Source organism: Arthrobacter psychrolactophilus (assembly GCF_003219795.1).
Taxonomy (GTDB): domain Bacteria; phylum Actinomycetota; class Actinomycetes; order Actinomycetales; family Micrococcaceae; genus Specibacter; species Specibacter psychrolactophilus.
Genome location: NZ_QJVC01000003.1, coordinates 172300 through 287642, shown reverse-complemented (window position 1 = coordinate 287642; position 115343 = coordinate 172300). Strand labels below are relative to the sequence as shown.

Sequence of the window (115343 nt, the reverse complement as noted above, 5' to 3'; positions counted from 1 at the left end):
GCGATAGCGTTCCCTTCTCCCCTTGATGCATTTTGTTTGATCTGAAAGGTACACCATGACTGAAACTCGATATGGACTAGTTGGCGCCGGCTACTTTGGTTTGGCTCTTGGACGGGCACTGGCCAATCTTCCGCAGGCTCGCATTAGCGCTGTCTACGACCCTGAGCATGCCACCCGAGCAGCGGATTCCTTTGGTGCCAAGGTTCATGATTCAATCGAGGAGCTGTGCTCCAGTGAAGACGTTGATGCTGTTGTAGTCGCTTCCCCAAATTGGGCGCATTCCGAAGCTGTGCTGATCGCCGCACGGAATGGCAAGGCTGTCTTTTGCGAAAAGCCCATTGCCCTCAACTTTGACGACTGCTCGCGCATGATCGAGGCAACAGGTCAGGCTGGCGTGCTGTTCATGGCAGGGCACGCAATGAACTTCATGAGCGGGGTACGCCGAGTGAAATCTCTGATCGCGGACGGCGCGATTGGTGAAGTGGTGTTCTGCCGCGCCGTGCGCAACAACTGGGAAGAACCTCAGGCCGAAGTGACATGGAAGAAGCGTCGCGAGCTTTCAGGAGGGCACCTCTACCACCACATACATGAACTCGACTTCGTCCAGTTCATCATGGGTCCGGCGGTAGAGGCCACCATGGTCGGAGGAAATGTGGCACATCAGGGACCTGGCTTCGGAGACGAAGACGACCTGCTGCTGATGACCTTGGAATTCGGCAACAATACCTTTGCCGTCTTGGAATACGGCTCGGCGTTCCGCTGGCCTGAGCACTACGTCCTCATCGAGGGAACTAAAGGCGCTATCCGCATTGACCTACAGGACACCGGAGTCACCATGCGAACCTCGACTGGAGGTGAAACCTTCCTGCTGCACCGGTCCGAGGAAGAGGACGCCGATCGGAATCGCTTCTACATTGAGGGGGCGGCCGATAGCGGGGTGCTTTTCGGTAACCCCTCTATGGAGCCGTCGCTCTGGTTGCGCGGCATGATTGAAGACGAAGTGACGTACTTCCATGGGCTCATGCGCGGAGAAGAACCGGTGGCCGAGTTTGCCAAGCTGACCGACGGTAGCGCGGCGGCGGCGTCCATCGCCACCGCCGACGCGCTCTCGCTGTCCCTGCGCGAAGGTAGAAAAGTCCGCATTTCCGAGATCACTGGGTGATCTGACGGGCTGCACGATGCACTAGCGCGGTGTCCACACGACAAGACAAATGCCCGCTGTGTAAACGGCGCATGAATGTGGATGTTCTGGAAATCAACCCGGAACATCCACATCTGCGGAATATCAAGAAGAAGGAATGCGTGGTTAACCTATGGCACAGACGAATTCCTGATCGGGTGGAGCTCCCGCCACGATATTGCTCCATCGTGACTGTTGTGGTGTCAACCTTGGCGGAATTGTAGACTTGCCTACAATTCGATCGGGAGAGATCCCGTAATTGGTTTCATAAGATTCAGAATGGGCGTGTGGGGATGCTTCGCAGGGTCGAAAATATTACGGTGACTCACCGTCCCAGTTTCTGGACGAAAAAGGGGCCCGTGGAACTTACAGTGGGCAGGGAAGCCTATCGTGTAGGCGAATATACAAAACAAGAATTCCTGGACCGCCAAGAAAGTCAAAAGAGTCGTCCCGTGCTGTTGGCTCGCATCGGTGAGAGGCGCTACTGGCAGTTTCGGGGTAAATTCTACTGGGACAACGATCGGCTTACGGGCGCCCAAGTCCATGCCCTCATTGTGACAAGAGAGCAACGGCAAGTCCAACAAATCGAGCGCGCTCAAGCGACTATTGCTATGGGATCAGCACCGCGTAGCTCAACCGCCAGACGATCGATTCCTGATGATGTCAAGCAGTACATCTGGGCGCGCGACGAGGGAACATGCCGAGCTTGTGGTTCCACATCGGAACTGCAATTTGACCACGTTATTCCGGTTTCAATGGGCGGAAGCAATAACAGCGAGAACCTGCAGATCCTATGTGGGCCTTGTAACCGTTCCAAAGCGGCAGGGTTGACCATTCGTCGCTGAGGTCATCTGGGTTAAATGATCCACCTGCAATAGCCGCACGTTTGGACGCGGAAAAATTTGTTCCAGCGAAGTCCTCGCGGAGATTCTACTGTCATACACACCGGTTCCGATGGCAGTCCCCGTAGCTAAGAGTCGGAGCCGGCACAGGGGCCTACACCGAGGGGGCTGACTCCTTGCATGCATCAAAGCGTCCAAGCGTGGATTCACGCTGGACTAATTGCGCGCCGAACACACGTTGCTGCACTTCCCGACTGCCCGGACGTTCAATCTGCTCTAGGAGTTGCTGGCCAGCGGCGCGTCCCATCTCATAGGCGGGCTGACGGATGGTAGTCAACGTGACTGCCGCCTGGCGGGCGTGAGGCACATCGTCATAACCAACAATCGCGATGTCCTCGGGAACTCTAATTCCAGCACGCAAGAACACGTTCAAGGCGCCAATAGCCACCATGTCATTGGCGGCAAAGATTGCATCGGGCCGCTCTGATTCGGACATGGATAGGATCTGCTCGGCCGCTTCGATGCCGTCTTCAATGGTCAGGTTAGTAACCGTTACCGTCATGACCGTGGTGTCGTTTTCCGAGGCTGCAACAGCCTGCATCAGGCCCTCTAAACGGTCAGCGGACTGGACAACATTGTGAGGGTTACCCAGAAACGCGAGTCGGCGTCGGCCAATGTCCACAAGGTGAGATCCGGCTAGTCTGCCGCCGCCAATGTCATCAAAGGTCACAGCGGAAATGTGATCGGACTTCTCCGTGGGTCCCACCACCACGCACTCGATGCCACGGCCCTGAAGCTGTTCCAGCCGATCCTTGACCAGGCCCTGCGGGATGATGACGAGGCCTTGAACGCGGTGTGCCTCGAACATGTCCAGATTAGCCATTTCGCGCTCGATATCCCTGTTGCTGTTACTAAAGAACAACGACCATCCGCGGTCTCGAACCACGTCCTCGACGCCACGGGACAAGTCACTAAAGTATGGCAGCCAGGCGTCCAACAGGATCAGGGCCAGGGTCTTGCTTGAGCCGGCACGCAACTGGCGCGCCGATTCATTTGGCACAAATCCGAGCTCGGCTATGGCCGCGGCGACGCGCTTGCGGCTTCCTTCACCCAAAAGATGAGGCCGGTTGAGGTAGTTCGAAACCGTAGATGCGGATACGTTCGCCAATGCGGCGACATCCTTGACGCTCTTGCTCAACGCGGCTCCTCCATACGGCAGTGAGTTAACTGAAGCCGTCTCGGCTTGGAATTGTGACGTTCCAATTCAGTCTTCGTAGACTACATGGTAACCGTGGATCACCAAATATGCAACGTTACAAATGGTACTTGACACGTTGCAAGTCTTCTCCTAATCTAATTTTCAGTGGCAACTTGCAACGTTGCAGGTCGAGTATTCCACAGCTTTGACCCTCAAAACTATTAGGTAGGATTCCCATGAAAATTGGTTGCCATGGTCTGGTATGGACCGGTCGTTTCGATGCCGAGGGCATCCGTTATTCCGTGCAGAAGACACACGAAGCAGGCTTTGACCTGATCGAGTTTCCTTTGATGGACCCGTTCTCCTTCGACGTTGCCACGGCCAAATCGGCCTTGGCTGAGTACGGGCTTTCCGTTTCTGCGTCCTTGGGTCTCTCGGAGGCAACGGACGTCAGCAGTGAGGATTCCGCTGTCGTCAAGGCAGGGGAGGAATTGCTGAACCGGGCCGTTGACGTAGTTGCGGAAATGGGCGGCACCGAATTTTGTGGTGTCATTTACAGCTCCATGAAGAAGTACATGGAGCCACCCACGGCCAAGGGCCTAGAAAACAGCAAGGCCGTCATCGGACGTATTGCCGATCGTGCCGCCGGGCTGGGCATCAATGTAGCTCTCGAGGTTGTCAACCGCTATGAGACGAACGTTCTCAACACCGGACGTCAGGCCCTTGCCTACCTCCAAGACGTCAATCGCGGAAACCTGGGTGTTCATCTGGACACCTACCACATGAACATCGAAGAGTCCGATATGTTCTCTCCGGTCCTGGATACGGCAGACGTGCTTCGCTATGTTCACATCGGAGAGAGCCACCGCGGTTACCTCGGTACGGGCAACGTTGACTTTGACAACTTCTTCAAGGCTCTGGGCCGCATTGGCTACGACGGACCTGTTGTCTTTGAGTCCTTTTCTTCCGCCGTTGTTGCACCGGACCTGAGCCGCATGCTCGGCATTTGGCGGAATCTGTGGGCAGACAACGAAGAGCTCGGCGCACACGCAAACGCCTTTATTCGCGACAAACTCACCGCCATCAAAACCATCGAACTCCACTAGTTCGCCACGAACTACCCACCACGGGCCACGGCGGAGCCGCCTGCCCACCAGCGAAACATATCAAGGGAGATAAACATGCTGAAAAAGAAACTACTTCAGTCGGCTGCCGTTCTGGCCATCGGTGCATTGGCACTGACGGGTTGCACCAACAAGAACTCCACCGCTGACTCCGGATCCGGGGACTCGGGGAAGACCACGGTTGCATTTGTGCCCAAGCTTCAAGGCATCCCCTACTTTGAGGCCATGAATGCCGGAGGTCAGCAGGCAGCTGAGGACCTGGGTATTGAGTGGCTCTACCAGGGCCCCACGACGGCGGATGCCGCAGCTCAGGCCGACATCGTCCGCTCTCTCATTCAGCAAAAGGTTGACGCTCTCATCGTGGCGCCGAATGATCCCGATTCGATGGCGCCATTGCTGAAGCAGGCACAAGAGGCCGGGATAAAGGTGGCCACGGCGGACACTGACGCACCGAATTCCGTACGCCAGGTGTTCGTCAACCAGACAACTGAAGAAAACCACGGGAAGGCCTTGAGCGAGAGCCTCATGAAAGCCATGGGTGGCACCGGTGAATTCGCCATCGTCTCCTGTTCCGAGACGGCCGCCAACTTGAACGCCTACATTGAGGTCATTAAAAAGGACGTTGCCGCCAACTACCCGCAGGGCAAGCTCGTGGATCTGGTCTACGCAGGCGAAGACCAGGCCAAGGCTGCTGCCATGGCGACGGACTTAATGAACGCCCACCCTAACCTCAAGGGCATCGTTGGATTGTGCTCCGCAGCAGCCCCAGGTGTTGCCCAGGCGGTCAAGGATGCTGGAAAGATCGGCCAGGTCTTCACCGTTGGTGGTGGAACCCCCATGGCCATGGCACCGTACCTGAAAGATGGATCCTCCAGTGCCTCAGTGCTGTGGGACGTGCAGAATCTTGGCTACCTGACCGCATGGACGGGCAAGGAGCTCGCCGACGACAAGACGTTGGAGCCGGCGTTCGATGTTGACGACAAGATCAAGGGTGTCACTTTTGACGCCGAGAGCAAGATTGAGTTGCTCGGCCCGCCCCTGGTCTTCACTAAAGACAATGTCCAGCAATTCAAGTACTGACCGATTGTGGGCGGTGCCCCAATTCCGGCACCGCCCGCCCCTTCTGGCCCAACACATCCCGACCAAGGACAGCGCACAGTGAGTGAACAAATAACAACGCCCCGCATCGCCATGCGCGGCATCTCCAAGAATTACGGAGGCGTACGAGCCATCCGGCAAGCGGAGTTGACGGTCTATCCGGGCACCGTGCACGCTCTGGTCGGCGAAAATGGGGCCGGAAAATCCACCCTCATCAAGATTCTTGCCGGCGCCGAACAGCCCAATACCGGCACGATTGCCTTTGACGGCGAAGCCGTTTCGATTGCCTCAACGACCGACGCCATCGAGCTCGGCGTTCAGACGGTTTACCAGGAACCACAGCTCTTCCCCGAGCTGAGCATCACCGAGAACATTTTCATCGGGCGCGAAATCAAGCGCGGCCTGCGTGTTGACTGGGCCGCCCAGGCAGCCCAGATTCATGAGTTGTTGGACATGATTGGCCTGCCCCACCATTTGGCGACTGCGCCGGTTGGCGACCTGTCCATTGCACAGCAGCAACAAGTCTCCATCGCCAAGGCTGTGGCGGGGGAGGCCAGGATTCTGATTCTTGATGAACCCTCCGCGATCCTCACCGACACCGAGATCAATGTGCTCTTCTCGATCGTTCGGCGCTTGACCGCCCGCGGTGTGGCCGTCATCTACATCACCCACCGCTTGGATGAGCTTTTTGAGATCGCCGACACCGTCACGGTCATGCGTGATGGCCAGACCCTGGATACTTACGACATCAAGGACCTCACCGTCACCAAAATTGCCGAACTCATGGTCGGCGGGATCGTCACGGAGAAGCGTCCGGAACGCAGCTTCGACGGGCTCTCGCCAACGCTGGAACTGCACCAGCTCGACGTCGGACATCTCCTCCACGGTGTAGACCTCCAGATTCGCCCCGGAGAAATTCTGGGACTGTACGGCCTCCTGGGATCGGGTGTTGCCGAGATTGCCGAGGCCGTTTATGGCATGAAGCAGCCCACCGGTGGCCGCATGGTCTATCAAGGAAAAGCCATGGTGAACAAGGGGCCCGCGGAAGCACGACGCCGCGGCATCACCTTAGTTCCGGCGAATCGTTCGGCGCAGGGCGTCTTCTCCTTCCAAAGCATCCGCTTCAATATTTCCATTGGTGATTTGGCAAAGCTCAGCCCCGTGAAGGGCTGGATCAATAGAGGCCGGGAACGCGACATCGCACTGGATCTGATCAAGCGATTGGGCGTTAAGACTCCCAACGAAAATCAGCCGATCAGCGCCATGTCTGGTGGAAACGCCCAGAAGGTGGTCATTGCCCGCCAACTGCTCTCCACTCCGAAACTTCTCATCCTGGCCGAACCCACACAGGGTGTGGACGTTGGCGCCAAAGAAGAAATCCACCGCTTGATTGGTGATCTGGCCGAATCCGGTACCGCAGTTCTTGTGGTGACCACGGATCTCTCCGAGGTGCTGCGTATTTCGGATCGGGTCCTGGTGGTACGCGAAGGGAGAATCGCGGCCGAATTTGGTCACGACGCGACCCAAGTCGACATCCTCGCCGCCGCCTCCGGCGCCGTTCCCATAAGGAAGGAAGCATGAGAACCACTGAGAAATCACGTCCACAAGTCACGGCCGGAATCCCCGTCGCGAAAAAAATACTTCCCAGCCTGGTTACGGGCCAGGAGGTTGTCCTCATCGGCATCATCGCCGTCCTCTGGATTCTCCTGGGGCTGCTGACGCCGGCGTTCTTAACGGCCGGTTCCATCCTGCCGCTTCTGGTGGCCGTTGCCCCGATTGCCTTAATTGGTGTGGGCATGACGCTCATCATTATCACGGCCGGGATTGACGTCTCCGTGGGAGCTGCCATCATGGTCACCTCGGTGGTCACCTCTCAAACCATGGTGGCGACGGGCATCCCGTTGATCCCCGCGGTACTACTATCCGTTGCGGTGGGTGCGCTGCTTGGCTTGGTGAATGGTTACCTGGTGGCCTACGGCAAGATTCACGCCATCATCATCACCTTCGGTACCGCTAATCTGTTCCAATTTATTGGACTGCGATTCTTTGGTTCATCCACTGTCAATGGGCTGCCGGACACCTTCGATGTCTTCGGACGAGGAGAAGCCGGACGGACCTTTGGCATTCCCCACAGCTTCGCCATCACCGTCATTGTGGTTGCCCTGGCCTGGTGGTATCTGCGCCATGCAGCCAGTGGCCGGCACTTGTTCGCCGTCGGCGGCAATGAAACTGCTGCCCGTCTGGCGGGCATCAAGGTCAAGCCCCTTATTTTGCGCACATACGTCATCACGGGTGCGCTGGTTGGCTTGGCCGCCTGCTTCCTGATTGGCCAAGGCACCTCCACTTTGGAGCAATCCGTTGGCGCCGGCCGGGAACTGGCCGTCATTGCCGCCGTCGTCATTGGCGGAACCTCGATCCTTGGAGGCCGGGGGACAGTCCTGGGCACACTCCTTGGTGCCATTCTGGTCCAGACGGTTACCTCTGGTGTCACCCAGATGGGGTGGCCCTCGCAGCTTTCCGACTTCTTTGTCGGAGTTGCCATCATCGCAGCAGTCGGAACGGATATTCTCCGTGAACGCTCCAGGAGGAAATCATGAGCACCACCACCCTAAAGAGAAATGACGTACAACAACGTAGCCACGGCTTCGGATATAAGAGCGTAAAGATGCTGTTGACTCAGCGGATCGCGCTCTTGGGGTTGCTGATTGTGGTGGTCCTTGCGGTCATGATGTCACTGGACGCAGCCGGAGCCATGAGCGGATCCTACGACGCTGACTACTTGGCGGCGGCCTTGATTAGTGCCGTTCCGTTGGCGATGCTTGGCCTGGCGGAGCTCATGGTCATCCTGTCCGGCCGCGGAGGCATCGATCTTTCCGTAGGCGCCATCGTGTCACTGTGCTGCATTGTTTTTGGCTATTCCTATGGCATCTGGGATTTGGGACTCTTCCCGTCCATCGTCATTACCGCCGTCGCCGGAGCCGTGTGCGGTGCCATCAACGGATTCCTGGTGGCCTACATTGGCTTCCCGCCCTTGATTGCAACGCTCGCCACGTTCTACGCGTTCAAGTCCCTGGCGTTGATTATCAGCGGACAAAAGCCCATCAGCACGATTCAGATCCAGGATTTCTTTTCGGCGGCCCAGTCCGTGGAAATCCCGGTCATTGGCTACAACTTGCCCAATATCCCGTTGGGTATCTTCACCTTCCTGATCCCCACTGCCCTGCTTGCCTGGATTCTGCTCAACCGAACCACCTTCGGCCGCAGGCTTTACGCACTGGGAACAAACGACGTCGCCGCCCGATGGGCCGGCGTGGACACCCGCGCCAATCGCATGATGGCGTACGTGCTCTCGGGTTTGATTTCCGGGTTGGTCGCCATTGTGATCGTGGCTCAATTTGCCTCGGCACGTCCCGATGCCGGTGTGTCTGGAAACGGGCTCGCCCTCCCAGCCATTACCATCGCCGTGCTCGGCGGTGTCGCCATCACTGGCGGGATCGGCCGGGTATCCGGGATCTTGCTGGCGACCTTGCTGGTTGTCTGGCTCAATGCCGGCATCCTCTTGGCGTTCGCGGGCAACGAAGGCACCCAGCTGCAGTTGTTGGCCCTGGGCCTGCTGCTCATTGGGGCCTCGCTCCTGAATAACCTGACACGCAAGAAGTTTGGCGTCTTGTACTAAACCCAACCACAGCGGCGGGGCCCTGAACCGGGCTTCGCCGCAGGCGTCCCACCTGACTACCGGCAGGGACTACTTTGATGGTCCGATCACAACTTGAAGGTACTTTTGATGAATTCTTCCGCAGTAGTTACAAACGCTTTCGACGTCATCGTGGTCGGTGAGGCACTCATAGACGTGGTCCATTCCGGAGATACTATTTCCGAACATCCCGGAGGCTCGCCCGCAAATGTAGCCTTTGGCCTTGCGCGGCTAGGCATGTCCACCGGATTCCTCACCGCCATCGGCAAGGATGCTCGCGGTGCTGCAATCGACTCGCACCTTGCTGGCGCTGGAGTGACGCTTCTGCCAGGCTCACAGTCCATGGAGACCACCTCCACAGCCACGGCAACGCTGGCCGACGACGGATCCGCCAGCTACGACTTTGACCTCACCTGGGCTTTGGGTTCAGCCATCGCCAACTACCAGCCCAGGCTTGTCCATACCGGATCGATAGCCAGCTTTCTGTCCCCGGGCGCCGCCGCGGTCAAAAGCATTCTTCAGGCGCATGCTGGCACAAGTACCGTGAGCTACGATCCAAATATCCGGCCGGACCTGCTGGGCAGCCACCACGAGGCTCTTTCCATTTTTGAAGACCTCGTACCCATCACGAACGTTGTCAAACTCAGCGACGAGGATGCGGCCTGGCTTTACCCCGGCAAAACACCTGAGGAAACGGGGCGGCACATACTTGCGCTCGGTGCTGATCTGGCGGCCGTGACCCTTGGCGCCGAAGGATCAATGTTGCTGACGCCAAGCCTCGAGGTCAGCGTCCCGGCGGTACGCTCAGTTGTTGCCGACACCATCGGTGCCGGTGATTCCTATATGGCCGCACTGATCTTTGGGCTACTCAGCCATGGCAACGACAGCTGGACGACAGGGTCTCTGATGTCACTGGGGACCATGGCGAGCAACGCCGCGGCCATCACCGTCCGCCGGCCCGGGGCTAACCCGCCGTCTCTTAGCGAATTACGCAGCGGTCCCGCCCAGATGTAGCCGCCAACAGATGTCCGGAGACCCGCATCAGCTGCATCAGGGGTGCCGTGTGCCGATTCCCTGAAGAAGCGCGCGGTAGCCCTCGATGTAGCTGGGGTAGCTGAACTCAAAGCCGGTGCCCTTCAGCAGGCTATTTGAGCAGCGTTTGTCACCGCCGCGGGTGATGGGCACCGGGCCGGTGGGTGGTTCGTCGGAGTTCAGCTCGCGGGCGAGGAAGCGCAGAACCTTTCCGAGATCTACGGGATGATCGTCCACGCCGAGATACAGTGGGTCGGCGCTGGGGATCGTCAGTAAATGAACGGCTGCCGCGGCGGCGTCATCGCGATGAATCCGATTGGTGAGGCGAGGACTGTCCGGGATGACGGCACCTAGGTTTTTGACGAGATCGATGAGCCTAGTTCTGCCCGGACCATAGATGCCGCTCAGGCGTAAGACAATACTTTTCGTGGCAGTGCCAGCATAGCGAGCGTGCAGATTTTCCTCTGCCTGCAAGGTGATTCTTCCGCTGAAAGAGTTGGGCTCGGCAACCGTGCTTTCATCGACATGGCCCGTTGTGTTTCCGTAAACGGTTGTTGAGGAGATCAGCAGCACCTTTTCTGGCACAAGATGGTCCCGTTCGAGGGCGTCCAGGACTTTTGTCAGCCCCGTGATGTGCGCTAATCGGTAGGCCTCTTCGGTGTGACTGCTGGCGGCGACGGTTATCACAACGGTGGTCACGCTCTGTGGGATCGTCGGGAGTTCGTTGGCCAGATCCACGGAGGCCCGGTCAAAGCAGTGGGGGAGCAGTTCGGAGTTGCGGCGCCAGGCAAGAACATCCTGTCCCGATGCGACAAGTCGAAGCCCGATTTCGGTTCCAAGATCTCCGCATCCAACAATCAAGATAGTCATGGCACCATCGTGTCAGACCATACCGGAAATTCGCCTCCCGTGAGGTGCCTAGCAACGCAACGGACAGCTACTAAGGCCACGATTCGATGGTCCGCGAGCTGAGGCTGGCACCTCGGAGTGACGGCCGTTGCAACCTTGCCAGACGTCCCGTTGCCTCATTGGCGAACTACTTGAGCGCGACCACCACTGCGCCCGCCCAGACGGTCAACGGAAGTTTCACCCTGCCCTTCAGCGGTCGCGCCTACGAGCTAGAACTCGACGCCGGCTGGGTTGATGCGAACAATATACGGGCTTCCGTGGGACGCGTCGCCGACGGCGCCCGGGAATCTCCCAGTACTCCGACGGCGGACCCCTCCGCCACGGTTCTCAGGGCACCTGCGGGTGCCGCGCGGCTGGGCGCAAACCATGGTGAGGTGGCCGCCGTCGTACTTTATTACTGCCGTAAATCCGCTGCAGAGGCTACCGGGAACTCCGCTGGAGGGGAGAGGAACAGCATTGCGATGAGGCCGCAGAAGTTTTTTAAAAATGTTTTATTTCGGGCTTGACGGAGTGCCGTGACTCACATTATTGTTTATCGAGTTCGGTTATACGCATAACTCAAGGGTGAGGCAAGGGAAACAATGGCACGGAAACAATCCGCAACAGGACCCACAATGCATGACGTGGCTCGTGAAGCTGGCGTTTCCCAGGCAACTGTCTCGCTTGTTCTCAATGACGTGAGTGGGTCCCGCTTTTCGGACGCCACCAAGGACCGCGTCCATAAGGCTGTGGAAATCCTGGGGTACCGAACCAACGCGCATGCAAAGGTGTTGCGCGAGGGTGTGGCGGGCATGATCGGTTTCATTGGTGACTCCGTGGCAACTTCGCCTTTTGCCGGAAAAATCATTGAAGGCGCACAGGAACGCGCCTGGGAATCAGGGCTGCTGTTGATTGCCGTGAGCACAGGTGGCGATAAGGAACTGGAACGGGCGTCGTTGGAAACCCTGCTGTCCTACAAGGTGGCCGGCGTTGTCTACGCGTCCATGTATCACCAGATGGTGGATGTTCCGAAAGTGCTCCGTGAGGTGCCAACCGTGGTGCTGAATTCCGAGGATCAGGCTGGCTATTTCCCCAGCATTGCCCCGGATGAGGTCAGTGGTGGATTCGAGGCAACGCAATATCTTCTCAAGGCCGGCCATCGCCGGATCGGGTTGATCAATATCGAATCCCTGGAAAGCGGACTTCCCGGAGCCGTTGGGCGGTACAAAGGCTATGTTCGGGCGTTGGAAGGTGCAGGAGTGTCTGTCGATCCCGCGCTTGTTAGATTCGGTCAAGGTAGCGAGCCATACGGCTTCAAATATGTCGTTGAACTCATGCAGGAGCCGGAACCGCCCACCGCGATTTTCTGCGCGAATGACAGAACCGCCTGGGGTGCTTATCAGGCCCTGCTGGAACTCGGCAAAAGGGTCCCGGAGGACGTTTCCATTATTGGATTCGACAATCAGGAGACCCTGGCCCCACACCTTCGGCCCGGGCTCACCACCCTGGAGCTCCCTTTCGAACAGATGGGTCGGCGCGCGGTGGACCTCATTCTCGAAGGAATTAAACCTCAAGGGCAAGTTGAACTTATGGCTTGTTCTCTCATCGAACGAAACTCAGTGGAAAAGATCAAGGAGTCCCAATGAGTCAGACACTAAAAAAGCGGAGGGGTGAACAACCCACTCAGCGGCACATTCCGCTCTCGATGCGCTTCAAGCGCGTCCTCAGGGCGTGGCAGTTATACGTATTACTAGCGCCGGCGCTGGTCTACGTTGCGCTCTTCAAGTACTGGCCCATGTATGGCGTCCAGATCGCATTTCGCAACTACAACCCGATCGACGGCTTCAGCGGCAGCCCCTGGGTTGGCTTGGATAATTTTGTTCGATTCATCAATTCCTACCAATTCGGTCAGGTCATCGGGAACACGCTGTGGATCGCGGTTCTTGGCCTGGTCATTGCCTTCCCGGTGCCGATCATTCTGGCCCTGGTGGTCAATCAGCTTCAGAGCGAGCGGTTCAAGAAATTCACGCAGACCGTGCTGTACTCCCCGGCGTTCATCTCCACCGTGGTGGTTGTGGGCATCATGTTTGTCCTCCTCTCGCCCCGCTCGGGCATGGTCAACAACATCATCAAGCTAACCGGCGGAGAGCCCATCTTCTTCATGGGCACCCCCGAATGGTTCCGACCGGTGTATGTCATCTCGGATGTCTGGCAGAACGCCGGATTCTCCATGATCGTTTACCTCGCCGCCCTGGCCAGTATCGATCCCTCCCTGCATGAGGCCGCCAAGGTCGACGGCGCCAGCAAGTTCCAGCGCGTCCGCCACATCGACCTTCCCGGCATCACCCCGGTCATCACGATTTTGTTCATCCTGGCCATCGGAAGCCTGCTCAACGTTGGATTTGAAAAGGCCTTGTTGATGCAGACCGACTTGAATCTCTCCGCCTCGGAAATCATCCAGACCTACGTTTACCACGCAGGCCTGCAGCAAGCCCAGTTCAGCTACTCAGCCGCAATTGGCCTCTTCAACTCCATCCTCAATCTGGCGCTCCTGGTGACTTTCAACTGGATCGCACGCCGGACCCAACAAGCAAGTCTGTGGTGATGTCGCTGTGACTATTGAAACTCCAACGCGAGGCGAGAGACGCGCCTCAGTCAGCAAGCCGCCAATAAGCGGTCGACGCCGACCCCGGCTCCGGGACAAGTTCGCCGATCCGGTCTTCAACACCATGGCAGTGATCTTGTTGTTGCTCGCCATTGCGGCAGTGGTCTACCCGCTGTACTTCGTGTTGATCGCCTCCATCAGCGATCCCAACCAGATCTACGAGGGCAACGTTTGGTTCTTCCCCCAAGGAATCACCTTCGAGGGCTACCAGCGGATATTTGGGGACATACGCATCTGGCAGGGCCTGGGTAACACCTTCCTGTACACGATCGTGGGAACGGCCATCAGCGTCACCGCCATTCTGTGCGGCGCCTACGCCCTGTCCCGGAAGGATCTTCCGGGACGAAAGTTCCTCATGTTGATCTTCATTATCACCATGTTCTTCGACGGCGGTTTGATCACCAAGTACCTGGTGGTTCGCGACTTGGGCATGTTGAACACCATGTGGGCCGTGGTTCTTCCCGGTGCCGTGGGCGTGTGGAACTTGATCATTGCCAGGTCCTTCTTTGAGCAGTCCATCCCTGATGAACTGCGAGAGGCCGCTCAAATTGACGGTGCCAACGACTTCACGTTCTTCCTGAAGATGGTGCTTCCGCTCTCCAAATCACTGATCATGCTCATGATCATGATCCATGTGGTGGCCAACTGGAATTCCTTCTTCGATGCCTTGATCTTCCTCAACGATGATTCGAAGTACCCGCTGCAGCTGGTGCTGCGCAACATCTTGATCCAATCCGATATCTCTTCCACAGGGACAACCGGCGGAGATGTAGCCTCCTACGCCGCAGCACAACGGATCGCCGAATTAACCAAGTACGCCATGATCGTGGTCTCTAGCCTGCCGCTCATGATCGCACTTCCCTTTATGCAAAAGCACTTCACCAAGGGCGCCCTCATCGGCGCTGTCAAAAGCTAAAACCACTACAAGTTGGGAATGAACCAATGATGATTTCACGCCGTAACTTCACCTCTCTGAGCGTTCTGGCCGTAGGCACACTCATGCTGAACGCCTGCTCCGGCAAGTCCAATTCACCCGTCGAAGACGCCTCGGCCGACTTCGGCCTGCAGGGCAGCGGATACCCTGTTGTCACCAAGCCGCTGACATTGTCGTTCTCGGGAACCAAGTCAGCCTTGGCCCCCGACTACAAGACCATGGCCCTCGTTCAAGAATGGCAGAAGACCACCAACATCACCGTTGACTGGCAAAACCTTCCGGAGAATGTCTTCCAGGAAAAGAAGAACCTGATCCTGGCCAGCGGAGACCTGCCCGATGCCTTCTTCAACACCGGACTGAGCGATTCCGAGGTCGCCACCTATGGCACCAACGGAACACTGCTGCCGTTGGAAACCCTGATTGATGCGCACGCGCCGAACCTGAAGAAGATCCTCGATGCCCGCCCTGACATCAAGGCTGCCATCACCTCCTCGGATGGGCACATCTACACGCTCCCATCGGTGGAAGAACTGGGTCTGGTGCAGTTCCCGCACATGCTCGCCATCAACAAGATATGGCTGGACAAGGTGGGGCTCGAGATGCCCTCCACGATTGAGGACTACCACGACGCCCTGGTGGCGTTCAAGAAGGAAGATCTCGCCGGGGGAGGCAAGACCATCCCCTTGAGCTACGAGCCCGGTACCTTCTGCGGTGACATCGTTGACCTGATTGCCGCCTTGGGTGGCGTCCCCGACAATGTGGATCACCGCATTGTCCAGGACGGCAAGGTTGTCTTCACGGCCGTCCTGCCCGAGTACAAGAAGGCCATCACGGCCTTGAATGGCTGGTACCAAGAGGGCCTGATCGACCCGGAATCATTCTCCCAAGATGACAAGTCCTACCTGGCCAAGGGGAAGACCACCACCCCCTCCCTCGGATCATTCGTCTGGTGGGAAATTAAGGAAATGGTGGGAGAGGACCGGGCTGCGGACTACGCGCTGGTACCCATTCTGACCGGCGTCGACGGTAAACAACGTGCCAGTGTCGCCAACAATCAGGAGATCAACCGCGGCGCATTCGCCATCACTAGGGCCAATAAGTATCCGGCCGCCACGATGCGCTGGGTCGACTACCTGTACGATCCGGTACAGTCGGCGCAGGCCAACTGGGGCCCGATCGGTGTCACCTTGAAGAAGGATGACAAGGGCATCCTCGTCCAGATTCCGGCTGATGCTTCAACGAGCGAGGGCGAACGCCGACAGAAGGTTGCCCCCGGCGGTCCCAAGATCATCACCAAGGATGACTTCAGCAACGTGGTGGCACCGGAACCGCGTGCCGCCGAGCGCCAGAAGATCGTTCAGGAGATGTACCTGCCGCACGCGGCCAACGATGCCTACCCGCCCGTTCCCCTGTCCAATGAGGAACTGCAGCAAATCTCCAGCATCCAAACGGACGTGACATCGCTGACCCAGCAGAAGTTGGCGAAGTGGATCGTTCAGGGCGGCATTGACGGCGAATGGGACGGCTATGTTTCCCAGCTCAAGAACATCGGCCTGGAAAAGATGATCGAGACGTACCAGCAGGCCTACGACCGCTTCAAGCAGAACTCCTAGCCCCGCGACGAGGTGGGCCGGCGTCCCTGGCGCTGGCCCACCGGAACCCAGTTCCAGAGCACCACCGAGACCCACTTTTCATACCAAAACAGAAACGAGAACAGCCCCCTATGACTGCCTCGACCGCCACTACGGCCGAAACCTTCCGCCCCGCCTTGCATTTCGCGGCGAAGAACACCTGGCTCAATGACCCCAACGGCCTGATCTTTCACGACGGCGTCTACCACCTGTACTTTCAGAACAACCCTGTGGGTGATGTGTGGGGCAATATGTCATGGGGGCACGCCACCTCCCCGGATCTCTTAACCTGGACCGAGCACCCCGTCGCCATCGCCTGCGATGATCAGGAAGACATCTTCTCCGGCAGCATCGTCTTCGACCGGAACAACACCAGCGGATTCGGCACGGAAAGCAAGGCACCCCTGGTGGCCATCTATACCAGCGCCTTCAAAACGGCCTCCCCTCACACGGGCCTGCAAGCCCAGTCGCTGGCGCACAGCCTGGATGGCGGGTACACCTGGACTAAATACGACAATAACCCGGTGCTGAACCGGGACTCCGGCGAGTTCCGCGACCCGAAGGTATTCCGCTACGACGGTGCGGCCGGCAGCTACTGGGTTATGGTCGCCGTCGAGGCAACCGACTTTCAGGTGGTCCTATACAAGTCAGAGAACTTGCGGGACTGGGAGCTGCTAAGCACCTTTGGCCCGGCCAACGCAACCGGCGGAGTATGGGAATGCCCCGACCTGTTCCCACTTCCCGTGGACGGGGATCCGGAGCATCTCAAATGGGTGCTCGTGGTGAATCTGAATCCGGGCGGGCCCAACAGTGGCTCCGGGGGGCAATACTTTGTTGGTGACTTTGACGGCACCACCTTCACCTCAGACACCACGGTGACAGAAGGAACCCATGATCCAGCGCGGCTGGCCGAATACCACTGGCTGGACTGGGGAAGGGATTACTACGCCGCTGTTTCCTTCAGCGATGCCCCGGATCAGCGCCGTCTCATGATCGCCTGGATGAACAACTGGCAGTACGCCAACCAGATCCCCAGCAGCCCTTGGCGAGGGCCCATGTCGCTGCCCCGCGAAGTATTCCTGCGCACCGTAGATGGCCAACCACGCCTGGAACAGCACGTTGCCGAAGACTTCGCGGCCATCTCCGGGTTGAGTCCCGTGTACGAACTGGCGGAAACCACAATCTCCAACGAGACGCGAGTGCTTGAGCCGGCAGCCAGCAGCGTTGCGCGGCTCGAGCTGACCTTCACCCCAGGAACCGCCGAGGAATTCGGCCTTGTGGTGCGCGGGAGCGGACTAGAAGGCACGCGCATTGGCATCCGCCCTCGGGAAGGACGCCTCGTCGTGGACCGCCGCGACTCCGGGCAGAGCGACTTCCACGAAAGCTTCTCCTCCCTGGACTCGGCACCGCTGCTGCCGATCGATGGCAGTTATCAGCTGAGCATCTATGTGGATCACTGCTCAGTGGAGGTATTCGCCCAAGGAGGCCTGGTCACCATGACGGAACTGATCTTCCCCCAAGAAAACAGCACCGACGTGGCCCTGTATGCCACAGGTGGCGGGGCAACAATCACGAACCTGACGGTCACTCGCTGGTCCTGAACCACGGATCTGAAACAAGAAAGCACCCATGAACCTCCCAGCCCAAGTCCCGCCTTCCACCGAGTCCCTGGACGTGGTGGTCGTCGGAGAGGCCCTGACCGACGTCGTTATTTCCGCTCACGGAAGCAGCGAGCATCCGGGCGGATCACCCGCAAATGTGGCCTACGGGCTAGGCCGCCTTGGCGTTGCCACGGGGCTGATGACAGCCCTCGGCCACGACGAGCGCGGCGCCGCCATCGACACGCACCTGCACAGCGCCGGGGTCACCATCCTTCCGGGCGCTTATTCGCTGGACAAGACGTCCTCGGCCACGGCAACGCTGGCCCAGGACGGATCGGCTACGTACGATTTCGACGTCGTCTGGGACCTGGATCCGGTATTCCCCGGTCAGGCTCCCCAGGTGTTCCATACTGGATCGATCGCGGCGTTCCTGGCTCCCGGAGCCGACGCCGTCAAGGGGGTGCTCCAAAAGTTCCGGAATGATTGCACTCTCACCTTTGATCCGAACATTCGTCCCGCGCTCCTTGGTAGCCAAGCAGAGGCACTGCAGACATTTGAGGAGTTCATCGAGCTCAGCCATGTGGTCAAGCTCAGCGATGAGGACGCCGCTTGGCTCTATCCTCGTAAGTCCCTCGAGGAGACGGCCACGCATGTCCTGGGGCTCGGCGCCGGGCTGGCAGTGATCACTAAGGGAGGACAGGGATCGCTGCTGGCCTCGTCGGAGTCACGGATTACTATCCCGTCCGTGCAAACCACTGTTGCGGACACGATCGGCGCCGGGGACTCCTACATGGCGGCGCTGATCATGGGGCTACTGACCCGCCCGACAGACAGCTTTGCGCCCGAGGTGCTTGAGGCATTGGGGCGGACCGCATCTATGGCCGCAGCCATCACGGTGCGGCGCCCGGGCGCCAATCCTCCCACTGCGGAGGAATTGCGATGGCATCTGGAGCAAGCGGCGGTCTGAGTCGACAAACACACGCTGGGGCTTACCTCGGGAACTTGTACACCGGCGAAACAATGCTTCTCAATGTCGGAAGGCAAAGTACCCTTATTGCTCCTTGCCGTCGGGCGCCGAACCATCCGCGAGTCATGTTGTGCACGGCGGCAGCTATTACGTGGGCGGTGTCTCCCAGCCTGCTCCGGGCGGCACCCCAATCGGATCCCGGCTGCCCGCAGGCGGGAGTTCCCTATAACCGCAGGACCCCTCGGATTACTGAGTAGGGATCCAGGCGCGCATCGCCGCGTGGCTGCGGTTGCCCCATCGAAAGTGGGGGATTAGCGTGAGTGGGCCCAGTTTTCTGTCATCTAACGGTGTGGTTCCATGCTGGATTGAGTACAGCAGAGATTGAGCGGCCTGTGCCGCACGGCCATGGTCCCGCGGGATGCATCCAGACGCGGATGCTGCAGATCGATCACCAGAGTTGCGTGGAAATCCAGCTCAATGGAACTATTCACCGGGCTCGGCTCAAGCACGAGGTATCCATCCACCACCACGGGGCGAGCTGATACGCCGTCGATCTTCACCGAATACTCATCCACCCAGGCCGGGACTCGAGGCCGTGACTCGACGCTAACGGGGCGATCGAGGCGATGAGGAGGGCGAGGTTCGGCGGGCAGCAGGCGCAGCCGAACGAATCACCGGCCTGATCTGGAATCATAGAGACTGCTCCGTCTGACCTGGCCCGCTACGAGTGATCTCCACTTTGTGACCTGGCTGGCCGGAAACGTGACGGAGCCCAAAGAACTGTCTTGTAAGGACAGCCGCATCCACATTCATTGATCGAGGGTGCGCGATTCTTGCCGCCCCGACGCGGTTCCGTAGGTGGTTTTAGCGTGCGCGGCACCCAGATTGGGGGCTCTCCGAACATCGCTGGGAGACCCCTAAAGCGCCGATTGCTCGCGTCATATTTACAGGAATCATCTGAGTCATTGACTTCATTTGTGAGCTAGATTACTCTTCAAAAGTATCGACGAAGTTCCGAAACTATCGAAACTGACGCAGTTTTAGCTCGTACTCAAGGAAGAGAACATGGCCACCTTCACGTTTAAGAACCCACCCCTTAGTCGGCGAGCATTTGTCACAGGCATCGCCGCAGCCGGACTCATTGCTCTGGTTGGTTGCAGTACGAAATCAGATGCCACCGTGGATATCTCAAACCAGAGTGTCGGCGCCATGGAGGGCTTCGAGGCAGATATGCAGTTCAAGGCCACGGAGCCATTGAACCTCTCGATTCTTTGGACGGATTGGCCAGAACTTCCGGTGAAGGACTCGTGGGAGGTGTTCAAGGAAATCAAGGCCCGAACCAATGTCAACCTTGAACTGACTCATATTCCCTTCAGCGATGCAGTGGAGAAGCGCAGCCTGCTCATCAGTGCAGGTGATGCTCCCTCCATCATTCCCCTCATCTACACAGGTGATGAGAAGTCGTTTGTGTCCTCCGGAGCGGTGCTCCCCATGAGCGACTACGTGCAACATATGCCCAACTTCAAGAAGTATGTGAAGGAGTGGGACCTTGAAGCGATGATGGAGAATTTGCGTCAGGCTGACGGGAAGTACTACATGTTGCCGGGGCTTCAAGAAGTCTCCGTTCCCGTCTTCTCGCTCATGATCCGCAAGGACGTGTTCGAGGAAGTAGGCGCAGGTATTCCCAACACCTGGGATGAGGTGCGGGAAGGATTGGTCAAGATCAAGGCCAAATATCCGGATTCCTATCCACTAGCAGACGGCTTTGAGGGGCAATCACTGCTCAATTACGCTGCACGTTCCTTCGGTACGCAGGCAGGCTGGGGCTTCGGCACCGGCACGATCATGGACGAGGAAACCAAGAAGCTCAAGTACGTCGCCACCTCGAAAGAGTACAAGGACCTAGTGACCTTCTTCCATGGTCTGGTCAAGGACGGTCTGCTGGATCCGGAATCATTGACGGCCTCTGATGCGGGCGGCGGAAACGCCAGTATTGCGGAGAAATTCGCGAGTAATAAAGTCTTTGCCGCTTCTGGGAACACAGGCACAGTCATTGAATACTCGACGGCGCTGGACAAGACCTTGGGGAAGGGCGCCCATGAGGTCATTCTCATCGCGCCGCCCGGCGGCCCCGCGGGCAACATCATTGGGCCTCGCAACTTCTGGCATGGATTCATGCTCAGTTCCAAGGCAAAGGACGAACCCAACTTCCAGGCGTTGTTGCAATTTGTGGACTGGTACTTCTATAACCCTGATGCGCGGGACCTGTTGCGGTGGGGTGTTGAAGGCAAACAGTACACAAAGGATGCTTCAGGAGTTATCAAGCTCAAAGACGGATTCTCGCTTGATGCCTGGAACCTCAAGAGTGAGGGGGGAGTGGATATACAGAAGGACCTGGGCTATTCCACATTCGCCGCTGAAGGAACCGAAAGCCGGAAGCTGAAGGAGTCCTATAGCCCGAAAGATGCCGTGGCGTACATTGACTCTGTTCTGAAAACCAGGACTTTCCGCGCACCCGATGCGCCGGCACCGTTGGAAGAGGCAGAACTGGAGCAGTCCTCCTTGGTGGCTACCCCCTTGAAGGACACCGTCGAGACGAATACCCTCAAGTTTGTGCTCGGAAAGCGTGATCTCAGTGAATGGGATAAGTATGTTGCCGAACTCGAAGGACAAGGACTCAAGGGTTACGTTGACCTGCTAAACACCGCCCACGAACGATTTGTGGCCAATGCGTAGTTTCTGAGGAATTCGCGACGACCAAGGCGGCGAAAGGTTTCTTGAATCGCCATGTCACCGAGTCGCTGGGGCGATGACATGACAATCTAAACCGTTGTGCGGGGGAATCAGCCCGCGACTAAAACTGGCGGCCAGCCTTCAATGCCACAAACCCGAAACGAGCAAACAAATGTCGTCGACACACCGCGCAGTCTCCCGGCTGGCAGCTACTCCGCCCATGGGGTGGAACAGCTGGGACTGCTATGGCACAACGGTGACCGAAGAGGAGGTCCTGGAAAATGCCCGGTTCATCCGGGACTACCTATTGCCCTCCGGTTGGGACACCGTCGTCGTCGATATCGCCTGGTACGACCCGACGGCGAGATCTCACGGATACAACGAGGACGCCCCTATCGTGCTCGATGCCTATGGCCGTCAGTTGCCAGCTCGGAACCGGTTCCCTTCGGCGGAGGGCAGTACTGGGTTTACTGCCCTCGCCAACGCCATTCACGACATGGGCCTGCGCTTTGGAATCCACGTCATGCGTGGCATTCCGCGCAGGGCCGTCGAACAGAATCTCCCCGTCGAGGGGACTGAATGGACGGCGTCGCAGATCGCCAACCACGGTGATACCTGTAACTGGAATCCCGACAACTTCGGGCTCAACCATGGGCATCCAGGAGCCCAAGCATATTACGATGGCCAGGTTGCGCAGTTCGCCCGCTGGGGTGTCGACTTCATCAAGGTCGATGACATGCAGGCGCCCTACCATGATGACGAAATCGCCGCCTATGCGACCGCGATTGCCCGCAGTGGGAGGGAGATCATTCTGTCCCTTTCTCCTGGGACGAACCTACCTACAACCCACATTGACCATCTTCGCGAACATGCCAACATGTGGCGCATCTCCGATGACCTCTGGGACCGGTGGGAAGACGTCCATGCCCAGTTCGCCCGCCTCGCCCGCTGGGCACCCTTTCAACGCGCTGGCGGATGGGCCGATGCCGACATGCTTCCGCTGGGCCGAATCGGCCTCCGCGCCGAACGCGGTGAGCCACGTGATTCTCGTCTGACGCCTGCGGAGCAGCAGACCCTGCTGACGTTGTGGGTCATGGGGCGCTCGCCGCTGATGATGGGCGGCGATCTGCCCTTGACCGACAAGGCAACCATAGAGCGCCTGACAAATCCCGCACTATCGAGAGTCCTGGCCACAGCAACGAACAGTCGAGAGATCATCCGGGAGCCAAAAAGTCAGGGGAGTGGTGAAATTATTGTTTGGGCCGCCAGCTCCGACACGAGTCACTTTGTCGCGGTGTTTTGGACCGGCGGCTCCGAGCAAGAGCTGACCGTGGCATTGAGTTCGGTGGTTGGGCCCACCGCTGCGCGGGAAAGCTGGGCTGCCTGTGACCTCTGGGAGCAAGGGCCAGCGCAGAATCTCAAGCTCGACGCCGAGGGTCGTTTCGCCGTTGCCGTTCCGTCCCACGGGGTGCGTTGGTTCGAACTTGTGCCGGCTATGTCGAAGACAGCTTCTGCTGGAGCACCTCCTGAGGGGAGATGAGTATTTCCTTTTAGGCCCGTCGGCTTGAAAGCATGATGATTTTCTTCATCTCCCGCATCCGTGAAACGCGCACAGGTGCTACAACAACTTGTCCATATTCTGCGGCTATATCTGCCGGCTCACGCCAAAACAGTCCACCCCAGCCGCATTCTTTGGCCCCTGGCAGACTGGAAAGGACCTCTCACAACGGATCGATCTGCTCCTGATCGGCGCAGCAGACTTCGAGTGACAGCCCGGTGAGAACCTGAAAACGCGATCGGTTGCCAGAATCCTTTTCAACCTGACTCATGGCAACAGGCCACTGCCGTCCATGGCCCTCAACAGATTTGAAGTGAGCACCGCAGAGGAACCGGTAACCGCGAGTATGCAGCGGGTATCAGGAGCCTGTCGGGATCAGCCTCGAGTCGCCGTCTAATGAACCAGGCGGTAACCCACACCTCGGACGGTCTTGATCCAGCGAGGTTCTCGTGGATCATCGCCCAATTTTCGGCGCAAGTTTGCGACGTGGACCTCAATGGTCCGTTCGTCCGCATCGCTGATGTAGGAGCCGACGTCGTATTCCTCACCGCGGAGGCGGCGCACCAAGTCAGACTTGGTGCGCACCTGCTTGCCGCTGTCCACGAGTGCGTGGAGAAGATCAAATTCGGTGCGAGTCAACTCCAGCTCAGTACCGTCTACTTCCGCGGTACGGTCCCCGCTGTTCAACATCAGGCCATTAACTACCTTCGGGACACTTGCAGATGCTCCATCGCTCGCCGAGTTCATCGTCTGGCTGTGAGGTGCAACATCCGAAGTGACTGACTCAGGCACCGAGGTACTTGCCACTGCTGCCGTGGGCGGCCCATCGCCGGCAAATCTGGGACGGCGCATCATTGCACTGACCCTTGCCCTCAGCTCCCTGGGTCGGAAGGGCTTGGTGAGGTAATCATCGGCACCGGTTTCCAACCCGAGAAGGGTATCCATTTCATCTGCCCGGCCCGTGAGCATAATGATGTAGGCGTCACTAAACAGGCGGATTTGCCGCGCGACTTCGAAGCCGTCAATGTCCGGCAGACCCAGATCCAGGGTCACAATGGCAGGATTGTTGACCCGTACGGCTTCGACACCAGAGGCACCGGTGCTGGCAGCGTGAACCTCAAAACCCGATTGGTTGAGAACAACGCTGATTAGTTCCCGGATATCTTGGTCATCCTCAACGATGACCGCCACACGAGGACTGTCCATTTTTCCCCCACTAAATCACTAAAAACCTAGAAATTGCTGCTGTCATGCAAGACCGTTGGGCCCCACGCCCGTTCGTATCTCCAGTATGGCATTATCTAAGGTGGCGACCCTCTGGATTCTTCCCGCTCCGATCATCAATTTTGAACATGAGCTGCTCTGCAGACTCTTAGTGGCCAGAACTTCACCAGGGGAAAGAAAGATTATCAATGGAAGAAATCTTGACTGACACACCTACAAATCAGCTCATTGGCCGGCTTTTCTACCAGCGATCCCAACGGGTACGCGTGATGTTGGCTCAGCTTCCGTTCTTCCTGACCATGTCTCTGGCTGCTATTCTGCTGGGCATCTTATATCCGGGGCTCTTGAGTAACGGCCAATTGATGGTCAGCTTGTGGTTGAACCTCTTCTTAATGCTGGCCTGCCTTGCCGTCCCTTGGGACAAACTGCACCCGTCCTCGTTTCTTGCCATCCCCTATATGGATTTTCTTGCCGTTGCATTGTTCCGTGAGGGCACTCAGACCTTGCTTTCTTCGGCCGGCATGCTCACGCTATTTCCGATCTTCTGGCTCTGCGCCTCTGGAGTGGCACCCAAAACGTCCATAGCCTCCAGCACAGTGGCGAGTTTGCTGATTATTTGGAATCCCGTGTTCCAGTCGGGCCAGGTCAGCGCCGAAGCCTTGATCAGACCGATACTCTTTCCCTTCATGATGCTCGCTTTCGCGATTACCGTGGTGGTGTTAACGACCAGCATGGACGGGCAACGCAATTCCTTGCTGGCCAAGGATAAACTCCTCCGCGCAGCGCTTGCCGAGAGCCAACACCGTGAGCTGCTCCTTGAAACGGTTGTTGACACGGTAGGAGTCGGCGTAGTGGTGGTGGACGCTGATGGACATGACCGCTTGATGAATTCAGCGCAGGCAGCCATTCACTCCTTGGGGAAGCCCCATGACATCGCCGACCCCGAAGAGAAGGAACTCCTGCTCTTTACTCCAGACAGGGTTGCGTTGGCACCCGAAGCGCGACCCGTCAGACGTGCCATCAACGGGGAATCATTCACCAATTACCAAATCTGGATCGGCACCGGCGAGAAGGCACGAGCCCTGTCTACGACTGCTCGCATCATGCGGCACGACGATGGAAGAAGTGAAGGGGCCGTCATCGCCTTCCACGATGTCACCGACATGGTCAACGCCTTGTCGGCAAAGAACGACTTTGTAGCAAATGTGTCCCATGAATTCCGCACACCGTTGACGGCAATCCAGTCGTACCTTGATTTGGCGCTTGAGACTCCAGATTTGCATCCCCCGGAGGTGAGCCAATATCTGAAGATTGCAGACCGAAATGCCGAACGTCTCGGCGGTCTCGTGTCCGACCTTCTCGTAACCTCAGCTATCACGGTGGAGCGCACGCCCACCAATATGAACCACCTCCTGTCCGACAGTATCGCCTCGGCAGCTCCGGGCGCTGCCGCAAACTCCGTGGCCGTCGACTGGCAGTGCGAGGAACCACTACTAGCCCTGGTCGACGGCGTTCGCATCAGCCAGGTGGTGGATAACTTGATCTCCAATGCCGTGAAGTACTCCCCAGATGGCGGAACACTTACCGTTCGCGCATGGACAGATGGCACCGATCTGCACTGCCGTATTAGCGACACAGGCTTGGGCATGAACAGTTCTGAGCAAGCGGGCGCTTTTCAAAAGTTCTTCCGGGCGGGGACCGCCGTGGAACGCGGCATTCCGGGTATTGGCCTGGGTCTGATGATCTCCAAGAGCATCATCGACACCCACGGAGGTGTTTTGTCCATGGAGAGCGAATTGGGAGTGGGAACCACTATGAGCTTCGTGATTCCCGCGTGCGTCATCGATTCTTTCCCGGAACCAGAATAGTTCTCTCCTTGGAGAGGGGCACCCGGCATCGTTTGAAAGTGGCCACAGTTTCAGTCGATATTTTCATTCGGGGCGTGTGGCTGTGTGGCATTATCGATAGCGGTGGTTCCTCGCACTGATTGTGCGATGGCCGTAAGCAGCTTGACGCCATACGAGACATCGCATCGAATTCTCGTATGGCCACGGTAGCTCGTAGGGCAGCGACTTTGAAGGATGGAAACAATCATGATGGACGTCGGTGCGCGGGAGCAGTCAGGCAATAGATTTTTCCGGCTGCAGGGGGAGCGGAAACGGGTCTTTCTGACACAACTTCCGTTGTCCCTCATCATGGTGGTCGCTGTCCTGATTGCCGCCACCATCTATCCCCAGTCGTTGCAGCAACCGTTGTTTGTGGCCGCCCTTGTGATGCATGTCCTGTTGCTCATTGCTTCCTTCGCCGTCCCCTGGGAGAGGCTTCCAGCTGCTGCCGTCCTGGTCATCCCGTATCTGGATTTCATTGCCGTCGGGCTATTCCGTGGAGGGAATCAACAGTTTCTTACGGCTGTTGGGCTGCTCATCTTCTTTCCCGTTTTTTGGCTGGCGTCATCGGGACTGGCAAAACGAACGTCCGTCGCAGTCAGCGTGGTGGCAGCGTTGCTCATCGTCTGGCTGCCCTTAGTCACGTCCCCTTTTGGTTTCACGATTGAACAACTGGTCAGGCCGTTACTCTTTCCAATAGTGGTTCTGGCCTACGCCACCACGGTTGTTGGTGTTACCAACACCATGAACCGCCAGCGTAAGACGCTGGAAGCTAAAGATGTTCAGCTGCGAGCAGCGCTTGAGAGTAGCCAGCAGCGCGAACGACTCTTGGAAACAGTGGTTGATACTGTCGCTGTCGGCGTGGTGGTGGTGGATGCAGAGGGTAATGACATGCTGATGAACGCCACCCAGCGGGCCCTGCACACGTACGCCCTTCCTGCAGATGTTTCCGATCCGCAGGAAAAAGAGTTGTTGGTTTTCGCTGTGGATGCCACTAGCCCCGTGGCGGCTGAGGAACGCCCGGTGCGGCGCGCCATCAGGGGAGAGGAATTCACTAATTATCAGGTGTGGCTGGGAGCTGGGGACAAGGCCCGTGCCGTGTCCACCGCGGCACGCCCCATGAGGGATGAGCAAGGGAAGTTCGACGGCGCCGTCATCGCCTTCCATGATGTGACGGACATGGTGGCAGCCCTGAAAGCGAAAAACGACTTCGTGGCAAATGTCTCTCATGAATTCCGGACTCCCTTGACCTCAATCCGAGGCTATCTGGACCTGGTACTGGAGGAGTCGGAGGAGCTCCCGCAAGATATCCACAGTTACCTCGACATTGCCTCACGGAATGTGGATCGATTGAGTTCACTTGTCGCGGACCTGCTGAGCACAGATTCGCTGACACTGGAACTGACACGGGTTGACGTCAGTCAGCTCGTCGCGGACGCTCTGGCCTCGGCGGCTCCTATGGCCGAACGCAACCATGTCACGCTGAACTCACAGGTTCAGGCACCTGTGCAAGCATTCATCGATTCCCGGCGGATAGGACAGGTGCTGGATAACTTGGTATCTAATGCCGTTAAATACTCGCCCGACGGCGGAACCGTATCGGTGAGCGTCACGGCACACGGCACTGATTTGCGGTGTCAGGTTCAGGACACGGGCATGGGAATGAACAGCGAAGAACAAGCTCAGGCGTTCAGTAAGTTTTTTCGAGCACGGTCTGCCGTGCAGCGCGCCATCCCGGGCATCGGGTTGGGGTTGATGATCTCCAAGACTATTGTTGCTAAGCACGGCGGCACCATTAGCCTGCTCAGCAAAAAAGGCGCCGGCACCACAGTGAGTTTTGTCCTGCCGGGATGCCTGAGCCCTGCCGGCAGCATCCCTGCACGTAGCCCTGCGGGCAAAGTCGCACGTCAAGACGCACCGTAAAGCTTGATTTTGAGGAACAGTGCGAATGCTCAAGAAAAGCTCAAGATGCTCAAGGAAACAGCCGAGAGGCTGGCCGAAAGGTTAGGGCAACTTGGCCTTGATTGAGGGTTTGCTTAAGCTTCACGCAAGTCGTTGGGCAGGAGCCAAAATACTCGTTACTTCCACCCTTCGGGGCGTTATGGTTGATATTCAAGGCACGTCTACTAGGGCATCACCACGCGGCAGGGAGGCGTACAAAGAGAATGGCAGCTGCTCGATTGCCCCTCGTTTGCACGGCCACGCTGAACTCTCTCGAGGAATCTCTCGATGGAGAGCGGGAGCTCTGCCGCAATTTTGTGTGCAGGTACGTAGAGATGTGGCCTGGGCGATTTGATCGGATTTACGACGCCGTCAGCTCCGGCCATGACGAGGAAGCCTTGGACTCAGCATTGAGCCTGCGCAGTTCCGCCCTGATGGTGGGTGCAGCCCAATTGGGAAAGCTGACCAATGACTTGATTCAACTCCTGGGATCCGGGTGCCCCTCCGTAACGGCCAAGAGATTGGCTGCGCTGAAAGCGTGTGGGAATCAGACGGCGTGGCAATTGACCACGTCCTATATTGATCCGGCCCCAAGTACACAGATGTGAGTTATCAGCTGGCAGGTGGCCCCCTGAGAGGGGCCATTCGTGGTTTAACGCGGCAAACGAGACGTCAATGCGTGCAACGATCACGCCCTGTTGTGGTGTCTTGAGCATTCCCTGCGCCAGTCCTGCGGTAGTCCTGTTTCATTCCTGACTGTTTCTTATCCGTTGGTTAAGTTGCCGCTGTCAAAGTAATCAATGACAGCGAAACTAGCCCGCGGGGAGGAATCCGATGCAACACCAAACGATGATTGATGCAGGGAAACTTCCCAGCGCTTTGCAGCAGGTCCCCGCGGACTTCCACCGAGGCGCGCATCGTGCCGGTGGCGGAGTTGTGACTGTTCTGGTCCCCGCCCATAATGAAGCCGAGGCGATTATCGAGACCCTCGAATCGTTGGGACTGCAGACGCGCCGTCCGGACCGCGTGATCGTTATTGCGGATAACTGCACGGATGCCACAGAGCAGCTCGCCGCAGATTTCGGCGCCGAGGTCATCAGTACCGTGGGAAACACTGACAAGAAAGCCGGTGCGCTGAACTTCGCACTCAATGGGATCCTCGCAGACGCCGATCCGGATGATCTGATTCTGGTACAGGACGCCGATTCCCAATTGTCGCCGGACTTCATCGAGAACGCCGTGCGCCACCTGACCTCCAATGACAACCTTGGCGCCGTCGGGGGTGTCTTTCGTGGCGGTCCCGGTGGCGGATTCGTTGGACACCTGCAACGTAATGAGTACGCCCGATATGCCAGGGATGTGAAGCGGCTCCACGGAAAGTGCCTGGTCGTCACAGGCACGGCTGCACTGTTCCGTGTCCGCACACTGCAGGGCGTCTCCGCGGCTAGGATCCTGGGGCATCTGCCGGCTGGCAACGGCCACGGCGGCATCTATGACACCTCGGTTCTCACCGAAGATAACGAATTGTCCTTCGCGCTACTCACTCTTGGTTACAGCATTGCCTCACCTGCCGATTGCACCTTGGTCACCGAGGTCATGCCCACCTGGCGTGAACTGTGGGCTCAGCGCCTCCGCTGGAAGAGGGGAGCGGTGGAGAACTGTGTGCAGTACGGCTGGACCAAGATCACCCGTCCCTACTGGGGCCGCCAAGTGCTCTCGATGATTGGCGTCTTGGTGACTATGGCGTATTTCTCATCGATCGCCGTCGCCCTTGGATCAGGTCAGGGCCTGCATATCCACGCCTTCTGGATGGCTGTGACCGGCGTCTTCGTGATCGAACGGATCGTGACAGTACGGCTGAGAGGCTGGAAATACATGCTCCTGGCGGCCACCATGTACGAAACAATCATTGACCTTTTCCTGCAGGTGGTTCACGCCAAGGCCTACATGGATGCACTCTTCAACAAAAAGAAAGTCTGGTAATCATCATGTACAACAACCCCACAGCCCCCATGGCAGCAGGAGCAGGATCGGCCGCTCTTGCGATGACCGGTGCAGGTCAACTATTTTGGTTCGCGCTTGCAGCCTTCGCGATGCTGGCACTCGGCATGGCAATCAAGCGCATCGTTCCGGTGCGAGCCCAAAAGTCATAGCCACAATCTCTAAGCTTGATGTTGCTGGGAACCGTTGACGTTTCGCCACGGTTCCCAGCAGAATGGACCGGCTAGCCTATGGGTGCCGTAGCGGCTGAGTACTTGGCGACAGTCGTGTAGCCGGTCTTGGAACCAGTGACCCGGACCTTGATGGTGTCGTCTTTATCGGCCTGAACTAGCTTGTAGGTTTTGGCCGTGGCTCCCGGGATGGCTGTTCCCGAGCGGTACCACTGGTACCGCAGAGTAGTTCCAGTGGTCCACGTTCCGGTATTCGCCGTCAAGGTAGAGCCGGTCCGCAAGGTTCCGCTGATGGTCGGTGTGGGTGCTGTGAGCGTAAGAGGTGGGACGGCCCGAGGAGTAAACGAGAAATCACGCACGACGACGGTCTCCGGCACCACATGCGCCGGGTCACCACCACCGCCCCCTGTGACCCAAAGATTGAAGTGGATGGCTTCCTTGGCAGGCACGGGGACAGTAGCCCCCTGCATGACGGTCCGCTTGAGCAAGGCGCCAGAATATCCTTCACCGGCATACGTTTCGAAGGTCAATTTACCCGGCTCCCAGATCAGCTTGTGAGTCAGGATGAGATCGTCGGTCACGTCAAAGGTGATGGTGCTGTTTCCTTGGCCGGCCGGTTTGCTGGCATCAAACCAGTAACCATGTCCTTGGGTAACGGGCCAGGACTCTCCCCAGCTACCACCGCCTCCCCAGGCCGAGGCTTCGCATAAATCGATCTCGTTGAACCCTGGTGCTGCCTCGGGGTCATAAGGGAAAAGGCAACCCCAGACCACTTCTTTCTGGAGCAGGTTGATGTTCTTCTCCACGGTGGTGCTGTACGTCCCATAGCCGAAACCTTGGCGTGTGGATTGGAGCTCGGCTCCCGCCGGTGCCGATCCGCTCGGATTGGAGATCTTCAAGGTCACGTAGCCGTTAGCATCGGGGTTGCTGACATTGGCCGGATCAAAACTTTGGTTGTATTGCGGAGCGCCACCCCAGAACCGCTTCTGCCAGTTGAATCCTTTCCACGCAAAACTGCCGGCGGGCCCCGGGTCTTCGGCTGTCGCTGCCGTGGTGTCAGCGTGAGACGGAACTGCTCCTGCCATCATGCACATGCTCACCGCCACGAAAAGCGCGAGGTACTTTCCCTTCTTGGGAAAAAGCCTCGCCTGGGGGGAAAATAATTTGTTCTTCGTGTGAAGACGCGCCAATACCGTCTGAGACATAGCTGAGACCTCCGCTGTTAGTTGACCCGGTGATCGATATAGTTCCGGGGACAAACCGGACTATCCCGGATTGCCTGTGAGCCTGGGCCTCCGCCCAGTCCTTTGGCCGCATGCCCCGCCCAACGCATGCACCTCCTTGATTATGAGACATGGGGGCCAATTTTGGGGCAAAAAGCCTGTCCCAGATGGTCAAATTCCGAAAATGACTCGATGATGACGGACGTACCCCGGGAGGCGCAGTGCGTGCATCACCCGGCTTGAGCGGGAGGAAGCTTACCGTTCTGATAGATGACTGTGCGGCGTGACGGATGCCTGGTTGGCCTGTTGATCGCGGAGTATGCCCACTAGTTCTTGACCGTCACCGAAGCTGCCCGAAGCGTCGGAGACCTCCTGGGCAACGGGGTCAAATTACTCATGACTGCGTACCCTGCGCCGGAGATTCCGCTGGCACGGGAGCCGCAACAGAAGGTGCCAGAACAGTGGGTGTTGCACAGCCGAATAAAGCTAGCAGGGCTGCCAAGCCGCCGATGGCCAGGAGAGTTCTCCTCATGGGGCTTTCCTTTCTGGTGGTGTTCCTGGGTTTGATCGGATTAGGTGTGGGAGGGGAAGGCGGCGTGGCGTGCCGTAAAGGTGATGACCAGTGCCGTGGCAGCGAGTCCGACCATGAGGATGGGCAGGACGATTCCGTCGTAGCTTGAGATCAGCACGGCTCCGAGGACACCGGCTGCGAAGATGGCGACGTTGAAGGCCACGCCGAGCAGGGAGTTGGCGACGTCGGCGTTTTCTCCGCTGGCCTGACTGATAGCCGTTTGCAGTTGCGGCGCCGCGCCGCCGAAGGCAACGCCCCACAGGATGAGGGCGACGATGACGGCAACGAGGGAGTGGGCGCCGAGGACGAACACCACGCCGGCGGTCAGGAACAAGGCGATGCTGGCCAGCACGAGCGGACGGGGAGCCCGGTCGATGAAAATGCCAGTAACCCAGATGCCCATAAGAGCAGACATACCGAAGATTACGAGTGCCACATCGACGCCCAGTGAGATGGTGGCCGAACGCAGATAAGCGGCGATATAGGTGTAAATGGTGTTGTGCGCGAGCATCCAGGCAAAGATGACGACCAGAATCACTGACACGCCGGGGATGGCAAACACCTTGAACATGGGGATCTGGGACTCGGCCCGCTGACCGGGCGCATCGGGGACGAGCCGCCAAGCCAGAATCAGGGTAAGGACGGCCAAACCGGTGAGGGCCACGAAAGAGAAGCGCCAATCGAAGGTGGAACCAAGCCAGGAGCCGAGAGGTGTCCCGATGGCCAAGCCCAATGGTGTTCCGAGGGAGGCTATAGCCAGGGCTCGGCCGGCAAACTCCGGTGCTGTAATGCGGCGGGCGTAACCGGCCAGCATTCCCCACAACAACCCGGAGAACGCACCCGCGGCAAAGCGGACGGCCAAGGTCAGCCAGATGTCGTGAGAGAACGCGGCGATCGTATTAACGAGCAGGAACCCCACGATGCCGATCAGGAAGACGGGTTTGCGCCGCATGCCACGGGTGAGCGCAATGGCAGGGACGGTGAGCACGATGGTGCCCAACGCGTAGGCGCTGACCAACTGCCCGGCGGTTCCTTCGGCGACGTTGAGCCCGGCTGCAATGTGCGGCAGGAGTCCGGCCGGCATGGTTTCGGTGGCGATGAGGATGAACCCCGTGAGGGCCATGACCAGCAGTGCCGGCAACGGAAACCGCTGCCCGGGTTCCCGGAGCGGATCTGGACGGGGCGAGACCGAGCCGGCTGGTCCGGCGTCGTTCTTGGCTGTGTCAATCAAGGTAGGCAAGCCGCGCTCGCCGTTCGGCCTGATATGTGAGGTCAAGGTGGTGGGTGTCTTCCTGTGGGGTGCGCTCTTGTCTCCAGTCAACAGCTGTTCTCGACAGTGGGGGAGTCCCTGTTGGGAGGGGCACCGGCAGGGACTCCCACGGTGCCGCGGACGTGGCTACTGTGGAGAGTATGAATAATCGAGAGTCGGTGCGTGAATTTCTGATTTCACGCCGGGCCCGGATCAATCCGGAACAAGTGGGGCTCCCTGCGGGCACTAACCGGCGAGTCAAGGGCCTGCGGCGCAGCGAGGTGGCCACCCTAGCCGGCGTGAGTATCGAGTACTACACCCGTATGGAGCGCGGTGCCATCAGCGGCGCCTCGCCTGAGGTTCTGGACAGTGTAGCCAAGGCGCTGCAGCTCGACGACGCCGAACGCGCGCACCTCTTCGATCTTGCTCACGCGGCAAGCCCCGTGGCGAGGCCGCCCCGGCGCCGAAATTCCAAGACGTGGGTGGCGCACCCGAGCCTGCAGTGGACGCTCGATGCGGTGACGGGTGGTCCCGCGTTTGTGCGCAATGGGCGCATGGACCTGCTGGCCGCGAATAATTTGGCGCGCGCGTTTTACATGGACGTTTATGACATGCCGGGTCAGTCGCCGAATCTAGCCCGGCACACTTTCCTGGATGAGCGGGCGCGGGACTTTTACCCTGATTGGGACCTGTTTGCCGAAGTGAACGTGGCCATTCTGCGTACCGAGGCATCCCGGGATCCGCATAATAAGGAGCTTCACGACCTCGTTGGGGAGCTGTCGACCCGGTCTGAGGAGTTCCGGCGCCGCTGGGGTGCGCACAATGTGCGCCATCACGGCACAGGCTCAAAGACCTTTCATCATCCGGTGGTCGGCGAGATTACGCTGGCCTTCGAGGGCCTGGAGATGGCGGCTGAGCCTGGGCTGACTCTGACGATCTACGCCGCCGAGCCAGGCTCCGCCTCCGAGCAGGCAATGCAGTTGCTCGCCTCGTGGGCCGCCACTGAATACGGCGCCCCGGCATCTGCGGCGCCAGCGCGGTAATCCAGTGGTCGCTAACGATCCGACGGCCCTCTTGAATTCGAGGCTGCGGTTGTTAGACCGAAATGGGCCAAAAAGGTCAAATCGATCCAAGTACTGCATTCTCGGTGTTAGAGCTGGGACAGACGCGCCGTGATCGTATGACCGTCCAGCTCAGCCGGCGTCTCTAAACCTTGGGAGGCGCTCGTGACGATGACGAGTGGGTCAGCATCGTTCGTCAGTAGGACGCTGGTGGGTTGAGATACCGGGACCGCGATGGACTTCGCAGGGCTCGTGGGTGTGGCATAAACATCAAGGCGATTCCCGCCCCACACGGCGTTCCAAAGCTGGCCCTTGGCGTCAAGATGCAGACCGTCAGGCCAGCCGCCGTCCAGCTTTGCGAAGGGTTCGATGGCAGCGTCTGGGGCGAGTTTCTTGCTCAGAATTTTGCGTGCAGTGGTGTCGCCAATGAGCATGGCGTCAATCGCGGGGTAGAAGATGGGGCCGTTCGGGATCTCGAGCCCGCTCATGACGTTGGTGACTTCTCCCGAGACAGGATCCCAGCGCCAGACGTGTCCTTCTGCCTCCGAACCGTCGAACACCATGGTGCCAAACCAGCACGAGCCATCCGGTGCGAAGCTACCGTCATTGACACGGTGCCGGCTGCCGTCAAGACCGGTTGTGGCAAGTTCGACGACGCTACCATCCTCCCGGAGCCAGGACAGCCCAGTTCCTACGGCACCGATCAACCTCCCATCGTGTGCCTTCTCGACGAAACCTAGTGGGGCATTGAGCGTGCGCTGCAGCGTGGCTTTGTGCCCGGTTCCGGGCGTCCATGCGTACAGCTCGCCTCGCAACAGATCAACCCAGTGCACCACGCCGTCGATCATTCGAAGGCCCTCGCCCAACTGGAGCCGAGATGTACTGAGTGGCTGCCAAGGGGATGTCGTCACGGTTCACGCTTTCTATAGTCTGATGATTTATATAACACGACTGAGCTATTTTTTATTGAGGTGGACCAGCGTCATCCGTGGCGAACCCCGTGGATTCGCGCTTGATGATCGAGAAAGCTGCTTTGACGGTCCGAGGTGCCGAACGTTCACCCTTTTCGTTGATCCGCTCAATCAGGAGGTCCACGGCGGTCTCTGCAATCTCGAGTCGGCCGGGGTCGACGCTGGTGAGCGTGGGGATAGAGAAGCTGCCCTCATCGATATTGTCGAAGCCAATGAGTGCCACGTCCTCGGGTACGCGGAGTCCGGCGTGCACCAGTGCTCGAAGGGCGCCAAGAGCCAGAGTGTCGTTGAGTGCGAAGATGGCATCGAAGACAATGCCGTTGCTGATGAAGTGCCGGACGCCATCGAGTCCTGTTTCGCGTGTCCACTTTCCGCCCCGAATGACCAGCCGAGGATCCTCCTCGATTCCAGCCTCGGCCAGGGCCTGGTGATAGCCGCGTTCCCGTAAATTGGCGGAGCTTGCGGCATCGTCCGCGCTATCAGACGCGCCAATCAGGGCAATTCTTCTGCGGCCGAGATCTAGCAGATGCTCGGTTGCGGCCTTGGCGGAGGACGTGTTGTGCATAGTCACGTGATCGGTTGGTCCACCGAAAATTCGCTCGCCGAGGAGAACTATCGGCTCTATACCGCTGAGAACATCCACATCTTGCTGCCCAATTTCGGCAGGGCTGAAGAGGAGGCCGTCGATGAAACGCATTCGACCGCCTGTGAGGATTGAGATTTCTTGCTGACGATCGCCGTCGGTCTGTTCAATCAGTACCCGGAGATCATGTTTCTTCGCTGCGCGGATGACCGAATCGGCAAGTTCAGCGAAGTAGTTTTCGCGCAGAGACGGCACGGCGAGCCCAATGACTCCGGACTTTCCTGAGCGTAGGCCACGGGCCGAAAGATTGGGGCGATATCCCAAAGCTTCAATGATGCGGTGCACGCGCAGTCGTGTTTCGGGGCCAACCTTGGGGTTGTCGTTGACGACATTGGAAACAGTCTTGATGGACACGCCAGCTGCCCGTGCTACGTCATGGATAGTGGGGCTCACGGTGGAATCACGTTCCTTCTGCTCTACTGTTTTCTGGCCGGGTAATTTCGGAGGGGCGGTTCATAGATCATAGTCAGGCTGCAATATGAAATCAGCCAGTATTAGCCTCAGATGAGCGGAATGTGACGTCACATCCTAGCCAGATGACTTGAACATCGTAGGGATGCTTGACCCTCAGGGTGGCGCTATTTAGCATATTGGTACAACGTTGTACCGTGCTATCCGAACAGTAGACAGGGTGGCTCTTTTGTTGTGCCATAAAGCCTTTTTGCCGCCCGAGACTTGCCAAATTTGGCGCTGCATATTCGTTGACACAAACTGTGACCTAGATTACGCTTCAAAAAGTATCGTAAACATTCCGGAAGTTTCGGAACCGCTTGAATCACCATTACGTCTGGACTCAAGGAAGAGTAGAAATGACAGCTCACATGTTCAAGGATTCACGTTTTAGCCGCCGTACTTTTGTTACGGGCATCGCCGCCGCCGGACTTCTGGCCATGGTTGGTTGCAGCAGCAAGTCAAAGGAAGCCGTCGATATTTCATCGCAGAACGTCGGCTACATGGAGGGATATACGGCCGACATGCAGTTCAAGGCCTCCGAGCCCCTGGACTTGTCGCTGCTCTGGACCGACTGGCCGGACACTCCGGTCAAGGATTCCTGGGAGATCTTCAAAGAAATCAAGGAGCGCACCAACGTCAACCTTTCCTTGACGCACATTCCGTTCAGTGACGCTAAGGAAAAACGCAGCCTGTTGATCAGCGCCGGCGACGCACCGTCCATCATTCCGCTCGTCTACACGGGTGAAGAAGAAGCTTTTGTCTCCTCCGGTGCGGTTCTGCCGTTGAGTGATTACTCAGACCTCATGCCCAACTTCCAGAAGTACGTGAAGGAATGGGATCTTGAAGAAATGATCGAGAACCTTCGTCAGTCTGACGGCAAGTACTACATGATGCCGGGTCTGCAGGAAGTCTCCGTCCCGGTCTTCTCTCTCGTGCTCCGCAAGGACGTATTCCAAGAGGTGGGTGGCGGCATCCCCAACACCTGGGATGAATTGCGCGCCGCTTTGGTCAAGATCAAAGCCAAATACCCGGATTCCTACCCGCTGGCCGATGGCTTCGAGGGCCAGTCGCTGCTGAACTATGCCGCTCGTGCCTTTGGGACACAGGCCGGCTGGGGCTTTGGAAACGGCATGATGTGGGACGAAGCTGCCGGCAAGTTGAAGTACGCGGCAACGTCCAATGAATACAAGGAGATGGTGACCTTCTTCCACGGCCTCGTGAAGGACGGCCTGGTCGACACTGAGTCCCTGACTGCCGCCGATGCCGGTGGTGGTAATGCGACCGTATCCGAGAAGTTTGCCAAGAATCAGATCTTTGCCGCATCAGGATCCACCAATACGGCCATTGAATATTCGACGGCGCTCGACAAGACTCTTGGCGCTGGTAAGCATCAGGTAGGGCTTGTTCCTCCGCCCGGTGGTCCCGCCGGTGATACCGTGGAGCCCCGTAACTTCTGGCATGGGTTCATGATCAGTTCCAAAGCCAAAGACGCCTCCAACTTCCAGGCACTGCTGCAGTTCCTAGACTGGTTCTACTACAACCCAGATGCTCGCGAACTGCTCCGGTGGGGTGTCGAAGGGAAGCATTACACCAAGGCCGCGGACGGCACGATTACCTTGAAGGACGAGTACTCGCTCAAGGCCCGCAACCTGAACTTGAATGCCAAGATCGACCTTGAAATCGACCTGGGCTTTGCCACCTTCCCGTCGGAATCTACTGAGAGCCGGAAGCTGAAGGAGTCCTATAGCACTCCCGAGGATGTTGAATACATCGATGCGGTTCTCTCAAGCCGCACCCCGCTCGCCCCGGCCCCGCCTGCTCCTTTGGAAGAAGCCGAGCTGGAACAGGCTTCTCTGGCGAGCACCCCCTTGAAGGACACCGTGGAGACAAACACGTTGAAGTTCATCCTCGGCCAGCGCGACCTCGGCGAATGGGACAAGTTTGTTTCTGAGCTCGAAGGCCAAGGCCTTGCCAGCTACGTCGACCTGATGAATTCCGCCCGTGAGCGTTTTGCGGCCAAGAGCTAGGGACTTGCGTTCTTCGGCGGTTCGAGGCTTCTCGAACCGCCGAATGGCCGAGCAGATGGAGCGATGATATGACGACAGTAGAAACAGGGCGGCCGCACACGACGGCCGCACCTCATCCGGGTGCTGGATCTGGAGGCGGGCCGGCAGCGCCGGCTACCTCGGGACAGCAAGGCGGCGCCGGGCGTATGAAAAAGAACGCCGGCAAACGTTCGTGGCGTAAGTCTTTGCAGCGAGATTGGCAGCTCTACGCCCTGGCCTTAGTGCCGTTGATTTTCTTGGCTATTTTCCGTTACGCGCCCATGCTGGGCAACGTAATTGCATTCCGACGCTTCCGACCTGGTGGGAACATCTTTGGTGATGAATGGGTGGGGCTGCGTTACGTCTCGATGTTCATCAACGACCCCGTCTTTTGGCACGTTTTCTCCAACACCGTCATCCTTGGCGGACTAACGCTTGTGGTGTGCTTCCCGCTTCCCATTCTTCTGGCCCTTCTGTTGAATGAGGTCCGCAAGAAAGCCTTCAAGAAGGTCGTACAGTCGATCTCTTACCTGCCGCACTTTCTCTCGATTGTCATCATCGTGGGTATGGTCATGCAGCTTATGTCCCTCCAAGGAACCGCGAACCAAATCATCACGGCCATGGGCGGGGAAGCTATTCCGTTCCTACAACGGGCCGAGTGGTTCCGCTTTATCTACGTTGGCTCCGAGGTCTGGCAGACGGTTGGTTGGGGAACCATTCTCTACCTTGCTGCACTGACGACGGTCGATTCATCCCTGTACGAGGCAGCGGAAATTGACGGGGCAAACCGGTGGAGTCAGATTTGGCATGTCACCTTGCCCGGCATTCGCCCGACCATGATGACCTTGCTGATCCTGAACATTGGCACGTTCCTCAACGTTGGTTTTGAAAAGGTCCTTTTGCTGTACAACCCCTTGACCTACTCCACCGCGGACGTCATCTCGACGTATCTTTACCGCGTTGGTCTGGTCTCGAACAATCTTAGTTACGCAGCCGCGATCGGTCTTTTCCAGGCAGTGATTGGTTTGGTCATGGTTCTGTCCGCGAACTTCATTTCGCGCCGAGTAGTAGGAGCGAGTCTATGGTGATGCAATCAGAACGAGCACAGAGTGCCAAGCCGCGCCGCGGCAGCAAGGCCCGAAACTCCCGAGATTCCGCGGGCTACCGAGTCTTTACCTGGCTGAACTCGACTATTCTGGTCATTTTGTGCCTCATCATGTTGTACCCCTTCGTGACCGTTTTGGCGCAGTCATTCAGCTCGCCCGGCGCTATCAAGGCCGGTTTGGTGAGTTTCTGGCCGGTTGATTTCAACATCGACACCTATATTGCGGTTGCCAACAACGGCATGTTCTGGCGTAACTATGGCAACACGGTGGTTTACACCGTCGTGGCAACCATCATCGCCATGATCCTGACAACGAGCTTTGCGTATGTGTTGTCTAAGGAGCACCTGCGTGGTCGCAAGGTTTTGATCGGTATTGCCATCTTTACAATGTTCTTCAACGGCGGCATTGTTCCGAACTACGTCTTGATCTCCTCGCTGGGCATGAAAAACACCATGTGGGCGCTGGTTATCCCTGGTGCGATTTCTGTCTTCAACTTGCTAGTCATGAAGTCCTTCTTCGAGAACCTGCCCAAGGACCTAGAAGAAGCCGCACAAATCGACGGGCTCAGCTGGTTTGGGATCTTCGGCCGGATTGTCCTGCCGCTCTCGAAGGCTGTCATTGCCACGATGGTGTTGTTCTACTCTGTGGCCTTCTGGAACGACTGGTTCGCCGCGTTCCTGTACCTGGATAAGAGTGAGCTCTTCCCCGTGACCTTGTTCCTGCGCAATCTGCTGGCCGGTGCCTCAAGCGCGGCAACAGAGGGCGCGGCAGCGTCGGGAAGCACAGCCAGTGCTTTGTCGGCCAATATTCAGTCGGTCACGATGATCCTCACCGTGCTGCCGATTTTGTTTGTGTACCCCTTTGTACAACGCCACTTCGTTTCCGGCATCATGCTCGGTTCCGTCAAGGGCTAGTCCCAAGACATCATCAAGACATTCCCTCGCCTATCTGTCGAGGCTCAGCTCTACTTCAAAGGTTTGTTAAGTAATGACAATTGACAGCGCCGTCGCCCGGTCGGAATCGCTCCAAGAGAAGCCATGGCAGGACTCATCACTCTCGTCTGCCGCTCGCGCGGAGGCTTTGATTGCCGAGATGACGCTCGAAGAGAAAACAAGTCAGTTGGTAGGGCTGTGGGTTGGTGCCGACGATGGGGGTGGAGATGTTGCTCCCTATCAAAGTGACATGAGCAAGGATGCGCCTGTCTTTGCTGAGGTCATTGTTGACGGACTGGGACAACTGACCCGGCCCTTTGGCACCGTTCCCGTGGATCCGGTCAAGGGTGCGCAGTCCTTGGCTGCCGCGCAACGCCAGATCATGGCCGCGAATCGCTTCGGCATTCCGGCACAGGTCCATGAAGAATGCCTTGCCGGATTCTCGGCCTGGGGGGCCACCGCCTATCCTGTACCGCTGTCGTGGGGTGCGAGCTTTAACCCCGAACTGGTGGGCCGGGTAGCGAAGCAGATCGGTGAGTCCTTGCGGTCGGTGGGTGTCCATCAAGGGCTTGCTCCCGTGTTGGATGTGGTGCGGGACTACCGCTGGGGCCGAGTAGAGGAAACGATCGGGGAAGATCCATACCTCGTGGGTACGATTGGGGCCGCCTACGTTGCGGGGCTCGAGAGTACCGGCATTGTGGCTACGCTCAAGCATTTTGCCGGATACTCGGGTTCCCGCGCCGCACGCAACCACGCCCCGGTTGCTGCCGGTCCGCGGGAGATGGCTGATGTGTATTACCCGCCTTTTGAAATGGCTCTTCGGCACGGCGGCGCCCGCTCCGTCATGAACTCCTACGCGGAAGTTGACGGGGTTCCGGCAGCCGGTGACCCGAAACTTCTCACCGACACCTTGCGAGATAAGTGGGGCTTCGAGGGCGTGGTTGTGGCCGATTACTTTGCCATTGCCTTCCTGCGAACACTGCAGCGCATCGCCGGAACCGACGCAGAAGCAGCCGGCCGGGCGCTCGCCGCCGGGATCGATGTTGAATTGCCCTCGGTCGCCGCCTACGGAAAGCCGCTCAATGACGCGGTCCGGGAGGGCGCCATCTCAGAGGAACTGGTCAATAGGGCACTGCGACGGGTTCTTATACAGAAAATTGACGTGGGACTTTTAGAGGCCGACTACGAGCCGACAGCACCCGAGTTGGTGGATTTCAACACCGCAGACTCTCAGCAGCTGGCCCTTGATGTGGCCCGTGAAGCTGTCATTCTGGTGAGTAACGACGGCGTTTTGCCACTTCGCGATTCGGCTCGCCTGGCCGTCATTGGTCCGCTAGCCGATGATCCGTACTCCATGCTGGGCTGTTATTCCTTCCCTGCGCACGTGGGGGTGAAGCATCCTGAACGTGGGCTCGGCTTGGAGATTGGGACGGTTCTTGAAGAACTCCGTACTCACCATGCCGGCACTGTCTTCTTTGCCCCTGGCTGTGATGTCAAAGCCACGGGACAAGATGGGTTTGCCGCTGCGCAGGACGTAGCTGCAGAGGCCGATATTGCCGTGGTGGTGTTGGGGGATCAGGCAGGACTGTTCGGCCGAGGAACCTCGGGCGAGGGCTGCGATGCGGCCGATCTGCGGCTGCCGGGCGAACAACAAGCATTGCTGGAGGCCGTACTCAGCACGGGAACTCCCGTTGTTCTGCTCCTGCTCTCCGGACGTCCGTATGCCTTGGGTGAGGTGTCGGAGAAGTGTGCGGCCATTGTGCAGACCTTCTTCCCGGGACAGCGGGGCGGCCAGGCGATTGCCGAGGTCCTCACCGGCGCCATTAATCCCAGTGGACACCTGCCCGTGAGTATTCCGCGCGAACCGAGTGTGCAGCCCGGAACCTACCTGGCACCTCCCTTGGGCATGCTCAACGATGTCTCGAATCTCGATCCGACGGCGCTTTTCCCCTTCGGTCACGGGCTCTCCTATGGGGAACTGAGCTGGGGAGAAAGCAATACTCCCGCCGAGGACTGGAAGATTGGTGAGCACACGCAACTGCGTGTGGAACTGAGCAATAACAGCGAAAGGTCAGTGTCCGACGTCGTACAGGTGTACCTGCACGACCCGGTAGCCCAGGTGACCCGGCCGGATATTCGCTTGGTGGCGTACCAGCGGGTGGAGCTGGGCCCGGGAGAGAGCGCCGCCGTGGAGTTCTCGCTGCACTCGGACCTGACGTCGTTCGCGGGGCTGAATCTGGCGCAGATCGTGGAGCCGGGGGCCGTGGAGCTGCGGCTGGCGCGCTCGAGCAGCGATGTGCACGCCGTGTTCCACCGGACGCTGGTGGGGCGCGAAACCGTGGTGGGTGTGGGGCGCGAATTGCTCGCCACGAGCCGGATTCGCCGCGGCCCGGCTGTGGAGGGAGAAGCATAATGTCATCGCAGTCCTTGGCAGATGAGGTTGGACAGGGCATCCTCTCGCGGATGTCGGCCAGTCTTTACCGCTTCATTGTGCTCGCGGGGTTCCTGGCCCTCATGTGTGCACCAACGCTGGTGCTATGGACGCTATTGGGCGCCAACGCGGCCAATAGTGCCTTCTTCGTAATTGCGCTTCTGCCCGTGGGACCTGCACTCTCGGCTGCCGTCTATGGCTTGCGGGCGTGGACGGCAACCCCGGATCTGTCCCCGGCGCGTGCGCTGTGGCAGGGATACCGCACGAACTTTCGCGACACCATGAAGTGGTGGACCGTGGTGGTTGCCGTGGCCACGGTGTTGATCGTCAACATTGTCTTTGCCGACGCCGTGCCCCTGGGATCGGCGATCCGGCCCGTGGCGTTGATTGCCTTGCTCCTCGTAGGGCTGTGGGCCGCGCACCTGCTCATTGTGGCGTCCTTGTTTTCCTTCCGCACGCGCGATTCCATGCGGATTGCCGCGCTGGAACTTTTTGGACAGTGGCGCGTGAGTCTGGGCTTCGCGGCGCTGTTCCTGGTGGCGCTGGCCACCGTTCATGTGGGATCCGAGCTGGCACTGCTGGTGCTTGCCTGGGCCTTCATGGCCGTGCTGTGGCTCATTGCCCAACCGCTGATCAACGACGTTTCCCGGAGGTTCATCAAGCATGACTGAGAGTCAAAGCGCTGTTTTATGGGGCGACAGCAACCCGGTGCTCCCGGGCTTTTATCCGGACCCCTCCGTATGCCGGGTCGACGGCGAGGATGGCACCTGGTTCTATCTGGTCAATTCCACCTTTGAGTATCTGCCGGGCCTGCCCATTCACCGCTCGAGAGACTTGATCACGTGGGAACTTTTGGGGCATGTCATCGACCGGCCCGGGCAGATTGAGCTCTCCACGGTGGCAGACTCGGGCGGGCTCTTTGCTCCCACGATTCGGCACGACGGCACACGGTTCTATGTTGTGTGCACGCTTGTGGGAGGAGTGGAAGGGGCCTCGGGCAACTTCATTGTCACGGCGGACGACGCTGCCGGCCCGTGGTCAGATCCCATCTGGTGGCAGATGGACGGGATTGATCCGTCCATCTTGATCGAGGCCGATGGCAGCATGTGGGCGCACGGCACCCGGCTGGCCCTCGAACCCGAATGGGCACAGCAGACCGAGGTATGGGTCCGGAGGCTCAACACACAGACCTTGATACCGGAGGCGGAGGAAACCGTCGTGTGGACGGGCGCCGTGCGCGGTGCCGTGTGGGCCGAGGGCCCGCACCTGCTCCAGCGCGATGGATTCGTCTACCTCCTTGCGGCCGAGGGCGGAACAAGTTTTCACCATGCGATTGTCGTGGCACGCGCCGATTCCCCCGTGGGACCTTTCACCGGGAATCCCTCAAACCCGGTGCTGACGCATCGAAACCTGGGACGCGCCGCACCAGTGTCAAACGTTGGTCACGCGGATCTCGTGGAGGCCCCGGACGGCAGCTGGTGGGCGGTGTGCCTAGCCACGCGTGCCTGGAATGATTGCGATCTCTTGGGCCGGGAAACCTTCCTGGTGCCGGTGACGTGGGAGGACGGCTGGCCGGTCTTTGCCCCGGGTGAGGGGCAGCTGCCGCTGAACCCGGTGGGCTTCGCGGCTCCCGCGCACCCCCGCGGCAATACCACCGAGGCGGTGCCCGGCCAGGGCCTCGCGGACATGATTGCGGTGCGACGTTCCCCTGAAGAGTTCTGCTCCGAGACCGCTGCGGGATTTCAACTCAAGGCCGGCCAAGGGCTGGAGCATGCGGCGCCAGCCTTTGTGGCCCGCAGGCTCGTTGACCTCACGACCCGGGTGCAGCTTCGCCTCCTTGGCGCCAGTGATGGTGTCCGGGCAGGGCTCGCGCTGCGGTATTCGGCGACGGCCTGGCTGGCCATCACGGTGGGCAATGGGCGTGTTGAGATCACGGAAGCTCGCGGGCGAGATGCCGAGGTGACCACGACGCAACTGCTCAGCTACTCAGGTGAGCGCGGCCCGGGAACGCTAGCCTGTGAGATTAACGGCACTGACGCCGTCGTACTTTGGGAGCCTGACGAAGGAGAAGCCGTGGCTTCCGCTGCCCTGGATATCTCCCATCTATGTGCCAAGCACGACGGCGGATTCGTGGGAGTCGTGTTCGGGGCGGTGGCCGTGGGGGATGGCGGCACGGCGGACTTTAGCGATCTGCACCAGGGCGCATGAGCGAGTACTTCGGCTACCTTCTGGTGCACTTCGTGGAGGACCCGAACAGCCATGCGGAGAAGATCTACTTCTCCTTGAGCGAGGGCGATAATCCCTTGGCCTGGCGGCGCTTGAATCGGGGAGAACCGGTGCTGGAATCCGTGCTGGGAACCGGCGGCGTGCGTGATCCGCAGGTGGTGCGTAGGCCGGACGGCGGCTTCCATATTGTCGCGACGGATCTTCGGGTGTGGCGGCCGGAGGGGCCCGATTGGTGGGAGTTCCGGCATCGCGGCAGCAGGGATGTGGTGATCTGGGATTCCTTGGATCTGCTCAGCTGGTCGCAGCCGCGCTACGTGGAACTGGCCGGGGAAGGCGTCGGGATGGTGTGGGCGCCCAAGGCGCTGTACGATCCGGAGGCCGGGGAGTTTGTGATCCTTTGGTCTTCGGGATTGGCCTGCGAGGGATCCGCTGAGACGGGGGAGAGCGGGCCGAGCAAGATCCTCATGGCCCGAAGCAAGGACTTTGTGGAATTCTCGGAGCCGGAGGTGTATTTCGAGCTGCCCGGCGGAGTGATCGACATGGCCGTCGTTGCCACCGAGGCGGGTGTGCATCGATTCGCCAAGCACGACGACGCCGCACCGGATTCGCTCCATGTCTTCCACCAGCGGGGCTCGTCGCTGTTGGCACAAGACTTCGTCACGGTGGCGCGCGATATTGGGCAGGAGATTGCCTCGCACATTGAGGGCCCGCTCATCTTCCGGGACAACCATGAGGCGCGCTGGTATCTCTGGGTGGATCAATACGCCCACATGCCGCACGGCTACCACGCGTACACCAGCAGCGACCTTGAGGCAGGACAGTGGGAGCGGATGCCGGACTTCACGCTCCCCGACAACAGTAAACATGGCTCCGTTCTGCCGCTTCGAGCAGCGGAATACCAGGCGCTGGATAGTTTCTATCCGCGCTAATTCACCTACATTTTCAGAAAAGAGCATCATGACGGACGACCGCTACGCCCACCGTAAAGTCAACGCCACCATCACCGTGAGCGACGCCCACGGCAAGCCGCTGCCAGGACAGTCGGTCACCGTTGAACAGCTACAACACGCCTTCGGTTTCGGGTGCACGCCGCCGGCAGAAAATGATGCGGCCCGCGAGCAGTGGCTGGAGCTCTTCGACACCGCGACGCTGGCGTTTTACTGGGGACGCTATGAACCCGTTCAGGGCATCACCGACCGCGAGAATGTCATGGCCTCGGCGCACTGGTTGGTCGAGCGCGGAGTCCGGCTCAAGGGTCATCCGCTCGTGTGGCACACGGTCAAGGCTCCGTGGGTTGACCCGCTTCCGCTCGACGAGGCAGAAGAACTGCTGCGGGGCCGGATTCGCCGTGAGGTGCGGGATTTCGCGGGCGTCATTGATTCCTGGGATGCCATCAACGAGGTGGTCATCATGCCGGACTTCGACAACGAGCCCGACGGCGTCAAAAACGCCATCACCCGCTTGTGTGCCGAGAAGGGACGGGTGGAAATGGTGCGGCTCGCGGTGGCGGAAGCCCGTAGTCAAAACCCCGACGCGCAGTTGATTTTGAACGATTTTGACCTGGGGCCCCGCTACGAGCAGCTCGTGGAGGACGTCCTCGCGGCCGGGATTCAGATCGACGCTATTGGTCTGCAATCACATATGCACAAAGGCTTCCGGGGTGAAGCACAGCTGACGGAGATCTGTGATCGCTTCGCTCGTTTTGGTCTCCCGCTGCACTGGACCGAGACGACGCTGCTATCTGGAGATCTCATGCCGGCCGAGATCGACGATCTCAACGACTACGTTGTGGACCACTGGCCGTCCACGGAGGATGGCGAGGCACGGCAAGCCGAGGAAATCGTGCGGCACTACTCCACCTTGGTGGCTCATCCTGCCGTGGAATCCATTACCTATTGGGGCTTTGACGATGCTGGCGCCTGGCTGGGGGCACCCGTCGGGGTTGTCCGCGCCGACGGATCACAGAAACCTGCTTTTGCGGCACTGCGGGACCTCATCCGCCGTCAATGGTGGCTGCAACGCGTTGATTTGGTGAGCGATAGTCACGGCCGGATCGAGTTCGAGGCTTTTGCCGGCAGCTTCTCGCTCAGCTCGGGCGAATCGCGGCTAAGAGTTGACTTGCCCGTGGGCACGAGCGAGGTGGAACTGGCACTCTCCGCCTAGCGGCTCGGGGGAGTGGCTAGCTCAGCGGTGGTGCGGTGGACTCCCGCACCATCAATTCCGTTCCCAGTTCCACACGGGATGAGACTAATTTCTCGCCGCGTGCGATCGAGATCAGCATCTGCGTTGCCAGCATCGACATCTCCTTTAGGGGCTGGCGCACCGTGGTCAGTGGGGGAGTGAGCCACTCCGTGATGGGCAGATCGTCATAACCGACGACGGACAGATCGCGGGGGATCACCAGGCCCAGTTCTCGGGCTGCGCGCATAACGCCCAGGGCTTGGTAATCGGATCCCGCGAAGATAGCGGTGGGACGGTTTGGCGCTTGAAGCAGTTCCAGCGCGTGCTGGTAGCCGCGGGTTTTCTCGAAGTCGCCCCAGCGGATGAGTTCCGGATCGCAGGCGAGCCCGGCTTCGTCGTGCGCGCTTTTGAATCCGTCAACGCGTGCCCGGCTGCAGAGAACATCTGCCGGTCCGGAAATGACGGCAATGCGGGTGTGGCCCAGCCCGATGAGGTGACGTGTGGCGACCAGGCCACCGTTCCAGTTGTTGGAGCCGACGGTGGGCACACCCAAACCTGGGTCGCCGTGTGCATCGATGACCACATAGGGGATGGACCGGGAATCAAGTTGGTGGCGCTGGGCAGCATCGAGCCCCGACAGCACTAAGACCACGCCGATCGAGCGGCGAGCCACAATGCTGTCGAGCCATTCGTTGGACGGACGGTGTGATCCGCCGAGCTGGGATAAAACTACCCCAATGTGTTCCGGACCGGCGGCGTACTCCACACCCCGAACGATCTCGTGAGCCCAGCCGCTGCCGGCCTCATGAAAGACCAGATCTAGTAAATCGGCTGGCCGGGACGTGGCATTAACGGCAACAGGCTTGCGGTAGTTATGGCGGGTGAGCGCCTCCTCAACCCGGAGACGCGTCTTTTCGGAGACGTCTTCCCTGCCGTTGAGGACGCGAGAAATGGTGGGAACGGAAACGCCAAGCTCCTCGGCGATCGCAGCAATGGTGATGCGGCCCTTGGCCATAACGTAGTCCTTCCACAACCTCCGATACTTTCGGTAAGCAACATGATACTTACTACGGAGTTGAATGTACGGCAGGACAAGGCCCGGGTTGCCCTGCAACATAACAGGGCCGGCCTCACTCCAGGGTTGTGCCGTCTTGCTAGGCCCCTCGCGGGATCCCCGCGTGAGCCAGGATGTAGTCGATCACGGGCTCGTAGGCGTACGCCAGCAGATTGTCGTCCATGGGCACGCAGACCTCAACGCTGCCCTGGGCCTGAGCCACAAAAAGCGCAGGATCGTTGGAATCGGCGATGCCAATCGTGGCGATTCCGCGGGCCCCGGCAGCTCCTGCCCAGCCATGATCGGCGACCACCAGATCGGGCACCGTGCCGCGTTCGGCGAGCTTGCTCAGGAGTAACTCCGCGAACTGCGGGCTATGCGTGTGCAGCAAGCTTCCGCCGAAGTACCGCATGCAGACGGAAGAAATCTGCCACACTTCGCCATCGTCCATGCCTTCGATCATCAGTGTGGTGCCGCGCTCCAGGTGCTCAGCAATTTCACACACCCGCCCGCCGGCCTGCCGCACGGCGCTCGCCAGCGTCGCGTACACGCCGGACAGCCCAGCAGGATGCGCCGTCGCGAAGAGAATGAGCTCTTGGCGTTCGACGGCTTCCCCGAGCCGACGCCCATATGCGGCAAGTTCTTTGACGGTCCGCCGCGCGTCGATGTGGTCTTGCCCCTGCTCGAACGTCGCGTCCGCACTGATGCCGGCCTTGCTGAACATGAGCTCCAACAGCGCCCGCTCATCCCACGACTCATCGATCGCCACCCCAAAGGTGTACCCCGGATGACGGTCTGCCAGCAGCCGCAGATGGCCGATATTGCTCGAGCGATCCGTGTTGATTGCACCGGTCAACTTGGTCTCATTCATCCAGTCGATGAGTGCGGTGTCCTGATCAATGCTTGTCGTGGTCATCGGGGTGCAACTCCTGTGGAAGTAGTAACGTTTTCGCTAAGTCCGGCCAGATGGACGACGTCGGCCAGGAGACTTGGTGCCCAGGCTCCCGACGGCGTCTGCACCAGTTGGGTAATAGAACAGTGTGCGGGTTCTGGGACCCGTCCCGTTAGCTCCGGGGTGAGGTTTTCAATGAGACCCAGGACTGTAGCCCCGTGGCCGTAGAACACGAGGCGATCCCAGTCGGGCTTCCGGAGCCATTCCTGGCTTAACTCGGCGACTCGGTTTTTTAGAGCCTCCTCGGACTCCGGCATGGCAGGGAAAATGTTCCGCCGCGTGAGCTCGTTCAGCACGGGAAGTGCCGATCCGAGCAGCTCCGCATAGTACCGAGCGTCAACCCCGTTGAAGCTTTCGAGGGCGTCGAAGATGAAGAACTCGGACAGCCTCACATCAAAGCGACCCTCGGCGGCAGCAGGCTTGAGGTACGCCAGGGCCGTCTGAGCGACCCTCAGGAAAGGGCTGATGATGACATGCTGCGGATCAAACGCCCGCACGACCTTTACGGCCCGGGCGGCCTGCGCCTCGCCCAGTGGGGTCAGGGGAGGATTGGACGCATCGCGCACCTCTCGTCGACCATCGGGCTGAACCGTGTTGTACGCCTGGCCGTGGCAGACGATCATAATTTCGCGGGGCAATGAAGCGCTTTCCCTCTGGGCTGTGTGAAGCGTAGCTTATGCTTCAATACTGCCCCATCTGAGACGGGGATCACGAGTGCGACGCACATTTGACGTAGCTTGCCCCGAACGAACCAGGGGTGTGACTCAGTTTTGCTTGATGGCTTGATGGCTTGATGGCTTGAAGTGCGACGCGGCCGCGGGTGACTTTTTCCAAGATGGAGTCCGCGGTCTCGACCCAGATTAGGGGTTCGGGTGCTCGTTGTTGATCTGAATTTATTCACCAATTTTCCGATCAAGCCTGGCACTGAGTAGAACACACCATGGCGCAAGGCCTTGTCCGTGAGATCCCTGAACCAGGGGGCGACCAGATTCAGCCAGGACGATGATGTTGGTGTGAAATACAGGTGGAACCGGGGATTTTTACCCAACCAGGTCTTCACTTCCGCATGCTCGTGCGTGGCGTTGCTGCTGGATTGACGAGGAAGAGAGGGGCTACTTTTCGGCTTTCCTGTTAGTCGCTTCGCCGACGGCCAAATCGACCCTGGCGAGCCGATGGTGAATATCGGCAAAGTGATCTGTCATGGCCGCCGCTGCCCGTTCACGGTTGCCTTCTTTGACGGCTTCTAGAATCTCTCTGTGTTTAAGCGCAATATCCATGGGCGTCTCCGTCGTGGGACGGAGAGTGTCGGCCAGACTGTTGAAAATGGTCCAGAAGGCATTTAGAAGTTTGGTCACTATGGGATTACCCAAAGAAACATAGAGGGCATGATGGAACTCGCTGTCGAGCGATGTGCTCTTTTCTCCATGCGCCGCGGCGGCTTCCATTCTGGTGGTCAGGTCCTCAAGTAGCTGGATTTCCTGAGGATCGATTGAGCCGCTTGTCAGGAGCTGATCAAGGAGCCCCATCTCCAATAATTCGCGAATTTGCAGCACATTATTGAGATTATCGTGTCCATTCAGATGCGATAGGCGTCCATGGAACTCCAGTTGCTCGACGAAGCCATCCAAAGTGATTTCACCGACGAACATTCCGGTGCCTCTCTTGATGACCACGATACCTAGGGCCTCGAGGACTTTCATGGCTTCGCGCACAGAGTTGCGGCTGACCCCCAGTTCGCTCATTAGCTCAAATTCCGTGGGCATGGGATCGCCGGGCAGAAGCCCCGATTCGAAGATCAATTGTTTGATTGACTCTTGTACATCGCGAACAAGACTATTGCGGCCCAGCAATCCTGAAGGAGATGTTTTCATAGTTCCGGCTTTCCAAGCTAGACGGTTGACACTGTGTTGTACCTCACATATCGTAGCTTGCATGTTGGTTGTTGGACAACCAACAAGTGTCTTCCCGCACTCAATGTCGATTCGCACACTGGAGGTCCAAAGCTATGAGCCCTAACCCGAAGAAGAAAACAGTTTCCGGATTTAGCCGCCGAGAGGTTCTGCGTTACACAGGACTTCTCAGCTTGGCAGCATCCGTTACGGCAGGAATTTCTGCATGTGGTGGCCCCGCATCAACGAGCTCCGTTAGTGGAAATGCCGGCTCAGAGGCGTTAAGTGCCATCATTGGCTACGGAAATAATCAGTCATGGGACCCAACACAGTCCGCATCCGCATTTTCGATGGCTGCATTCCAGCACATCTATGAAGGTCTTGTTGACACCGATCCGGTGACACGCGAGCCTTACGCGGCGCTGGCAACTGAACTGCCTGACACGAAGACTGCTTCGTGGGAGTTTAAACTTCGAGAAGGGGCCACCTGGCATGATGGCAAGCCCGTAACTGCTGACGATGTTGTCTTTACCTTCGAACGGATTCTGAACCCGGAATCGGAGGTTTTAGTTCATCAGTATTTCTCGGCTTGGTTGAAGAATGTCGAGAAAGTCGATGAAACAACGGTCAAGCTCAACTTGCTGGCGCCGGTGACGTACGGCTTGCAACGACTCACCATTGCAAAGATCCTGCCGAAGCATATTCTGGCTGCCAACGGTACAGCCACCACGGCGGACTGGGACAAGCTTAAGTCTGGCAAACCTGAATTTTCTATTGGCTCCGGTCCGTACAAACATACGGTGCACGCCGAGAAGTCTAACGATTCCTTTGAAGCATTTGATAAGTACACCGGGCCGCGCAAGCCCAACTTCAAGTCGATGAACTGGTTCTCCATCACCGATGCATCCGCTCGAGTTGCCAAGATTTCTGGAAGCAATGCCGGGGCTCAGATCTCGGATAATATCCCCTCGACAAATGCTGAGTCGCTGAGATCCTCAGGTCTCACTGTTGATCAGGCAGCCGGCATGAACAATCTGACGCTGGCTTTCAACCCCAATGCAGAGTTCTTCAGCGACAGCCGAGTCCGTCAGGCACTTCGCTATGCCATCAACGTCGAGACGATCAACGAGAAGACGCTCAAGGGGACGGCAGCTCCTGCCCAAAGCCTGCTCAACAAAGATAACCCGTCGTTCATCCCGGCAAAGACGATCTATGACTACAACATCGAGAAGGCTAAGTCTCTATTGAAAGAAGCCGGCGTTCCTGAGGGCTTCAAAGTGACGCTTCGATCCGTCAATGTCTCATGGCTTGTTGATGTATTGCCCTCCATCGTCGAGGCGTGGAAAGCCGTCGGCTTGGATGTGAGTACGCAGCCACAGGACACGGCCGCACTTTTCTCAGAATTGGCCAAGGGCACAGACTTCCAGGTGTTCGCGGCGGCATCCAATCCCAACCAGTTCGGTAACGATCCAGATTTGATTACACGCTCGTTCTACTCGCCTGCGGGCGTGTACTTGGCGCCAACAAAGTTTGCTGAGACAGCAGAATTTAAAGCAACTTTCCAGAAGGTGGAGGATGCCGTTCAGGAAGCCGATCCAGAAAAGCAGAAGACCCTTGTCGCCGAGTACCTTAATGAAATTGCAGAGCAGGCAGTGGTCTACCCGGTATTTTTCGTGGACTTGATTACGGCCTACGACGGCAAAAAATTGAGCAACGTTCAAGGACTCGGCTACCCGGGGCTCAATCTGCTTCAATCCACCCCAGCCTAGTAACTCCCGAAGGCGGTGGCCGGAGATTGTGGTCACCGCCAGTCCTTGATGAAAGTCCTTGAGGTTTCTTGTGAGCAAAATATTAGTGTTGTTAGGTCAGCGAATGCTGACCTTAGTGCCGCTCGTCATCGGAATTGTCTTGCTAGTCACTTTGGTGATGGAGCCGGCTAAAGACAACGCGGCGTATGCATATTTCCAAGGGGCCAACGTCACCCCTGAACAAATCGCGACATTTAAGCATGAAGCTGGGCTGGACCGGCCAGTCCTTGTCCGATTTGTTGATTATCTGTTCAATATGGTTCAGGGCGATTTTGGTGTCAGTTCTCTTTCTGGAACGCCAGTGGCTGAAAAAATTTCGACAGCATTCCCACTCACCTTGCAGCTGACAATTTATGGTGTTTTGATCGCCATGGTTATGGCTCTGGTACTGGGCGTGGTCGCCGCGCTATTCCGTAATGGATGGCCTGACCAGCTCATCAGGGCAGTTTCACTCATAGGGGTGGCCTCGCCGTCGTTCTGGCTGGCGCTGCTATTTATCCAGTATTTTGCGATCCAAATAGGGTGGTTTCCCTCCGGTGGATATATCAATCCACAGGAGAGCTTCACCGGATTCTTGGCAACCATGACGCTTCCCGCTCTGGCTCTGGCGCTCCCTGTTGGCGCACAGGTCACTCGCATTGTTCGGACTTCAATGGTGGAAGAACTGGATAAGGATTATGTTCGCACTGCTCGCGGTGCGGGGATTCCTTACGGCGTCGTGGTTAGCCGAAATGTCTTGAGAAATGGGCTCATCAACCCTATGACAGTCCTAGGACTGCGTGTTGGCTACCTATTGGGAGGGGCCGTCATTATTGAAACCATTTTTACCCTTCCAGGTATGGGGCAGGTGTTGATTGATGCCGTTCGCGACTCCGACCTTCCGGTATTGCAAGGCGTGGTCTTGGTTATCGCGCTGTCTTTTGTTGTCGTCAACCTGATTGTTGACGTCTTGAATTTGATGGTCAACCCACGTCTAAGGACGGGAAACGCATGAGAAAGAACCTTAGTCAGAAGCTCCAGAAACCGGGGATGAGTTTTGGAAGGGTTGGAGCACCGGCAGCGATATCCGCGCTACTTTTGGCCATTGTTGCCGTGGTGTGTTTCCTAGCGCCATGGCTTGCTCCACACAGTCCAACAGCCCAAGACTTCACGACCGGTCCACCCAGCGCAGAGAACCCATTCGGAGTGGACAAGATCGGGCGAGATATCCTGTCGAGACTGATGTACGGCGGCCGAATCTCGCTGGTCATCGGTCTCGCAGCAACGGCGCTGGCATTGATTCTTGGTGCCACACTGGGTGCGATTGCCGCAACCAGCAAGAAAGCCGTCGATGAAGTCATCATGCGTGTGCTGGATGTCATCATGGCATTCCCAGGTATTGCATTGGCTGCAGTTTTGGTCGCGGTGAGCCCCAAGGAAATTCGTCTTGGGATGCTTATTGTGGCTATTGCCGTCGTGTATATGCCGCAGATTGCTCGAGTCGTCCGTGCCAATGTTGCCGCGCAGTACGGAGAAGACTATGTTGACGCCGAGAAGGTTATTGGAGCCAAACCGCTGCGGATTGTCGTTAGACATGTGGCTGTAAATTGTGCTGCCCCGGTTCTCGTTTTCTGTACCTTGTTGGTCGCTGACGCGATTGTTTTTGAAGCAGGGCTATCCTTCATCGGAGCTGGCATGCCTCCCGAAGTGCCAACCTGGGGAGGAGTTTTGGCCGAAGGTAAGGACACTATCCTGATTGGTCAATGGTGGAGCACGCTCTTTGCCGGCTTGATGATCTTCATAACCGTCTTGACTCTTAACATCCTGGCGGAAGGGATAACTGACGCTTTAGCCAATCCCAGCCTGCGCAAGATTAAGGTGCAGACCAGTGCCGGTCAGATTGTTGAAACTGTGGAGATCGAGGACATTGAAACGGTGGTGGAACAGGCGCAAGAAGATGTCCCTTTGCAAATTCATTTGGCTGCCCTACGTCGTAAAGAGCTAAGTCGGAACGACCGTTTGGTGTACCAAGGTGATGCGGAGCCACTTTTGGAAGTGCGGAACCTAAGCATTAGATTCCCTGAGCGATACGGTGACATAGCCATCGTTGATAACGTCTCGTTCACGGTCCGCCCCAACGAGACGATGGGGCTTGTCGGAGAATCAGGGTGTGGAAAGTCGCTGACGTCACTTGCCATCATGGGACTCCTTCCGGAATCAGCAATGGTTTCAGGGGAGATTCTCTTCGATGGGGTGGATCTACTAAAACTCAACCCTCGTGAACGAAATAAGCTCCGTGGGCATGAGATGTCCATGATCTACCAAGACGCGCTTAGCTCCCTGAATCCGTCGATGACTGTGAAGAATCAATTGGGCCAAATGATCAAACGCGGAGGAACCCGCAGTGCCGAGGAACTCTTGACGATGGTGGGGCTGGATCCTCAACGAACCTTGTCCAGCTATCCGCATGAACTGTCCGGCGGACAACGTCAGAGAGTGCTGATTGCCATGGCACTGACCCGCAGCCCGAAGCTGGTTGTCGCTGACGAGCCCACAACGGCACTGGATGTTACGGTGCAAAAACAGGTCATCGATCTGCTCAATAACCTCCGTGAACAACTCGGCTTCGCCATGGTTTTTGTTAGCCATGACTTGGCCTTGGTCGCTTCTCTGGCACACAAAGTCACCGTGATGTACGCCGGTCAGCTGGTCGAAACTGGACCAACCGTTGCGGTACTTTCTAATCCTCGGCATGAGTACACCCAAGGACTGCTTGGATCGGTTCTATCGATTGAGGACGGTGCAGAGAGACTGCATCAAATCTCAGGTGCCGTGCCATCCCCGCATGATTTCACCACGGGAGATCGATTTGCGGGTCGTGCTGCGGACCAGCGCGCTGACTCCGTGACGCGCCCCGTCATGGTCGATGCTGGTGGCAACCATCAATTTGCTAGTAACAGGCTTGATCTGGTGTCCGCTGTGCGTACCGATGCTGACTTGATCCTTGCTGGATCGGAGGAGGACTAATGAGTGCACCTGTATTAGAACTACGGAACATCCACGTGGTTCATAAGACCAGATCTGGCAGCTTGTTCAAGCCAGGAAAGCTCCATGCCGTTAATGATGTTTCTGTGTCTCTGAGACGAGGACATACCTTAGGGATTGTAGGTGAATCCGGCTGCGGAAAATCTACTCTAGCCAGGGTAATGGTGGGGCTTCAAGCGCCCACCTCCGGTGATGTCCTATTCAAAGAACGAAGCATACTAAAACGTGACGCGGCCACTCGGGAAGAATTTGGTCGAACGATCTCCGTGATTTTTCAGGATCCAGCGACCGCTCTCAACCGTCGTATGACAGTTGAGAATATTCTTCTTGATCCTTTGGAGGTACACCGCATTGGAAATGCGGCAAGCCGCCGCTCGCGAGTCCGAGAATTACTAAATCTCGTTGGGCTTCCGCAATCTGCGGCCGATGTTGTTCCGGGGCAGATGTCGGGTGGTCAGCGGCAACGTGTTGCGATCGCCCGGGCTTTGGCCTTGCAACCGGACATCATTGTGGCGGATGAGCCTACGAGCGCCCTTGATGTGTCTGTACGTGCTCAAATTCTGAATCTCTTGGACGACTTGAAGAGTCAGTTTCAGCTTGGCCTGGTTTTCATTTCACATGACATCCAAACAGTCCGCTATGTGTCCGACGAGATCGCCGTTATGAACCACGGAGAAATCATCGAACGTGGACCTGCTGAGCAGATCTTCGATTCACCCAGTAATGATTACACGCGAAAGCTTCTGGGCGCGGCCCCTTCTCTCCTCTAACATTCCCACTTCTATAACTAGCAAATAAGGATAACCATGAACTCCAGACTGACAGGCGTCATCCCTCCCGTTCTCACCCCTCTCAACATTGATGGTTCCGTTGATGTGGCCTCATTGAAGGCACTTCTGGACTTCTTGTTGGAGGGTGGCGTTAGCGGTCTCTTCGTATTGGGTTCCAGTTCTGAAGTGGCCTATCTGACTGATGCGCAGCGTGCACTGGTGCTTGAAGTAACCGTCAATCACGTTTCCGGACGAGTGCCAGTCCTAGCTGGTGTTATCGACATGACTACGCCCAGGGTCATTGAACATGCCAAGGTGGCCAAGGAACTTGGAGCCGATGGGCTCGTCGCTACGGCACCGTTCTACACGCGCGTCAGCGACGTTGAAATTGAGCGGCACTTCCGCGGAATTCGTGCTGCGGTCGACTTGCCGCTGTATGCCTACGACATTCCGGTATGCGTTCACTCGAAGCTCAGCGCTGAGATGCTGATTCGCCTAGGATCCGAAGGAGTATTGGCAGGGATTAAGGATTCAAGCGGGGATGAGGGCAGCTTACGCGGAGTTATTATCGCTCGCAGAAACTCACCCGCACTGGAGAATTTTTCCATTCTCACAGGGTCGGAGCTCACCGTTGATTCCGCGCTGAATATGGGTGCAGACGGGGTTGTTCCAGGGTTGGGCAATGTGGACCCTTCCGGATATGTTCGACTTTTCGATTTCGTCGAATCTCAGCGTTTCGAAGAGGCTCGTCAAGAACAGGAACGATTGCATCGACTATTCAAGTTGGTGGGTGCAGGAAATCCAGAGCGAATGGGACCGAACTCCTCAGCCATTGGCGCTTTCAAAACTGGGCTCATGCTGCAAGGAGTCTTCTCGACGCACCTGACGGCTGAACCACAGGTCCCCTTAAACGAGGAAGAGATTGCTGTGGTAGCTCAGCATCTGGAACAGGCTGGGATTTCGGTGGCATTGAGCGCTTAAGCTACATGCCCGGTGGCGGGTTCAGCCCGCCACCGGGAGTAAAAGATCGGCAGTCATTGATTTCAAAGAGGGATATATGAGTGATTCAATTCGAGATTTGTGGGACCTTACGGGGAAAACTGCAGTAGTCATTGGAGGGTCAAAACTACTTGGCTACGATATGGCCGCAGCTTTCGCTGAAGCCGGGGCCACGGTGGTGGTTTCCTCGCGGAATGCGGCGTCGGCTGTTTCTGCAGCAGAAACCCTTGCTGAGAAGTACAACGTCGCCACGCTTGGATTGGCTGTCAACGTGCAGGATTACGCATCTATTGAGAACGCTGCCGCTGATGCTATAGCCTTCGCGGGGCGCATAGATGTTTTAGTCAATAATGCTGGCGGAGGATCAGGAAATGCTAGCGGCGACTTACTTCAGCGGCCTGTGACTGTCATTGAAGACATGATCGCAACCAATCTGACCGGTACATTGCTCTGTTGTAAGGCTTTCGGAGCAAAAATGATTGAGCAAAGTCCCAGCGGCGGGGCCGTTATCAATATTGCATCTATTGCCGGTTTAGTTGGTCGGGACCGCCGTATGTATTCAAACGGTGGAGTGGAACAACAGCCCATCGATTACGCGGCTGCTAAAGCCGGAGTGATTGGTCTTTCTCGGGATCTGGCTGCTGCCTGGGCTCAATTTGCTGTCAGAGTCAATAGCATTTCGCCCGGTGGCTTTGGTCCGAGGCAGTTACCTAACGCTTTCGCTGATGAATATGCCACCCGAACACCCCTTGGGCGTATGGGTATAGATGGGCAGGATATCAAGTCTTCGGCCTTGTTCTTAGCATCCGAGGCATCGGCATATATCACTGGCCATAACTTAGTTGTTGACGGCGGGTTTTCCTCCTGGCGATGAGAACTGGACAGGTCATCAATGGGTGGACGAATTCAGAACATTTGAATTTACTAGCGCCGGCTAATCGCGGCTGACGTATCAATATGCCTAGTTACACACGGCAACTATGAGTTCCATAAAGGGCGGTATGTCAATTATTCGGCTAGGAAGCAATCAACCGGCTAACCGATTCTACAAAGGCGGGGAAAGAATACGAGACTTTCGATCTGAGTCTTCCATTCCCAGCACGGGGGACCATGTCCCAGAGGACTGGGTTGGATCAACCACAACGATTTTCGGTGAGAAGCGTATCGGATTGACTGAGCTGGCCGATGGGACATTACTCGTTGACCTTGTGAATAATGACCCGATTCATTGGCTTGGCACGGAACATTTCGAAGCTTTCGGTAGTGACACGATGATGCTGGTGAAACTGCTGGATGCCGGGCAAAGGCTTCCAGTCCATGTCCACCCAAGTCGGGCCTTCTCGTCTGAACATCTGGAGCGTAACCATGGAAAAGCCGAGGCCTGGATGATCTTGGAAGGCGGAACAGTTCATCTCGGGTTTAATCGGGAAGTTAGTACTGAAGAGTTAACCACCTGGGTAGACACCCAGTCTGTTGCAGCATTCTTAGGGGCCATGCACGCTGTAACAGTCTCGGCTGGTGACAGTATTTTCGTTCCTCCGGGAATGCCTCATGCCATAGGTGAGGGAGTTTTTCTGGTCGAGATTCAGGAACCAGAAGATCTATCCATTTTGTTGGAATGGGATGGATTTAGTATCGATGGAACCCAAGCCGGTCATCTCGGCCTAGGTTTTGAAACTGCTTTGGCCGCCGTAGACCGTCAAGAAAATTCCCGTGAAGATTTGGAGAGACTAATCGTCAGAACCGGACAAGGGGTGAAGGAACTCGCGGCCGGAAGCAGAAGCTACTTTCGTGTTGAGACACGCGAAGTATCTCAAGACACTATATTCGATCCTGGATTTAGCATCATGGTCGTCACTGACGGGATTGGTGAAATCAAGTCGACTCAAGGAACGACTATGAGTATTTCTCGAGGAGATACCGTTCTCATTGCGCATGACGCAGGTGGGTTGCAGGTGAGCGGGCAGCTGAAACTAATCCGCTGCAGGCCTCCCGAAAGCCGTTTTAGGGCTGCCTCTGAACCGACGTGAGTTAGAGCTCCGACAGGCGGGCCGCGATAGTGCGGCCGTCCAACTCAGCCGGAGCCGCCATTCCTTGCGAGGCGTTCGTGACGATGACCAGTGGATCGGCGTCGTTAGTTAGGAGAACGCTGGTTGGCGGCTAAACAGGGACGTCGGTAGACCTGGCCGGAACCATGGCCGTGTCATAAACGTCTAGACGTGCCCCACCAGATATCGCATTCCAGTGCCGAGTCGTACGGTAAACATGCAAGCCATCCGGCCACCCCACGGTCACGGTTGCGAAGCTCTCAGCAACTGTATCCAGGCTAAGTTTCCAGTTCAGGATAGTCCGTTCGACCGAGTCGCCGATCAGCATGGCGTCAAGCAAGGGGGAAAAATTGAGCTTTTGGGGATTTCCAGCCCGCTCAAGATGTTTTCCACGGTCCCCGTTTCCGGATCCCAACGCCACATATGTCCTTCCGTCTCGGAACCGTCGTGCACATTGGCGTCGAACCAGCAAGGTCCGTCGGGTGCGAAGCTTCTGTCAATGACGCGGCACCGGCGGCCATCCAGCTGCGTGCTGGAAAGCTCCACGCCGGCACCCATCCTCCCGGTGCCAAGGCAGCCCTGTTCCTACCGCTGCGATCAATCGTCCATCAGGTGCCTTTTTAACAAGGCTCGCCGGGCGTCAATGGTTCGCACTAAGGTGCCCTATTAACGAGTATCGGGTGCCCAAGCATACAACTCGCCGCGGAGCAGATCGACCCAGTGCACAACACCGTCGGTTAGGCGAAGGCTCTCTCCTATCTCAAACCGGGATGGCTGAGGGATTCCCAGAGGGATGCCGTCATGGTTCGCGCCTTCTCAGTGCTAAAAGTTTATTTGGCGTAGTTGAGCAACTGATGATGGATGGACACCAAAACGGCAGTTACCCCAGATCCACCGGCTTCGCTCCACGGGCATAGAACCAAATCAGCAGCGCGCCGAGCAGGAGAGCACCGGCACACACAGCCATCGAGAACGGAATACCTACGAGTGCTCCGAGGACGCCGAGCGTGATGCCGTTACCTACACGAAGACCGCTGGAGAACATGCTGTAGGCGCCAAAGGTTGTTCCTCGTTGCGACGGGGCAGCCTGCAGCTGCACAATGCTCTGCCCGATCGATGTCGACGCCATATTCGACACCCCGGCGATCACCAGGGCGATGAGTGCCACAAGGTAGTTGTTGGTGACGGCGAAGATGAGCAGCGCCGTGCCGTAGCCGAGCGTACCCAGGATAGCGGCGTTGATACTGGGTTTGAGCACACCCGTGGCCTCAAGAATGAAGCCACCCAACACTGCGCCGGATCCCGTGGCAAAGAGCAAAAGACCGTAACCCAAACCGCCGCCGGCCCCGAGCGAACTCGCAAACGTCGGCATGACGGCCTGCAGCGCCCCGCCCGTGGTCAGTGCCGCTAGCCCAGACAGGGCAAACATACTCACGGTCACCTTGTCATTGCGTAGTCCGCCAAGGGCCCGGAAGGCACCGATCAGGCCGACCCGCTTGCGCGGCGAGGCATCGGGTTCGTCGCGGGTGTGCCCGGTGAAGGGCGTGCGCATCATGAGGATCACCATGGGCAGATAAAACACCACATTGACGAAGATCCCCACGGTCGGCCCCAGAAGCAGCAGGAGTCCGGCACCCACTGCGGGCCCAAACAGCACGCCGAGGCTGCGGAAGGTTGCGTTCATCCGGACGGCACCTGGCAGGTCCTTGCGCTCCACAAAGTCATGGAGCATCAATTGCTCGGCCGGACTCCACAGCGAACCGGCGCAGCCATGCAGGATCAGCAGCACGCAGGCCTGCCACATCTGCAGGGAATCGGTCAGCAGCAGCACGCCCCACGCGAGCGAGACAAAGATGAACAGCGCCTGCGCCGCCTGAATCACCCTTCGGCAATCGAACCGTTCCGCCAGGGAACCGAACGACACCGAGAATAACAAGAATGGCAGCCAGTGACTGATGACCTGAAAGCCCACCAACGCCGGCGAATGGAACGTCTCCCACAGCACCCAATACGTAATGACATGTTCGGTGTTATCTCCCAGCATCGACAGCCCCGCGGTGATCAGATACGGACGCGAATAGCGGTTGCGGAGGGCGGCAAATCGCTGCGGGGCCACACTGGCGCCGGCGGCAGGGGAGCTCATAAATTACATACTTTCCAAAGGGGGCCACATGCCCGGAGCAATCACGGCGGTCACCAGCTGCTGCTTCAGGCTTCCCACACCGTACTCCGCCCATCCGGACAGGCGAAAATTGCTACCCCTATTAATACGTACGACGGCGGGAGCACACCTTCAGCTCCCATCCCGCCGACTCGGCACTCGCCTGTGGAAAATAAGGAGACGTTAGTTCCCGGGTGTGCTGTTGCGAATCACGAGTTGCGGGAAGAAGACCAAAGGGATGGGGGTTTCTCGAGGAGCGGCATTCTTGCTCAACAAGTGCAGCAGTTGCTCCACCGCGGACGTCGCCATCTCCACCACGGGATTACGGACCGTGGTCAGGGTGGGGCTGGTATTCGCGGCGCCGCCCAGATCGTCAAAACCAATCACGGCGACGTCGTCGGGGACTGACCTGCCATGCTCGCGCAAGGCCGTCAAAGCACCCTCTGCCATGAGATCGGAGGCCACGAACACCGCATCAATCGTGGGGTCCTGGCGCAGGAGGTCATTCATGGCCTGGTAGGCGGTGGATTTTGTGAAGTTACCTTGAGCGATGAGATCGTCGGCAAGGTTTGCCTCGCGCAGCGCGTCACGCCAGCCCTGGGCGCGGTCATTTCCGGCCGTCATATCTTGCGGTCCGGCGATATGGGCAATCCGGCGCCGGCCCAGGTTAAGGAGGTACTCGGTCGCCAAACGGCCACCGGCCACACTGTCGACGTCGATGTAATGCAGAAGGTCTTCGTCGTGGAAGGGGCGGCCCACAAAAACAGCGGGGATGCGCGATCCAAGGACAGCTTCCTCGAGTCCATCCTGTCGGTGGTGCGAGACGATGACGGCACCGTCCACATAGCCGCTGCGCAGGTACTTCGCAATGCGCCCGCCGTCTTCATCCGGCCGGGCCAGAAGCAGAACTAGTTGCTGGTCTGTCGAGGCGAGTGCAGCGCTGATGCCCCGCAGGGTGGCGCCAATGAACGGATCGGAGAGGACGCGTTCGTCGGGCTCGGGAATGACCAGTGCGATGGAATCGGTGCGGCGGGTCACGAGGGACCGGGCCGCACGGTTGGGGAGATAGCCAAGCAGCTTTGCCGCAGCATCCACGGAGGCTTGGGCGGCAGGGGACACGCGGAGTCCCCCGTTGAGCGCGCGGGACGCGGTCGAACGGGAGACTCCGGCGGCGGCCGCAACCTCATCAAGTGTTGGAGGCGTGGCCTCTACGAGCGAGTTATGGTGCGGCGTTGTCACAAAGCTAACTTTCCAATGAAGTTGCTGGTTACTTTACGGTTTCCAGCACGGCGGGCACAGCGTTATCCTTGGCCACCTGGGCGTACCAAAGACCACTGGCCTTGACAGTTCGTTCTTGGGTTTCGAAGTCTACTCCGACAATTCCAAAACGCTTGCTATAGCCCCAGGCCCACTCGTAATTATCCAAAAGGGACCATGCGAAGTAGCCACGGACATCAACCCCAGCATCGATTGCATCCTTGACTGCCCGGAGATGGCTGTCATAAAAGCTTAGCCGGTTCTGGTCATCGACATAGCCGTTTTCATCGGCGACGTCATCAAAGGCGCAGCCGTTTTCGGTGATGTACATGGCGATACCCTTGGGGCCCGTGTAGTCCTTCTGAAGGCGGGTCAAGAGTCGAGTCAGACCCTCAGGCTGGATCTCCCAGTTCTGATCCGTCATGGGCAAACCGCGGTTGCGAACCTTGACACCTTCGGCGGCAGGGAAGGGGGACTGCGTGGTGCGAGCCACCGGTGCACTGCCGTCCACAGCGTCCGGGTAGTCACGGTAAGACACTTCCTCACCGTGGTAGTAGTTCACGCCAAGGGTGTCGATCGGGGTAGAGATGATCTCCAGATCGCCGTCCTGGATATTGGACTCAAGCACGCCACCGAGACCTGCGCCGGCAAGATCGGTGAAGAGATCCTCCGGGTACTGACCCAACAAGATGGGGTCCGTGAAGACACGGTTAAACTGGCCATCGATGCGACGTGCCGCATCAACATCCATCGGGTTGCTGGGATCTACAGGATCGGCCACCGTAAAGTTCAGGGTAATGCCGAGGTTTGCTTCGGGCTGACGCTTGCGCAGTTCCTGCGTGACCAGGCCATGGCCGAGCATCTGGTGGTGTGCGGCAGCAAGGGCGTCCGGGTAGGACAGCTTGCCCGGTGCGTGCACGCCGGCGCCGTAGCTCAGGAACGAAGAGCACCACGGCTCGTTGAGCGTGGTCCAGATGTTAACGCGGTCGGCGAGAGCATCATGCATCGTCAAGGCGTACTCGGTGAAACGGTAGGCCGAGTCGCGGTTGGCCCAGCCACCGTTGTCTTCAAGAGCTGCCGGGTGATCCCAGTGGAACAAGGTCACCCACGGCTTGATGTCATTTTCCAGCAGTTCGTCTACGAGACGGGAGTAGTAATCAACACCGAGCTGGTTGACGCCCTCGGGTCCCGAAACAGCGTCGGGGCGTACCCGGGCCCAGGAGATGGAGAAGCGGTACGCGTCCAAGTTCAGAGACTTCATGAGCGCAACATCGTTCTTGTACAGGTTGTACTGATCGCAGGCAACATCGCCGTTGTCGCCGCCCAAGACAGCTCCGGGAACGCGTGCGAAGGTATCCCACACGGAATCCTTGCGGCCATCCTGTGTGCTTGCACCCTCAACCTGGAAGGCTGCCGTGGCAGCACCCCACAGGAAACCCTCAGGGAACTGGATCCCTGCGTTGCTGTTGAGGTTCATATTGGTACTCATCCCTTGACTGCTCCTGCCATGATTCCGGAAACGAGCTGCTTGCCCGCGAAGATAAAGACGACGATCAACGGGATCGTCGAGAGGATTACGCCTGCCATGATGAGCGAGTAATCCTGGAAATAGCCCGCCTGCAATTGACGTACCACCATGGGCAGGGTCGGGTTTTTGTTGGAAAGAATAATTGAGGGCCAGAAGAAGTTCGTCCAGCTACCGATAAAGGTGAACAAGGCCAGCATGGCTGCCGCGGGGCGTGAGGCCGGCATGGCGATGTGCCAGAACGTCTGAATCATGGAGGCGCCGTCAACGCGGGCGGCCTCGATGAGCTCGTACGGCAGCGCGTTTTCCAGGTACTGGGTCATCCAGAAGACTCCGAAGGCGGTGACCATACCGGGGACAATGACGGCCACAAGCTTGCCGGACCAGCCGATATCGGACATGACCACAAACAGCGGAATGACACCGAGCTGGGTGGGCACGGCCATCGTGGCAATCACGAAGACCAGAAGCGGGCCGCGACCCTTGAAACGCAATTTAGCAAAGGAGAAACCGGCCAGCGTCGAGAAGATAACCACCGACAAGGACTGCAGCACGGCCACGATCGTGGAGTTCAGCAAACCCTTCAACAGCGGGATGTCGGAGTTCAGGATGCGCTGGACATTGGCCATGAAGTCCCCGTCGGGGATCAGGCTAGGAATCGAGGTCTTTGAGATCGTGAGCTGATCTGAGGAGGCCAACAAGAAGGTGTAGTACAGCGGATAGGCCGAGATCAGAAGAACGACGGCGAGGATTGTGTAAGTGACCCAGCTCGGACGGCGGTCCGCCCCACCTGTTTGGCGACGGCGGCGTTTGCGGGCTTCCGAGCGCGCGGCGCCTTTACCGGAGGTTTGGGCAATGACGGGAAGAGAAGTCATTTGGTCCTCGTTGCTTTGGAGATAGTGGTTTTAGATTTCTTGCCCTGCTTGCTGCTGCCCGAATCTGAGATCTTGCGGGTGATAGCGAAGTTCAGGATGCCGATCAAGATAATGATGAAGAACAAGATCAAGGCCACGGCAGAGGCACGGCCGAAGTTCTTTTGGTTACCCCAACCGAGGTCGTAGATGTACATCGTGACGGTAATCCACTGCTTGCTTGCGCCACCGGTTCCGGCGGCATCAAAGACTCGAGCCTCATCGAAGATCTGCAGGCCACCGATGGTGGCTGTCACGATGACGAAGATGAGGGTTGCGCGCAACTGCGGGATGGTGATGGAGATGAACTGTCGCAGACGCCCGGCGCCGTCGATGATGGCGGCTTCGTAGAGTTCCTTTGGAATAGTCTGCATGGCAGCCAAGAAGATGAGGGTGTTGTAGCCGGTCCACCGGAAGTTCACCATGCTGGCGATCGCGATGTGGCTGGGAATGACCTCGGAGTGCCAGGCCACAGGATCCATCTGTAGGAGTCCCAAGATGGCGTTGATGAATCCGTACTGATCACCGAAAAGGCGGGAGAAGATCAGGCCAACGGCAACGGGGGCAACAACGTAGGGGACCAGAACGCCCATGCGCCAGAACGTCTTGGCGCGGATGTTGGCGTTGAGAACCGCAGCAAGCAAGAGCGCCACGATGACCTGCGGTACGGAAGAGAGCAGGAAGATGGAGAAGGTGTTGCGCAGTGCCTTCCAGAACGTGGGCTGGTTGAAGACATCTATGTAGTTCTGGAATCCAACGAACTTTCCCTGCCCGAGCAGCAGATGCCATTCATGAACTGAAACGTAAGCCGTGTAAGCAAGAGGGAAGAGCCCCGTAATGGCAAAAAGAATGAAGAACGGTGAAATGTACAGGTACGGGGAAAGCTGGACGTCCCACTTGCCGCGCTTCTGGCTGAAGGCAATGCGGCGGGAAGTCTTCTCCTTCTCCTGCACAGGCTTAGGAGCAGTTTGGACAGACATGAATGTTTCCTTTGGAAGTTGTGTGGGCCTCGGTGAGCCCTGTCGGGCGCCGCGAATCAACGACGGCGCCCGACAGAAGCAGCGAATCTCGCCTAGGCGAGCTCAGGAACTCTGAATTAGAATCCGAGTTCTGAGAATTCGGTCAGCACACCCTTCCAGGACGTTTCAGCGTCTTGGCTCTTGTTGACGTCGACACGGGTGATGCCGTTTTGGATTGCGGTGTGGATGGTGAAGTAGTTCACGCCGCGGAAGATCGGCTTGGTGTCATTGAGCGCAATAGCGCGCGATGAGAAGATCTGGCCGGTCGGTGCGTTGTTGAAGAAGTCGTTCTTGGAATCAAGAAGTGCCTTCTCGGTTTGAGCCTTGGTCTGGCTCGGGAAGGTGCCAGCGTTTTCAAAGGCCTTGATCTGCTGCTCGGGAGCGGACAGCCAGGCAGCGAGCTTCTGGGCTTCTTCGGTGTGCTTGCCTGTTGCGGGGACCGTCAGGAATGATCCGCCCCAGTTGCTACCGCCACCGGGGTAAACATCGGCGATGTTCCAACCCGTGACTCCACCGGCGCGTTCTTCGATCGAGCCGGTCATCCAGGCGGGGCACAACATGGTGGCGAAGCCATTGTTCTGGAATGCGGAATCCCAGTCGCCTTCCCACTGAGTCAGGCCAGCGGAGAGGTCCTTGGATTCGGTCAGGACGTTGGTGAACATATCCTGGATGACCTTGTTGTCAGCGAGCTTGACCGGTTCGCCTGTCTTGGGGTCTTCGTAGGCGTTTTCTACCTGTCCAACCATGCTGTGGTAGACGGCATTTGCGGAGTCGAACCAGGCGCTGTCGGACTTAGCGACGAAATCGTGGCCAGCCTTGAAGTAATCGTCCCAAGTAGCATCCTTTCCGCCGAGGTATTCGGCGAAGGCTGCGGGATCGGACGGAAGGCCGGCGGCCTTGACCAGATCTTCACGGTAGCAAACAGCCTGCGGGCCAATATCGGTTCCGTAACCAATCAGCGTTCCATCAGGAGTGCGTCCCTGGTCTTCCTTCCAGGAGAGCCAGCGACCTTCAACATCGGGAGACTCCAGGTCAACGAAGGCGCCGGGAAGCTGGGAGAGCTCGGGCATCCAGTCGATCTCGATGGCCTCGACATCGGCGAGACCTTCTCCGCCTGCCGCGAGGCGGGTCGTAAGGTTGGTGCGAGCATCCGGGGCGGTGGCTGCCTGCTGGTGCGTGATGGTGACGTTCGGGTTGGCATCGGTGTATTCCTTGAGGAATTCATCGGTGTAACCAAAGTTATTGAAGGTCGCGAGCGTGAGCGAAACCTTCCCACCAGCTTCGCCGCTGGCTGCTGGTGTATCGGTGCTGGAACAGCCCGAAGCGAGCAGGGCAATTGTGGCGAGCGAAGCGACCGCAGCCCAATTCTTACGAGTATTCAAACGCATTTGTGACTCCTTTGTCGTGGGACCAACTTTGTTGTCGGTCCCGTGAAAAATTCCTTCAAACCTCTTCACGAGCTATGGCGCCGCACCAACAAAGGGGTGTGATTTGGCAGTACTCTGAGCGAGATGCGGGAGCGCTTCCACGAAGCGATACTCATCCTGCTACGGGTGTGGGAGCGCTGTCAAGAAGATCACATTCACGCTATGGAAGCGATCCCATGATTTCCGCATAGGGTGGGGATATTTTGGAGTCCGCGTTACCGAATCGTTGTAATCCAGAACACATTTGCTGCGGCTTCGACAGACGATTCAGACGGTCGTCATCGCGTCGCTTGCTACCGAAAATCGCCTTGAAAATCGGGCTCGATTTTGGTGTTGAATGCGTTGCTGACCCGACCCCGATCTTTGATCGCCCAGGGCGTCCTGTGACGAACTTTCTCGGGGCACACGAACGGCCGCCGCACCCGCAGGGGTGCGACGGCCGTTGGCCGATTGAGTGTTTAGTGCGCCGCGACGTTGAGCGCGATTTCGTTTGGCACAGCGTCCAACGTCTTGGAGGTCCCCACCTTGCCCGTGGTGAGATCCACGGTGTGAATCGTGCTCGTGGCAGGTTCGGTGACGTAGGCGGTGTTGCCGTTGACCACGATCGCGGGATGCGCGTCCTGCCATTCAGCAGGGCCTTCCCACGCCTTGATGACCGGGAATTCGTTCACGATCGAGCCGTCCTTGGGGTCAAGTACGTGGATGGAGCCATCGGTCGAGAGGATGTAGGCCAGGTCCCCGGGGCCGCGCGCAATATCGCGCCAGGTGTACTGAACATTCGCCGGCAGCGTCACGGCCTGGTAGCTGTGCTTTTCGGTATCGAGAAGCACGACGGCGTTAAGTAGGTAGCCTTCAGCGTCAGGATTGTTGCTGTAATCTCCCACAACGATCGGGCTGCTCTCGGAGACATAGGCGTTGCCCATGCGACCGTACTGATCCGGTGCGGTGAACTTTTCAAAGCTGCCATTGTGGAACAACAGTGCGCCGTTTTCGCAGCCAAAGACCACGGCCTCATCGGCCGCAGTTCCCTCGCCGTGGATTCCGGGGCAGTCCTTGCTCTCCGCGGTAGCATGCCAGTGATCCTCATGTGCCTCCAATGCCGTGGCACCCGAGCGTGAACTCTTATCTCCCACGGTGGTCAGCAGTGTTCCGTCTTCCAAGACAATGGATACGCCGTGGTGGGGAGAGGGTGCCTGGTAATGCTGGCTTGCAGGAAGTTTCTCCTCGCTCGTGGCGAGATCTGCCGACTTCATGATGGTGGTGGTGCCCGTTCCGTCATCAAAGAAGACGGTGTTTCCTGCATGGCGGACCACATGCCCGGCAGCCTTGGCATCCACCACGAGGTCCGTCAGTTTGGGCTCGTTCATATCGAGCAGCTGGAAACCAGCCGTGGTGGTGACCACGACGTGACGGCCATCGCCAGCGGGGTTGAGTCGCGTGAACTCCTCGGAATCGAAACTCTTGACGAGCTCAAGCGTTGTCCCATCCAGGACGCTAATGCCGCCCGGATGGGATACGGCGACGCGTCCGCCCGGGTTGGGTGCGGCCGTTCCGGGGGTATCGGCGCTGGTCCCGCAGGAGGCAAGTAGGAAGGTGAGCCCCGCGATGGCGGCGGTGACACTGAGACGGGTGGTTCTTTGACGAAGCATAGGTTGTTTCCTTATTTTTCGGTGATGAGCGTTGTTGAAAGTTGGTGGTGTTTACGGCGCAAGGCCGTCGACGATCCGTTGAGTGTTGACGCGCATCATGTCTAGATACGTCGGGGCGGCGCCGTCGGGACGGGTCAGCGACTCGGTAAAGAGTTCGCTGACCTGCACCTTCACGCCGGCCTCGCTTGCCAACACCTGCACCAGCCGGTCGGGTTGGGATGAGTCGGCAAAAATTGTGGGAACGTCAGCAGTGCGGATCGCCTCGCTGAGTTCGCGAAGATCTGCGGCGCTAGGAGCGGCGAGCGTGGTTCCGCCAGGGATCACGGCACCGATGACGGTGAAGTCAAAGCGTGCCGCGAGATAGCCAAACACATGGTGGTTAGTGACCAGGGCCCGTCGCTCCCGGGGGAGTCCGGCGAAGGCCGTGGTCATTTCCTGGTCCAGCGCCGTGAGTTGCTGCCGATAGGCGGCTGCGCTCGCGGACAGCTTTTCCTCGTTGATACCGTCGATCTGCCCAGCCGACTCCTCGAGGGCGTCGACCACCTTGATTATGGCCGCGGGATCGGTCCAAAAGTGCGGGTCCGGGGTACCTTTCGCGTCGCCGGAACTGTACGGCACGACGTCGCCCACCTCACCCGCGACGAGCATGGGAGCGCCCGCCGCGGCTGCTCGGTCAAGGTGCTGTTGCAAGCCCTCCTCTAGCCCCAGGCCATTGGAGACCACCAGATCTGCGTTGCTCATGGACGCGGCCTGCTGGGCCGATATCTCAAAGGAGTGCGGATCGGATTCGGGCTGCATCAGTGTGGTCACGGTGGCTTGATCGCCCAGCACCTGACGCGTGACGTCGCCCAAAATATTTGTGGTGACCACAATCTGCGGGCCCGCAGCAGGTGCAGCGGCCGAGCAACTCGAGGCAAGCAAGGCCAGTACCGCTGCCGCGGCCAGCAGAAGCGGGCGCCTCATCGGCCGGTCTCCACGAGGTGGCTGGCCTCGGTGGGTAGGGTGAGCGTCCGGGCAATCCGTGCACCATCTGCGTAGGCGATCTCGTAGACCACGCCTTCCGCGGGGGCATTGAGGTAGGCACGCTCGCTGTCGACCGTGAGTTGGATGTGTTCGGCAAGGTTCGGCGTGTCCAGACTCTTGCCCAGAAGCGGTGCCGTGGTGGCAAGCGGCTCCTTGTCTCCTTGGGCATACACGCTGACTCTGCCATCGGCCCCGACCACGACAACATGCCTAGCAGCGTTATCCACGGCGGCTGCCGCGATCACCGGGGTGGTCGTGGGGAGCCATTCCCAGCTTTTCTGTCGAGTATTGAGTAGCCAGACCCCCTTGTCTGTCCCGATGCCTGCCGCGGTGGGTCGGCCCTTGCGAGCATTGAACTCGGTCGCCGGGGCCGCAGCGCCGTCGGGGTACGGGATGTGTTCCAGGGTCGGTGAATCACCATCACTCGTGGCCAGGACCGCGCCATCGGCGCAGCCAATCACGAGGCCCACCCGGGTGGTGATGGTGCCAGCGGCAGCCGGGCAACCCGCAGTCGTGAGTTCCTTGCCTGTGGCATCAAGGGCGCGCAGGCTCGCGGCGACTCCATCGTCACCGCTCTGAGTGACGACGGCGCCCTTGCCGAGCGGGGCCATAATGCCGGCGTGCGGGGTGCCCGTCATGCGGAGCGACTCCGAGATGGTGCCATCGGAGAGTGCCGAGTTATCCAGCAGTACGGCGTCGCCGGAGTCTGGGAAGAACAGTCCTGTGGTGCCAGCCGTAGAGAGTGGACCAAAAGCAATGGTGGCCGTGCCCTTGCCCGGAAGAGTGCCGATGGTGGCGGCCTCGCCCCGGTAAAAGTGCGAGTGGTCGCCGTGATCCCAAGTCCAGACACCGCTGTCGAGGATGTCCACGCCGGTGGAGTTGGCCGCGAAGACGTAGCGGCCATCGCTCGTGACAGTGTCCGGCGGCGTCACTGGATCGAGGAGGGAAGGGCTGCCGCTGAGGAGATCCAAGGTGGAGGCCTTGCCCGCGGTGTCGATCGCCACGAGATGGCGTTGTGGTTCCTTGACCTCGGCCGCTCCCGTGACGGCGCCATGACCTGCAGAGGTGGGCTGATCCGCCGTCGAGCTTGGGGTTGCTGGTGGGGTGGAGGCAGAGCTGCAGCCTGCAAGTGTCAGGGCGAGGAGAGTGGTGAGAAGAAGCGTGGGAGAGCGAAGAATCATGAGTTCTTTCCAGAAAAGGATGCCTGCGGGGAGGCTGTGGTGATGGGCTGGTGTGAGGTGCTGCGCCGTGCTGGGGTGAATCGTGCCGCGAGAGGGGAGAGGGCTGCGAAGGCGATCGCGGCCGCCGCGATGGAGGCCCCTGCTGCCGTGCCCGCATACCAGGAGCAGAGCAGCCCGGCGCCGACCGCGAGCACGCCGAAGACAACCGCGAGCATCATGCGGGTGGGGATGCTGGCCGTCCATGGCGTGGCCGCAACGGCCGGCGCGAGGAGCAATCCCACGACCAGCAAGGACCCGACGGCCTGGTAGGACGACACGACGGCGAGCGTCACCAGGCCAACCAAGGCCAACTGCGCCACCTGGGGACGCAGGCCCAAGGTTTTGGCGATGCGGGTGTCGAAGGCGGCGGCGACAAAGTTCCGGTGCAGGGCCGCGGCGACAACGATCGTCACAAGCGCGGCGCCAAGCAGGCCAATGAGGTCCAGGGTTTTCAGGGCGAGGATGTCACCGAATAGCATTGCCGTCGCGTCGGTGGCGAAGGTCCGTGAGTGCGAGACGATGATGACGCCGAGCGACAACATGGCCACAAACAATAGACCGATGCTGGTGTCGTACGACAGCCGGCCACGCTTCTGCAGCGCCCCGATCAAGGCACTCATGATCACGGCACTCACCGCGCCACCGGCCATGGCCGGCACCCCGAGCATCGTGGCCAGGGCAACGCCGGGCAGCATGCCGTGCCCAATGGCCTCGCCCAGAAACGCCATGCCGCGCACCACCACCCACGTTCCCACGACGCCGCAAATGACAGCGACGAGGGCACCGCCGAGCAGCGCTCGCAGGAAAAAATCTGCTGTGAAAGGTTCTATGAGCCAGGACATGCCATCACTCTAAATGCTAATGAGAATGATTATCAAATTGAGTTAGACTGAACCGTGATCAATTCTGACTACGCCCTACGTGGGCGAAATCTGTCCTTTAGTTTTGCTGAGGTGCCTGTTCTTCATGGTGTTGATATTGAGTTGCCGTGGGGTTCGCTGACCGCCATTGCGGGACCCAACGGTGCCGGAAAGTCGACGCTGCTGGAGATTCTGGCCGGGGTGCGGCAATCACTGACGGGCTCGGTGGAGCGCGCCGATGAGGTGGCGCTCGTGGTGCAACGAGTCAGTGCCCCGGACACGTTGCCACTGACCGTGCGGGAGGTTGTTGCCATGGGAACCTGGGGTGTTGCACGGCGTGGTTCTGCCCGTGGTTCGACCGAGCTGAGTGCCAAGGAACGCAAAGCGCGGGTGGCCGGGGCGCTCGAGCGAGTGCAATTGGCCGATCTGGCCGCGGCGCCCTTCAACGCCCTCTCGGGAGGTCAACGCCAACGAACCTTGCTGGCCCAGGGGATCGCCCGACGGGCACGGATTTTCCTGCTCGATGAACCGGCGGCGGGGCTTGATGCTGAGAGCCGGAACCGCACACGCGCCATGCTTGCCGAGGAAGCCCGGCGCGGCGCGGCGGTGGCCTGCGTCAGTCACGACGAGGACGCCATTGCCGATGCCGACTTTGTCATCAGATTGGAAAGTGGGCGCCGGCTTTCCGCCCAACTTTCCCCACACTCAAGGTGAGCGCTGGTTCAGTGGTGCATGCCGCCGTCGAGCATCAGGGGCACGGCGGAGGTGAGTGCAAAAAACAGATCCGTGGGCTCGGTTCCAAGTCGGGCGCAGCAGGGAGAATCATGGTCGATGACGAGTCTCCGGGTTGAGCGGAGTGCGCCCTCAGGCTTGACCGTTGACGATGTCCTCGGCGTGCACATTGATCCATTCCAATAACGGGACGAGCAGCGCAACGAGCTCACTACCGCGGCTTGTCAGGCTGTAATCGACCCTGGGCGGAATGACTGGCTGGGCGTCTCGAAGGATGAAACCGTCGCCTTCGAGTGTTTTCAGGGTCTGGGCGAGCATCTTTTCGCTGATGCCTTGGGCACGACGGCGTAATTCGCTCCAGCGCTGCGGACCCTGAGCCAAGGCCACGAGGATGAGGACACCCCATTTGCTGGAGACGTGATCGAGCACCGTCCTGCTGGGGCACGCGGCAGGGAAGATACCGCCTGCTAGAGGATCGAACGACTGGTTGGTGCTGGTACTTACCTTCATGTAGGTACCTTACCTTTAAGTGCGTACTCTCCTTTCGGAAGAAATGGCGCGCAGGCGATGTTGGCACAGATGAAACACTTCCTCCAAAGAACGGAATCCCTCATGACCATCGTCGTCACCGGTGCTACCGGCCAGCTTGGCCGCCTCGTCGTCGAAGCACTTCTTGACCAGAACGTTCCTGCCGAAAAGATCGTGGCTACGGGCCGAAACGTGGCAAAGCTCGCTGACTTCGCAGCCCGCGGCGTCCAGATTCGCCCCATTGATTACACCGACCCCGCATCTCTGCACGCGGCATTTGCCGACGCCGAGAAGGTCCTGCTGGTTTCCGGCAGCGAGGTTGGCCAGCGACTCCCGCAGCACCTCAATGTCATCGCCGCCGCCAAGGAGGCCGGTGTGGCTCTGATCGCTTACACCAGCATCGCTAACGCCGACACGACAGGCATGGCGTTGGCCGGCGAACATCAGGCCACGGAAGTTGCCCTGCGTGATTCCGGCCTTCCCTTCGTCTTGTTGCGCAACGGCTGGTACCTGGAGAACTACACCGAGCAGCTGGCTAATTTCCTCCAGCACGGGGTGGTCCTGGGTAGCGCTGGCGATGGCCGCGTCAGCGCCGCCAGCCGTGCAGACTTTGCCCAGGCCGCGGCAGCCGTGCTTCTTGCTGACGATCAGGCCGGAAAGGTTTACGAGCTGGGTGGCGATACTGCCTTCACGCTTGGCGAACTCGCCGAATCGGTCACCGCGGCTACCGGCCAGCAGGTCTCTTACCAAGATCTGCCTGCGGAGGACTACGCACAGGCTTTGATCGGTGCGGGTGTTCCCGCGCAATTTGCGCAGATCCTGGCCGACAGCGATCTGGGCATCGCGCGTGGCGATTTGCTGGTCAGCAATGGCGAGCTGGGGGCCCTTATTGGCCGCCCCACGACGTCGCTCTCCGAGGCTGTGCAGGCCGCTGCCGACGCACTCTCGGCCGCCAACGCCTAAGCCGGACTCATAGCGGTCCGCGACCCCGGCACTCAGTGGTGCATCGCGCCGTCGGCCATCATGGGTTCGGCGGAAGCTTCCCCATTCGTGAGCACGTACTGCGCCATCATGCCTTGATCCTCGTGCCAGAGCATGTGGCAGTGGTACATATACGGGGTCGCGGGATCCGCGAATTCGCTGAAGGGCACCGTCAGCTGGACGCTCGCGCCGGGCTCGATGAACACCGTGTCCTTCCAGCCCTGATTGCGGGGCGCCGGCGGCCCACCATTTTCTGCCGCGACGATGAATTGCGTGCCGTGGATGTGGAAATTATGGGCCCGCTTGGAGGTATTTTCCACGGTCCACAGCTCGGTGGAGCTGGCCTTGACGACCGTATCGATGCGGCTCATGTCCATCGACTTGCCGTTGATCGTGGTGTCACCGAGCATAAAATGACGCTCGACGCCGGACACCGCCTCGGGATGGTTGGCCGACGGTAACGCTGTGGGCAGCGGGGGCTCGGTGCCGGTCTTGGATCCCGTGATCCGCAGGATCCCAAAGGTGTCCTCGGCGCCGGAGGTCATATTGTCGCCCTTGGTCATGCCGAGATCGTGCGGCACCGAGCGCAACACCACCTCGGCATCCTGGGGCACGGTGAGAAGAATTTCGGCGCGTTCGGCGGGGGAGAGCAACAGCGTGCTCATGGCGGCTGGTGCGGACAGAAGCCCGCCGTCGGTGCCCACAAGGTGAAAGTCTTCGCCCGTGGAGAGCTCGAGGTTGTAACAGCGGGCGGCAGAGGCGTTGAGGACGCGCAGGCGTAGCTGGCGGGTTGTCGCCACAAAGTGCGGCTCGTGGGTTCCGTTGACGATCACGGTGTTGCCAATGCGCCCGATCGGGGTCACGGTGGGCGTTCCCTCGCGTTGGCCGCCGGATTGCACCGTGACGTCCTGAATGATGAGCGGGATGTCGTCCACGCCATAGTCGGACGGCAGGCCCGAGGGCTCCTTGTCGTCGATGAGGAACAGACCGGCCATGCCGCTGCCCACCTGTAATTCGGTCTGCCCGTGAGGATGTGGGTGGTACCAAAGCGTGGCCGCGTCTTGCTCCACCGTCCATGACGGAGACCACGTGGTGCCCTTGGCGATGGCCTGATGTGCCGTGCCATCCTGACTGGCCGGCACTTTCATGCCGTGCCAATGCGCCGTGGTGGCCACCGCGAGTTCGTTGCGCACGTGCACGCGGACCTTATCTCCGCGCGTGGCGCGCAGCGTGGGCCCGAGGTGCGTGCCGTTGAAGCCCATCGTGGCGAAGGAAACGCCGGGAACCAGCTCCGTCTCGCCAGCCTGAGCGCTCAAGCGGAAGACACGTTCGCCGTCGAGCATCTCCGGCTGCAACAGCGGAGGGATGGCCAGGGGAGTGGCGAAAGCGGTGCCCGCGTCCTCTTCGTGTTTTCCGCTCGTGGCCCAGAAGCCGACCCCGCCGATGGCACCTAACGCGCCGAGGCCAATCAGGAAGGTGCGGCGATTGATGCGGGGGAGCTGGGGGCCAATGCTGGCGGAGGTGGGCCGAGGGGTGCTGCTGCTGCTCATGCACGGGCTTTCATGGATCGGGTGATATGGGATCGGGCGTGGACGATGACAGGCTCCAGCTCGACACCTAGATGATGGGATAACGGAGTGAAACAACCACACCCCACCATTTCAATAATTGCAGATGTTCGCGTCGAATGCCCTCGATGAGGTGGCGCCGCAGCGTGGTTCCCATGCTGTCACGAGTGTGGTGCCTGCCGCCAAATGAAATGCTCCCCGAACGTTGGACTGAATAGTTCAGTTCCTTGACTTTCGGGGAGCAGCTCATGCTTTGGCGCAATTGGTGAGGGGCTACTTAAGCCGCACCACCTCGCCAAGGAGACGTCCCGCCGTCGTACTTGTTCCGCTGATGCTCCAGGAGGTGTCGGGGACGAAGTAGCCGCGGGTCACGTCAGCTTCGGTGACGGAGTGGCGCGGGGTGCTGCAGACGTAGGAGGCGCCCGCCGTGAGGTTCTTGTAGCGGCAATTGCCGATGCCCTCGGGGATAAAGGGAGAGAAATTGCCCGCGGTCGGCGTGACGGTGAGGGTGCCCGGTGTGGTGTTTTGCACGGAGAACTTGTAACTCACGGTCTCACCGACTGCGTAGGGTGAGGTCGTGACGTTGCGGATGTCGGTCAACGTGCCAGCGATAGTGACGCCCGCGATCGTGGCGCCAGGAGTCTGGACTCCGCTCCCGAGAGGGACGGGGCGGCCTAAGACTTTCCCGCTTCCGGTCGCGGCACCGGACACGGTCCAGGTGGTTTCGGGGACAAAGTAACCGGCGGCGAGCTCGTCGGCCGTGATGGTGTGCAGCGGTGTGCTGCAGTTGTAGGAGCTGCCAGCTGTCAGGGTTCCGTAGCGGCAGTTACCCGTGCCCGGTGAGACGAAGGGCGCAAAATTACCGGCAGTCGGGGTGACCGTGACGGTACCGGCGTTGCTGTTTTTGACCGTGAAGCTGTAGGGAACTTGCTCGCCGGCGGTGTACGGGTTGGTGGTGAGGTCGCGGGAGGTGCTGGTGGGCAGGCCCGAGATGGTCACGCCGGCGATGGTGGTGGGCACGGCAGGAACGGGCGGAACACAGCTGTTGAGCCAGTCATCGCTGAATTTGGAGAAGGTGATGCCGTTGACGTAGTTGGACTCGTACAGCACACCGATCTGGCCGATTCCAGGCGCGTCACGGTGGAGTAACCCGAGGAGCCGGGGCGGATGACGCGCGGCACACCCCACGTCACGCCGTCGTCGCAAGAGACGCGGGCGGAGACATTTTGGCGCACATTGGCGTCGTTGGCATTGGTGAAGATCAGCTTCTTGGCGTCATCCGATCCGGCCGGGGCGTCCGGGAAGAGTCGGGTGATGGCGGCGTTGTTGGCCGGATCCACGAGGCTGGTGTCCAGGGTGACGGGGCCATAGCTGTGTCCGCCGTCAGTTGAGATGGCGACCTTGCGGGCATTATCCGCTGCGTTATTGGAGCGGGAGTTGAGCATGATGCGGCCGTCGGAGAGCTCCACGGTCTTGTTCTCATCCATTTTGCTGCCGACGTTCGCGCCCTTGACCCACGTTGCTCCGTGATCGTCGGAATAGACGCTGTAGGCCTGGATGGCGTTGGTGCCATCGCTCTGGCGGACGTCTCCGGCGAATTGCTGGATCAGGCGGCCGGCGTAGGTGCCGTACTTGAGTTGGATGCCTTCGCCGGAACTGGCGAACATGCCGCGCACATCTCCGGGCTGCGGGTTGCTGGCGCTGCTTCCGGGCTTGACCACATTGGTGATGAGACGGGGCGTGCTCCAGGTTAGGCCGCCGTCGCTGGATTCGGAGACCTGGGCGCTGATGATATTGCGGTTGGCATCGTCGTTGCCAAAGGTGCTGGCCACGAAGCCGACATCCTTGGAATAGACGGAAAAGAGGAACAGCTTGCCGGCTTCGGCGTCGTAGATGAAGCTGGGATCGCTGTAGCCGTACTTGTTGGTGCCTTGGAACCCGGCCAGGATGGTGCGCTGGGTGTCCCATGTGGCGCCGCCATCTGTGCTGCGTCGCATGACGATGGAGTTGGGATTGGGGGAGTCTGCGGCGCTGGTGGGGCGGCCATCCCAGGCAGCCACAACTACGTTATTGCCCAGGTAGCTCAGCGCGGGAATGCGATAGGCGGCAAAGGGGCTGACTACGGTGGGTGCCAAATTCTGCTCCGCGAAGGTTCCCGGTGCGTCGGTGGGTGCCGCGGTGGACGGTGATGCCGCCAGCAGTGCACCCGCCAACATAACTACCGCACCAACAGTGGCTGTTGCTGCGCGGCCAAAGTTGCCGATTTTTCCATGGTGGTTTCGATACATCCCAGTCCTCTCGAAGCGACCGGCAGGACCGGACGCAAGTGATCCGTGCCCGTCGATGGGCACGCGGATTCGGTGCAAACTACATTTCAGGAGGTTCCGCGCCCGATGGCTACAAGATGAGACCTGCGCCACGTCGGATGTAGAACGTCCAACAAACATAGTGATCCCAATCACATGCGTCAAATGTGTGACCAGCCGTGATGTCACGTGATGGTGCTGGTTTTCCAGCCGCTGAGCCTCGGAGGATGCCCATAGTCGAGCTCAAGAGCGCGTCTCTTATGGTGATTCAGATGTTCTCGCGGAAACTCTCAGGGCCGTGTCAACGTTCAGAGCCTTGCCAGTTTGGCCCGGGCAAAGCTGTAGAGTCCGTACGCCATTAGGCCAGAAGCAATCACGAGCAAGATGACTTCACCGAAGGGTAGGGCGACAAGGGCTTTTAGGGCGCCGTCGAGTCCCGAGGCATCCTTTGGGTTCGTCTTAATGGCGGCGACGATGAATAGGACGCCGAGCGTCACGATCGCGATGCCTTTGGCGACGTATCCGGCAATGCCAAGAACCTCGATAGCGGTTTTGGCGTGGCCGGTTGGCACCTCGATGTCCTCGTGGAACTTTCTCCGCGCGCCCTTGACGACAAGGTAACTGCCGATACCGGCCGTGATAAGTCCGACGGCGATGAGCAGGGCCTGCCCGCCGGGCAGGGAGAGGATGGTTCCGCTGGCCTGTTGAGAGCTCGTGGCCGAGTCGGTTGGGTGCCGCAGGGCCAACGACAGGGCAGTGGCGGCCACGGCAACATAGGCGATGGCTTTGCCAAGCGAAACCAGACTGCGAGCCCACCGCTTTTTTGAAGAAGACCCAATGCCAAGGCTGGCTTGCAGAAGCAGCCATAATGCCAAGGCTGTCAGACCCGCAACAGTGACCCACAGAATAATCATCCCGCCGGGCAATTTCACCATCTGGGCGAAAGCACCCGATTGGTCAGATTCGCCTCCCTGATGAGTGGCAATGCGGATGGACAGGTAGCCCATGAGCAAATGCACGAGCCCACTGGCCGCAAAACCGATTCTGGCGATCGTGGTTAGGGCGGGGCTGTTGCCGGCGCGGCTGGCGGCCCGGCGGGCTTCCCTGCCGGCTTTCATGTTCCCTCGACCTGGGATTGTGAGTGTTCGCCGTGGACTTCTTCCCCGCGGATACGAACCGTTCTTGCCGTGTCGATGGCCATGATTCCTCCTATCAACGAAGCGGCTATTGCGGTGACTTTGTCATCCTGATCGTCAGTGCCAGCGGATCGACGGTGACCCGCAGATGAGTGGCCGTGCCGACGTGGTCGCCGTCGAGCTGGAATTCCTGCGGATGCTCCAACTGGATTTCCGCAACCTTGCCCGAGAGGCTTTGTGCCGATTTATTCCTGTTGCGACCCTTGCCAAAGACGCCGGTGACCACGTTGAGCCAACCGAACCGGCCACGGGGAGCGACGACCAGCAGATCCAGGATGCCGTCGCTGATCAGTGCCTCGGGGAAAATCTCGACGCCGCCCATCAGCTTTCCGCAATTGCCCACCATGACGCTGCGGACCCCTCGGTGAACGGTGAGTTTGCCGTCCACGGTGACCTTGGCTGTGGTGGCCTTGCCCGGTAGGTTTCGTATGCCGGATTCGACGTAGGCCAGCCAGCCCACCCTGTCCTTGAGCTCGTCGTTGGTGTTGCCCATAATGGCGGCGTCGTAGCCGAGACCGGCGGCGACTAGGAACAGCTGTTCGTCTTTTCCATGGTCAAGCACGGCGTTGACGACGTCGATCTTGGTCTCAGACCCGGTGAGTATGCCCTTGCCAGCGTTGAGTGGATCGGTGACGTCAATGCCGAGGTTTCGCGCCAAAAGGTTGCCTGTTCCCAAGGGCATCAAGCCCATGGCGGTGCCTGTCCGGGCCATGACTTCTGCAACGGAGCGGACAGTGCCGTCGCCGCCTGCGGCAATGACGACGTCGACCCCCGCCGCCAGGGCTTGGCGGGTCTGCCCGGCGCCTGGGTCGTCCTCCGTAGTTTCCAGCCACAACGGTTCGACCCACCCGGACTCGGCGCAAAGCTGCAGGAAATCTGCCTTGAAGTTCTCGTCCGGGAGTTTCATTGGATTGATGACGACGGCGGCACGTTTGTCCTGCCGAAGCTGCTGTTCTGCCATGAGGACCTCGTAAGTTCGTGTTGGTCGAGTGGAACTGAATCCTAACCCGAACGGATCCGGGTAGTGTCCTGCCGAGCTAGGGGGCGTCGAGAATTTAGAGCAGGCCAATCTCTTTCATTTGCATTGCTAGACCGGCCCCATCCGGTGCCGAAACCCACGATACGGCCCCATGCTCGGCCATGGGGGAGTCCTCAGGGGCGCGCCCACCAGCCAGCAGGGCCTCCCCGGTGGAAAGCTGACGAATCGCGACGGCTGCGGTCTGGGTGGCATGGGTTCGGGCGAATTCGGCGTAGATTTCGGGGTCGTGCTGCCCGTCGTCGCCCACTAGGAGCCACCGCACGCTAGGGAATTCCCGGGCGAGTCGCTCCAGATTCTTGTGCTTATGCTCGCGGCCGCTGCGGAACCAGTGCTGCCTGGTTGGGCCCCAATCGGTGAGCAGAAGTACGCCGTCGGGATACAAATTGCGGGCCAGAAAGCGGGCAAGAGCCGGGGCTACATTCCACGCACCGGTCGAGAGATAGAGGATTGGCGCACCTGGATGCTGCGCCATGACCCGATCGAGCATGACGGCCATGCCGGGGGTAGGTGTTCGCGCCCTCTCGCTCAACACCAGTGTGTTCCACAAGGCCAGTAGCGGTCGAGGCAATGCGGTGACCATGACGGTGTCATCGATGTCGCAGACAATGCCGAAGGTTGCTTGCGGGTCGACGATCTGAATACGCGCCTCGGCCGGGGCTGCGCCCTGGCTGCGCAGGGTGATGGTGTGCCAGCCCGGTGATAATTGGGCGTCCAGGAGAACGTCCACGAGCCCACCGCCGTCTGCCTGGACCGAATGGCTGACGCCACCCATCTCAACCTCCACGTGGCTGTGCCGGATGGGAACGCTGGTAAATGACTTCCAACCGCGCAGCTTGCCGCTCGTGGCACCGCCCGACTTGCCCGTCAGGACCACCCTGGCCAACACGCGCACCCAGGTGGTATTGCCGTATCCGGGATAAGCGACGATGGTCGGAACGTCACCCGTTGCGGTAGCCATCCGTGTGCGAAGAGCGTGAACGGCATCGGCGACATGCATGAGCGTTCCGAGCAGCGCTCGCGCTGAAGGTTTTGGTGGGGAAGCTGCTTGCCCGTTGGTCTCGTCGGAGAGGGGTTTGCGCGAAGACGTAACCATGAGTTCACTGTCCCACACGACTGGACGCTCGCGCGAGCGATTCATGACACGGGCGGCAAAATACCGGACTAGGCACGGCCGTATTGCAGGAAATTCACTGGTGTCCAGAAAATCCGCGAGGCTCGCCCGGGGTCGTGACTATTATGCGGCCGTTCGTTCAACGATGCTCCCGGCGGGCGTCGCATCATGATCGGATGGAAGTAAAGATGGCACCGCTAAGCCGTGCAGCGTCGCTCCTGGAATCGGGAGCCCAGACATTCAGCCTGGGGCCCGGCGCCGCCACGACGATTACCGGTGAACTCAAGGCGGATGGCATCAACGAAGTCGGGCTCCATCCTCCAGGGGGAAGGAGCTGGCCAAACTGTCATCACGGTGACCACGAGCTCCAGCCACACCGAATTGCTGTCCTTGACGGTAGCCGTTTAGGCCTTCTTAGCGGCCAGAGAAGAGTGCCCGGAAAGATCCACAGCCACGGCCTGCACGGGCCGTGGCTTGGGGATGCACAGCGCCAAAATGCCTGCCACCACCGCGGCGCCGAGCGCTACTGAGAAACCCAACTGGAAACCACCCACGGTGGGGGCCGAGCCTCCGGAGCTGGAGGCTGCAAGAATGGCCCCCATGACGGCGGCGGAACTACCCGTACCGAGAGAACGCATGAGGGAGTTCAAACCATTGGCTGCCCCGGTTTCCGTTGCGTCCACGGCACCCATAATTAGCATGGGCATCGAGGCAAAGCCGATGCCGATCCCGGCCCCAATGAACGCGTTGGCGAGCATGACCTGCCAGATTTCCGTCGCAGCCAGCAGGGCTAGGACGTAGGAGAGGGAAATGATGATGGCGCTCGTGACGAGGGTGACTCGTCCACCAACCGTGTTGTTCATTCGGGCCGCAACCGGGGCCATGGCGATCTGCACGAGTCCTGCCGGGGCGAGAATCAGTCCCATGGCGAGCAGCGACATACCCAGCCCAACGCCCGTGCTCGTGGGGAGTTCGAGAATTTGCGGGAACAAGATGGCCGACGAGAAGAAGGCGAAACCCAGGGCAACGGAGGCCAGATTAGTCATGAGAATCGTCGGGCGAGCCGCCACGCGCAAGTCGACCACGGGATGAGCCAGCCGCAGCTCAAAGGCGCCCCACGCAATGAGCACCAGGATACCGCCGACGCCGAATCCCAGGGTCAGCGGGGAGGTCCAGCCCCACGCGTTGCCCTGTGCGATGGCGATGAGAAGGCCCGAGAGCCCGGCTGAGAGTCCCAAGGCGCCCAGGTAATCAAAGCCACCCGAGACAAAAGCTCGATCCTTCGGAACAATCCACGCAATGAGCCCAAGCAGTGCCAATCCCAAGCCCGAGGCAATCCAGAACAACGCGTGCCAATCCATGGTCTCTGCAATCAAGGCGCTAATGGGCAGACCCAATGCGGAGCCAAATCCAAAGGAGGCACTGATGAGTGCCACGGCGCCACCCACCCGCTTCGCCGGAAGTTGATCTCGCATCACCGCGATGCCCAGCGGTATCACACCGCTCATGAGGCCCTGCATGGCACGGCCCACGAGCAATAACGGCAAACTCGTAGAGACCGCGGCGAGAATATTGCCGAGAATCAAGGTCATGAGCAAGATCAAAATGATCCGACGCTTACCAAAAAGATCGCCCAACCGGCCGGAAATTGGCGTGGCGATGGCGGAGGTCAGGAGCGTGATCGTGACGACCCAGGCCGTTGCCTCTCGGGGAGCGTCCATGAGCTGCGGAAGTTGTGCCTGAATGGGCATGACCAAGGTGAACATAAACGAGGCGCACGCGCCCGTCACCGCCAAAACGGCGATGAGCGGCCATGACCGTTGATCTGTACTGAGAGCTCGAGCTTTGCGCATTGCTTCTTTCGTAGAGTCCGGAGGACCCATTCTGTCACCAGCAACGCCGTCGGTGAGAAAAATGGTCCTAGTAACGGCAAGCGGTTGCATGTGCGGATCTATTCCCGCCGCAGCATAATGTCCACGTGATGGTTGTGAGCGGGGACACTGTTGTTTCCGTTAGCATGGGCGCATGCGATGGTTTCTCCGATGAGGCGGGAAGCGTCTTTCGGCGCCCATCCCTCCCCGGGGTTACCCCGGGGCACGCAGTTTTGCCTGATCCATGCACCTCGGATGCGTCGTTGCGCTCCGCGCAACTGGGCAACCGAACAGACAGCCAGGTCATCGGAGAAACCATCGCAGTCCTAAATCCAAACATCGCCCACATAACTCCCGCCTCCGCAACGCTTAAGCGCACGCCCCGGCCTTCAACGTTGGCCGTGACGGAGACCCTCGCGCAGGCCTTCCTCGCCGCCCCGCAATGGAACAAGGCTGCGCTCATGGCGGCTGGCGCGCACGTTTTAGGTGCACGCCGGCGTTGGCTGGGGCCACTTGTCAGCGACGTTTTGCGAGGGTATCTCCGTGCGCCCGTGGATGCTCCGCGTGAGCTGGCGGCTAGGATTCATCATGCCGAGCCCTTCGTTGAGGCGCTGGCCAAGGCCGCCCAGCAGCGCAAACCCATCCGCCTGGCCCACTACGTGCTTGCGCCCGCGGTGGCCAGGGAGAATGCGCCGCGCCAAACGCCCCGGATCAACAATCTCGGCGATCTTGCGCACCTGCTCGAACTCACGCCGGGCGAACTGGAATGGTTCGCCGACACGCGCCACTGGAACCGCATGGCCACACGAAAACTCCAGCATTATCGCTACGAGTGGCGCGTGCGACCGGGCCGTCTGCCGCGTCTGCTGGAGGTCCCGGCTCCGCGCCTGCGGGCCATCCAGCGAATCATTCTGCACAAACTTCTCTACCTCATTGAGCTGCACGACGCGGCGCACGGCTTCGTCCCGGGCCGCAGTGCCGTGACAGGAGCCGCGCAGCACACTGGCCAAGAGGTGGTGATGAATCTCGACCTCGTAAGCTTCTTCGCCAAAGTCACCGCCGGCAAGGTCTTTGGCGCCCTGCGGAAGGCCGGATTCCCCGAGGCCGTGGCCCACCGACTGGCGGGGATCTGCACGCATCGGGTGCCACCGCGCATACTTGCCCTCATGCCACCCGGCGGCGATCCGGCGGAGCGTTTTGCCCTGCGACAGGCACTCTCGCTACCTCATCTTCCTCAGGGTTCACCCACCTCGCCGATGCTGGCCAACCTCTCCGTGCGCCGGCTCGACTCCCGGCTCGCTGGCCTGAGTGAAAAGTTCGACGGCGTGTACACCCGGTACGCCGACGACCTCGCCTTCAGTGGTGGCAAGGACCTTGCCCGCCGTGCCGACGCCTTCGTTGCGGCTGTCACAGCCATCGTTCGCGACGATGGGCACCGGATCAATCGCCTGAAAACTCGGGTGCGCCCGGCTAGCGTCCGCCAAAGTGTGACCAGCGTTGTGGTGAACCAACGCACCAACCCGGCCAGGTCCGACGTCGACCGTTTGAAGGCGATTCTGCACAATTGCCGCACCCGCGGGCCGGAATCACAAAACTGGGACGGGCATCCCGATTTCCGGGGACACCTGCTGGGGCGCATCTCTTGGGTGGCGACGCTCAACCCCGAACGAGGGGCCAAACTGTTGCGCGAATTTCATCGTATCCAGTGGTGAATACGCAGGAAAGCGTCGAGAATTACGGCTCTCGATGTGATTCGCGGCGTCAGAATGGCTTGACCCGGCGGTCAGTGAGCAGATAACGCCCCTAAAACCGTTCTAAACGGCGTTATCTGGCGAGTCAACGTGCGGACGCGGGAGGTGAGGGATGCGCCGTCGTACTTTGGCGAGGCAAACAGCAAAAAGCGGGCCGACCGAGGAGCAGAGCCCCGTGGGTGGCCATAGCTAAGGTGACTTTGCTCAAAAGTGTGGGGTAAAAGTTGGTGTATCAGAAATCTTCCTGACAAGATGTTGGAATGATACCGACGCGGTGTCAGTATCATTTTGGACACTAAATTAGGACGATCAATGTTCCTCGCACTTCGCGAACTGCGGTTTGCCCGCGGCCGCTTCACCCTGATGGGCGGTGTCATAGCGCTCATTGCCGTGCTTATGGTGATGCTCTCAGGCCTCTCCTCTGGGCTCGTCAACGACGGCGTCTCCGGTCTCAAGTCGATGCCGGCCACGGCGTTTGCCTTCGACGAGGGCACCAAGACGGACAACGCCTTCTCCCGGTCCGTGATTGACGATCAGCAGCTGGCCGAGTGGCGCACCATCGACGGCGTGGCTGCCGCCGAGAAAATGGGCGTCAGCATGGCTAACACCACGGCCGAAGATGGTACTCAGCTCGACGTGACCTTGTTCGGCGTCGAACCGGGGACGTTCCTTGACCCGGCCATCTCCTCGGGAGCCGGGCTAGGCGCCATCGATGGCATCGTGGTTTCGCCGACCATGAAGGCCGAGGGCGTCGAATTGGGCACGGTCGTCACGCTCGACCGTATTGACACCAAATTGACGGTCATTGGCTTCACCGAAAACCAGGCCACGTTCGGCCACGTTGATGTGGCGTACCTGCCGTTGCACACCTGGCAGCTCATCGCCTCCGGACAGGCCCTGCCCGGTGCTCCCACCGAGGCGCAGCTGTCCGCGCTTGATTTCAGCACCGCCAGCGTTGTTGCCGTTCAGGCGAACGACGGCGTGAAGCTAGACCTTGCGGCGGCCGACGCCATCGCGGGCACCAGCAGTCAGCTGCTCAAGGCCGCCTTCAACGCCTCCCCGGGCTATGAAGCCGAAACCATGACGCTGAGCATGATCCAAATGTTCTTGTACGCGATCTGTGCGCTCGTTGTGGGTGCCTTCTTCACGGTATGGACCATTCAGCGCAAGCATGAGATCGCCGTCCTTCGTGCCATGGGTGCCTCCGCGGGCTACCTGCTCCGCGACGGCTTGGCGCAGGCCGCGATTGTCCTGATCGGTTTCACCGCCGTGGGTCTGGCCGCCGGGCTGGGCCTAGGCGCCATCATGCCCGACGCCATGCCCTTCGCCCTCGAGGCAGCCCCGATCGCCACGGCCACGGCACTGACCATCATCCTCGGTCTGATGGGCGCGGCCATCGCCGTGATCCGCATTTCCAAAATTGACCCGCTCAACGCACTCGGAGGCCAGCGATGACCCTGCAAACACCCGCACCCACAGCCCTCTCCATCCGCAATGCCATGTTGGAAATGGGCGACGGCGACAGCAAGGTCATCGCCCTCGACAACGTCAACCTTGAGGTTGCCGCAGGGGAGTTCCTCGCGATCGTTGGCCCCTCCGGCTCCGGAAAGTCCTCACTGCTGGCCGTTGCCGGAGCGCTTTCTGCTCCTGATTCGGGCAGCGTGAGCGTCAATGGACAGGAGCTGGCCGGGCTGAGCCAGGGCAAACTGGCCGCTTTCCGCCTGGCCAACATTGGTTTCGTCTTCCAGTCAGGCAACCTCATCCCGGCACTCTCAGCTGCCGATCAGCTGCGCCTGGTCAACAAGCTCTCCGGCGGTCCGCGCAGCTTCGATCCGCTGCCGCTGCTGGAATCTGTGGGCATGGCGCACCGAGCCAGCAACCGTCCCGGTCAGCTCTCCGGTGGTGAGCGCCAGCGCGTGGGTATTGCGCGCGCCCTCGTTTCGGGAGCCAAGCTCCTCCTCGTCGATGAGCCCACGGCGTCCCTGGACCGCGCCCGCAGCCACGAGGTCGTGGAGCTGCTGGCCCGCGAGAGCCGTGAGCACGGTGTCGCCACCATCATGGTGACGCACGATCACGAGGTGCTCGGCGCCTGCGACCGCGTGCTGGAAATGGTGGACGGCAAGCTCAGCGCCCCGGTCTCCGTCGCCTAAGGTGACCACCTGAAAAGCGGACGACGGCGCCCGGCTAGAGGTGCGCCGTCGTCCGCGATACTGTTGCTAGCTAAGCAGACGCCACGCAAAGGATCCTCAAGTGCCAAAAATTAGTGCCTCGACGGTGGCCGCGCATCGTGCGTCCCAGGAGCGGGCGTTGTTGGATGCGGCTCACGAGCTGCTGCGGGAGACGTTGACGGCGCCCACCATGGCCGGGGTGGCGCAGCGTGCTGGCTTGTCGCGGCCGAGCGTGTACCAATATTTCGCGTCGCAGCAGGATCTGTTGCAGGCCTTGGTGCGCGATATTTTTCCGCGCTGGACGGAGCGCGTGACCGGTGCCATGGCTGCCGCGCCCACGAAGGCCGACAGCATTTTGGCCTATGCCACCGCGAACGTTGACCTCGTGGCGGAGGGCGCGCACGCCGTGGGATCCGCGCTGGCAACCCTCGCGCCCGGGGCGGAACTCAATGAGCAGGCTGGCCGGATGCATCGGCAGCTGCAGGAACCGCTCATCGCGGCGCTGACCGAGCTCGGGGTGTCGGACCCCACGGCTCTCGCCGAGCTGATCAACGCCGTGGTGCACGCCGGAACTCGCATGATCGAATCCGGACAGGACGTCAAAGACGTCCACCTCCACTTCAAAACGCTGCTGGGTCCCTTCGTGGCCGAATTGCGGCATGACGAAAGCTCTCGAACCACAGGAGAGCCCTCGGAGGCCGTTTCTTAGACGAGGGAGTCCTGCCAGGCGCCATGGAGTTTGGCGAAGCGTCCGCCGTCGGAAATCAACTCGGCCGGGGAGCCATCCTCCACGATCTTGCCCTCGTGAACCACCAGCACCCGATCGGCCATGGCCACGGTGGAGAGCCGGTGCGCGATAATCAACGCCGTCCGCCCACTCACGGCACCCTGGGCACCCAAGAGCCTTTGCAGCCCGCTCTGAACCATGCGTTCGGAGGGGATATCGAGCGAGGACGTGGCCTCATCCAAGATCAGCACGGCCGGATTGGCCAGGAACGCGCGGGCAAAGGAGATGAGCTGGCGCTGCCCGGCGGAGACCCGGCCACCGCGCTTGTTCACATCGGTGTCGTAACCATCCGGCAGGGCCCTGATGAAATCATCGGCTCCCACATCGCGGGCGGCCGCCTCAATCTGTTCCCGCGTCGCGGCGGGATTGCCCAGCGCAATATTGTCGGCGACGGAGCCGCTGAACAAGAACGCCTCCTGCGTCACCATGACAATTGCCCGGCGCAAGTCGGCGGTGGAGAGCTCACGCAATTCCACGCCGTCGAGCGTTAACGAGCCTTCCGTGACGTCATAAAAGCGCGACATGAGCTTGGCGAGGGTGGACTTTCCGGCGCCCGTGGCACCCACCACGGCCACGGTCTGACCGGCCGGAATGTGTAGGTTCAGGCGCGGCAGAACCACCGGACCCGTGCCATATCGGAACTCGGCATCGGTGAATCGGATGTCGCCGCTGGCCTGGGGGAGCGCGACCGGGTGGCGCGGAGGGCGCACGGTGGGGACTTCTTCGAGCAGGCCGGAGACCTTTTCCAAGGCGGCCTGGGCGGACTGGAAGGAGTTGTAGAACATGGCCATCTGGCTTACGGGCTGGAAGAACCGCTTGGTCGCCAGTAGCAAGGCCAGCAGAGCGCCCACCTCGAGCGCACTGTGCAGCACACGGAAACCACCGGCCAGGAGCACCACGGCCACGGCAACGTTTCCGATCAGCACCAGGCCGGGCTGGAAGACGCCGTTGAGGTTGATGGAGCGCACCGTCACCCGGCGGTAGTCCTCGGCGAGCTCGTCGTAGCGGGCCGCATTGGCGTCCTCGCGGCGGAAGGCCTTGACCGCGCGAATACCCGTCATGGTCTCGACGAAATGCACGATCAAGCGGGCCGAGACCACGCGGGAGGAACGGTAGGCGGACTGCGAATGCTTTTGATACCAGCGCGAGAGCAGGAACATCGGGATCGCGGTGGCCATGACCAGCAGGCCCGTGATCCAGTCGAGTGAGAAGATCGAGACGGCCGTCAACGCCATGAACACCAGGCCCGAGGCGAGCGAGGAAATACCCGAATCGAGGAGCTCGCGCAGGGCCTCAAGATCGGAGGTCTGGCGCGAGATGATGCGCCCTGAGGTGTAACTTTCATGGAATTCCATGCTCAGGCGCTGCGTGTGCCGGAAGACCTGAAGCCGCAGATCCAGCAACATGGCCTGACTCAGGCGCGCCGTGGCCGTGAGGTAGGCGGCGGTCAGCCAGGAAGCGAGCAATGCGGCCACGACGTACCCACCGCCGGTCAGGATGAGGGGCAGGGGATCGGAATCGGGCGTGGCAGTTAGAGCGGGGAGCGCCGTGTCGATGCCGAAGGCAATGAGCAGCGGCCCGGCCACTTTGGCGGCCTGCGAGAGAACCACGAGGGCCACCGTGATGGCAAAACGCACCCGCACCGGGCGCAGCAGTGCGCCGAGCAGGCGGACAGAGCGCTGGCGTACGGCGCGGCTGTCGTCCCGGCTGAGATCAACGCGGTCCTCATCTGTGGTGCCCTGTGGTGTGGCGTTCCTAGCAGGCTTGTCTTTGCGGCTCATGCGCCGGCTCCCTGGTCCTTGTGTGTCAGTGGTGTGGCGCCGAGCTCATCGGAGGGCTCGCCGGAAAGTTCGGCGTCACTATCCAGATCTCGGGGTTCCTCCGTGAGGCTGGCGAGTACATAGCGGTAGTGCTCATTGCCGGCTAAGAGTTCGGCGTGCGTGCCGACGGCGGTGATGCGGCCATCCTGTAGCAGCGCCACGCGGTCAGCCATGGACACGGTGGACGGGCGGTGAGCCACGATCAAGGTGGTGGTGCCGGCGAGTTCCTCGCGCAGCCGATCCATGACGCGTTCCTCGGTGTTGACGTCCAGGGCAGAGAGCGGATCATCCAGCACCAGCAGGGCAGGGCGGGCCGCGATGGCGCGCGCCAGTGCAATACGTTGGCGCTGACCGCCGGAAAGGCTCAGACCTTCCTCGCCAATGAGGGTCTCGACGCCGTCGGCCAAGGTATGGGCGAATCCGGCCTGCGCCACCTCGAGCGCCCGTTCCAGCGCAGCCTCGTTGAGTTCCGGGGAGGATTCTCCTTGTTCGGCGGCACCCAGGAGCACGTTCTCGCGCACCGAATGCGAGAACAACGTGGTGTCCTCGAACGCCACGGACACGTGGCGGCGCAGATCGTTCAGGGACAGCTGACGGATATCGACCCCGTCGAGCGAAATGGTGCCGGAGCTGACATCGTAGAGGCGCGGCACCAGATTCAGGAGCGCGCTCTTGCCGCTGCCCGTGATGCCGACCAGGGCCATGGTTTCGCCGGCCTGCAGGGTTAGATCAACGCCGTTAAGCAGATCCGTGGTGCCTTCGGGGCTGTCTGGGAATCGGAAGTGCACGTCGCGAAATTCCAGCTCTCCGCGCACGGTGTCGAGCTGGACCGGGTGTTCCGGATCGGTGATGGTGTTGGTGGAGTCGATGACCTCAAAGTGCCGATCGAGCGCCGTCTTGGCGGCGAACGTCATGGCCAGCAGCGGTCCCATGGCCTCGACTGGCCCAGCCACGACGGCAGCCGTGGCGAAAAACGCGACGAGAGCTCCGACGTCGAGCCTGCCGTTGGAGACCAAAAGGATCCCGACCACGAGACCCGCGCCAAGGGCCAACTCTGGCAGCAGCGTGACCACGAGCGAGAAGACGGCGAGCGATTTGGCCTTGTGAATCTCGGTGGCCTGCAGCTCCTGCGCCTGCTCCTCGAAGGAATCGAGGGCCTCGCGGCCGCGACCAAAGGCCTTGAGCACGCGGATGCCGTGGACGGATTCCTCCACGGTGGTGGCCAGGTCGCCGGCCTGATCCTGACTCTTGCGGCTCGCGCGCCCGTAGGAGCGGCGGAAGCGGAAGCCAAAGATGGCGATCGGCGCGGCGGCGGCGAGGAAAATCAGTCCCAGCTCCCAACTCATTGAGAACATGAGCCCCACGCCGATGACCACCGTCAGGGCCGTCACGACGAGCATGATCGCGCCGAAGGCCATCCAGCGGCGCATGAAGTTCAGGTCGCTCATGGCCCGGCTCAGGAGTTGCCCGGAACCCCAGCGGTCGTGAAATTCGACGGCGAGACGCTGCACATGCGCGTAGAACGAGGTGCGCATGCGGGTTTCGACCGTCGTGACCGGGACGATGACAAATTGCCGTCGCAGGGAGATGAGTCCCGCCTCGAGCACACCTAAGAGCAGTACGACGCCGGCCCCCACCCACAGCGCCCCCGTCCCGTTCCCGGGAACTAACGCCGTGTTCACCAGGATGCGGTAGATCTGCGGGACGGCCAGAGCCACACCGCTTGCCGCCAACGCTGAGAGGAAACCCCAAAATAACGGCCATCGGATGGGGTGCAGTTGCGGGGCCAAACGGCTGAGCGTTTGGAAGAGTGTGGTGGTGTTTTTATGTGCCATACGTTTGTGCGACTGCCCCCATAATGCTGAAATGCTGTGGATTTTCTACCCTACGCTAGCGCCAGCGATGCCGATGGTTAGTTCGAATCATTACCTCAGTGTTCACAGCATTTCGAAAGGAACCATGTCCTTAGGATAGGCTTACCTAAATTATCCGTGCGATGGGTACTGACGCCGTCTGAATGCCATCGCGCGGGCCTGGTTAAGTCATGTCAAGGAGTAGCGGGGCACACTATGCGCGCAGTAATCTTTCCCACCGTTAATAACGAAAACCACCTGTTTGGCCTAGCCAGTCATCTCTGGATCGACGATCATCTGTATCCCACCGTCCATAACCGGCAAGATAGCTATGCGCTGCCGGCTTATGAAATTGACGGACCGTGGGTGTATCCCAGTCGATACAACACCGCCCTATCGTCGGAGTATCCCGTGTACATGTTTGAGCATGGTTACTTTGTGGCCACCGGTCACGGCGCGGAACCGGCGGGGCTGCCGATCTTTAGTATCAGGTGCTCCTGCCTGCCGCAGCTAGGCGATTGATGTCGCTGTTAGCGTTGTTCCATGACAGCTCAACGACTCCTGCGCGCGCTGACCGAGGTTATTGACTCCCATAATTGGGCGGCGTTGCCTGGCCTGCTTCATGAAGAATTTTCCTGCCACTACGTCCATACGGGTGAAACGTTTGGTGCGCAGGCGTGGGTCCGGTTGAATGCCGAGTATCCGGGATTTCAGCACTTCATCCTTCGGGATTGTGTGGCGGACGGGGATCGCGCCGTGGGGCGTTTTCACGTCACGGCGTTGGGCGAGAAAGGGCTACAACACTTCGAGGTGGCGAGCTTTATTACCGTTCGCGATGAGCTCATCGTCAACATGATCGAGGTGTGGACAGACGTCGATGAGGTGGCACCTGCCGGAACCCGGCCGGGATAGCCGCGCCAGAATAATTCGCCCCGGTGGACGCACCGCGTAATAGTGGTGCGATTCCCTCCAACGACCTTGCATGTGACTTAGATTGGTCACTAAATAAAGTTCAAGTGTTGAGGAGTCAGTGTGGACCAGGCGCAGGGATCAAGCGTGCTTTTTGCAGGCGATAGCGTGACCGATTGTGGACGCCGGGAGGATCCGCAGGGGCTGGGGGATGGGTATGTGCGGGTATTGGCTTCGCAGCTCAACCCGCAAGGAATCACCGTCAGCAATGTCGGCATCGGCGGAGACCGTGTGGTTGATCTGAAGGCGCGCTGGGCCGAGGATGTCTTGAGCAGCGATGCTGACGTCCTCTCCATTCTCGTTGGCATCAACGACACCTGGCGTCGTTTTGATAGCAACGAACCCACCTCTGCGGAGGACTTTGAGGCTGGCTATCGCGAGCTGCTGCAGCAGGCGCGGCCGCAGTTTAAGCGCCTCGTCTTGGTACAACCCTTCGTCTTGCCCGTGACAGCGGGGCAACAGGACTGGCATGAGGATCTGAGTGCTAAGCAGGAAGCCGTGACACGCCTCGCGGCAGAGTTTGATGCCGTTTTAGTTCCGGCCCATGAGCGGCTCAACGCCGAGGCTCCGGATCACGGGGGCAATGCCGTCCTCGCCGAAGATGGCGTACACCCCACGGCCGTGGGGCACGAGCGTCTCGCTGCGATCTGGTTGGAGAGCGTCAATGTCTAAGGAAGTAACAGCTCAGCTCACGCATCTTCAGTTGCGAGCCGCGGGCACAGGTGTTGTGTTGCGCCTGGCGGCCGACGAACTGCCGCAGATCCTGCACTGGGGCGCCGATCTCGGAGGCGTCAGTGATGAACAGCTGCAGGACTTTGCCGACAACGTGTCCCCGGCCCGAGACAACTCGGTAGACGTTCCTGTTCGCATTAGCGTGGTGCCGGAAAACTCGTCCGCCTGGATGGGGACGCCCGGACTACGTGGCCACCGCAGTGGCAGCGCCTGGACGCCGCAATTCCGCTCACTGACCCACACCGTGGACGGAAACACCGTGCGCTCTCGCGGCGTGGACGCGGAGTCGGAGCTGGAACTCGTCGTCGACATCCAGCTCCATGACTCGGGCCTCCTGCGGTTGCGCGCCTCCGTGCGCAATCTCGGCGCCAGCGACTACAACCTCGAACAGCTCGTCGTGGCGCTCCCCGTATCCGGCAGCGCCGTGGAATCTCTGGATCAGGCAGGCCGGTGGAGCAAGGAACGCACACCTCAGCGACGCCCGATCACGGTGGGCACCCACCTGCGGGAAAACCGTCGCGGACGCACGGGCGCCGACGCCGCCACGGTTTTGCTCGCCGGTGAGCAGGACTTTGGCTTTGGCCATGGCGAAGTGTGGGGCCTGCACGTGGGCTTCAGCGGCAACCATGTCTCGTACCTCGAGCACACCTCTGCCGGGAAAACCCTCCTGGGCGGCGGCGAGCTGTTGTTGCCCGGCGAGGTGATCCTCAAGGAAGGGCAGGAATACTGCACGCCGTGGGTCTATGGCTGCCATGGGGTGGGCCTCGACGCCGCCGCCCAGCAATTCCACAACTACCTGCGCGCCCGGCCTCAGCATCCCACCACCCCGCGCCCGGTCACGCTCAACACCTGGGAAGCGGTGTACTTCGATCACGACCTCTCCCGCATCTTGGCGCTCGCCGACAAGGCCGCCGAGCTCGGCGTTGAACGATTTGTGCTCGACGACGGCTGGTTCCGCGGGCGGCGCGACGACTCCGCCGGCTTGGGGGACTGGTTTGTGGATGAGGATGTCTGGCCCGAGGGCCTGCACCCACTGAGCGATCATCTGGCTAAGCTCGGCATTGAATTTGGGCTGTGGTTTGAACCGGAGATGATCAACCCGCGTTCCGATCTGGCCCGGGAACATCCGGAATGGATCCTGCAGCCGCAGGGTCGCATGCCCTTGCCTGCCCGGCATCAGCAGGTCCTCAACCTTGCCATCCCGGAGGCCTTTGCCTACATTCGCGACCGCATCAGCGAGCTCGTGAGCCGCTACAACATTGCGTACATCAAGTGGGACCACAACCGTGATCTTGTCGAGGCCGGCTCCACGGTCACCGGCGCCGCGGGTGTGCACGAGCAGACCCTGGCCACCTACCGTTTGCTGGAGGAACTCAAGAGCCGTCACCCCGGCCTCGAGATCGAGTCGTGCTCCTCAGGCGGCGCCCGCGTCGACCTGGGCATCCTAGAATTCACGGACCGTGTCTGGGCCAGCGACTGCATCGATCCGCTCGAGCGGCAGCAAATTCTGCGCTGGACGGCCCAGCTTTTGCCGCCGGAATTGGTAGGAAGCCACATTGGCAGCCCCCACTCGCACACCACGGGGCGCACGCATGATCTGTCCTTCCGGGCCGCCACGGCGCTCTTTGGCCACTACGGCATCGAATGGGACATCACGGCGCTGACCGCCCGAGAGCACCAGGATCTGGGGCATTGGATCGGCGTGTACAAGCAACATCGCGCGCTCTTACATCAGGGCACGGTGGTGCGCGTGGACCACCCCACCCCGGAAATCAGCGCTCACGGCATCATCGCCGCCGACCGCTCCCAGGCGATGTTCGAGTTCACGGTCCTGTCGCTCCCCTCGTGCTGGCCGCCTGTCCCGGTCCGCATCAAGGGCCTCGACCCCGAGCGCAGCTACCGCATTCGCCAGCTTGGCCCCACGCCTCCCTTGGGAACGAATAACAATTCTCCTGCGTGGATGAACGACGGCGGGATTCGACTTTCAGGGGCTATGTTGGCTGCCGCTGGACTCGCCATGCCGCCGTTGCGGCCGGAACATTCCGTGGTGGTGTATCTGGAGAGCGAAGGCGAAATTCGGTCATCTCCCGCGGCCAGCTAGGATCGAATGATGATCAAGGCGAAGGCTCCACTCCGGCAAGATTCACGCAGCCGGGTGTTGGATATTATCCGCGCGACCGAGCCCACCAGCAGGATCGAACTGGTCCGGGAAACCTCGCTGACCCCGGCCTCCATCACGCATCTGGTCCGTGATTTGTTGGCGGAGAACCTGGTCCGGGAGGTGGGGCAGGGAGAATCTACCGGTGGCAAGCCGCGCACCTTGCTGCGCCTGAACCATGATTCCATGACGGCCATCGGGATTCAGCTTGGTGCTGCTTCTGTGGGTATTGTCGCGACTAATTTAGCGGGCAATATTGTGGGTCGGCAGATCCTGCAAGGCGCCAAGGATCTGGACCCGCAGGTCATCGTGACGTTTCTGGCTCAGGCCGTGGCCGATCTAATCGACAACCTCGGGCTGGATCGAGCCACGATTGCCGGTATCGGCGTGGCCATGCCGGGTCCTCTCGATATGCCCGGTGGCGCGCTGCGCAACGTAGCGTATCTGAAGAATCTCTCCGGCTTTGCCATGGCCGATGAACTTGAGGTGGCCACGGGGTTGCCTGTCATTGTCGACAACGACGCCACGGCGGCCGCCGTGGGGGAGTACTGGCTGGGGACTACCGGGGGACACCCGGCCTACGCGACTGTGTATCTGGCAACAGGCATCGGCAGCGGCTTGATGGTCAATCGGCGCCCGTACCGGGGCAGTAGCTCCAACGCGGGCGAAATTGGTCACATCAGCATTGATTTCCGGGGCCCGGACTGTCCCTGCGGCAATCGGGGATGCCTGGAATTATTTGCTGCACCTCCCGTCCTGGTGGAGAAGGCTCGTCTGGCGCCAGCGTCGGCGGGCCTTGCCGAGGTTGCTCTGGGAAACGTTGAGGATGGGATGTCACGTCTGGGCATTTTGGCCGCTCGTGGCAATGCGGCAGCCATGAACATCATTCGCGAAGGCGCCGAATCCCTGGCCTGCGGCATTGTCACCCTCGTGAACCTCTTTGATGTGGACATGGTGGTGTTGGCAGGTCCGGGCTTCTCGTCCTGTGCCGCTTTCTATCTGAAGGAGGCACAACAGGCGCTCGATTCGCGCACCCTGGCGCGTGGTGTGCACACGGTCTCGGTCGTTATGTCGGCTAGTCCGCGGGACGCCGCCGCACTGGGTGCCGCCACTTTGGCATTGCAAGACAAATTGGATCGAAAACCTTCGGGTGAGCTTAAGAAGTAGGCCAGCATTCCACGGCGCTGCACTAGGAGCAACTGAATTTTCGTGAGCCCCGACAATCCCGATGTAACAGGAATGGGCGGGGCTGTGGCGGAGCGAAACGTCTTGTTAGAGTGGAGTCCATGCCAAAGAAAGCGCTTTCCAAGCCCTCTGCTGTTATTACCGTCGATCACCCCATTCGGTCGGTCCTACGGCTGCTGTTGCGACGGCCTCGACGGATAGCTTTGGCATGTGCCGCATTCGCATTGAAAGAGATTCCGTTGTGGTTTCTTCCGGTCATCACCGCGGCCATCATTGACGTTGTTACCGTCAAAGGTGATGTGAAATCGGTGCTGTGGTGGAGTTTGCTGGCCGCAGTCTTACTCATTCAAAACTATCCAAATCACATTGTTTACACCCGAAATTTCATGACCGTGGTGCGTGACACCGGATCCGAACTGCGGAACGTTTTGGCAGCCCGGCTGCAAAGTTTGTCGATTGGTTATCACACACGCATGAACTCGTCGATTGTGCAGACCAAGGTCGTGCGCGATGTTGAGAATGTGGAGCTCATGCTCCAACAAGTGACCCATCCCTTGCTGTCGGCGGTCATGGTCATGACGGGGGCCATCACCATGACCGCTATCGCCGTCCCACAATTCCTTCCGGTCTACGCACTGACGGTGCCCATCGCCATCGGCATCCGCATTGGAATGCGAAACCGCTCCCGGACGCGAAATGAGACCTTCCGCCACGAGATTGAGGGCTTCTCGGCGCGCGTGGGAGAGATGGCCTCCTTGATTCCCGTCACGAGGGCACACGGCCTGGAAAAGACGGCGGTCACACGAGTTAGCTCCAGCGCCGATAATGTGAAACGGGCGGGATTGCGTCTAGATATGCTCAATGGTCACGTCGCTTCTATCTCCTGGGTGACGATGCAATTGCTCGGGGCTGGCTGTCTGATGCTGGCAGCTATTTTTTCCCTCACCGGAATCCTCCCGATCACGCCAGGGCAGGTTGTCATGCTCTCCAGCTACTTCGCGCTGCTGACTGGAGGGCTGACTCAGCTCCTCATGCTGATTCCTGTGGGAGCCCGTGGACTCGAGTCGGTGCGCTCCATTGCCGAGGTGCTGCAGGATCCAGACATCGAGCAAAATGACGGCAAGCTGACCGTGGAGATCGTCCGCGGCGCCGTGAAATTGGAGAAGGTCAGCCAGAGATACTCCGACGCCGATGTGGATGCCATTCATGAGCTGGATCTCGAAATTCGACCGGGTGAGACGGTGGCCTTCGTTGGATCTTCAGGGTCTGGAAAGTCAACCCTGCTGAATCTGGTGCTGGGTTTTGTTCGGCCCACGAGTGGCCGGATATTGCTCGATGGTGCAGATATGCAACTCCTGGATATGCGAACGGTCCGTCGCTTCGTTTCGGTGGTCCCGCAGGAATCCGTCCTTTTTGAGGGTTCAATTCGTGAAAATATTGCCTACGGGCTCCCTCATCTCGACGATGCGCGCATCCGCGAGGCCCTGCGGGACGCCAACGTTTTGGAGTTCGTCGATTCTCAGCCCGAGGGCTGGAACACCATCGTTGGGGAGCGTGGGGCCAGGCTCTCGGGCGGGCAGCGCCAGCGGTTGGCTATTGCCCGTGCACTCGTGCGTGACCCGCGCATCCTGCTCCTGGACGAGGCGACCAGCGCTCTCGATCCCGAGTCGGAACAACTCGTCAAAGTAGCATTGGGCCGGCTGATGCAGGGGCGAACGACTCTTGTCGTCGCCCACCGGCTATCAACGATCCGGCAAGCAGATCGGATTGTTGTTCTGGAGCATGGTCACATCGTTGAGATCGGCACCCATGATGAGCTCATGCTGAGTTCCGGGCGCTACGCGCAATTGCATGAAGCGCAACTGGGCTCGCACTAGTTTGGTATTTAATGCCGGAAGGCAGCCGGATCAGTCCCTGCGCTGGGTCTATCCGGCGTGTTCGCGCGAACAGCGGGCGTGGGGCATTGTTCCGTAGCCGGTGCTGAAGGTTTCGAAGTGAGCCTGGCTTTCATCGCCGAAGCCAAGCTCAGCCCGAATTAGTGGCCCGCGTCACATTTGGACTCATTGGGGGAGGTGAGGCATTTTCGACTCAACATTATTGACAGACTTAATTAAGTCTCCTATAAAAGTCTCTAGGCGTTCTTTAGAGCGCACACAGCGCCGTGGCTTATCTTGGCTCAGATGTGCTGTGAATCGCTATTGAAGGGTCAATGATGTCTCATTTCAAAAAGCGCAGCCTTGCCATGAGTGTTGTGGCAGCTGCGACGGCCGGCATTCTGGCGTTGTCCGGATGCAGCAGTGAAACCGGCGGAAGTAACAATTCCGGCGACGCGGGCGCCTCAGCCATTACCGTGTTCAACGGCGCAACGGGCGCCATCTCGGAGAACTGGAACCCGTTCTCTCCCACGATGTTGCAACCCACGCAGGGCGTTATTTATGAACCCCTGTACTACTACAACCTCGCAGCAGAATCCGAGCCGAAGTCACTCCTTGCTACGGCCTTTAGCTGGAACGCCGATGGTACCGAACTGACCATCACCAACCGTGAGGGCGTCAAGTGGAACGACGGCGAACCGCTGACGTCCAAGGACGTGGCCTTCACCTTCAATATGATTCATGACAACCCCGCCTTGAACACGAGCGGTCTCAATGCCACGGCAACCGCCACGGACGACAAGACCACGGTCCTGAAGTTTGCCACCAGCTCCTTCATGCAGGAACCGCAGATCCTGGGTAACCAGGCCATCGTCCCGGAACACATCTGGTCCAAGATTGCCGACCCCACCACAACCATCAACGAAAACCCCGTCGGCACCGGCGCCTACAAGGTGAAGTCCTTCAACGCCCAGTCCTACGTCCTAGAAAAGAACCCCACGTACTGGGAAGCCGGAAAGCCGGAAATCGATACGGTTCAGTACATCTCCCTCGCCACCGCAGATGCTGCCAGCGCGGCCTTGATTGCTGGCAAGGTGGACTGGATGAGCTCCTTCTTGCCCAATCTGAAGGAAATGATCAGTACCCAGAAGAACCTCAGCTACGTCAACACCCCCGTCATGACCACGTCCCTGTTCACCTGCTCGGATGCCGCACTTGGTTGCAAGGGCCCACAGACCGACGTGGCCGTGCGTCAGGCGATCTTCGCCGCCATGGATCGTACCCAACTGAACAAGCTAGCCGGTGGCGACTTTGCCGCCCCGGCCTCTCCGACGCTGCTGCTGCCAGAGCGCGACAAGAAGTGGATTGCTAATCCGAGCGACGTCGAGGTGCCGCAGACCTCTGACGTGGCCAAGGCCACCGGAATCCTCGAAGCCGCAGGCTACGCCAAGGGCAGCGACGGCATCTACGCCAAGGACGGTCAGCGCGTGAGCCTCACGGTTCAAGTTGTGGCCGGTTGGAGCGACTACATCTCCGCCGTTCAGGTCTTGACCAGCCAGCTCAAGGAAGCCGGCATCGAGCTCAAGTCCGTTCAGCTCTCCTACAACGAATGGAGTGGCAACCAGACCAAGGGCACCTTCGAATTGACCCTGGACTCCATCGGCTTAGGCGCCTCGGATAACCCGTACTACACCTACCAGCCGCGCTTCAATAGCTCCACGACGGCAAAGGTCGGCGAGGACGCTTCCACCGGCGGTAACTACGCCCGCTACCAAAACAAGATTGTCGACGCCGAACTGGCTAAGGCTGCGGCCACCTCCGACGAGGCTGCACAGAAGGCCTCCTACGCGGCCATTCAGAAGGAAGTTGTCCGCGATTTGCCGTACATCCCGATCTACGTCAACTCGACACTGTCCGAGTTCAACACCGACCGCGCCACCGGCTGGCCCACGAACGATAACAAATACGCCTTCCCGGCTTCCTGGAAGTCCTGGGACAACGGCATTGTTCTGAAGTCACTCACCCCGGCCGGTAAGTAGCCATGGTGTTGGTGCCGAGCAACAGAACGGACGGTTAAGTAGTCATGCGGTTTTATCTCCAGAAGATTGTGTTTTATGTTGTGGCTCTCTGGGCCGCTCTGACACTGAACTTTTTCCTCCCTCGATGGATGCCGGGTAATCCGGTAGACATCTTGATCTCCAAGCTATCCGCGAAGGGCCCCGTCACGGAGTCCACCCGGCATGCCTTGGAACTGATGCTCGGCACCAACTCCGACGAGCCAGTCTTTATCCAGTACCTGAACTACCTAGGCAGCGTTTTCCGTGGAGACCTGGGCGTATCTGTCACCTATTTCCCCGCCAATGTCACCGACATCATCGGCCAGTCGCTGCCGTGGACGATAGGTCTGATCGGTGTCGCGACCGTCATCTCCTTCATCGTCGGCATCTTGCTGGGCCAGTTGGCCGGCTGGAAGCGCGGCTCCTGGCTGGATAACTTCATTCCCGTCACCACCATGTTCCAGGCAGTTCCCTACTTCTGGCTGGCCCTGGTGCTGCTGTACTTCCTGGGTAGCAGGATCCAGATGTTCCCGCTCAGCGGTGGCTACGATGTCTACACCGTGCAGCCGGGCATGAGCTGGGCCTTTATCTCCAGCGTCATTTACCACGGCGCCTTGCCGGCCTTGACGATTGTCTTGTCCTCCATCGGCGGTTGGATGTTGGGCATGCGCAACATGATGGTGTCGACCCTTTCCGAGGACTACATCGTCACCGCCGAGGCCAAGGGACTCCACCCTCGCCGCATCATGACGGCCTACGCAGCCCGCAACGCCGTCCTGCCGTCCCTGTCAGGATTCGCGATCTCGCTTGGCTTTGTCGTCTCGGGATCCATCGTGACCGAGATGGTGTTTTCCTACCCGGGCATTGGATCGGCACTTCTCACAGCGGTGCAAAGCAACGATTACGCACTCATGCAAGGCATCTTCCTTGTCATCACGATCTCCGTTCTCGGTGCCAACCTGCTCGTTGATCTCCTCTATGCACTCATCGATCCCCGCACGCGCGTGCGTGCCTAAGGGCGGAAGGAACACGATGGAACAGACTCTTGAAGCACCACGTGCCTCGGCTGCCGCAGCCGTGCAGCCCAAGAAGCGTCAGCGACGCCCCCGCTCGGCCAAACTGATGGCCGGCCTGATCATCGCCGGAGCCATTGCGCTCTTTGGCATCCTGGGACCCTTGTTCTTGGGGGACCCCAACGCTATTAGCAACGACACCCTCGCGGCCCCCGGAAACGGAATGCTGCTGGGAACTACCCAAACGGGCCAGGATGTTCTGGCCCAGCTCGCCCACGCCACCCGTGGATCGTTGACGATCGGCGTCTTGGTAGGCGCCATGGCCATCGTGGCCTCGGCGTTCTTTGGCATCGTCGGAGCCTACATCGGAGGCTGGACCGACGAGACCTTCTCCCTCATCACCAACGTCATGCTCGTGATCCCCGGGCTCCCTCTGGTCATCGTCATCTCCAGCTACGTCCCCGACAAGGGACTGTTGCTGATCGCCGGAGTCCTGGCCCTGACGAGCTGGGCCGGCGGCGCACGCGTGCTGCGCGCCGTCACCTTGAGCCTGCGCAACAGAGACTATGTCGCGGCCTCCCGCGTCTCGGGAGAAAAGACGTGGCGCATTCTCATGGTGGAGATTCTGCCTAACCTCATGCCGATCCTGGCCTCACAAATGGTCTTTGCCGTTATTTTCGCCATCCTGGGCGAGGCCGGTCTGGCGTTCATCGGACTCGGCGCCTCCGGGACTTGGACGTGGGGTTCAATGTTGTTCTACGCCCAGAACGGTCTGGCACTGCGGCTCGGAGCCTGGTGGTGGTTTGTGCCGCCGGGACTGCTCATCGCCGTCTTCGGCGCGGCACTGTCCCTCATCAACTTCTCGATCGACGAGATCATCAACCCCAAGCTGCGCGATCAGACCCTGGCGGCGCGCAAGCGCTGGAATACGCCTCGTACCAAGAAGCTGACCGTCCCCGGAACTGAAAAGACAAGCTCATGAATGCATTGGATCCAGGACCCGTCCTGTCGATTGAAAATCTCAGTATCGATTATGAAGGCGAAACCACGGTGCACGCCGTCAAGAACGTGAGCCTTGCCCTAGGCCGCGGCGAGATTCTTGGCCTGGCCGGCGAGAGCGGCTGCGGTAAAACCACCCTGGCCTATGGCATCAACAAGCTACTCAAACCACCGGCTCGGATTGTCAACGGCCACGTGACCTTCCACGACAAGGGCGGCAGCGACATTGCCATCAGTGATCTCAACGGGGAGCCACTGCGGGCCTTCCGCTGGGACAAGATCTCCATGGTATTTCAAGGTGCCATGAACTCCTTGAATCCCGTGCTAAATATTCAGGCCCAGCTGGAGGATATCTTCACCACCCACCGGCCGGACATGGGCAAGGCCGAACGCCGTCAAATCTGTGGCGATCTGCTGGAACGCGTGGGCGTCAACCGCAACCGCGTTCGGTCCTTCCCGCATGAACTCTCCGGCGGCATGCGCCAGCGCGTCATGATTGCCATGGCGATGGCACTGGAACCTCAGATCATGATCATGGACGAACCCACCACAGCCCTCGATGTGGTGGTGCAGCGTGAGATCCTGCGCGAAATCACCCGGCTCCGCGCGGAGCTCGGCTTTGCCGTTATCTTCATTACCCATGACCTGCCCTTGCTGCTGGAAATCAGCGACAGGATTGCCGTCATGCGCGGAGGCGAAATCGTGGAACTGGGCGATGCCCGGCAGGTCTACACCAACCCCTCCCACGCCTACACCCGCACATTGCTGGATTCGTTCCCCAGCCTGACCGGCGAACGTGGAGACTTCATCCGCCACGGACGCGCCTTGGAAGGATCGGCATGAGCACCCTGGAATTTCATAATGTCGTGAAGGAGTATCGCCTCCGCGGCGGCTGGCACGGGCGAACGCTCAAGGCCGTCAAGGATGTCAGTTTCGCGATTGAATCGGGCAAGACGGTAGCCCTTGTGGGACAGAGCGGCAGTGGTAAATCCACGATCGCCAAGTTGCTCATGCAGCTGGAACGGCCAACCTCCGGGCAGATCCTGTTCGACGGCGTCCCCGTCCAGAACCGCGGGGCCGGACTTCGCCAGTACCGCCGCGATGTGCAGATGGTCTTCCAAGACCCCTTCGCCTCCCTGAATCCCTTCCACACCGTAGGACATCACCTGGCCCGACCCCTGAAGCTGCACGGCAAGGCAAAAACCGCGGAGGAAACAGACGTCGCCGTGGCCGAGCTACTCACACGGGTTCGCCTGGATCCGGAGATGGCAGCCAAGCACCCGCACGAAATGTCCGGCGGTCAGCGCCAACGCGTGGCGATCGCCCGGGCACTGGCTCCGCAACCACGGATCCTCGTCGCCGACGAACCGGTCTCGATGCTCGATGTCTCCATCAGGCTCGGCGTGCTGAACCTCTTAGCGGACCTGCAACGAGCCGAGAACCTTGGCGTCCTTTACATCACCCACGACCTCGCCACGGCCCGGCACTTCTCGGATGAAATCCTGGTCATGTACCAGGGCGAAATCGTCGAGGCAGGCCCCTCCGATGAGGTCATTCTCAACCCACAACACCCCTACACCCAGCTGCTCGCCGAGGCGGCACCTAACCCGGAAAAGAGACTTGCGCTGTGAGCACCACAACCGATCTGCTGTCCGCAACAACCACAACAGACCTGACGAGCGCCGGCGGGGCCCTATGGGAGCTCCGTCCCACCACCCCACTGCCACCCGAGGCGACGCTGGGCGCGGCGGCGATTTCCGCCGTCGTACCTGGCGAAGTCCACACCGATCTACTCCGTGCCGGGCTCATTCCCGACCCCTTCGACGGCAATAACGAGGCGGCGCTGGCCTGGATCGGGCTCACGGATTGGCAGTACCGCACCGTTTTCACCTTCGGCGGCGGCTCGCAGACGAGGCACGATCTGGTGGCCGAGGGGCTCGACACTGCCGCCACGATCCGCCTCAACGGCAAGGTCGTGGCCAGCACCGCGAATCAGCACCGCTCGTACCGCTTCGACGTCCGGGAATTCCTGGTGCCGGGCGAGAATGAGCTGATCATCGATTTCCGGGCGCCCGTGACGTTCGCGCATGAGCAGCAGGAGCTGATTGGTGCGCGGCCGCACACCAACCACCACCCCTTCAACGCGGTGCGCAAAATGGCGTGCAACTTTGGTTGGGATTGGGGCATCGACATTGCCGGTGCCGGAATTTGGAAGCCGATCCGGCTCGAGTCGTGGTCGGGGGCGCGCATTGCCTCGGTGCGGCCGCTCGCCACGCTCGATGAGCACGGTACGGGTCTGCTCAACGCCCACATCGAGCTGGAATGGGACGGCAGCACCGCCTCCGAGGACACCGCCGAGCTGACGATTTCCGTGGCCGGGGTGAGCGAGTCGCTCACGGTTTCCACGGACGACGGCGTCACCTCCTTGACCTTGGAACTTCCGCAGGTGGATGCCTGGTGGCCACGCGGTTACGGCGAGCAAAATCTGCACGAGGTGCAGGTGGAACTCAAGGGTGTCGGCACCGATAGCTGGAACTCGCGCGTGGGCTTCCGCACGATCGAATTACGCACCGACGCTGACGCCGACGGCACGAGCTTCCTCTTCCGCGTCAACGGTGTGGATGTGTACATCCGTGGCGCCAACTGGATCCCGGACGATGCCCTCGTCACCCGCATCACGCGTGAAAGTCTGGCCGCCTCGATCGGCGATGCCGCAGAGTCCGGCATGAACTTGCTGCGCGTCTGGGGCGGCGGCATGTACGAGTCGGAAGACTTCTATGAGCTCTGCGACGAGCAGGGGCTGCTGGTCTGGCAGGACTTCCTCTTTGCCTGCGCCGCGTACTCGGAAGAGGACCCGATGCGTTCAGAGGTCATCGCCGAGGCCCGTGACGCCGTGACGCGATTGAGCACGCACGCGTCCCTAGCCCTGTGGAATGGCTGTAATGAAAACATTTGGGGCTGGGTCGAGTGGGGCTGGCGCGAGCCGCTGGCCGGCCGGACCTGGGGCGAGGGCTACTACCGCCAGATCCTGCCCGAGATTGTGAGCGAGCTGGACGCGCGAACAAGCTACTCCGCCGGAAGCCCGTTCTCCTATGGCGACCACATGCACCCGAACGATCCCCGCCATGGAACCACGCACATCTGGGACGTCTGGAACGAGAAGGACTACAGCCACTACGCCACCTACCAGCCGCGCTTTGCCTCGGAATTTGGTTTCCAGGGTCCGCCGGCCTGGTCAACGCTCACGAGCGTCGTCCACGACGAGCCCCTGGCTCCGTATGGCGAGCAGATGCTAGTTCACCAGAAAGCTGATCAGGGCAATCTCAAGCTCGAGCGCGGCCTCGGCGATCACCTGCCGCAGCCCGAATCGATCGAGGACTGGCACTGGGCCACCCAGCTCAACCAGGCCCGGGCCTTGACCTTTGGCATCGAGCACTTCCGGAGCCTGTTCCCGCTGAACCGTGGCACCGTGATGTGGCAGCTCAACGATTCCTGGCCCGTGGTGTCCTGGGCTGCCGTGGACAGCCATGGCATTCGCAAACCGCTGTGGCACGCGCTCAAGCATGCGTACACACCTCGTTTGGCGAGCGTTCAACCGCGTGAGGGGGGACTCGCTGTCGTGCTTCATAACGATACTGATGTCCCGCTGACAGCTGAGCTGCGGCTGCGGCGCCTGGCAACGGCCGGGGAGGTTTTGGCCGAGGACGTCGTGAGCGTTTCGGTCGAGGCGCGCGGTGCTGGCACCTACCAGCTGCCCGAAGCGATTGCCCGTCCCGGCGACGCTACGGCGGAGTATCTTGAGGTGCGCGCGCTCGATGCTGCCCTCGAGCTTGCCCCGGCGTTCGGCTACTTCGTGGAAGACACCGCGCTGGCACTTGTGGCTCCGGAACAGGCACTGCTGGCGCAGGTCACGGCCACGGACGACGGCGTTGCCGTGACGGTACGTGCCTCGGCGCTCGTGAAGGACATCGCGCTGTTCCCCGATCGCCTCGATGCTGCGGCGTCCGTGGATTCAGGGCTCGTGACGCTCAGCGCTGGTGGAGAACACACCTTCCTGGTGCGTGGCACAGAGCTCGACGTCGTTGCGCTGATCTCGGCACCTGTGCTGCGTTGCGCCAATGATCTACTGCACCGGTAGTCTAATTTCATGATCAGCCAGAGGAGTGCCACAGAGTCGACGTCGCGGTCCGGAGTTCCGGCCCCGGCGCCGCTTGGCCTGGTGCTCCTGCGTTCGGCCCAGCCCGGTCAGCTCGATCCCTTTCACCAGGACTTCATCCGCGGTGTGGAATCGAAGCTGGCCGAGGCTGGGCGGAGCCTGCTGGTCATGTTGCAGGCTGATCCGCAAAAGGAATTGGAAACCTACCGACGCTGGGCTGAACAGGGCCGCATCGCCGGCGTCTTGCTCATGAACCTGTGTCTGGATGACGAACGTCTTCCTCTGCTGCAGGAACTGGGGCTGCCCGCCGTGGTGATTGGGGATCCGCAATTTAGTGCCGTTCATCCGGCGGCTTATACCGATGACAAAGCTGCCATGGCTCAGGCGCTGCACTTTTTGAAGGGTCTGGGGCACCAGAATATTGCCCGGATTGCTGGCCCGGTGGAGCTCTTTCATACGGCGCAACGGACCGAGGTTTACTCCCAGACCATGGCCGCGGCAGGGGTTCTAGGCCTGCAGCGCAACGGCGAATACAGCCATGAGTCCGGCAAGGCCTTGACAGCCGAACTCTTTGCTGCAGGTGTTGGACCGCGGCCCAGCGCCATCATTTACGACGACGCCGTCATGGCCATAGGTGGCCTCGATATGCTGGGCACCCTCGGCGTTTCGGTTCCGGAGCAGGTTTCCGTGCTGGCCTGGGACGACTCGGTGCAGTGTCAGTTAGCCGGAGTCACGGCGCTGTCACACGACGTGGCAGCCTATGGGGCCTTGGCAGCCGAGCTCTTGCTGGGACATCTAGCCGGTGAACCCGTTGGCAGCCGCGCAACCGAGGCCCCAACCCTGGTGGAACGTGGCTCAACCGGCTCCGTAGTGAACTCCTAGTTCACTACGGAGCTGGTTTTAGTCGCGTTGTTCGTCGATCAGGCGGGCAACATGGAGCGTCAAATACGTGATCTCGTCCTCGGCTAGGGGTTCCCCGAGCCGTAGCTCCAGAACATTTTGAAGCCGCAGCGCCGTTGAATAAGCGTCGGGATAGGAATCCCTGATGGCCGAGCGTAATTTTCCGGCGCCTTCATCCAGCTGTTTTCCGGAATTGGCGCGCACAAAAAAGTACCGCAGATGGGTGATAAAGCGCGCCGCATTGACGGTGTCCCGATCAATCGGCCTCCCGGCAGCCTGCTCCAACACATCGAAAAGTTGTGTGAACACACCCGTCATTTGATAGGTCGAGGACATATCGCCGCCAGTAAAGCCGGCATTGACCAGGTGCAGGGCAATCGAGACAGCTTCGTCGTCGTCGAGCGGGGCTTCAAGAGTGGCGTTCACATGTTTAAGAATGTGTTGTGCGGCCCGAAATTCTGCGGGATAGAGGTGCGAAACCTCCGCACGCAACGGATACTCGAATCGAATACCATCCTGCAAACGTTTAATGGCATAGCTCAAGTGGTCGGCCAAGGCTACCGAAAGAGCAGCGCTGCGGGGAATGGGCAGCTGAGTCCTGCCAGCCTCAAGTGCTTGCTCCGCGAGGGCAAGATGCTCTGGCGGGATGGCGGCCACCATGGCCCCGAAGTTGTCAGGGTCACGGCCGTCATCGGGAACAAACGTGCGCACAATATTGGCCGGATCGATGGCTTGGCCCGGCTTAGTTTGGAATCCCAATCCTCGGCCGGTGAGAATCACTTCCCGGTGCTCGCCCCCGTCTTCGCGCGCGAGAACGACATTGTTGTTGAATATTCGTAGAATTTTCATTCTTGTCGTCTCCTTTGACGCCGAGGTCAGACAGGTGGATGGGGTGGGGGCCGCAGCGGTCCTCACCCCATCCGGCGCTTGTCAATTAGTTTAGTGTTGCGCCGTTACTGGAAATAACATCCTGGTACCAGCCAAAGGACTTCTTCTTGTACCGGTTGAGCGTGCCGGAGCCGTCGTCGTTCCGGTCCACATAGATGAAACCATAACGCTTGCTCAGTTGAGCGGTGGAGGCGCTGACCACGTCGATGCAGCCCCACGACGTGTATCCGGTGACGTCGACGCCGTCGGCAATGGCCTCGCGGACCTGCACCAGATGGTCGTTCATGTACTGGATGCGGTAGTCGTCCGCAACCGTCTTCACGCCGTCAACCTCAACGAGCATGTCTTTGGCACCGATACCGTTCTCGACGATGAACAGCGGCTTCTGCCAGCGTTCCCAGTAGTCGTTCATGACCACACGCAGGCCCTGCGGATCAATCTGCCAGCCCCATTCGGAGGCCTCAAGGGTGGGGTTCGGGACGCCGCCCATGATGTTGCCCGCGCCCTTGATCTGCTTGGCAGGATCGGCAGTCTCGGCGACGCTCATGTAGTAGCTGAAGGATACGAAGTCCACGGTGTTGGTGAGGTCCTCACGGTCCTGCTCGGTGATGTTCAGCTCGATGCCGTTGTCGCGGAAGTAGCGCAGTAAGTAGCCGGGGTAGGTGCCGCGGCAATGGATGTCGCCAAAGGCGTAGCTGCCGTGGGCTGTGTCCATGGCCTTGACCACGTCATCCGGGTGCGGTGTGAGCGGGTAGACGGGCATGGCCAGGATCATGCAGCCAATCTTCGCCTCGGGCATGATCGCCCGGGCCAGTTTGGTCACGCGGGCCGAGGCCACGAGCTCGTGGTGGATAGCCTGGTACAGGTCAGTCTCACTCAGCTCGTCCTTCGGCGTGGGGATGCCGCCGGACAGGAAAGGCTCGTGCAGCACCGAGTTGATCTCGTTGAACGTCAGCCAGTACTTCACCCGGCTGCCGAAGCGCTCAAAAAGCACTTCACAGTAGCGCTCGTAGAAGGCGATCATGGCACGGTTGGTCCAGCCGCCGTAGGTGCGTGCTAGGTTCAGCGGCGTCTCGTAGTGGCTGATCGTGACCATGGGTTCGATGCCGTGCTTTTCCAGCTGATCCAGCACCCGTGCATAGAAGGCCAAGCCCTCTTCGTTGGGCTCCGCGTCGTCGCCGTTGGGGAAGATGCGGCTCCAGGCGATGGAGAAGCGGTAGACCTTGAAGCCCATCTCTGCGAAGAGGGCAATGTCCTCTTCGTAGCGGTTGTAGAAGTCTATGGCTACCTGCTTGAGGTTGTCCTCCGTGGGGCCCTCGCTGGGTCGTTGCGTGATGCCCTTGGGCATGACGTCCTGAATGGACAGGCCCTTGCCGCCCTGGTTGTAGGCGCCTTCAACCTGGTTGGCTGCGGTGGCGCCGCCCCACAGGAATCCCTCGGGGAAGGCTCCGGTGGCCGGCTTGAAAGTTGCGTTGCTCATGGTGCGGTGGTCCTTTCGGTGCTGCGAGTTTTTCTGTCTTAGAGTTCGATGTCCAGGGCTGGGACGCCGTGGTCCAGATGGCCCTGGCCCACGGGCACAACGGCCGTGAGGTTCTTGGTGTTGGTGACGACCATGATGGTCATGTCGCTGAATCCGGCGTCCTTGATCTTGGCGCGGTCAATGGTCGCCAGCAGCTCGCCAGCCTCCACACGCTGGCCGCGGGTAACTGCCGAGGTGAAGCCCTCACCCTTCATCTGGACGGTGTCGATACCGATGTGCACCAGCACCTCAACGCCGCTGTCAGTCTTCAGCCCGTAGGCGTGCCCTGTCTTCATGGCGACCTGGACGGTGCCGGAAACGGGGGAGTGGACGGTGTCCTGCTCGGGGATGATGGCGAGACCTGCGCCCATGGCACCGGAGGCAAACACCTTGTCAGGCACCTCGGAAAGAGCCACCGCGGTTCCGGTCACGGGGGCGAGCACCTTGACGCTGCCGGTGGCGATCGTCGCGGCGGAGGGTGTCGCGGCGGTGCCGCCATCTGCTTTGCCGGGCACACCGGCGTCGACCGTGTCAGGGGTTTCGCGGGGGCCAAAGAAGAACGTCAGCAGGAAGGCGATAGCGATGGCGACGGCTGTTCCAATGAGCAGAGTAATGAAGCTGCCAATGGTGGCGAAGGCGGGCAGGCCGATCAGGGACGGGAAGACGAAGGCGTTCGCGGCGCTTCCGCCCATGGCCACGATTGCGCCGCCGATGGCACCGCCAGCGATGCCGAAGTAGAACGGCTTCTTCAGGGGCAGGTTCACACCATAGATGCCAGGTTCGGTGACGCCGGCCAGGAAACCGGAGAACGCGGCGGGGAAGGCAACTTCACGACGCTTGGCGCTGTTGGAGCGTATGGCTACGGCGAGCATGGCGGCGGATTGGGCCAGCACGGCGGGCAGCAGGGGAGCCATCATGACGGAGTATCCGGTGGTGGCGATTTCATTGAGCATGACCGGAATCAAGCCCCAGTGCAGGCCGAACACGACGAAGACCTGCCAGAAGCCGCCCATGACGGCCCCGGCCAGCCACGGGGCGAAGTCGAACATGGCGGTGATGCCGGAAGAGAGACCGTTGGCTAGGAAGATGGTTGCCGGGCCCACAGTCAGCAGCGTCAGCGGGACCATGATGGCCATGGCCAGCAGCGGCGTCATGAAGTTACGGATGGCCGAGGGCAAGATCTTGAGCAGGAAGCGCTCCAAATACCCTTGCAGCCAGACGGCGACGATGATCGGGATGACCGAGCTCGTGTAATTCATGACGGAGAACGGGATGCCCGCGAAGTTGGCCTGGGTGCCGTTGAGCGCCACGATGGAGGGGTAAACCAGTGAGCCGGCGATAGCCATGGCCGTGAACTGGTTGGCCTTGAAGCGCTTAGCTGCGGTGATGGCCAGGAATAGGGGAAGGAAGTAGAACAAGGCATCGGCGGCCGCATTCAGGATCACATAGGTGGAGTCCTCGGGTGCCAGCCAGCCCAAGTTTCCGGCCAGTGCCAGGAATGCCTTGAAAAGTCCGGCGGCTGCCAGAGGCCACAGGATCGGAGAGAAGATCGCCGAGATCATCTGAATGAAGCGGTTGAAGATGTTGCCCTTGGCTGCTTCCTCGGCGGGTGCGTCATCCCCGCCGAAGCGGCTGATCTTGCCAAGCTCCGCGAACACCGTGGGGACGTCGTTGCCGATGACCACTTGGTACTGGCCGCCGGCCTTCATCACGGTGATGACGCCGGGGAGCTTTTCGACGGCGGCCGTGTTGGCTTTCGCGTCGTCGCGCAGCGTCAGGCGCAATCTCGTGGCGCAGTGCGTGGCAGTTGCGATGTTCTTTTCCCCGCCGACACCCTCCAAGATGTCTGCGGCCAAAGTCCGGTAATTCACGGAAGCCATGGCAGTCCTTTCTGTCCATTGACGTCTTTCGGGCACAAAAAAAGACCCAAGACATACGTTTGACGTAAGTCTCAGGTCTTGCCTCGTCACCGAGTAACAATCCTTACAGGCAGCGTTGCCTGCAATGGTTACGGTACCCGTGATTGAGGTCACCTGCAAGTCATGCGGTTTTTTGTGTAGGCCACCCGGAAGCGGCGTCCCCTGATGTTAGATGAGTCCAAGCTCCGCGAAGGCGACGGCGATGCCGTGACGGTGAGGGGGCAGTGCCGTGCGGTCCGCAAGGCGCAGCAACTCAGGGTGGGATCCTTCAATGGCAACGCCGATGCCTGCGTAGGCAACCATCTCGAGATCGTTCTGACCATCGCCAAAAGCGATGCTGTTCTCCTGGGCGATGCCGAGATGCGCAATCGCGGCAGCCACGCCGTCGGCCTTACTGATGCCGCGCTGGAACAGCTCACCAGCATTGAGTCCTTCATCCGCAATGGAATTGGCTACGACGTCGAGCAGTTCGCCAACTTCCGCCACGATGCTCGCCATCGGCACCTGGGAATCAAACACGGTGACTTTCGCGAACAACGGCGAACTAACCAACCACGGACTCAGCGAGCCCAGAATGGCCGAGGAACCCTTTGCGGGGTCATTCCCGGATTGTTCAAAGTGGGATTCAACCATGGCGCGCAGGCGCTGCTCTGCCTCCGGGCGGACATGAAGTGATTCCTGGGCTTCCAAGACGTACACGGAATCATAAGCGTCTAAAACTGCCAAGGTTCGGGCCGCCAAATCAGCGGGGAACCGTCTGTCAACGAGCACCTCATCGGCAACTTTCACATACGCGCCAGCGCTCGCAATCAGGCCGTCAAAGCCCGCATCGAGGATATGTTCCGGCAACATCGAGACGGGCCGACCGGTGCACAAAAAGACCTTGTGCCCATTGGCGCGCGCGGCCTGAACCGCTTGCGAATGAGCCTCCGGGACAACGCCGAAGTCAGCGTAAGTGCCGTCGACATCGAGGAAAATTGCGTGGATGGTTCGTGATTTCGCTTCGGCAGTCATGGTCACGGAGTCTACCGGGACGAGATGAAGAACCCGGAATTGCTGACGGAGTGCGGACTGCCCGTGGATTTGACGAACGTCACAAGAAGTCTGCACACTGAAAGAAGGATATGTAACTGGGCAGCCAGGCAGGATCCGATCATTGAGCGTCTCATCGCTTCTTGTTCGGGTCCTTTTTTATTGGTCAAAAGTAGGCAATGTGGCACTCACTGAAGGAGAAGAAATGAACAACGAGGTTTTAGCTTCCACGGCTTTGGTGCAGCAATTTTCGGGTGTCGGAGTCTCTGCCGGACGTGTTGTTGGACCGATACGGCAGATGCCGGGATCTGTTGCGGAACCAGCCGCCGGCGTCGTGGTGCCCGCCGACGTGAATGTCGCAGAACAGGGTCAGCGCATCAAGGATGCCGCCAAGGCGGTCAAGGCCGAATTGCTGGCGCGCGCCGCGTCGCTTGCGGGGGAAGGCAAGGAAGTTCTCGAAGCCACCGCGTTGATGGCTGCGGACCCCATGCTCGTGAAGTCTGCCATCAAATTGCTCTCGCCGGATGCTCCCGGTGGAGCCCGCACAGCGGAGCGGGCCATCTGGGAAGCCGGCGACGGAGTGGCCGAGAAACTCAAGGCCCTCGGCGGCTACATGGCTGAGCGCGTGGCCGATGTCTTAGATGTTAGGGCCCGCATCGTCTCGGAATTGCGCGGGCTTCCTGCTCCCGGGATCCCTGTTTCCGATACGCCGTTCATTCTGGCCGCCGAGGATCTGGCCCCGGCCGATACGGCTACCCTGGATCCGGCCAAGGTCATTGGGCTCATTACCTCCAGCGGAGGCCCGCAATCCCACACCGCCATCTTGGCTCGAGCACTGGGCCTACCCGCCATTGTTGCAGCACCCGGAGTGGATGAGATCGCCGACGGTACCGAGGTGTACATCGATGGTGCAGCCGGTTCCATCACCGTTGAACCCGGCGCGGAGCTGTTGGCTGCTGCCGCGGCCTGGTCCGCTCAGGCCTCAACGTTTTCTACGTTCAGCGGCGCTAACACCCTGGCCGACGGCTTCGCAGTGCCTTTGTTGGCCAATGTGGGAACCGGTTCGGATGCGCTCAAGGCGGCCGAGGCTGGCGCCGAGGGCGTGGGCCTGCTCCGTACGGAATTCTGCTTCCTGGACCGTGCGGAAGAACCCACCGTGGACGAGCAAATTGCCGC

98 protein-coding genes and 1 pseudogene (2 of these 99 only partly in view) are annotated in these 115343 nt (G+C 59.7%); 59 read left to right on the top strand and 40 right to left on the bottom strand.

Features of this window, described 5'->3' with window-relative positions; genetic code table 11:
* The 3 genes from CVS30_RS05710 to CVS30_RS18080 form a co-directional block, all read left to right on the top strand.
* Positions 1-7, top strand: partial view of a Gfo/Idh/MocA family protein gene (locus CVS30_RS05710; RefSeq protein WP_220033872.1) — the 3' portion only. The gene continues 1076 nt to the left of window position 1, outside the view; only the last 7 of its 1083 coding nucleotides appear in the window; its start codon lies beyond the left edge, outside the window; its stop codon occupies positions 5-7.
* 48 nt (positions 8-55) lie between these two features.
* Positions 56-1162: a Gfo/Idh/MocA family protein gene (locus CVS30_RS05705; protein ID WP_110484353.1), complete on the top strand. Its 1107-nt coding sequence runs from the start codon at positions 56-58 to the stop codon at positions 1160-1162.
* A 377-nt stretch (positions 1163-1539) separates the two neighbouring features.
* Positions 1540-2025 (top strand): HNH endonuclease, encoded by a 486-nt coding sequence (locus CVS30_RS18080; RefSeq protein ID WP_220033871.1) that lies wholly within the window; start codon positions 1540-1542, stop codon positions 2023-2025.
* A gap of 151 nt (positions 2026-2176) precedes the next feature.
* Here CVS30_RS18080 and CVS30_RS05695 read toward each other — a convergent pair whose 3' ends face one another.
* Positions 2177-3220, bottom strand: a complete 1044-nt coding sequence (locus CVS30_RS05695; protein WP_110484352.1) for a LacI family DNA-binding transcriptional regulator — start codon at positions 3218-3220, stop codon at positions 2177-2179.
* A gap of 236 nt (positions 3221-3456) precedes the next feature.
* On the opposite strand from CVS30_RS05695, the gene CVS30_RS05690 reads away from it, so the two are divergent.
* From CVS30_RS05690 to CVS30_RS05665, 6 genes are all read left to right on the top strand, one after another.
* Positions 3457-4326: a sugar phosphate isomerase/epimerase family protein gene (locus tag CVS30_RS05690; protein WP_110484351.1), complete on the top strand. Its 870-nt coding sequence runs from the start codon at positions 3457-3459 to the stop codon at positions 4324-4326.
* A 75-nt stretch (positions 4327-4401) separates the two neighbouring features.
* Positions 4402-5424: an autoinducer 2 ABC transporter substrate-binding protein gene (locus CVS30_RS05685; protein ID WP_110484350.1), complete on the top strand. Its 1023-nt coding sequence runs from the start codon at positions 4402-4404 to the stop codon at positions 5422-5424.
* Between the two features lie 78 nt (positions 5425-5502).
* Entirely contained in the window at positions 5503-7023 is a 1521-nt protein-coding gene (locus CVS30_RS05680; protein WP_220033870.1) for a sugar ABC transporter ATP-binding protein, read from the top strand.
* The gene (locus CVS30_RS05675; RefSeq protein ID WP_110484349.1) at positions 7020-8039 is read left to right on the top strand and encodes an ABC transporter permease; all 1020 of its coding nucleotides are present in this window, start codon (positions 7020-7022) and stop codon (positions 8037-8039) included. The genes CVS30_RS05680 and CVS30_RS05675 overlap by 4 nt, the downstream gene beginning before the upstream one ends.
* The gene (locus CVS30_RS05670) at positions 8036-9118 is read left to right on the top strand and encodes an ABC transporter permease (RefSeq protein ID WP_110484348.1); all 1083 of its coding nucleotides are present in this window, start codon (positions 8036-8038) and stop codon (positions 9116-9118) included. Before CVS30_RS05675 ends, CVS30_RS05670 begins: the two co-directional genes overlap by 4 nt.
* Before the next feature lie 108 nt (positions 9119-9226).
* Entirely contained in the window at positions 9227-10150 is a 924-nt protein-coding gene (locus tag CVS30_RS05665; RefSeq protein WP_110484347.1) for a carbohydrate kinase family protein, read from the top strand.
* 36 nt (positions 10151-10186) lie between these two features.
* On the opposite strand, the gene CVS30_RS05660 is transcribed toward CVS30_RS05665, so the two are convergent.
* Positions 10187-11038 carry an NAD-dependent epimerase/dehydratase family protein gene (locus CVS30_RS05660; RefSeq protein ID WP_110484346.1) on the bottom strand — a complete coding sequence of 284 codons (852 nt, stop codon included), beginning with the start codon at positions 11036-11038 and terminating at the stop codon, positions 10187-10189.
* Between the two features lie 170 nt (positions 11039-11208).
* Here CVS30_RS05660 and CVS30_RS05655 point away from each other — a divergent pair, with 170 nt between their 5' ends.
* The 7 genes from CVS30_RS05655 (at position 11209) to CVS30_RS05625 (ending at position 18854) form a co-directional block, all read left to right on the top strand.
* Positions 11209-11583 (top strand): hypothetical protein, encoded by a 375-nt coding sequence (locus CVS30_RS05655; protein ID WP_146233347.1) that lies wholly within the window; start codon positions 11209-11211, stop codon positions 11581-11583.
* A gap of 108 nt (positions 11584-11691) precedes the next feature.
* Positions 11692-12702 (top strand): LacI family DNA-binding transcriptional regulator, encoded by a 1011-nt coding sequence (locus tag CVS30_RS05650; protein ID WP_110484344.1) that lies wholly within the window; start codon positions 11692-11694, stop codon positions 12700-12702.
* Positions 12699-13661, top strand: coding sequence for an ABC transporter permease (locus CVS30_RS05645; RefSeq protein ID WP_110484343.1), 963 nt, complete (start codon positions 12699-12701; stop codon positions 13659-13661). The genes CVS30_RS05650 and CVS30_RS05645 overlap by 4 nt, the downstream gene beginning before the upstream one ends.
* Before the next feature lie 7 nt (positions 13662-13668).
* The gene (locus tag CVS30_RS05640) at positions 13669-14637 is read left to right on the top strand and encodes a carbohydrate ABC transporter permease (RefSeq protein ID WP_245934453.1); all 969 of its coding nucleotides are present in this window, start codon (positions 13669-13671) and stop codon (positions 14635-14637) included.
* 26 nt (positions 14638-14663) lie between these two features.
* The gene (locus CVS30_RS05635) at positions 14664-16268 is read left to right on the top strand and encodes an ABC transporter substrate-binding protein (RefSeq protein ID WP_245934452.1); all 1605 of its coding nucleotides are present in this window, start codon (positions 14664-14666) and stop codon (positions 16266-16268) included.
* Between the two features lie 110 nt (positions 16269-16378).
* A complete protein-coding gene (locus CVS30_RS05630; protein ID WP_110484340.1) occupies positions 16379-17887 on the top strand; it encodes a glycoside hydrolase family 32 protein in 1509 nt (502 codons plus the stop codon).
* A 28-nt stretch (positions 17888-17915) separates the two neighbouring features.
* The gene (locus tag CVS30_RS05625; RefSeq protein WP_110484339.1) at positions 17916-18854 is read left to right on the top strand and encodes a carbohydrate kinase family protein; all 939 of its coding nucleotides are present in this window, start codon (positions 17916-17918) and stop codon (positions 18852-18854) included.
* A gap of 246 nt (positions 18855-19100) precedes the next feature.
* On the opposite strand, the gene CVS30_RS18530 is transcribed toward CVS30_RS05625, so the two are convergent.
* Both CVS30_RS18530 and CVS30_RS05620 read right to left on the bottom strand, forming a co-directional pair.
* Positions 19101-19220 carry a hypothetical protein gene (locus tag CVS30_RS18530; protein ID WP_370800469.1) on the bottom strand — a complete coding sequence of 40 codons (120 nt, stop codon included), beginning with the start codon at positions 19218-19220 and terminating at the stop codon, positions 19101-19103.
* Positions 19196-19429: a hypothetical protein gene (locus CVS30_RS05620; RefSeq protein ID WP_146233346.1), complete on the bottom strand. Its 234-nt coding sequence runs from the start codon at positions 19427-19429 to the stop codon at positions 19196-19198. Before CVS30_RS05620 ends, CVS30_RS18530 begins: the two co-directional genes overlap by 25 nt.
* A gap of 490 nt (positions 19430-19919) precedes the next feature.
* Between CVS30_RS05620 and CVS30_RS05615 the strand changes: the two genes are divergently transcribed.
* The gene (locus CVS30_RS05615) at positions 19920-21590 is read left to right on the top strand and encodes an ABC transporter substrate-binding protein (protein ID WP_110484337.1); all 1671 of its coding nucleotides are present in this window, start codon (positions 19920-19922) and stop codon (positions 21588-21590) included.
* A 169-nt stretch (positions 21591-21759) separates the two neighbouring features.
* Positions 21760-23127, top strand: a complete 1368-nt coding sequence (locus CVS30_RS05610) for an alpha-galactosidase (RefSeq protein WP_245934451.1) — start codon at positions 21760-21762, stop codon at positions 23125-23127.
* Between the two features lie 411 nt (positions 23128-23538).
* Here the strand turns inward: CVS30_RS05610 and CVS30_RS05605 are convergent, their stop codons facing one another.
* Complete coding sequence (locus tag CVS30_RS05605) at positions 23539-24351, bottom strand: response regulator transcription factor (RefSeq protein WP_110484335.1); 813 nt, start codon at positions 24349-24351, stop codon at positions 23539-23541.
* A gap of 218 nt (positions 24352-24569) precedes the next feature.
* On the opposite strand from CVS30_RS05605, the gene CVS30_RS05600 reads away from it, so the two are divergent.
* The 5 genes from CVS30_RS05600 to CVS30_RS17925 all read left to right on the top strand — a co-directional run bounded on the left by CVS30_RS05600 (position 24570) and on the right by CVS30_RS17925 (position 30349).
* On the top strand, positions 24570-26237 hold the full coding sequence (locus CVS30_RS05600; RefSeq protein WP_181419695.1) for a sensor histidine kinase: 1668 nt from the start codon (positions 24570-24572) through the stop codon (positions 26235-26237).
* 225 nt (positions 26238-26462) lie between these two features.
* Complete coding sequence (locus CVS30_RS05595; RefSeq protein WP_181419694.1) at positions 26463-28178, top strand: sensor histidine kinase; 1716 nt, start codon at positions 26463-26465, stop codon at positions 28176-28178.
* A 242-nt stretch (positions 28179-28420) separates the two neighbouring features.
* Positions 28421-28804 carry an Hpt domain-containing protein gene (locus CVS30_RS05590; protein WP_110484332.1) on the top strand — a complete coding sequence of 128 codons (384 nt, stop codon included), beginning with the start codon at positions 28421-28423 and terminating at the stop codon, positions 28802-28804.
* Positions 28805-29030: 226 nt separating this feature from the next.
* Positions 29031-30179 (top strand): glycosyltransferase family 2 protein, encoded by a 1149-nt coding sequence (locus CVS30_RS05585; protein WP_245934450.1) that lies wholly within the window; start codon positions 29031-29033, stop codon positions 30177-30179.
* 5 nt (positions 30180-30184) lie between these two features.
* The gene (locus CVS30_RS17925; RefSeq protein WP_181035993.1) at positions 30185-30349 is read left to right on the top strand and encodes a hypothetical protein; all 165 of its coding nucleotides are present in this window, start codon (positions 30185-30187) and stop codon (positions 30347-30349) included.
* Positions 30350-30420: 71 nt separating this feature from the next.
* On the opposite strand, the gene CVS30_RS05580 is transcribed toward CVS30_RS17925, so the two are convergent.
* The 3 genes from CVS30_RS05580 to CVS30_RS05575 all read right to left on the bottom strand — a co-directional run bounded on the left by CVS30_RS05580 (position 30421) and on the right by CVS30_RS05575 (position 33437).
* Positions 30421-31452, bottom strand: coding sequence for a hypothetical protein (locus CVS30_RS05580; protein ID WP_245934449.1), 1032 nt, complete (start codon positions 31450-31452; stop codon positions 30421-30423).
* A 532-nt stretch (positions 31453-31984) separates the two neighbouring features.
* Entirely contained in the window at positions 31985-32122 is a 138-nt protein-coding gene (locus CVS30_RS17920; RefSeq protein ID WP_181419693.1) for a hypothetical protein, read from the bottom strand.
* 40 nt (positions 32123-32162) lie between these two features.
* Positions 32163-33437 carry an MFS transporter gene (locus tag CVS30_RS05575; RefSeq protein ID WP_245934448.1) on the bottom strand — a complete coding sequence of 425 codons (1275 nt, stop codon included), beginning with the start codon at positions 33435-33437 and terminating at the stop codon, positions 32163-32165.
* 134 nt (positions 33438-33571) lie between these two features.
* Here CVS30_RS05575 and CVS30_RS05570 point away from each other — a divergent pair, with 134 nt between their 5' ends.
* A complete protein-coding gene (locus CVS30_RS05570) occupies positions 33572-34453 on the top strand; it encodes a helix-turn-helix transcriptional regulator (protein ID WP_110484331.1) in 882 nt (293 codons plus the stop codon).
* A gap of 107 nt (positions 34454-34560) precedes the next feature.
* On the opposite strand, the gene CVS30_RS05565 is transcribed toward CVS30_RS05570, so the two are convergent.
* Complete coding sequence (locus tag CVS30_RS05565; protein WP_146233345.1) at positions 34561-35382, bottom strand: SMP-30/gluconolactonase/LRE family protein; 822 nt, start codon at positions 35380-35382, stop codon at positions 34561-34563.
* Positions 35383-35434: 52 nt separating this feature from the next.
* Complete coding sequence (locus CVS30_RS05560) at positions 35435-36478, bottom strand: LacI family DNA-binding transcriptional regulator (RefSeq protein ID WP_110484329.1); 1044 nt, start codon at positions 36476-36478, stop codon at positions 35435-35437.
* Between the two features lie 416 nt (positions 36479-36894).
* Between CVS30_RS05560 and CVS30_RS05555 the strand changes: the two genes are divergently transcribed.
* The 8 genes from CVS30_RS05555 (at position 36895) to CVS30_RS05520 (ending at position 47441) form a co-directional block, all read left to right on the top strand.
* Positions 36895-38565 (top strand): ABC transporter substrate-binding protein, encoded by a 1671-nt coding sequence (locus tag CVS30_RS05555; RefSeq protein ID WP_110484328.1) that lies wholly within the window; start codon positions 36895-36897, stop codon positions 38563-38565.
* 185 nt (positions 38566-38750) lie between these two features.
* A complete protein-coding gene (locus tag CVS30_RS05550; protein WP_110484327.1) occupies positions 38751-39671 on the top strand; it encodes an ABC transporter permease in 921 nt (306 codons plus the stop codon).
* The gene (locus CVS30_RS05545; RefSeq protein WP_110484453.1) at positions 39671-40603 is read left to right on the top strand and encodes a carbohydrate ABC transporter permease; all 933 of its coding nucleotides are present in this window, start codon (positions 39671-39673) and stop codon (positions 40601-40603) included. Before CVS30_RS05550 ends, CVS30_RS05545 begins: the two co-directional genes overlap by 1 nt.
* Before the next feature lie 73 nt (positions 40604-40676).
* Positions 40677-43034, top strand: coding sequence for a beta-xylosidase/alpha-l-arabinosidase (locus CVS30_RS05540; RefSeq protein WP_110484326.1), 2358 nt, complete (start codon positions 40677-40679; stop codon positions 43032-43034).
* Positions 43034-43723, top strand: coding sequence for a DUF624 domain-containing protein (locus tag CVS30_RS05535; RefSeq protein WP_110484325.1), 690 nt, complete (start codon positions 43034-43036; stop codon positions 43721-43723). Before CVS30_RS05540 ends, CVS30_RS05535 begins: the two co-directional genes overlap by 1 nt.
* Complete coding sequence (locus tag CVS30_RS05530) at positions 43716-45260, top strand: glycoside hydrolase family 43 protein (protein ID WP_110484324.1); 1545 nt, start codon at positions 43716-43718, stop codon at positions 45258-45260. The genes CVS30_RS05535 and CVS30_RS05530 overlap by 8 nt, the downstream gene beginning before the upstream one ends.
* Positions 45257-46207: a glycoside hydrolase family 43 protein gene (locus CVS30_RS05525; RefSeq protein WP_110484323.1), complete on the top strand. Its 951-nt coding sequence runs from the start codon at positions 45257-45259 to the stop codon at positions 46205-46207. Before CVS30_RS05530 ends, CVS30_RS05525 begins: the two co-directional genes overlap by 4 nt.
* A gap of 28 nt (positions 46208-46235) precedes the next feature.
* Complete coding sequence (locus tag CVS30_RS05520) at positions 46236-47441, top strand: endo-1,4-beta-xylanase (protein WP_110484322.1); 1206 nt, start codon at positions 46236-46238, stop codon at positions 47439-47441.
* 16 nt (positions 47442-47457) lie between these two features.
* On the opposite strand, the gene CVS30_RS05515 is transcribed toward CVS30_RS05520, so the two are convergent.
* The 5 genes and pseudogenes from CVS30_RS05515 to CVS30_RS05500 all read right to left on the bottom strand — a co-directional run bounded on the left by CVS30_RS05515 (position 47458) and on the right by CVS30_RS05500 (position 51336).
* On the bottom strand, positions 47458-48474 hold the full coding sequence (locus CVS30_RS05515) for a LacI family DNA-binding transcriptional regulator (protein WP_110484321.1): 1017 nt from the start codon (positions 48472-48474) through the stop codon (positions 47458-47460).
* A gap of 139 nt (positions 48475-48613) precedes the next feature.
* Positions 48614-49429, bottom strand: coding sequence for a phosphatase (locus CVS30_RS05510; RefSeq protein WP_110484320.1), 816 nt, complete (start codon positions 49427-49429; stop codon positions 48614-48616).
* Complete coding sequence (locus CVS30_RS05505; RefSeq protein WP_146233344.1) at positions 49426-50103, bottom strand: histidine phosphatase family protein; 678 nt, start codon at positions 50101-50103, stop codon at positions 49426-49428. Before CVS30_RS05505 ends, CVS30_RS05510 begins: the two co-directional genes overlap by 4 nt.
* Before the next feature lie 274 nt (positions 50104-50377).
* Positions 50378-50546, bottom strand: a pseudogene (locus CVS30_RS18270) (IS630 family transposase); the annotation flags it as partial.
* A 31-nt stretch (positions 50547-50577) separates the two neighbouring features.
* Positions 50578-51336, bottom strand: coding sequence for a FadR/GntR family transcriptional regulator (locus CVS30_RS05500; RefSeq protein WP_181419692.1), 759 nt, complete (start codon positions 51334-51336; stop codon positions 50578-50580).
* A 134-nt stretch (positions 51337-51470) separates the two neighbouring features.
* On the opposite strand from CVS30_RS05500, the gene CVS30_RS05495 reads away from it, so the two are divergent.
* The 7 genes from CVS30_RS05495 (at position 51471) to CVS30_RS05465 (ending at position 59985) form a co-directional block, all read left to right on the top strand.
* On the top strand, positions 51471-53123 hold the full coding sequence (locus CVS30_RS05495; protein WP_110484317.1) for an ABC transporter substrate-binding protein: 1653 nt from the start codon (positions 51471-51473) through the stop codon (positions 53121-53123).
* 70 nt (positions 53124-53193) lie between these two features.
* On the top strand, positions 53194-54156 hold the full coding sequence (locus CVS30_RS05490) for an ABC transporter permease (RefSeq protein WP_220033869.1): 963 nt from the start codon (positions 53194-53196) through the stop codon (positions 54154-54156).
* Positions 54153-56168, top strand: a complete 2016-nt coding sequence (locus CVS30_RS05485; protein WP_110484316.1) for a dipeptide/oligopeptide/nickel ABC transporter permease/ATP-binding protein — start codon at positions 54153-54155, stop codon at positions 56166-56168. The genes CVS30_RS05490 and CVS30_RS05485 overlap by 4 nt, the downstream gene beginning before the upstream one ends.
* On the top strand, positions 56168-56956 hold the full coding sequence (locus tag CVS30_RS05480; RefSeq protein ID WP_110484315.1) for an ABC transporter ATP-binding protein: 789 nt from the start codon (positions 56168-56170) through the stop codon (positions 56954-56956). Before CVS30_RS05485 ends, CVS30_RS05480 begins: the two co-directional genes overlap by 1 nt.
* 36 nt (positions 56957-56992) lie before the next feature.
* Positions 56993-57937, top strand: a complete 945-nt coding sequence (locus CVS30_RS05475; protein ID WP_220033868.1) for a dihydrodipicolinate synthase family protein — start codon at positions 56993-56995, stop codon at positions 57935-57937.
* A 76-nt stretch (positions 57938-58013) separates the two neighbouring features.
* On the top strand, positions 58014-58829 hold the full coding sequence (locus CVS30_RS05470; RefSeq protein WP_110484313.1) for an SDR family oxidoreductase: 816 nt from the start codon (positions 58014-58016) through the stop codon (positions 58827-58829).
* 295 nt (positions 58830-59124) lie between these two features.
* Positions 59125-59985: a class I mannose-6-phosphate isomerase gene (locus CVS30_RS05465; RefSeq protein ID WP_245934447.1), complete on the top strand. Its 861-nt coding sequence runs from the start codon at positions 59125-59127 to the stop codon at positions 59983-59985.
* Positions 59986-60115: 130 nt separating this feature from the next.
* Here CVS30_RS05465 and CVS30_RS05460 read toward each other — a convergent pair whose 3' ends face one another.
* From CVS30_RS05460 to aztB, 11 genes are all read right to left on the bottom strand, one after another.
* A complete protein-coding gene (locus CVS30_RS05460) occupies positions 60116-60424 on the bottom strand; it encodes a hypothetical protein (RefSeq protein ID WP_110484311.1) in 309 nt (102 codons plus the stop codon).
* Positions 60425-60883: 459 nt separating this feature from the next.
* Entirely contained in the window at positions 60884-62146 is a 1263-nt protein-coding gene (locus CVS30_RS05450; RefSeq protein WP_110484309.1) for an MFS transporter, read from the bottom strand.
* 201 nt (positions 62147-62347) lie between these two features.
* Positions 62348-63403: a LacI family DNA-binding transcriptional regulator gene (locus CVS30_RS05445; RefSeq protein WP_110484308.1), complete on the bottom strand. Its 1056-nt coding sequence runs from the start codon at positions 63401-63403 to the stop codon at positions 62348-62350.
* 28 nt (positions 63404-63431) lie between these two features.
* The gene (locus CVS30_RS05440; protein WP_181419691.1) at positions 63432-64910 is read right to left on the bottom strand and encodes a GH1 family beta-glucosidase; all 1479 of its coding nucleotides are present in this window, start codon (positions 64908-64910) and stop codon (positions 63432-63434) included.
* The gene (locus CVS30_RS05435) at positions 64907-65821 is read right to left on the bottom strand and encodes a carbohydrate ABC transporter permease (protein ID WP_110484307.1); all 915 of its coding nucleotides are present in this window, start codon (positions 65819-65821) and stop codon (positions 64907-64909) included. Before CVS30_RS05435 ends, CVS30_RS05440 begins: the two co-directional genes overlap by 4 nt.
* On the bottom strand, positions 65818-66837 hold the full coding sequence (locus tag CVS30_RS05430; protein WP_110484306.1) for a carbohydrate ABC transporter permease: 1020 nt from the start codon (positions 66835-66837) through the stop codon (positions 65818-65820). Before CVS30_RS05430 ends, CVS30_RS05435 begins: the two co-directional genes overlap by 4 nt.
* 116 nt (positions 66838-66953) lie before the next feature.
* A complete protein-coding gene (locus CVS30_RS05425; RefSeq protein WP_110484305.1) occupies positions 66954-68264 on the bottom strand; it encodes an ABC transporter substrate-binding protein in 1311 nt (436 codons plus the stop codon).
* Positions 68265-68761: 497 nt separating this feature from the next.
* The gene (gene aztD / locus CVS30_RS05420) at positions 68762-69952 is read right to left on the bottom strand and encodes a zinc metallochaperone AztD (RefSeq protein WP_245934446.1); all 1191 of its coding nucleotides are present in this window, start codon (positions 69950-69952) and stop codon (positions 68762-68764) included.
* Positions 69953-70003: 51 nt separating this feature from the next.
* Positions 70004-70915, bottom strand: coding sequence for a zinc ABC transporter substrate-binding protein AztC (aztC, locus tag CVS30_RS05415; RefSeq protein ID WP_110484303.1), 912 nt, complete (start codon positions 70913-70915; stop codon positions 70004-70006).
* Positions 70912-72156, bottom strand: coding sequence for an ABC transporter (locus CVS30_RS05410; protein WP_110484302.1), 1245 nt, complete (start codon positions 72154-72156; stop codon positions 70912-70914). The genes aztC and CVS30_RS05410 overlap by 4 nt, the downstream gene beginning before the upstream one ends.
* A complete protein-coding gene (gene aztB, locus CVS30_RS05405) occupies positions 72153-73037 on the bottom strand; it encodes a zinc ABC transporter permease AztB (RefSeq protein WP_110484301.1) in 885 nt (294 codons plus the stop codon). The genes CVS30_RS05410 and aztB overlap by 4 nt, the downstream gene beginning before the upstream one ends.
* A 54-nt stretch (positions 73038-73091) precedes the next feature.
* Here aztB and CVS30_RS05400 point away from each other — a divergent pair, with 54 nt between their 5' ends.
* A complete protein-coding gene (locus CVS30_RS05400; RefSeq protein ID WP_110484300.1) occupies positions 73092-73769 on the top strand; it encodes an ATP-binding cassette domain-containing protein in 678 nt (225 codons plus the stop codon).
* 150 nt (positions 73770-73919) lie between these two features.
* Here CVS30_RS05400 and CVS30_RS05395 read toward each other — a convergent pair whose 3' ends face one another.
* Positions 73920-74297: a winged helix-turn-helix transcriptional regulator gene (locus tag CVS30_RS05395; RefSeq protein WP_110484299.1), complete on the bottom strand. Its 378-nt coding sequence runs from the start codon at positions 74295-74297 to the stop codon at positions 73920-73922.
* Positions 74298-74399: 102 nt separating this feature from the next.
* Here CVS30_RS05395 and CVS30_RS05390 point away from each other — a divergent pair, with 102 nt between their 5' ends.
* On the top strand, positions 74400-75278 hold the full coding sequence (locus CVS30_RS05390) for an SDR family oxidoreductase (protein ID WP_110484450.1): 879 nt from the start codon (positions 74400-74402) through the stop codon (positions 75276-75278).
* A 32-nt stretch (positions 75279-75310) separates the two neighbouring features.
* On the opposite strand, the gene CVS30_RS05385 is transcribed toward CVS30_RS05390, so the two are convergent.
* The 7 genes from CVS30_RS05385 to CVS30_RS05360 all read right to left on the bottom strand — a co-directional run bounded on the left by CVS30_RS05385 (position 75311) and on the right by CVS30_RS05360 (position 84369).
* The gene (locus tag CVS30_RS05385; protein WP_110484298.1) at positions 75311-76846 is read right to left on the bottom strand and encodes a multicopper oxidase family protein; all 1536 of its coding nucleotides are present in this window, start codon (positions 76844-76846) and stop codon (positions 75311-75313) included.
* A gap of 291 nt (positions 76847-77137) precedes the next feature.
* Positions 77138-77884 carry a hypothetical protein gene (locus CVS30_RS18265; RefSeq protein WP_245934445.1) on the bottom strand — a complete coding sequence of 249 codons (747 nt, stop codon included), beginning with the start codon at positions 77882-77884 and terminating at the stop codon, positions 77138-77140.
* Positions 77860-79152 (bottom strand): sialidase family protein, encoded by a 1293-nt coding sequence (locus CVS30_RS18260; RefSeq protein WP_245934444.1) that lies wholly within the window; start codon positions 79150-79152, stop codon positions 77860-77862. Before CVS30_RS18260 ends, CVS30_RS18265 begins: the two co-directional genes overlap by 25 nt.
* 326 nt (positions 79153-79478) lie before the next feature.
* The gene (locus CVS30_RS05375; protein WP_110484297.1) at positions 79479-80288 is read right to left on the bottom strand and encodes a DUF1206 domain-containing protein; all 810 of its coding nucleotides are present in this window, start codon (positions 80286-80288) and stop codon (positions 79479-79481) included.
* Positions 80289-80394: 106 nt separating this feature from the next.
* Positions 80395-81327 carry a diacylglycerol/lipid kinase family protein gene (locus tag CVS30_RS05370; RefSeq protein WP_110484296.1) on the bottom strand — a complete coding sequence of 311 codons (933 nt, stop codon included), beginning with the start codon at positions 81325-81327 and terminating at the stop codon, positions 80395-80397.
* A 94-nt stretch (positions 81328-81421) separates the two neighbouring features.
* The gene (locus CVS30_RS05365; protein ID WP_245934443.1) at positions 81422-82498 is read right to left on the bottom strand and encodes an App1 family protein phosphatidate phosphatase; all 1077 of its coding nucleotides are present in this window, start codon (positions 82496-82498) and stop codon (positions 81422-81424) included.
* A gap of 422 nt (positions 82499-82920) precedes the next feature.
* The gene (locus CVS30_RS05360) at positions 82921-84369 is read right to left on the bottom strand and encodes an MFS transporter (protein WP_110484294.1); all 1449 of its coding nucleotides are present in this window, start codon (positions 84367-84369) and stop codon (positions 82921-82923) included.
* Between the two features lie 128 nt (positions 84370-84497).
* On the opposite strand from CVS30_RS05360, the gene CVS30_RS05355 reads away from it, so the two are divergent.
* The 4 genes from CVS30_RS05355 (at position 84498) to CVS30_RS05340 (ending at position 89015) form a co-directional block, all read left to right on the top strand.
* Complete coding sequence (locus CVS30_RS05355; RefSeq protein WP_110484293.1) at positions 84498-86099, top strand: reverse transcriptase family protein; 1602 nt, start codon at positions 84498-84500, stop codon at positions 86097-86099.
* A gap of 351 nt (positions 86100-86450) precedes the next feature.
* Positions 86451-87593 (top strand): ABC transporter permease, encoded by a 1143-nt coding sequence (locus CVS30_RS05350; protein WP_110484292.1) that lies wholly within the window; start codon positions 86451-86453, stop codon positions 87591-87593.
* Positions 87590-88288, top strand: coding sequence for an ABC transporter ATP-binding protein (locus tag CVS30_RS05345; protein ID WP_110484291.1), 699 nt, complete (start codon positions 87590-87592; stop codon positions 88286-88288). The genes CVS30_RS05350 and CVS30_RS05345 overlap by 4 nt, the downstream gene beginning before the upstream one ends.
* Positions 88289-88388: 100 nt before the next feature.
* A complete protein-coding gene (locus tag CVS30_RS05340; protein WP_110484290.1) occupies positions 88389-89015 on the top strand; it encodes a TetR/AcrR family transcriptional regulator in 627 nt (208 codons plus the stop codon).
* On the opposite strand, the gene CVS30_RS05335 is transcribed toward CVS30_RS05340, so the two are convergent.
* Together CVS30_RS05335 and CVS30_RS05330 are read right to left on the bottom strand one after the other, a co-directional pair.
* On the bottom strand, positions 89012-90874 hold the full coding sequence (locus CVS30_RS05335) for an ABC transporter ATP-binding protein (protein ID WP_110484289.1): 1863 nt from the start codon (positions 90872-90874) through the stop codon (positions 89012-89014). The genes CVS30_RS05340 and CVS30_RS05335 overlap by 4 nt on opposite strands.
* Complete coding sequence (locus tag CVS30_RS05330) at positions 90871-92748, bottom strand: ABC transporter ATP-binding protein (RefSeq protein WP_110484288.1); 1878 nt, start codon at positions 92746-92748, stop codon at positions 90871-90873. Before CVS30_RS05330 ends, CVS30_RS05335 begins: the two co-directional genes overlap by 4 nt.
* A gap of 234 nt (positions 92749-92982) precedes the next feature.
* Between CVS30_RS05330 and CVS30_RS05325 the strand changes: the two genes are divergently transcribed.
* The 13 genes from CVS30_RS05325 (at position 92983) to CVS30_RS05265 (ending at position 108791) form a co-directional block, all read left to right on the top strand.
* A complete protein-coding gene (locus tag CVS30_RS05325) occupies positions 92983-93288 on the top strand; it encodes a hypothetical protein (protein ID WP_110484287.1) in 306 nt (101 codons plus the stop codon).
* 21 nt (positions 93289-93309) lie between these two features.
* Positions 93310-93678, top strand: coding sequence for a nuclear transport factor 2 family protein (locus CVS30_RS05320; protein WP_110484286.1), 369 nt, complete (start codon positions 93310-93312; stop codon positions 93676-93678).
* A gap of 120 nt (positions 93679-93798) precedes the next feature.
* Positions 93799-94407, top strand: coding sequence for an SGNH/GDSL hydrolase family protein (locus tag CVS30_RS05315; protein WP_110484285.1), 609 nt, complete (start codon positions 93799-93801; stop codon positions 94405-94407).
* Entirely contained in the window at positions 94400-96568 is a 2169-nt protein-coding gene (locus CVS30_RS05310; RefSeq protein ID WP_110484284.1) for an alpha-galactosidase, read from the top strand. The genes CVS30_RS05315 and CVS30_RS05310 overlap by 8 nt, the downstream gene beginning before the upstream one ends.
* Before the next feature lie 6 nt (positions 96569-96574).
* Positions 96575-97792: an ROK family transcriptional regulator gene (locus CVS30_RS05305; RefSeq protein ID WP_110484283.1), complete on the top strand. Its 1218-nt coding sequence runs from the start codon at positions 96575-96577 to the stop codon at positions 97790-97792.
* A gap of 119 nt (positions 97793-97911) precedes the next feature.
* On the top strand, positions 97912-99687 hold the full coding sequence (locus tag CVS30_RS05300; RefSeq protein ID WP_110484282.1) for an ABC transporter ATP-binding protein: 1776 nt from the start codon (positions 97912-97914) through the stop codon (positions 99685-99687).
* A 335-nt stretch (positions 99688-100022) separates the two neighbouring features.
* Entirely contained in the window at positions 100023-101723 is a 1701-nt protein-coding gene (locus CVS30_RS05295) for an ABC transporter substrate-binding protein (RefSeq protein WP_220033866.1), read from the top strand.
* A gap of 44 nt (positions 101724-101767) precedes the next feature.
* Positions 101768-102757, top strand: coding sequence for an ABC transporter permease (locus CVS30_RS05290; protein WP_110484280.1), 990 nt, complete (start codon positions 101768-101770; stop codon positions 102755-102757).
* Between the two features lie 16 nt (positions 102758-102773).
* Positions 102774-103736: an ABC transporter permease gene (locus CVS30_RS05285; protein ID WP_110484279.1), complete on the top strand. Its 963-nt coding sequence runs from the start codon at positions 102774-102776 to the stop codon at positions 103734-103736.
* Entirely contained in the window at positions 103733-104596 is an 864-nt protein-coding gene (locus CVS30_RS05280; protein ID WP_110484278.1) for an ABC transporter ATP-binding protein, read from the top strand. Before CVS30_RS05285 ends, CVS30_RS05280 begins: the two co-directional genes overlap by 4 nt.
* On the top strand, positions 104593-105384 hold the full coding sequence (locus tag CVS30_RS05275) for an ABC transporter ATP-binding protein (RefSeq protein ID WP_110484277.1): 792 nt from the start codon (positions 104593-104595) through the stop codon (positions 105382-105384). Before CVS30_RS05280 ends, CVS30_RS05275 begins: the two co-directional genes overlap by 4 nt.
* A complete protein-coding gene (locus CVS30_RS05270) occupies positions 105381-107891 on the top strand; it encodes a glycoside hydrolase family 2 protein (RefSeq protein WP_220033865.1) in 2511 nt (836 codons plus the stop codon). The genes CVS30_RS05275 and CVS30_RS05270 overlap by 4 nt, the downstream gene beginning before the upstream one ends.
* 9 nt (positions 107892-107900) lie before the next feature.
* Entirely contained in the window at positions 107901-108791 is an 891-nt protein-coding gene (locus tag CVS30_RS05265; RefSeq protein ID WP_110484276.1) for a LacI family DNA-binding transcriptional regulator, read from the top strand.
* Between the two features lie 18 nt (positions 108792-108809).
* On the opposite strand, the gene CVS30_RS05260 is transcribed toward CVS30_RS05265, so the two are convergent.
* The 4 genes from CVS30_RS05260 to CVS30_RS05245 all read right to left on the bottom strand — a co-directional run bounded on the left by CVS30_RS05260 (position 108810) and on the right by CVS30_RS05245 (position 114149).
* Positions 108810-109658, bottom strand: a complete 849-nt coding sequence (locus CVS30_RS05260; protein WP_110484275.1) for a PRD domain-containing protein — start codon at positions 109656-109658, stop codon at positions 108810-108812.
* A gap of 85 nt (positions 109659-109743) precedes the next feature.
* Positions 109744-111177, bottom strand: coding sequence for a glycoside hydrolase family 1 protein (locus tag CVS30_RS05255; RefSeq protein ID WP_110484274.1), 1434 nt, complete (start codon positions 111175-111177; stop codon positions 109744-109746).
* 38 nt (positions 111178-111215) lie between these two features.
* Positions 111216-113096, bottom strand: a complete 1881-nt coding sequence (locus CVS30_RS05250; protein ID WP_110484273.1) for a beta-glucoside-specific PTS transporter subunit IIABC — start codon at positions 113094-113096, stop codon at positions 111216-111218.
* A gap of 207 nt (positions 113097-113303) precedes the next feature.
* Positions 113304-114149 (bottom strand): HAD-IIB family hydrolase, encoded by an 846-nt coding sequence (locus tag CVS30_RS05245; protein ID WP_110484272.1) that lies wholly within the window; start codon positions 114147-114149, stop codon positions 113304-113306.
* A 256-nt stretch (positions 114150-114405) separates the two neighbouring features.
* On the opposite strand from CVS30_RS05245, the gene ptsP reads away from it, so the two are divergent.
* A protein-coding gene (gene ptsP / locus CVS30_RS05240; RefSeq protein ID WP_181419705.1) for a phosphoenolpyruvate--protein phosphotransferase crosses the window boundary here: on the top strand, positions 114406-115343 show its 5' portion. It continues 775 nt past the right edge of the window; the window shows 938 of its 1713 coding nt (coding positions 1-938); its start codon is at positions 114406-114408; its stop codon lies off the right edge, out of view.

Coding starts and splice junctions, on each gene's coding strand:
- CVS30_RS05305 (WP_110484283.1), top strand. CDS start 96,575: ATGATGATCAAGGCGAAGGCTCCACTCCGGCAAGATTCACGCAGCCGG.
- CVS30_RS05360 (WP_110484294.1), bottom strand. CDS start 84,369: ATGCGCAAAGCTCGAGCTCTCAGTACAGATCAACGGTCATGGCCGCTC.
- CVS30_RS05255 (WP_110484274.1), bottom strand. CDS start 111,177: ATGAGCAACGCAACTTTCAAGCCGGCCACCGGAGCCTTCCCCGAGGGA.
- CVS30_RS05485 (WP_110484316.1), top strand. CDS start 54,153: ATGAGAAAGAACCTTAGTCAGAAGCTCCAGAAACCGGGGATGAGTTTT.
- CVS30_RS05495 (WP_110484317.1), top strand. CDS start 51,471: ATGAGCCCTAACCCGAAGAAGAAAACAGTTTCCGGATTTAGCCGCCGA.
- CVS30_RS05265 (WP_110484276.1), top strand. CDS start 107,901: ATGATCAGCCAGAGGAGTGCCACAGAGTCGACGTCGCGGTCCGGAGTT.
- aztC (WP_110484303.1), bottom strand. CDS start 70,915: ATGAGGCGCCCGCTTCTGCTGGCCGCGGCAGCGGTACTGGCCTTGCTT.
- CVS30_RS05370 (WP_110484296.1), bottom strand. CDS start 81,327: ATGGCAGAACAGCAGCTTCGGCAGGACAAACGTGCCGCCGTCGTCATC.
- CVS30_RS05310 (WP_110484284.1), top strand. CDS start 94,400: ATGTCTAAGGAAGTAACAGCTCAGCTCACGCATCTTCAGTTGCGAGCC.
- CVS30_RS05410 (WP_110484302.1), bottom strand. CDS start 72,156: ATGATTCTTCGCTCTCCCACGCTTCTTCTCACCACTCTCCTCGCCCTG.
- CVS30_RS05435 (WP_110484307.1), bottom strand. CDS start 65,821: ATGACTTCTCTTCCCGTCATTGCCCAAACCTCCGGTAAAGGCGCCGCG.
- CVS30_RS05475 (WP_220033868.1), top strand. CDS start 56,993: ATGAACTCCAGACTGACAGGCGTCATCCCTCCCGTTCTCACCCCTCTC.
- CVS30_RS05260 (WP_110484275.1), bottom strand. CDS start 109,658: ATGAAAATTCTACGAATATTCAACAACAATGTCGTTCTCGCGCGCGAA.
- CVS30_RS05650 (WP_110484344.1), top strand. CDS start 11,692: ATGCATGACGTGGCTCGTGAAGCTGGCGTTTCCCAGGCAACTGTCTCG.
- CVS30_RS05690 (WP_110484351.1), top strand. CDS start 3,457: ATGAAAATTGGTTGCCATGGTCTGGTATGGACCGGTCGTTTCGATGCC.
- CVS30_RS05570 (WP_110484331.1), top strand. CDS start 33,572: ATGAATAATCGAGAGTCGGTGCGTGAATTTCTGATTTCACGCCGGGCC.
- CVS30_RS05385 (WP_110484298.1), bottom strand. CDS start 76,846: ATGAGCAGCAGCAGCACCCCTCGGCCCACCTCCGCCAGCATTGGCCCC.
- CVS30_RS17920 (WP_181419693.1), bottom strand. CDS start 32,122: ATGAGGAGAACTCTCCTGGCCATCGGCGGCTTGGCAGCCCTGCTAGCT.
- CVS30_RS05535 (WP_110484325.1), top strand. CDS start 43,034: ATGTCATCGCAGTCCTTGGCAGATGAGGTTGGACAGGGCATCCTCTCG.
- CVS30_RS05390 (WP_110484450.1), top strand. CDS start 74,400: ATGACCATCGTCGTCACCGGTGCTACCGGCCAGCTTGGCCGCCTCGTC.
- CVS30_RS05285 (WP_110484279.1), top strand. CDS start 102,774: ATGGAACAGACTCTTGAAGCACCACGTGCCTCGGCTGCCGCAGCCGTG.
- CVS30_RS05660 (WP_110484346.1), bottom strand. CDS start 11,038: ATGACTATCTTGATTGTTGGATGCGGAGATCTTGGAACCGAAATCGGG.
- CVS30_RS05555 (WP_110484328.1), top strand. CDS start 36,895: ATGACAGCTCACATGTTCAAGGATTCACGTTTTAGCCGCCGTACTTTT.
- CVS30_RS05605 (WP_110484335.1), bottom strand. CDS start 24,351: ATGGACAGTCCTCGTGTGGCGGTCATCGTTGAGGATGACCAAGATATC.
- CVS30_RS05375 (WP_110484297.1), bottom strand. CDS start 80,288: ATGAAAGCCGGCAGGGAAGCCCGCCGGGCCGCCAGCCGCGCCGGCAAC.
- CVS30_RS05610 (WP_245934451.1), top strand. CDS start 21,760: ATGTCGTCGACACACCGCGCAGTCTCCCGGCTGGCAGCTACTCCGCCC.
- CVS30_RS05335 (WP_110484289.1), bottom strand. CDS start 90,874: ATGAGCCGCAAAGACAAGCCTGCTAGGAACGCCACACCACAGGGCACC.
- CVS30_RS05440 (WP_181419691.1), bottom strand. CDS start 64,910: ATGAGTACCAATATGAACCTCAACAGCAACGCAGGGATCCAGTTCCCT.
- CVS30_RS05275 (WP_110484277.1), top strand. CDS start 104,593: ATGAGCACCCTGGAATTTCATAATGTCGTGAAGGAGTATCGCCTCCGC.
- CVS30_RS05500 (WP_181419692.1), bottom strand. CDS start 51,336: ATGAAAACATCTCCTTCAGGATTGCTGGGCCGCAATAGTCTTGTTCGC.
- CVS30_RS05430 (WP_110484306.1), bottom strand. CDS start 66,837: ATGTCTGTCCAAACTGCTCCTAAGCCTGTGCAGGAGAAGGAGAAGACT.
- CVS30_RS05245 (WP_110484272.1), bottom strand. CDS start 114,149: ATGACTGCCGAAGCGAAATCACGAACCATCCACGCAATTTTCCTCGAT.
- CVS30_RS18260 (WP_245934444.1), bottom strand. CDS start 79,152: ATGTATCGAAACCACCATGGAAAAATCGGCAACTTTGGCCGCGCAGCA.
- aztD (WP_245934446.1), bottom strand. CDS start 69,952: ATGCTTCGTCAAAGAACCACCCGTCTCAGTGTCACCGCCGCCATCGCG.
- CVS30_RS05395 (WP_110484299.1), bottom strand. CDS start 74,297: ATGAAGGTAAGTACCAGCACCAACCAGTCGTTCGATCCTCTAGCAGGC.
- CVS30_RS05480 (WP_110484315.1), top strand. CDS start 56,168: ATGAGTGCACCTGTATTAGAACTACGGAACATCCACGTGGTTCATAAG.
- CVS30_RS05450 (WP_110484309.1), bottom strand. CDS start 62,146: ATGAGCTCCCCTGCCGCCGGCGCCAGTGTGGCCCCGCAGCGATTTGCC.
- CVS30_RS05425 (WP_110484305.1), bottom strand. CDS start 68,264: ATGCGTTTGAATACTCGTAAGAATTGGGCTGCGGTCGCTTCGCTCGCC.
- CVS30_RS05355 (WP_110484293.1), top strand. CDS start 84,498: ATGGTTGTGAGCGGGGACACTGTTGTTTCCGTTAGCATGGGCGCATGC.
- CVS30_RS05525 (WP_110484323.1), top strand. CDS start 45,257: ATGAGCGAGTACTTCGGCTACCTTCTGGTGCACTTCGTGGAGGACCCG.
- CVS30_RS05550 (WP_110484327.1), top strand. CDS start 38,751: ATGAAAAAGAACGCCGGCAAACGTTCGTGGCGTAAGTCTTTGCAGCGA.
- CVS30_RS05590 (WP_110484332.1), top strand. CDS start 28,421: ATGGCAGCTGCTCGATTGCCCCTCGTTTGCACGGCCACGCTGAACTCT.
- CVS30_RS05345 (WP_110484291.1), top strand. CDS start 87,590: ATGACCCTGCAAACACCCGCACCCACAGCCCTCTCCATCCGCAATGCC.
- CVS30_RS05350 (WP_110484292.1), top strand. CDS start 86,451: ATGTTCCTCGCACTTCGCGAACTGCGGTTTGCCCGCGGCCGCTTCACC.
- CVS30_RS05625 (WP_110484339.1), top strand. CDS start 17,916: ATGAACCTCCCAGCCCAAGTCCCGCCTTCCACCGAGTCCCTGGACGTG.
- CVS30_RS05675 (WP_110484349.1), top strand. CDS start 7,020: ATGAGAACCACTGAGAAATCACGTCCACAAGTCACGGCCGGAATCCCC.
- CVS30_RS17925 (WP_181035993.1), top strand. CDS start 30,185: ATGTACAACAACCCCACAGCCCCCATGGCAGCAGGAGCAGGATCGGCC.
- CVS30_RS05365 (WP_245934443.1), bottom strand. CDS start 82,498: ATGGTTACGTCTTCGCGCAAACCCCTCTCCGACGAGACCAACGGGCAA.
- CVS30_RS05515 (WP_110484321.1), bottom strand. CDS start 48,474: ATGGCCAAGGGCCGCATCACCATTGCTGCGATCGCCGAGGAGCTTGGC.
- CVS30_RS05585 (WP_245934450.1), top strand. CDS start 29,031: ATGCAACACCAAACGATGATTGATGCAGGGAAACTTCCCAGCGCTTTG.
- aztB (WP_110484301.1), bottom strand. CDS start 73,037: ATGTCCTGGCTCATAGAACCTTTCACAGCAGATTTTTTCCTGCGAGCG.
- CVS30_RS05530 (WP_110484324.1), top strand. CDS start 43,716: ATGACTGAGAGTCAAAGCGCTGTTTTATGGGGCGACAGCAACCCGGTG.
- CVS30_RS05290 (WP_110484280.1), top strand. CDS start 101,768: ATGCGGTTTTATCTCCAGAAGATTGTGTTTTATGTTGTGGCTCTCTGG.
- CVS30_RS05705 (WP_110484353.1), top strand. CDS start 56: ATGACTGAAACTCGATATGGACTAGTTGGCGCCGGCTACTTTGGTTTG.
- CVS30_RS05665 (WP_110484347.1), top strand. CDS start 9,227: ATGAATTCTTCCGCAGTAGTTACAAACGCTTTCGACGTCATCGTGGTC.
- CVS30_RS05615 (WP_110484337.1), top strand. CDS start 19,920: ATGGCCACCTTCACGTTTAAGAACCCACCCCTTAGTCGGCGAGCATTT.
- CVS30_RS05630 (WP_110484340.1), top strand. CDS start 16,379: ATGACTGCCTCGACCGCCACTACGGCCGAAACCTTCCGCCCCGCCTTG.
- CVS30_RS05300 (WP_110484282.1), top strand. CDS start 97,912: ATGCCAAAGAAAGCGCTTTCCAAGCCCTCTGCTGTTATTACCGTCGAT.
- CVS30_RS05645 (WP_110484343.1), top strand. CDS start 12,699: ATGAGTCAGACACTAAAAAAGCGGAGGGGTGAACAACCCACTCAGCGG.
- CVS30_RS05320 (WP_110484286.1), top strand. CDS start 93,310: ATGACAGCTCAACGACTCCTGCGCGCGCTGACCGAGGTTATTGACTCC.
- CVS30_RS05545 (WP_110484453.1), top strand. CDS start 39,671: ATGCAATCAGAACGAGCACAGAGTGCCAAGCCGCGCCGCGGCAGCAAG.
- CVS30_RS05510 (WP_110484320.1), bottom strand. CDS start 49,429: ATGACCACGACAAGCATTGATCAGGACACCGCACTCATCGACTGGATG.
- CVS30_RS05580 (WP_245934449.1), bottom strand. CDS start 31,452: ATGGCAGGAGCAGTTCCGTCTCACGCTGACACCACGGCAGCGACAGCC.
- CVS30_RS05635 (WP_245934452.1), top strand. CDS start 14,664: ATGATGATTTCACGCCGTAACTTCACCTCTCTGAGCGTTCTGGCCGTA.
- CVS30_RS05330 (WP_110484288.1), bottom strand. CDS start 92,748: ATGGCACATAAAAACACCACCACACTCTTCCAAACGCTCAGCCGTTTG.
- CVS30_RS05540 (WP_110484326.1), top strand. CDS start 40,677: ATGACAATTGACAGCGCCGTCGCCCGGTCGGAATCGCTCCAAGAGAAG.
- CVS30_RS05595 (WP_181419694.1), top strand. CDS start 26,463: ATGATGGACGTCGGTGCGCGGGAGCAGTCAGGCAATAGATTTTTCCGG.
- CVS30_RS05295 (WP_220033866.1), top strand. CDS start 100,023: ATGTCTCATTTCAAAAAGCGCAGCCTTGCCATGAGTGTTGTGGCAGCT.
- CVS30_RS05520 (WP_110484322.1), top strand. CDS start 46,236: ATGACGGACGACCGCTACGCCCACCGTAAAGTCAACGCCACCATCACC.
- CVS30_RS05250 (WP_110484273.1), bottom strand. CDS start 113,096: ATGGCTTCCGTGAATTACCGGACTTTGGCCGCAGACATCTTGGAGGGT.
- CVS30_RS05280 (WP_110484278.1), top strand. CDS start 103,733: ATGAATGCATTGGATCCAGGACCCGTCCTGTCGATTGAAAATCTCAGT.
- CVS30_RS05325 (WP_110484287.1), top strand. CDS start 92,983: ATGCGCGCAGTAATCTTTCCCACCGTTAATAACGAAAACCACCTGTTT.
- CVS30_RS05470 (WP_110484313.1), top strand. CDS start 58,014: ATGAGTGATTCAATTCGAGATTTGTGGGACCTTACGGGGAAAACTGCA.
- CVS30_RS05670 (WP_110484348.1), top strand. CDS start 8,036: ATGAGCACCACCACCCTAAAGAGAAATGACGTACAACAACGTAGCCAC.
- CVS30_RS05685 (WP_110484350.1), top strand. CDS start 4,402: ATGCTGAAAAAGAAACTACTTCAGTCGGCTGCCGTTCTGGCCATCGGT.